The sequence below is a fragment of the Pseudomonas monsensis genome, from assembly GCF_014268495.2.
GTDB lineage: Bacteria > Pseudomonadota > Gammaproteobacteria > Pseudomonadales > Pseudomonadaceae > Aquipseudomonas > Aquipseudomonas monsensis.
The window spans coordinates 3,985,107-4,097,170 of sequence record NZ_CP077087.1 but is presented as its reverse complement, the minus strand read 5'-3'; the positions used below and the strand labels follow the sequence as shown (position 1 = coordinate 4,097,170).

The window sequence follows — 112,064 nt, the reverse complement described above, 5'->3', positions numbered from 1 at the left end:
GGAGGAGATGATCGGCCCGCCAATCGGCAGGATCGGCAGGTTGACGCTGGTCGAACCGGTGGCGAGTACCAGGTGTTCGCACTGGATTCGGGTGTCGCCGACTTCGACCGTTTTGCCGTCAATGACCTTGGCCCAGCCGTTGATGACCTGAACCTTGTGCTTTTTCAGCAGTGCGGCGACGCCGGTGGTCAGGCGATCGACGATACCGTCCTTCCACTCAACGCTTTTAGTGATATCGAGGGTCGGCGCCGAAACGCTGATGCCCAGCGCCGAATGCTGGCTGTGATGCTGCGTCTGGTGAAACTGCTCGGCCACATGAATCAGCGCTTTTGACGGGATGCAGCCGATGTTCAGGCACGTGCCGCCCAGCGATTGGCCTTCGACCAGAATCGTCGCAATCCCTAGTTGCCCGGCGCGAATCGCCGTGACGTAACCGCCAGGACCGCCGCCAATAATCAGCAGCGTGGTGTTCAGAGTTTGCATGCCTTACTCCACAAACAAAGTGGCGGGTTGTTCGAGCAAGCCACGGATGGCCTGGATGAAGAGCGCCGCGTCCATGCCGTCGACCACGCGGTGATCGAAGGAACTGGAGAGGTTCATCATCTTGCGGATCACCACCTGGCCTTTGACGACCATTGGCCGTTCGACAATTTTGTTCACGCCGACGATTGCCACTTCCGGCAGGTTCAGCACCGGGGTGCTGACGATGCCGCCCAGCGCACCGAGGCTGGTCAGGGTGATGGTCGAGCCGGACAGTTCGTCGCGGCTGGCCTTGCCATTGCGGGCAGCATTCGCCAGGCGCGAGATTTCCGCAGCGCTGTCCCACAGGCTGCGGGCTTCGGCGTGACGCACCACCGGCACCATCAGGCCAACGTCACTTTGCGTGGCGACGCCGACGTGTACCGCGCCGAGGCGAGTGATGACCTGGGCTTCGTCGTCGTACCGGGCGTTCATCTGCGGGAAGTCGCGCAAGGCAACGACCAGCGCACGCACGAGGAACGGCAGCAAGGTCAACTTGCCACGGCTGGCACCGTGTTTTTCATTCAGATGCGCGCGCAGCTCTTCAATCGCGGTGACGTCGATTTCCTCGACGTAACTGAAGTGCGCGGCGCGCTGGGTGGCGTCCTGCATGCGTTGGGCGATCTTGCGACGCATGCCGATCACTGGAATCTGTTCTTCATCGTGACGCTGGGCGTAAGCGGCGGCTGCCGGCGCCGAAGCGTTCGACTGACCTTGCGCCAGATAGGCCTCGAGGTCCTCGTGCAGCACGCGACCAGCCGGGCCGGTGCCGCGTACCAGGCGCAATTGAATGCCCAGATCCAGCGCATGTTTGCGCACGGCCGGGGAGGCCAGTGGACGTTCATCGGCTTCACGGGCAACCATCGGGCCCTGGCAAACGGCAGCCGGACGCGGTGCAGCAGCGGCGACCGGTTTGCTTTCGACCGTCGCTTCAGCTTTCAGCGCAATCGGCGCCTCTTTGACAGGCGCGGGTGCGGCGGACTCCTTCAAGTTGCCGGCACCTTCCACCTCGATGCTGATCAGCACACTGCCGACCGCCATCACTTCACCCGGCTGACCGCCGAGAGCAATCACCTTGCCGTGCACCGGCGATGGAATATCGACCATGGCCTTGTCGGTCATCACGTCCGCCAGCACCTGGTCTTCAACCACCAGATCGCCAACCTTGACGTGCCACTGCGACAGTTCGACTTCTGCGATGCCTTCGCCGATGTCCGGCATCTTGATAACGTGCGTGCCCATTCAGACCTCCATGACCCGTTTCAGAGCTGCGCCCACACGGGACGGCCCAGGGAAATACGCCCACTCTTGCGCGTGCGGGTAGGGGGTGTCCCAACCGGTGACGCGTTCGATCGGCGCTTCCAGGTGATGGAAGCAATGCTCTTGCACCAGCGCGACCAGTTCGGCGCCGAACCCGCAAGTGCGGGTGGCTTCGTGCACCACTACGCAACGGCCGGTTTTCTTCACCGACTTGACGATGGTTTCCTGGTCCAGCGGCCACAGGCTGCGCAGGTCGATGACTTCGGCATCAACGCCGGATTCTTCGGCCGCGACTTGCGAGACGTAGACGGTGGTGCCGTAGGTCAACACGGTCACGTCCTTGCCCGGACGGGTGATCGCGGCGACGTCCAGCGGCACGGTGTAGTAACCGTCCGGCACCTGGGCTTGCGGGTGTTTCGACCATGGGGTTACCGGGCGGTCGTGGTGGCCATCGAACGGGCCGTTGTACAGGCGTTTTGGCTCAAGAAAGATCACCGGGTCATCGTTTTCGATGGAGGCGATCAGCAGACCCTTGGCGTCGTACGGGTTGGACGGCATCACGGTGCGCAGACCACAGACCTGAGTGAACATCGCCTCGATGCTCTGGCTGTGGGTCTGGCCGCCGTAGATGCCGCCGCCGCATGGCATGCGCAGGGTCATTGGTGCGGTGAACTCACCGGCCGAGCGATAACGCAGGCGCGCCGCTTCGGAAATGATCTGGTCGGAGGCCGGGTAAACGTAGTCGGCGAACTGAATCTCGGCGACCGGACGCAGACCGTAAGCGCCCATGCCCACGGCAACGCCGACGATGCCGCTCTCTGAGATTGGTGCGTCGAACACCCTCGAGGTGCCGTACTTGGTCTGCAGGCCTTCGGTGCAACGGAACACGCCGCCGAAATAGCCGACGTCCTGACCGAACACCACCACGTTGTCGTCACGCTCAAGCATCACATCCATGGCCGAGCGCAGGGCCTGGATCATGGTCATGGTGGTCGTGGTCATGGCGGTTTCCAGCTGAATATTGTTGTTGTGATCGTTCATGTCAGATCCCCAACTGCTGACGCTGGCGCTTCAAGTGCTCCGGCATCTCTTTGTAGACGTCTTCGAACATGGTCGCGGCGCTTGGAATCTGGCCGCCGGCGAGGGTGCCGTACTGCTCGGCCTGTTTCTGCGCGGCAATCACTTCGGCTTCGAGCTCGGCACTGACGGCGGCGTGTTCTTCTTCCGACCAGTGGCCGACCTTGATCAGGTGCTGCTTCAGGCGGGCAATCGGGTCGCCCAGCGGGAAGTGGCTCCAGTCGTCGGCAGGACGGTATTTGGAAGGATCGTCGGAGGTCGAGTGCGGGCCGGCACGGTAGGTGACCCATTCGATCATGGTCGGCCCGAGGTTGCGCCGGGCGCGTTCAGCGGCCCAGGCAGATGCTGCATACACGGCGTAGAAGTCGTTGCCATCCACGCGCAGCGAAGCGATGCCGCAACCGACGCCGCGTCCGGCGAAGGTAGTGGCTTCACCACCGGCGATGGCCTGGAAGGTCGAGATCGCCCATTGATTGTTGACCACGTTGAGGATCACTGGCGCACGGTAAACGTGGGCGAAGGTGAGGGCGGTGTGGAAGTCCGATTCGGCGGTGGCGCCGTCACCGATCCACGCCGAGGCGATTTTCGTGTCGCCCTTGATCGCCGAGGCCATGCCCCAGCCGACAGCCTGAATGAACTGGGTGGCGAGGTTGCCGGAAATGGTGAAGAAACCGGCGTCCTTGACCGAGTACATGATCGGCAACTGGCGACCCTTGAGCGGATCGCGCTCGTTGGACAGCAGTTGGCAGATCAGGTCGACCAACGGCACTTCGCGGGCCATCAGGATGCTTTGCTGGCGGTAGGTCGGGAAGCACATGTCGTCGATGTTCAAGGCCAGGGCCTGAGCGCTGCCAATGGCTTCTTCGCCAAGGCTCTGCATGTAGAACGACATTTTTTTTTGGCGCTGGGCAACCACCATGCGGTTGTCGTAGATCCGCGTCTTGAGCATGGCGCGCATGCCCTTGCGCAGGATCTCGACCGGCACGTTTTCAGCCCAGGGGCCGAGGGCGTTGCCCTGGTCGTCGAGCACGCGGATCAGGCCACGCGCCAGGTCGGCGGTGTCGGCGGGTTCGACGTCGATGGATGGTTTGCGCACCGTACCGGCATCGGTCAGATGCAGGTAGGAAAAGTCGGTTTTGCAGCCTGGGCGGCCCGAAGGTTCAGGGACGTGCAGACGCAGCGGTTCATACGCTTGGGTCATGGCTTCTACGCTCGATCTTGTGAATTTCTTGTAGTGAGCTGGCAATCATTCTTGGGTGAAAGAAATCTTGTCCTACAACAATCATAGGCCCGGGCCAGAAGAATATTTCTCTCTGTTTCGTTGCGCTGGAGACGATTTGCAGATAGAAATTCTGCATAAACATAAAAAACAGGTGGTTTTGTCTCATGCGCAAACTGGACCGTACCGACATCGGCATTCTCAACAGCCTTCAAGAGAACGCGCGCATCACCAACGCCGACCTCGCACGCTCGGTGAATCTGTCGCCGACACCGTGCTTTAACCGGGTCAAGGCGATGGAAGAATTAGGGCTGATTCGCGAGCAGGTGACGCTGCTGGACGCCGACCTGCTGGGACTGCATGTCAACGTGTTCATCCACGTCAGCCTCGAGAAGCAGGTGGAGGAGGCGTTGCAGCATTTTGAAGAAGCGATTTCCGATCGCCCGGAGGTGATGGAGTGCTATTTGATGGCGGGTGACCCGGATTATCTGATCCGCGTGCTGGTGCCGACCATTCAGTCGCTGGAGCGTTTCATGATGGACTTTCTGACCAAGGTGCCGGGGGTGGCGAATATTCGCTCGAGTTTTGCGCTCAAGCAGGTGCGCTACAAGACTGCATTGCCCTTGCCGGCAAACGGCCTGACGCTAGGTAACTGAAAGTCAGATGTAGTCATACCGGTAATCGAGCTCTGCGGTATAGAGGGTTTGTCGGACGGTAAAGGTTTGCGCCCAGGGCGCCCGTTCATTGGCAGGATGAAAGATCAGGACGGTTTCGTTCGTGTCTGCCGAGCCAGCTCTATTGGTAAAGCCTGGAGTTCCAGCATGCTGATGTTTCCAGCGTTCCCACAGCAAGTCGAGGTAGCAGTGGTGCAGGAAGAATATCGGATCGTTGGGTGAGGAGGCTTGTGCCATGCTGCCGCCAATCCAGGCATGTACCGGATTGTGCAAAAGGCTTTCCGAGACGTTTTCCCAGCCGCTTTCATCCATCCAGTAAGGCGTTCTGTTCAGGGTCGAAATAACATCCAGCGGGGTGGGCAGTGCGCCGCTTGCCCCCAGATTTCGACGAATGCCGGTGTTGCCAGTGCCCTCGTCCCAGACCCTGACATCGAATTGTGAGTGCTCCCTGGAAAACGGACCGCTGGTGACACGCTGATCTTGCAGGTTGTCACCGTTTGAGCCCATGAAATCCGACGTGAAGGGGTTGTCTGCTCCGGTCAGTTGCCAGTTCCAGTAGGGCAGGGTAATGGTCGGATCATTGGTGGCGGACTGCAGGGCCAGTTCGAACTGGCGAATCAGAATTCGATGCCACGGATAGAACAAAGGGCTGCGATGCGGATTGGGTATCAGCGGATTGGCGCCGCCCATCGAGTTTTTGTGGATCTGCACAAAGTCATCGTAGCGATTTTGCTGTCCGGGGCGCAGGACGCTGTCGACGTTGTTTTTCAGTACCAGGATCGCATCGACGAACGCAGCTTTCTGTTGCGGTGTCATGTCGCGGTGATTACGGCGAATATCCATATTGCGAAAACTCCATTGAATGTTTGCCCGATGGAGTCTGATCGCTGAGAGGATTTTCACCAGTTCATCACTATCGCCAGCGTTCGTAGGAAAAATAATCTGGTGATGGTTCGAGCGACTTTTTCCTATAGAGAGTTGAGCGGAATCTTCAGGTACACCACGCCGTTTTCCTCTGCCGGTGGCAGATTCCCCGCCCGCACATTGACCTGAATCGCCGGCAGCAGCAGCGTCGGCATGCCCAGTCCGGCATCGCGTTTGGTGCGCATCTCGACGAACGCCGCCTCGTCGATTCCGTCATGCACATGAATATTGCTTTTGCGCTGCTCGCCGACAGTGGTCTGGCACTGCGCGGCGCGGCCTTCGGGTGGGTAGTCGTGGCAGACGTAGAGTTTGACGCTGGCGGGGAAGGCCAGCAGCTTGTGGATCGAGTTGTACAGTTGATGCGCGTTGCCGCCGGGGAAGTCGCAGCGGGCGGTGCCGACGTCGGGCATGAACAGCGTGTCGCCGACCAGAATCTGTTCGCCGTCGATCAGGTAAGCCATGTCCGCCGGGGTGTGGCCGGGGACGTGCAGGGCGGTGGCCTTGAGGTTGCCAATGCGGAATGACTCGTTCGGCGCAAACAGGTGATCGAACTGCGAGCCATCGACGCAGAACTCCGGCTCCAGGTTGAACAGCGCCTTGAACACGTTCTGCACTTTGCTGATTGATTCGCCAATGGCGATTTTTCCGCCCAGTTCCCGGCGCAGGTAAGGCGCTGCGGACAGGTGATCGGCGTGGGCATGGGTTTCCAGCAGCCACTGCACCTGCAGGCTGTGCGCGTGAACGAAGGCGATGATTTTGTCGGCCTGGGCGGTGCAGGTACGGCCGGCGGCGCCGTCATAATCAAGCACCGGGTCGACGATTGCGCACTGTCCGCCATCGGCTTCGTAGACCACGTAGCTGTAGGTCGAAGAGGCGGGGTCGAGGAAAGCTTCAATCTGCGCGGGCATGGACACCAACCTGAACAAGGAAAATGGGTTGCAACACTTTATCTAAAAACATAATGTTCACAGCTTAAGTGACGTTGAAGGCATCGTGCAAATGCAATCCAGTCTGACCGAATGTGAAGTCGCCCAATTGCGCGCCTCGGCCTCCAAGGCCTGCGCGCTGCTCAAGGCCCTGGCCAATGAGGATCGCTTGTTGATCCTGTGCCAATTGACCCAGGGCGAACGCAATGTCGGCGAACTGGAAAAAATGACCGGCGTGCGCCAACCGACGCTGTCCCAGCAACTGGGCATCCTGCGTGATGAAGGGCTGGTGGCGACTCGCCGTGAAGGCAAATACATTTTTTATGGCCTGGCCAGTCCTGAAGTGATTCAGGTGATGAAGACCCTGTCCGGGTTGTATTGCGGCGCGGTGCTGAAAAGCCTCGGTCACCCATAAATGCTTGCCAGCACACTACCCCTGCAAGAGTGAGCCTGCTCGCGAAAGCGGTGGGGCAGCCAGCATCTTCTGTGACTGTCACGCCGTTATCGCGAGCAGGCTCACTCCTGCAATGGATTTGTGGGATGGCCGGAAAAAACCTTGCGTGCAGCAATAAGGAACAAGCAATGAACGATCAACACTGGGGCCCATCCATCAGTGCAGACATCGTGGTGATCGGCGGCGGTACGGCGGGCATCGGCTTCGTCGCCAGCCTGCTCAAGCGCGATCCACATTTGAACGTCACGGTGATCGAGCCGAGTGCCCAGCACTACTATCAACCGGCGTGGACGCTGGTTGGCGGTGGCGCCTACGACGTCAAAGACACCGCCAGGCCGATGAGCAAGGTGATGCCCCGTCAGGCCACCTGGATTCAAGCAGCGGTGACCGCTGTCGATCCTGACAAGCGCCAGCTGACCCTCAACGATCAACGCACCGTCAGCTATCAGAACCTGATTGTCTGCCCCGGCCTGCGCCTGGCCTGGGACAAGATCGAAGGCTTGCAGGAAAGCCTCGGCCAGCACGGCGTCACGTCCAACTACAGCTATCAGCATGCGCAATACACCTGGGATCAGGTGCAGAAACTGCGCGACGGTAAAGCGCTGTTCACGCAACCGGCAATGCCGATCAAATGCGCCGGTGCACCGCAGAAAGCGCTATACCTGTCCTGTGATCACTGGCTCAAAAGCGGATTGCTGAACAACATCAAGGTCGAGTTCAACCTGGCTGGCGCCGCGCTGTTTGGCGTGGCGACATTCGTGCCGCCACTGATGAAGTACATCGAAAAATACAACGCGCAACTGGCGTTCAACTCGAACCTGGTCAAGGTCGACGGCCCGGCGAAAACCGCGTGGTTCGAGACCAAGGACGCCGACGGTAACGTCACCCGTGAGGCGAAGACCTTCGACCTGCTGCACGTCGTTCCACCACAGGTGTCGCCGGATTTCATCGCGCAAAGTCCATTGGCCGATGCCGCTGGCTGGTGCGAGGTCAATCCGCACAGCCTGCAACATCCGCGTTATCCGCACGTGTTCGCGCTGGGTGATATCTGCGGCACCAGCAATGCGAAAACCGCGGCGGCGGTGCGCAAGCAAATCGTGGTGGTGGCGCAGAACCTGCTGGCCTTGCGCAAGGGCCAACCGCTGCCGCTGAAATACGACGGCTACGGTTCCTGCCCGCTGACGGTGGAGAAGGGCAAGGTGATCCTCGCCGAGTTTGGCTACGGCGGAAAACTGCTGCCGACCTTTCCCCTCGATGCGACCGTACCGCGCCGTTCGGCCTGGTGGCTCAAGGCGACGCTGCTGCCGTGGTTCTACTGGAACGGCATGCTCAAGGGCCGTGAATGGCTGACCGCCGTGTCCAACGTCGACTGAGAGGCCTCTATGTTGCTGGCTAGTCTGTTTGGCGTGGTGATGGGGTTGGTGCTCGGGCTGACCGGCGCGGGCGGCGGGATTCTCGCGGTGCCGGCGCTGGTGCTCGGGCTCGGCTGGACGATGACTCAGGCTGCGCCTGTGGCCTTGTTTGCGGTGGGCAGTGCCGCGGCGGTCGGTGCCGTCGACGGTTTGCGCCATGGTCTGGTGCGTTATCGTGCGGCGTTGCTGATTGCGGCGCTGGGCGCGGTATTTTCGCCGCTGGGCATCTACTTCGCGCATCAGTTGCCGGAGCAGATCCTGATGATGCTGTTCAGTCTGCTGATGGTCATGGTGGCCTGGCGTATGTTGCGCCGCGAGCGCGCGCAAGCAGGCCCAAGTGACCACGGTCACGCCAGTTGGGGCCAGAAGAACTGCATGCTCAACGAGCAGACCGGGCGCTTCGACTGGACCGCCAAATGCACCGCGACGTTGGCGGCGTTGGGCGCGATTACCGGCGTGGTGTCCGGGTTGCTCGGCGTTGGCGGCGGTTTCCTGATCGTGCCGGCGTTCAAGCAACTGACCGATGTGCAGATGCGCGGCATCGTCGCCACGTCGTTGATGGTGATCAGCCTAATCTCGGCGATTGGCGTGATCGGGGCGTTTCACGCCGGTGTGCGGATAGATGCTCAGGGTGCGGCGTTCATCGTCGCCAGCATCGTCGGCATGATCATCGGTCGCAAGCTCTGCGCACGGGTGCCGGCGCGAGCGTTGCAGGTGGGGTTTGCCAGTGTGTGTCTGGTGGTGGCGGCCTACATGGTATGGCGGGCCTGAAGCAACACCTGTGGCGAGGGAGCGGGCTCCCTCGTCGCAGCGTCGGGGTTACAACACCAGATGCGGTAACCACAGCGAAATCGCCGGAATGTAGGTCACCAGCATCAATACCAGAAACAGCACGGCGTAGAACGGCAGCAGCGCCTTCACGGTGCTTTCGATACTGACCTTGCCCACCGCCGAGCCGACAAACAGCACCGCGCCCACCGGTGGCGTGATCAGCCCGATCCCCAGGTTGACCAACATGATCATGCCGAACTGCACCGGATCGACACCGATGCCGAGAATCACCGGCATCAGAATCGGCGTGAGGATCAGGATCAGCGGCGCCATGTCCATCACCGTGCCGAGCAACAGCAGCATGACGTTGATGCACATCAGAATCACGTAGCGGTTGTCCGACAGGGTCAGGAACAGCGTGGTGATCTTCGCCGGGATCTGCATCAGGGTCATGATGTAGCCGAAGCTCGCCGCGAAGCCGATCAGGATCATCACGATCGAAATCGTGCGCACCGTGCGGTGCATCAGTTTCGGCAGTTCGCTCCATTTATAGTCGCGATAGATGAACATGGTCACGAAGAACGCCCAGAGCACGGCGATGGCCGCCGACTCGGTGGCGGTGAAGATCCCGGACAGAATGCCGCCCAGAATGATCACCATCGCCATCATGCCCCATAGCGCTTCGCCGCAGATCTTCAAGGCCTCGCGCAGCGGGATGACGTCGCCCTTCGGGTAGTCGCGTTTTTTCGCGAAGATCAGGCACAGCACCATCAGGCATGCGCTCATCAACAGGCCCGGGACCACGCCGGCCATGAACAGCGAGGCGATGGACACGGTGCCACCGGCCGCCAGCGAATAAAGCACCGAGTTATGGCTTGGTGGCGTCAACAGCGCCTGCACCGACCCGCTGACCGTCACCGCCGTGGAGAACTCGCGCGGATAACCCTTGCGCTCCATTTCTGGAATCAGCACCGAGCCCACCGATGCCGTGTCGGCCACCGACGATCCCGAGATCGCACCGAAGAAGGTCGAGGCCATGATGTTGACCAGCGACAGACCACCACGCACGAACCCCACCAACACCCCGGCAAACGCCACCAGCCGCCGCGACATGCCGCCCTCGGCCATGATCGCCCCGGCCAGCACGAAGAACGGAATCGCCAGCAAGGAAAATTTATTGACCCCGCCGGCCACCTGAATCATCAAGGCCTGGAACGGGATGTCGATCCACCACGCGCCGATCAGCGCCGACAACCCGAGGGCGTAGGCGACCGGCATGCCGATCAGGATCAACACGATAAAACTGCCTAACAGAATCAATGCGTCCATCAGGCAGCCCCTTCGTTTTCTTCAACCAGGTCGAACCGCACCACGCGGCGATTGCTTTGGTCATCGAACAGCAGTTTTTCCACGACAAAGATCAGCGTCAGCGCGCCGCCGATCGGGATCGGCATGTAGGTGATGCCCACGCGCAAGGTTGGCAGGGCGCTCATGAACTGGTTCCAGGTCGAGGCGCACAGCTTGGCGCCCCAGATGGTCATGAACAGGCAGATGGTGCCCATCAATAACTGCGAGATGACGCTCATCGTTCTGCGCAGGTTGGGTGGTAAACGGTCGGTGACCATGGCGACGGCCATGTGCGCACCGGCGCGATAACTGGCAGCGGCGCCGATGAAGGTGAAAACCATCATCAGCAGGATCGCGGTGGGTTCCGGCCAGCTCGAACCGGTGCCGAGGGCGTAACGGGCGAATACGCCCCAGGGAATGATCAGGGCGATGGCCAGGACCGACAGGCCCGCGACCCAGATGCAGGTCATGTACAGCTTATCGTTGAGGCGCAGCAGCGAATTCTTCATCGGGATCCACCGTAACCGGGCAGCCGCGAGCGTCAGTGGACGCCAGCGCTGCCGGGCCTTTCATTGAGGGCTGGGAGGGTTACTGCACCGCTTCGATACGCTTGATCAGGTCGGCGTAAGGCGCGCCGTATTTCTCGCGAACCGGGGCAGTGGCCTCGTAGAAGGGTTTCTTGTCGACGGTGATGAACTCGACGCCGGCGGCCTTGAGTTTTTCTTCGCTGCTGGCGGACTTCGCGTCCCACAGTGCGCGCTCTTCAAGCTGGGCCGCCTTGGCGGCTTTCTTCACCAGTGTTTGCTGTTCAGGGGTGAGTTTGTCCCAAGTGATTTTCGACATCACGATCGGCTCCGGCAGGATCAGGTGGCCGGTGAGGCTGTAGAACTTGGCGTTCTGGAAGTGATTGTGCTCGAGCAGGGTTGGCGGGTTGTTTTCCGCGCCGTCGATCACGCCGGTCTGCAGGGCGCTGAAGATTTCCCCGGTGTCCATCGCAATGCCGTTGCCGCCCATGGCATTGATGGTTTCGATGAACATCGGGTTGCCTTGCACGCGGATCTTCATGCCCTTGAGGTCTTCGAGTTTGCGCACCGGTTTCTTGGTGTAGAGGTTGCGCGTGCCGCCGTCCATCCAGGCCAGCGCGACCAGACCGAATTCCGATTGGGTGATCTTGTCGAGGATCGCATCGCCGACGTCGCCGTCGATCACCGCACGCATGTGCGCCTGGTCGCGGAAGATGAACGGCATGTTGAACACGTTCACATCCGGCACCACCGGGCCGACGATGCCGAGGCTGACGCGGGTCATCTGGATTGCGCCGACCTGGGCCTGTTCGATGACTTCCTTTTCCGAACCGAGCACGCCGCCCGGGAAATACTTGAAGGTGAGGTCGCCGTTGGTTTCCTTGGTCAGGGTTTTGCCCATGCTTTCTTCCGCGACCACGGTCGGGTAACCGGCGGGGTGAATGTCGGCGAATTTGATTTCCAGCGCCTGCGCGGCGCTGGCGAGAGTAAAGGCAAACGGTAAAGCGACGGCGAGCAAGGTGCGTTTGAAGTACATGGGGGTGAGTCTCCAGTCTTGTTATTGTTGTGTTCAAGGCGCAGCGGTGCAGCAGAGGCGGGTGTTACAGCACATCGTCGAATATCGGCTCCGGCAGGCCCTTGACGTTGGGGTTAAGGGCGAACACGCCGCCGGCCAGGGATTGCGGATCGTGGTCATCGCCGGGACGAATCGAGGTCACGAACAAGGTGTCCATACGGCTGCCGCCGAAGGCGCACATGGTCGGTTTTTTCACCGGTACGGCCAGCGAGAAATCGAGTCGACCGTCCGGCGCGAAGCGGTGAATGAGGCCGGCGTCGTTGGCACAGATCCAGTAGAAACCCTCGGCATCCACAGCAGCCCCGTCGGGGCGTCCGGGGAAATGATTCATGTCGATGAATACACGGCGATTCGACGGCGTGCCGCTGTCGGTGTCGTAATCGAAGGCCCAGATCAATTGCACGGCGGGGTGCGAATCAGACACATACATCGTCTTGCCGTCGGGGCTGAAACCGAGGCCGTTGGGCACGATAAAACCGTCCAGCTGCGCCTCGATCACGCCCGACTGCCCGGTGCCGTAGCGGTACAACCGGCCTTCGGGCAAGTTCAGACCCATGTCCAGCACCATACTGCCGGCCCAGAAGCGGCCCTGACGATCGCAGCGGCCGTCGTTGAGGCGCATGTCATTGCGGCTGTGTGCAACGCTGGCGAGCCGTTCGCTGTCGAGACTGCCGTCGCTGTGCGGGTGCAGATGAAAGAAACCGCTCTCCATGCCAGCGACCCAGCCACCCCGGCGGTGGCGAGCGATGCAGGCGAGCATTTCCGGGGTTTTCCACGCATGGACGTGGCCGGTGTCGGCGCTCCAGCGTTGCAGCCCGCCGTTGGGGATGTCCACCCAGTACAGGGCGTTGTCCTGCGGCACCCAGACCGGGCTTTCACCCACGGCATTGCGGGCATCGACGATCAATTCGACTTGCATATTCATTCCCTTGTGTCGTGGTCAGCGTGATCAGTCACCGAACGGACCCGCCGCGACAAACGCGCCGCCCTGATAGATGCGTGCCGGGTCATCGGCCGCTGGCATCGGTTGTGCCTCGACCTGTTCGCGGAACACTTCAGAGGTGTCTTTCGGCGTGAACCCGAGGTGGCTGGCCAGGCGGTTGTCCCACCACAGGTCCTTGTTGTCGGACATGCCGTAAACCACGGTGTGGCCGACGTTCGCCGTGTACAACGAGTGTTCGAGCAGTTGCGTGAGGTCGTCGAAGCTCAGCCAGGTGTGCATCATCCGGCGGTTTTGCGGCTCGGGAAACGAGGAGCCGATGCGGATGCTGACGGTCTCGATGCCGTAGCGATCGAAGTAGAAACTGGCCATGTCTTCGCCGTAGGACTTGGACAAACCGTAGTAACCATCGGGACGGCGCGCTGAGCTGGCGTCGAGTTTTTCGTCCTGCTTGTAGAAACCGATGACGTGGTTGGAGCTGGCGAAGATCACGCGCTTCACGCCGTGCCGGCGCGCCGCTTCGTAGATATGGAAGACGCCGCAGATGTTGGCCCCGAGGATTTCTTCGAACGGCCGCTCCACCGAGACGCCGCCGAAGTGCAGGATCGCATCCACGCCTTCGACCAGTTGGTGCACGGCGTTTTTGTCGGCGAGGTCGCAGAGCACGATTTCTTCGCGATCATCGGTGGCCGGGGCGAGGGCGGCGATGTCGGACAGGCGCAACACCTTGGCATAGGGGCGCAGGCGTTCACGCAGGACCTTGCCGAGGCCACCGGCAGCGCCGGTCAGCAGCAGGCGATTGAAAGGGGCGCGGGGTGCAGAAGTAGACGTCATGGCAATCCCTTACATGTTTTGTTTTTAAGTTTGTTGTAGGTTGTCGTATGACTGCGCTGAAGTATCGGTAGGGTTTCCGGAACTTGTCAACGCGACTTTTGGTGTAAATGACGGAAGGCCCAAAACACTTTTCGATCACCACAATGCCCACTTGGCAACGCAATCCCTTGCAGGAGCGAGCCTGCTCGCGAAAGCGGTGTGTCAATCAACATCCATGGTGAATCTGCCGCCGCTATCGCTGGCAAGCCAGCGCCCACAGGATTTTGTGGTGAATGCGCTAATTGAAAACAACGCTGATACCTGTGGGAGCTGGCTTGCCAGCGATGAGGCCGGTCCAGGCACTCTTGCTTCGACTGACAAGGCGCCTTTGCGAGCAGGTTCGCTCCCGCAGGGTAAAAAGAGATCTGCTTACAACAACGAAATCGGATAGCTGATAAAGACCCGGTTCTCGTCGAACTCGTTGGTGCTGAAGTCCCGGCGGATCGTCGCGTTGCGCCATTTCACGTTGAGGTTTTTCAACGGGCCGCTTTGCACCGTGTAGGCCAGCTCCGACTCGCGGCCCCATTCCTTGCCGTCGGTCACGGTGCCGGTGTGCACGTTGTCGCCGCTGATGTAGCGGTTCATCAGGGTCAGGCCCGGGATGCCGAGGGCGACGAAGTTGTAGTCGTGGCGCAGTTGCCAGGAGCGTTCCCTGGCGTTGTCATAACTGGCGTTGTAACTGTCGTTGGCCAGGGTGCCGCCGCTGGTGCCGTTGACCCGCATCCAGGCATCGTCACCTGAGAGTTTCTGCAGACCGACATAGAAGGTGTTGCCGCCGTATTTGGCTGAGAGCAGGGCGAAGGCGGTCTTGTTGTCGAGGTCGCCGGCGCGGGCACTGCCGTCTTCCTTGCCAGTGAAAAAGCCGAGGTTGGCACCCAGTGTCCAGTCGCCCAGCGGCTGGCTGTGGCTGACGTTGAAGTACTGCTGCTGGTAGATGTCGCTGAGTTCGGCGTACCACACGCCGACCAGGGTGCGTTTGTCGTTGAAGGTGTATTCGCCGCCGCCAAAGTTGAAGCGATCGGAAGTGAACGCGCCGCGGCCGTTCATTGACATGTCTTCCATGCTTGCGTCATTGCGTGGGCTGTTGCCGCGAAACTGACCGCCGTAGACGGACAGGCCGTTGATCTCGGTGGAGGTGATCTGGCCGCCGCGAAAGGTCTGCGGCAGTGAGCGTCCGTCGTCCGAACGCAGGATCGGCAACACCGGCATCCATTCGCCGACCTTCAGCTCGGTCTTCGACACCTTGGCCTTCAGCGCCACACCGAGCCGGCCGAAATTGTCGGCCGGGCGCCCGTCATCGTGGATCGGCAGCAGTTGCGTACCGCCGGTGCCTTTACCGCCGTCGAGCTTCTGTGAATACAGCCCCAGCACGTCGAGACCGAAACCGACAGTGCCTTGGGTGAAGCCGGATCTGGCGTCGAGGATGAAGTTCTGCGTCCACTCTTCAGCTTTGCCCTGCGGGTAGGCCGGGTTGACGAAGTTGCGATTGAAGTAGGCGTTGCGCAGGTTCAGCGTGGCCTTGCTGTCGTCGATAAAGCCTTCGGCACCGGCGCTCATCGGCAGGGCGAAAGCGAGGCTGCTGCAGCCGATCAGGCTCAAGGTCGTGCGTGGGCGAGGGGCGGAAAAGCGCGAAGGGCGGACGGAATTGCAGACGAGTGTGCTCACTGTGACGCTCCCTGTTTCGGTTGTTGTTTTTATTATTTGTTATACGTCGTCGTACAACATGGTTGCAGATATTTCCTACGTTTTCGGGGAATGTCAACAGCAAGTTATACGATGACTTGCTGGCGCCTGAATGTTCAATTCGCCCCCCAACCCTGTGGGAGCTGGCTTGCCAGCGATTGCGCAGTGTCATTCAACAAGGATGCTGGATATGCCGGCCTCATCGGTGGCAAGCCAGCTCCCACAGGGTTTGGTGGATGACAGGGGATGAGTGTGTTGCCGGTCAATTTGCGGCAAACTTCACCCACGTTTCGCACAAGGCCTTTCCATGGATCAATACGCCCCGCGCAACTGGCAGCCCCACGAAAAGCCCAGCCTGCCCGGTTCTCCTTCGACGCCGTTGCACTCCAATCCCAAGCGCCTGGCGTATGCGCTGGTCGGTGTGCTGGTGGCGGTGACCGGTGGTTTGGGCAACTCGCTGGTGGTCGCCAACCTGCCTTACCTGCAAGGTGCGCTCGGGGCGACCACGGCGGAGATGGCCTGGTTGCCGGCGGCGTTCGTGATGACCAATGTGTCGATGAACCTGCTGCTGGTGAAGTTTCGCCAGCAGTTCGGTTTGCGCGCGTTCACCGAAGTGTTTCTGGTGCTGTATGCACTGGTGACCTTCGGCCATTTGTTCGTCAACGACCTGAACTCGGCGGTGGCGGTGCGGGCGGCCCACGGCATGGTCGGTGCGGCACTCAGTTCGCTGGGCCTGTATTACATGGTCCAGGCGTTTCCGGCGAAGTGGCGGATGAAGGCACTGGTGCTCGGCCTGGGCACTTCACAACTGGCGCTGCCGCTGGCGCGATTATTCTCTGAAGATTTACTGCAGATCGCCGAATGGCGTGGCCTGTACCTGTTCGAATTGGGCATGGCGCTGCTCTCGCTGGGCTGCGTATTGATGCTCAAGTTGCCGCCGGGCGACCGTTTCAAAACCTTCGAAAAACTCGACTTCCTCACCTTCGCCATTCTCGCCACGGGCGTGGCGTTGTTGTGCGCGGTGTTGTCGTTGGGGCGTATCGACTGGTGGCTGGAGGCCAACTGGATCGGCTATGCGCTGGCCGCCTCGATTGCCTTGATCCTCGCCGGTCTGGCCATCGAACATAACCGCAGCAACCCGCTGCTGATGACCCGCTGGCTCGGCAGCGGGACGATGATCCGCCTGGCGCTGGCGGTGACCCTGATTCGCATGGTGACTTCGGAACAGTCCACCGGTGCGGTCGGTTTCATGCAGAACTTGAACATGGGCTATGAGCAGTTGCACAGCCTCTACGTGGTGATGCTGATCGGCAGTGTCGCGGGGCTGTTGACCAGTGCGCTGACCATCGACCCCAAACACCTGCTGATGCCGCTGATCATCTCGCTGGCGCTGATGGCCACCGGGTCGATGATGGACAGCTTTTCCAACAACCTGACCCGCCCGGAAAACCTCTACTTCAGTCAGTTCCTGCTGGCCTTCGGCAGCACGTTTTTCCTCGGCCCGACCATGGTCTTCGGTACTCGCAATGTGCTGACCAATCCACGCAACCTGGTGAGCTTTTCCGTGCTGTTCGGGATCTGCAACAACCTCGGCGGCCTGCTGGGCGCGGCACTTCTGGGCACCTTCCAGATCGCTCGGGAAAAATTTCATTCCAGTCACATCGTTGAGCACCTGACGCTGTCTGACCCGTTGGTGGCCGCGCGCGTGCAGAGCGGCGGTTCGGCGTACGGCTCGTTGCTGGCCGACCCGAGCCTGCGCAACTTGGCGGGTATTCGCAGCTTGTCCAACGCCGCGACTCGCGAGGCCAACGTGCTGGCCTACAACGATGTGTTCATGCTGATCGCCGTGATTGCGGTGCTGACCATGATCTGGCTGTCCATTCGTGCACTGTGGCTGATGAGCACCACCAAAGCCGTCGCCTCTGCGCCTTCCGTACCACCTAGCGGTGCTTCTACTTCATGACCGAACCGACCACCACAACCACCAATGCCATCGCTGCCACGCCTGAAGGTGCGGCGCCGCCGTCCTCGCCCAACACCGAACCGCGCTCGCTGCGGGTGCGGATCATATCGTCGCTGGGCTTTGCCGCGATCGCCATCGTCGGCGTGTTGATCGTGTTGTATGCCTGGCAATTGCCGCCGTTCAGCAGCGCGGTGGAGACCACCGAAAACGCTCTGATACGCGGGCAGGTGACGATCATCGGGCCGCAGCTCAGCGGCTACGTGTTCGAGGTGCCGGTGCAGGATTTTCAGTACGTGAAGGCTGGTGATTTGCTGGTGCGTCTGGACGACCGGATTTATCAGCAACGCCTCGATCAGGCGCTGGCGCAACTGGCGGTGCAGAAAGCCGCGCTGGCTAACGTGGTGCAGCAGCGCAACAGTGCCGAAGCGACCATCAAGTTGCGTCAGGCGGTGCAGGCCGACAGTGAAGCGCAGTTGCGCAAAAGCGAGGCCGATCTGCGGCGCAACAAGGAGCTGGTGAGTGACGGCTCGGTGTCCAAGCGTGAAATGGACGTGGCGTTGGCGGCCAATGCGCAAAGTGTCGCGGCGGTGGCGCAAGCCAAGGCCAATCTGGAAATCGCCCGGCAGGACCTGCAAACGGTGATCGTCAATCGCGGTTCGCTGGAGGCGGCGGTGGCCAGCGCGGAAGCGGCGGTGCAACTGGCGCGGATTGACCTGTCGAACACCCGCATCGTCGCCCCGCGTGACGGCCAGCTCGGGCAGATTGGCGTGCGCCTCGGCGCCTACGTCAACTCCGGGGCGCAGTTGATGGCGCTGGTGCCGAACCAGAAATGGGTGATCGCCAACATGAAGGAAACCCAGATGGACAGCGTGCGCGTCGGGCAACCGGTGCGTTTCACCGTCGATGCGTTGAACCACCGCAGATTCACCGGTCACGTGCAGCATATTTCGCCGGGCACCGGTTCGGAATTCGCGCTGTTGCAAGCCGATAACGCCACCGGCAACTTCGTGAAAATCGCCCAGCGGGTGCCGGTACGGATCACCATTGATGAGGGGCAGCAGGAAGAGGAGCGGTTGCGTCCGGGGATGTCGGTGGTGGTCAGCATTGACACCGCGGCGGGCGACACACAACCTCATTGACCCAATGCATAACCCTGTGGGAGCGAGCTTGCTCGCGAAAGCGGTGTATCAGTGACATTTCTTTATCTGACACACCGCCTTCGTGAGCAAGCTCGCTCCCACAGTTGAACGGCGTTTATCCTGTGATCATCGGGGGCAGGGTGCCGAGTAGCGAAACCGCCGCCACCGCCCCCATCCCCAACAGCCATTCCAGCACCACACTGCGCTTGAGCGCGCCCATCCGTTGTTCGCAATCATCAATCCGCAAGCGGTTGAACAGCGCCAGCGCCAGCATGCCCACCACCAGCGCCGCCTTGATCAGCAGAATCAGGGCAAAACCGCTGAACAACGGCGTCGGCCACCACTGGTCGGTCAGCACGCGCACGTTGATCAATCCGGTGATCAGCAGCCCGGCCACCAGCCAGTAACCGACACCGCTGAAGCGTCGCAACACCTCACGCGGCTGACTCGGCTGACGCAGAATCATCACCAGCAGCAACAGTCCGCCGAGCCACGCGGCGACGCAGGTGAGGTGGATGACCTGGTTGAGAATCAGCAGTTGCCCGCTCAAGCCATCGAGCATCGCACCATGACCGACCGGCGCCAGCGTGGCCAGCAGCGCGCCGCTCAAGCCCAGCCGTAACGCCAGGTTTGAACGCCACGGAGTGAACAGCAATGTCAGTAGCAGCGCATTGATCAGCAGGTGCCAGCGCCACACCTGGCCAAAAAACGTATTGCCCAGCACCAAGGCAACCGTGTCCACGTCAAACGCTGCCGCCGCCGAACCGGCCATGCTCGCCGTGATCAGCAGCGCCCAGGCAATGCCGCTGGCCAGTGCAATGGCCGTCAGCCAACGCGTCAGGCGCGTCAACTGCCGATCCAGCGCCAGCGCTTCACCGTTGAGCAGCAACGGCCGGAACAGCCAGGCGCCGAACAGCATCAACACCACGGTGAAATGCAGGAAGCGGCACAGCACCAGCGCTTCATTCATCAATCACTGGCCAACCTTGAACTGATAGGCGCCTTCGCTTTTGTGCGTATCGACGGACACGGCGTGCCACTCGACTTTGTATTCACCCGCCGTCAGTGGTGCGGCGGGGGTGACGATCAGGGTTTTCTTGTCACCTTGGGTGGTCAGCGGCTTGAGCGCGATCGGTGCGCCATCCCTGGTCAAGGTGACTTTGGTGAAGCTGGCTTCGACGCCTTCGGAGAAGGTCAGGCGCAGGTCGGCCGGTGCAGTGACGGTGCTGTCGGCAGCCGGGGTCTGGCTTTTCAGGTGGGCGTGAGCCAACACGGAGGTGGCGGCGAACAGCGAAGCGAGCAGGGCAGTGGTGGTCAGGACATTCTTGAACAGCATCGCGGATACCTCGTTGGCAGAATAAAAAGCGTCAGTTTAGCTACCCGCTGTCCTTCGTACGAAGTTTTGTTTGTCGCGGTCGCCCGCGCACCAGAGCGGATGCTAGTCTTGGGCAACGCTGTTGCCAGGGAGCCCACATGGGCAATCACAAGATCGAGATTCGTCGCAGTAACGTCGAGAAAATCCTGCTGGCGGCGGAAAAAGTCTTCGCCGAAAAAGGCTTCGGCGGCACCGCCATGGCTGACATCGCCGCCGAAGTGCAACTGCCGCGCTCCAACCTGCATTACTACTTTTCCACCAAGAGTGAGCTGTACAGCGCGGTGTTGTTCGACTTGCTGGAAGTGTGGAAGCAGGATGCGCTGTGTTTCGAAATGTTCGACGATCCACGGGTGGTGCTCAGCAGCTACATCCGCGCCAAGATGAATCATTCGCGCAGCCGGCCATACGGTTCGAAAGTCTGGGCTAACGAAATCATCCACGGCGCGCCGACCTTGGGCGAGGCGCTGGATGTGAGCCTGTACGACTGGGCGAAAATGAAGGAAGCGAAGATCCGCCAATGGGTGGAAGACCAGCGGATTCTGCCGGTGGAGCCGTCGAGCCTGCTGTACATGATCTGGGCCTCGACCCAGCATTACGCCGACTTCGATCATCAAGTGAATATTCTCAACGAACACCAGCCGCTGTCGGACATGCAGTTCGAGCGGGCGGTGCAGACGGTGACCAGTGTGATCTTGCGCGGGATCGGGCTGGAGCCCTGAAAGTAAAAGCCGACCCTCACCCCAGCCCTCTCCCGGAGGGAGAGGGAGCTGACCGAGGTGTGTTGAGAGGTACATCTACCTGTAAGACCGGGTCGATTATGGATTCAAGGCGGTTCGTATCTGTCGATCCCAGTCGATTTTGGATTCAAAGCGGTTCTTATCTGCGGATCCCAGTCGATTATGGATTCAAAGCATCTCTCGTCTGTGAACCCCAGTCGATTGTGGATTCACAACAGTACTTTCAGGTCGGCGGAGTTTGGCAGCATCCCCCAATCGGTCCCCTCTCCCTTTGGGAGAGGGTTAGGGTGAGGGGGCGTTTGGATCAGCCGCCGGTCTAGACCGCAACGTGGTACGGATTCCTCGGATCATGGTTCCAGTCGAGAAACGGCTTGCCCGTCTCCATCGGCACCATTTCGATGCAGTCCTGCACCGGGCAGGTGATCTGACACAGATTGCAGCCCACGCACTCGTCATCAATCACTTCATATTTATGCGTGCCGTCGGCCTGCTTCAGGCTGCTGATCGCCTGGTGTGAGGTGTCTTCGCAGGCAATGTGGCAACGCCCGCAACCGATGCACGCGTCCTGGTCGATCTTCGCAATCACCTGATAGTTGATGTCGAGGTACTTCCAGTCCGTGGTATTGCCCACCGCACGCCCGGAAAACTCGGCGATGTTGGCGTAGCCCTGACTGTCCATCCACCGCGACAAGCCGTCCTTCATCTCTTCGACAATGCGGAAGCCATGCAACATCGCCGCTGTGCACACCTGCACCGCGCCGCTGCCCAACGCCATGAATTCCGCCGCATCACGCCAACTGCCGATGCCGCCAATGCCACAAATCGGCAGGCCCTGGGTCTGCGGATCGCGGGCGATTTCGGCGACCATGTTCAGGGCAATCGGCTTGACCGCCGAGCCGCAGTAACCGCCATGGGTGCTTTTGCTGCCGACGGTGGGCAGGGCGACCATGTGTTCCAGATCGACGCTGGTGATCGAGTTGATCGTATTGATCAGCGACACCGCATCGGCGCCACCGCGATGCGCGGCGCGGGCGGCGACGCGGATGTCGGTGATGTTCGGCGTCAGTTTGACGATCACCGGCAGCGAGCAATAAGTCTTGCACCAGCGGGTGACCTGCTCGACATACTCCGGCACCTGACCCACCGCCGCGCCCATGCCACGCTCGGGCATACCGTGCGGGCAACCGAAATTCAGCTCGATACCGTCAGCGCCGGTGGCTTCGACCAGCGGCAGGATGTGTTTCCACGATTCCTCCACGCACGGCACCATCAGCGAGACGATCAGCGCGCGGTCCGGCCAGTCTTTCTTGACCTGGGTGATTTCGCGCAGGTTGATCTCCAGCGAGCGGTCGGTGATCAGTTCGATGTTGTTGATGCCCAGCACTTCGCGGTTATTGCCGTAGTGTGCCGAGTAGCGCGACGAGACGTTAACCGCCGCCGGGTCCTCGCCGAGGGTTTTCCAGACCACGCCGCCCCAACCGGCCTCGAAGGCACGGACTACGTTGTAAGCCTTGTCGGTCGGCGGCGCGGAGGCCAGCCAGAATGGATTGGGGGCTTTGATACCGGCGAAGACAATCGAGAGATCGGCCATTTACGCAGCCTCCACGTTAAGCATCAGTTGAGCATTGATCGCCTCGGCGGCGCGTTTGCCGTGCTGCACGGCTTGCACGGTGAGGTCCTGATCGAGGCTGGTGCAGTCGCCGCCGGCATACACCCCGGGGATGCTGGTGCGCAGGTTGTCATCGACCTGAATTCGCTCGCCCTGACGCTTGAGTTCGCGGGCCAGCGGGTCGGCGAGGGCGCTACTGTCGAAGGCCTGACCGATGGCTTTGAAGATCGCATCAGCCGCCAGTTCGAAGGTTTCGCCAGTGGTTTGCAGGCGCCCTTCGACCAGATGCGTGCGGGCGAAACGCATGCCGCGCACCTGGCCTTGCGCGTCGAGCAGCACTTCGTTCGGTTGCGCCCAGGTCAGCAGGCGCACCTGATTGGCTTTGGCGATGTCCTGTTCGTGGCCGGTGGCGCCCATGTCCGCCGCACCCCGGCGATACACCAGATTGACATCGCGGGCACCGAGGCGGGCCATTTGCACGGCCATGTCGATCGCGGTGTTGCCGGCGCCGAGGACGATGCAGCGCTCGGCCAGCGGCAGTTGCGAGAGGTCATCGGCCTGACGCAGTTCGCGGATGTAGTCGGTGGCGGCGAGCAGGCCGGGGGCGTCCTCGTGTTGCAGGCCGAGCTGTTTGCTGGCATTGAGGCCGAGGCCGAGGAACACCGCGTCGAATTGCTGATGCAATTCGCTGAGGGTCAGGTTGTCGCCCAGTTTCTGCCCGTGGCGAATCTCGATGCCGCCGATTTGCAGGAGGAAATCCAGTTCCTTTTGCGCGTAGTCGTCGACCAGTTTGTATTTGGCGATCCCGTATTCGTTGAGGCCGCCGGCTTTCTCCCGCGCTTCGAAAATCACCACGTCATGCCCGTGCATGGCGCTGCGATGAGCGCAGGACAATCCCGCGGGCCCGGCGCCAACCACGGCGATGCGTTTGCCGCTGCTGGCGGCGCGCTGGAACGGGTGCTCGGTGAAGTGCGCGTTGTCCACGGCGTAGCGTTGCAGCAGGCCGATCAGCACCGGCGCGCATTCCTGCGCGTTGTTGCGCACGCAGGCTTGCTGGCAGAGGATTTCGGTCGGACAGACTCGCGCACAACTGCCGCCGAGGATATTCGCCGAAAGGATTTTCTGCGCTGCACCGGGCACGTTGTCCTGATGGATGTTGCGGATGAACGACGGAATGTCGATCTCGCTCGGGCACGCATTGACGCACGGCGCGTCGTAGCAATACAGGCAGCGTGAGGCTTCCAGATGCGCCTGCCGGGCGTTGAGCGGCGGCGCCAGATCGGTGAAATGGCCGGCGAGGGCGGCGGCGCTTTCGTGTGGGTGCGGGAGATGGTTCAGGGTCTCGATCACGGTTTTTTGCCTCACGGTTATTTGAGGTTTCTGCCTCTGTCGGGCAGTGGTTTTTGTGGCGTTCGGGATGGCCTCTTCGCGAGCAAGCTCGCTCCCACATTTGGAATGCATTCCCCTGTGGGAGCGAGCTTGCTCGCGAAGGCCGAAGGCCTGGATTTCAGCGTTTCACAGCAGTCGGTTTATGCAACTCAGCGCGCTTGCTCAGCAAATCAAACACCGCCGGATACGCCGGCCGTTCGATGTAGCGCCCGGCCCCGCGCTCGGCGCGCAGGTCGCCGTCCGCCCAGACCACTTTGCCCTGGCTGACGGTATGGCTCGGCACGCCGCGCACGGTCTTGCCTTCGAAGATGTTGAAGTCCACCTGCTGATGGTGGGTCTTGGCGGAGATGGTGCGCGTACCTTGCGGGTCCCACAGCACCAGGTCGGCATCGGCACCCACACGAATCGCGCCTTTGCGCGGGTAGAGGTTGAAGATTTTTGCAGTGTTGGTGGAGGTGAGGGCGACGAAGTCCTGCATCGACAAACGCCCGCTGTTGACCCCTTCGTCCCACAACACTGCCATGCGGTCTTCGATGCCGGCGGTGCCGTTGGGGATCTTGCTGAAGTCGTCGCGCCCGGCGGCTTTTTGCTCGGCGCAGAAGCAGCAGTGATCGGTGGCGGTGGTGTGCAGGTTGCCACTTTGCAGGCCATGCCACAGCGCTTGCTGATGCCCGCGCGGACGGAACGGCGGGCTCATCACGTAACCGGCGGCGGTCTGCCAGTCCGGGTGCTGATAGACGCTGTCGTCGAGCAGCAGATGCCCGGCCAGCACTTCGCCGTAAACCGGTTGGCCCTTGCTGCGGGCATAGGTGATTTCGTCGAGGGCTTCCTTGGTGGAAACGTGCACCAGGTACAACGGCGTACCGATGGTTTCGGCAATGCGAATCGCCCGGCTCGCCGCTTCGCCTTCCACCTGCGACGGCCGCGACAGCGGATGCGCTTCCGGCCCGGTGATGCCCTGGGCCATCAACTTGCGTTGCAAGTGATAGACCAGCTCGCCGTTTTCCGCGTGCACGGTCGGCACCGCGCCGAGTTCCAGGCAGCGCTCGAAACTCGCCACCAGCGTGTCGTCGGCGGCCATGATCGCGTTCTTGTAGGCCATGAAATGCTTGAAGCTGTTGATCCCGTGATGGCTGACCAGCTCGGCCATCTCCTCACGCACCTGCTCGCTCCACCAGGTGATCGCGACGTGGAAGCCATAGTCGGACGCGGACTTCTCGGCCCAGCCGCGCCACTGACGAAAGGCTTCCATCAGTGACTGCTGCGGATTGGGAATCACGAAGTCGATGATCGAGGTGGTGCCACCCGCCAGTCCGGCCGCCGTGCCACTGAAGAAGTCTTCACTGGCCACGGTGCCCATGAAGGGCAGTTGCATGTGGGTGTGTGGGTCGATGCCGCCGGGCATCAGGTATTGACCGCTGCCATCGAGCACTTCGGCGTCGGCGGGAATATCAAGGTGTTCACCAATGGCTTTGATCACGCCGTCGGCGCAATAGACGTCGGCGCGATAACTTTCATCATGGGTAACAACGGTGGCGCCACGGATCAACAGAGACATTCCGAGTTCCTCGCAGGCATGACCGACTGGTATCGGTTCTATATGTTTTATTGATGTACAGCGATGAACGGCGTATTCCTGTCATGGCTGTCAGGAATAGAAACTAGTCGCAGTTTTGAAATTGATCAAGATTATTTTTTATAAGCTTATGAATGTTTTAAGTGTATGAAAAATAAAGATAAAAAACATAAATCACCAAAATGGTGAGGCTGTTCACCATTTTGACGCACTTGACAGGATGGAAATATGAGCAAGATTTCCTATGTGAAATCAGCCGCTTGAAGTTGAGCTGCGGTTGATCGCCCAGAATGAAAAAAATTGCAGTGCACCAGATTGAGTCCTGACAGTTCGAACAACTTGGCAAACGTTTAGCCTGAGCGTGCAGACAGGTTTTCACGGACTCTCTCGATAAATAATTAAAACCGAGCAATATCAGAAAGTTGCAATGTGTTTGAACCACGGCCCGATGCGTAAGCGGGGCACCCGGCACGTTTATTGATGCCGCCGCTGACACCGTGGCCGGTACACGAAAGTTGTCAGTTCCTCCGGCCATCGTCCGGCTCGCACCCTGGTGTGCAGCCGCCTGATGAGCAAAAAAATAATCAGAAGAACAGTGGAGCGGCCATGCAACAGAACAGATCGCAAGTGACCGAGCGCGACGGCTTGTTCGAACTCGAAGCCGGCAGCGACGTCCTCGACAGTCCCCGTTACAACCACGACATGGCACCGACCAAGGTGCGCGAACGAACCTGGAACAAATGGCACATCACCGCGCTGTGGGTCGGCATGTCGGTGTGCGTGCCGACCTACACCCTCGGCGGCGTGCTCACCGCGTATTTCGGCCTGAGCGTGGGCGAAGCGCTGATGGCGATTCTGCTGGCCAACGTCATTGTGCTGATCCCGCTCACGCTCAACGCTTTCCCGGGCACCAAGTACGGGATTCCATTCCCGGTGCTGCTGCGTTCCTCGTTCGGCGTGCTCGGCTCCAACGTGCCGTGCCTGATTCGCGCGCTGGTGGCGTGTGGCTGGTTCGGCATTCAAACGATGTTTGGCGGCCTGGCGATTCACCTGTTTCTCGGTTCGGTGTTCGAGGGCTGGAAATCCCTGGGCGGCACCGGCGAGGTGATCGGCTTCATGATCTTCTGGTCGCTGAACCTGTGGGTGGTGATTCGTGGCGCCGAGTCGATCAAATGGCTGGAAACCCTGTCCGCACCGTTGCTGGTGGCGGTCGGCATTGGCTTGCTGATGTGGGCGATGCCCAATGTGTCGATGACCGAGCTGCTGGCGATTCCACCGAAACGCCCGGAAGGCGCCAGTGTGGTCAGTTACTTCGCCGCCGGGCTGACCGCGATGGTGGGCTTCTGGGCCACGTTGTCGCTGAACATTCCTGACTTCAGCCGTTATGCCAAGAGCCAGAAGGACCAGATCCTCGGGCAGATTTTCGGCTTGCCACTGACCATGTTCCTGTTCGCCTCGCTGGGTGTGGTGATGACCGCCGCCTCGGTGAAACTGGTGGGTGTCACGGTGTCCGATCCGGTCAGTCTGATCGGCCACATTCAAAGCCCGGTGTGGGTCGCGGTGGCCATGGCGCTGATCATCATCGCCACGCTGTCGACCAACACCGCGGCGAACATTGTTTCGCCGACCAACGACTTCCAGAACATTGCGCCCAAGGTCATCAACCGCACCAAAGCAGTGTTGCTCACCGGGTTGGTCGGGCTGGCCTTGATGGCCCACGAACTGCTGAAAAAGCTGGGGCTGATCGTTTCCGACGTCAGCCTGGAGACCGTGTATTCCAACTGGCTGCTGGGCTATTCGAGCCTGCTCGGGCCGATCGCCGGGATCATGGTTGTGGACTATTTCATGATCAAGAAACAGCAACTGGACCTGGCCGGGTTGTACCGCGACGACGTGTATCCGGCGTGGAACTGGGCCGGATTTACCGCGTTTGGCGTGCCGGTGCTGCTGACCCTGTTGTCGCTGGGCAGCGATGCGTTCAGTTGGTTCTACAGCTACGGCTGGTTCACCGGCTCGGCGCTGGGCGGGGTGATTTATTACGGGTTGTGCGTGATGCGGGCGCAGCCTTCGGTCATGAAAACAGCGGTGTAAGGGAAGGCCTCATCGCTGGCAAGCCAGCTCCCACAGGTTTTTGGGTGTGCCCACAATTTGTGTACGACTCGATCCCTGTGGGAGCTGGCTTGCCAGCGATGGCGGCCCAAAAAGCACCACAGAAATATCATAAGAAACTGCCTGAGGAGATCAACATGAACGCAGCCGTAGACGTTCTGCAATCCACCCATCAGCACATCAACCGCGACCGCCTCTGGGCCTCGCTCATGGAACTGGCCAAGCTCGGCGCCACGGTCAAGGGCGGGGTCTGTCGCCTGGCCCTGACCGACCTCGACCGCCAGGCCCGCGACCTCTTCGTGCAATGGTGCAAGGACGCCGGGTGCAGCGTCACGGTCGATCAGGTGGGCAACATCTTCGCCCGCCGTCCGGGGCGTAATCCCGATCTGCCGCCGGTGATGACCGGCAGCCACATCGACACTCAGCCCACCGGCGGCAAGTTCGACGGCTGCTTCGGCGTGCTCGCCGGCGTCGAAGTGTTGCGCACCCTCAATGACCTCGGCGTGGAAACCGAAGCGCCGCTGGAGGTGGTGGTCTGGACCAACGAAGAGGGCTCTCGTTTCGCCCCATGCATGATGGGCTCCGGAGTGTTTGCCGAAAAATTCACCCTCGAAGAAACCCTGGCCAAGGTCGATGCCGAGGGCGTCACCGTCGGCGAAGCGCTCAACGCCATCGGCTATGCCGGGCCGCGCAAAGTCAGCGGGCACAAGGTCGGCGCGTATTTCGAGGCGCACATCGAGCAAGGCCCGATCCTTGAAGACCAACAGAAAACCATCGGCGTGGTGCTCGGCGCGCTCGGGCAGAAGTGGTTCGACCTCAAGCTGCGCGGCGTTGAAGCCCATGCCGGGCCGACGCCGATGCACCTGCGCAAGGACGCCCTGGTCGGTGCCTCGGTGATCGTCGGTGCGGTCAACCGCGCCGCCCTCGGCCATCAACCCCACGCCTGTGGCACCGTCGGTTGCCTGCAGGCCTATCCCGGCTCGCGCAACGTCATCCCCGGCGAAGTGCGCATGACCCTCGATTTTCGTCATCTGGAGCCGGCACGCCTGGATTCGATGATCGCCGAGGTGAAACACGTCATCGACGCCACCTGCGAAGAGCACGGGCTGACCTATGAACTGACCCCGACCGCCGACTTCCCGCCGCTGTACTTCGAGAAGGGCTGTGTGGCGGCGGTGCGCGGCGCGGCGAAAGGGCTGGGTCTGTCGCACATGGACATCGTCAGTGGCGCCGGGCATGACGCGATTTTCCTCGCCGAACTCGGCCCGGCCGGGATGATTTTTGTGCCGTGCGAAGGCGGCATCAGCCACAACGAAATCGAAAACGCCGCGCCGGATGATCTGGCGGCGGGGTGTGCGGTATTGCTGCGAGCGATGCTGGCGGCTTCGGCGATGGTGGCGAGCGGTCAACGCGCAGCGTGAGCACGCATTAAAAACGGGATAACCACTCAATAGCGGTTATCCCGTTGTCATTGTTCAGACGTCGAAATCTCTTCGTCTTGTCATGTTTTCGTCATCAGAGTGTGCAATTTTGCCCCTGCCTGAAACATGGGGTAACGGGTTCGGAGTGGGGGTAACAGGAAAAACCACCTGTCCAATACCGTTACGCAATTGGGCTACCCGGCGGATTTCCATCGCAGAAGAGGTGGAAGTCATCCACCATCATCCCGGTTACGAGCAGTACTGAGCGCAGAGACTCGGCTCTGCCGCCGATATCCAGCCGATCGGTGCTGCCGTCACACAGGTCTTTCAGCGTTGGGACAAGGCGGAGTTGTTGCTGAAGTTCAGTCAGCAAAGCGCTGCGCTCCTGGCTACGTCGATACTCGACAACACCCTGAATTTCACCGGGAAAATGACCACGGCGCAGTATGTGCAGGCGTATGCGGTGCTCGCGCGGCTGGTGAATTCTTCCATGCTACGCAAGGAATTACTGAAACTGGGACTGTGCGCTGGCCATCAAGGCGCGCCAAACACCATCGTCCAGTAAACCCCTTCATCACTGCGCGCCTCACTGGCGAAGCCGGCGCCGACCTGGGTGAACATCGGGTTCATCAGGTTGGCGCAATGCCCGGGGCTGGCCAGCCATCCGGCCATCGCCTTGCCCGGTGAGCTCTGCCCGGCGGCAATATTTTCGCCGATTTGCCGGCCACGGTAGCCCGCTGCCCGGGCGCGGTCGGCGGGCAGGTCACCGTCCGGATCGCGGTGAGCGAAATAGTTGCCGTAGGCCATCGCTTTGCTGTGGCCCTGCGCGGCGGCACCGAGCGCGGCATTCCAGCTTAAGGGGCGGGCGGCGGCGAACCGCTGACGGCCACACATTCTTGGGCGCGCCCGGGCGGCGTTGACCTCGGCGAGCAACGCCTTGCCGACGCTGCGGTTATCGCCAACACGACTGTCGAGCACCGGCTGTGCCAGCACCACTTGCCATTCATTGCGCGAACGACTGACGCCGATGTCGGCGTAGCTCGCATCCAGCAACGCGGCGCAGTGGTCGTTCTGCAGCAGGTCGAAGGCTGCTTCGGCGTCCTCGGCACCGACCACGCGAATACTGCGCACCGCCACGGCGGAATACCCGGACGACTTCAATGCTTCACGCATGCCACCGGCGTAGCGATAACCGATCGGCAAGGCCAGGTTCGACTTCAATGCCAAGGGCGCCAGGCGTTGTGCGGGGCGGCGATCGCAGCGTTGCGGATGGGCACGGTAGTCATTGATGGCCGCCACCAGTTGCCGTTCCGCACCCGCATGGGCGGTTTCAGCGAACAGCGGCGAAAGGATCAGCAGGCACAGCGAAACGAAGCGAGACGAACGGACGGCGTGGCGCATGGGACAGACAGCTCTGAAAAAGGGGAACAGCGCTTGAGTGGGGTTCACCGCAGAACACGGCGCGCGTAGGACTGGGCTTTTCGGACTTGGTTCAAGGGGCGGCAAAGGCTTTTTTTTTCGAGGCGACGAAGCGTGGGTCAAGCAGATATTCAAGTGGCCTTGGATGGCCCTGTCGCGAGCAGGCTCACTCCTGCAGTTGAAATGCATTCCTCTGTAGCAGTGAGCCTGCTCGCGATGGAGCCATGAAAGCCACACGACCCTCAGCGATTCAACACATCCCCCATCCACTGCAGATATTCCCGCCGCTCGGAAATCGAGTTATGCCCCGAATCCGGCACCACCTTCAACACCGCCACACCCTTGGGAAAGCTGCTCAGCAAGCGCTCGGTACTGGCCCGTGCAATCACCTCGTCATCACTTGCCGCGAGCAGCAACGTCGGCACACGGATATGCGCGGCGTACTTGCCCGACTCGAAGCGATCCCTGAGCAACCATTTCACCGGTAGCCACGGATAATGCTGTTCGGCGATTTCTTCGAGACTGTTATACGGCGTCACCAGAATCAGTTGCTGCACCGGGCGCTGACTGGCCAGGCGTACGGCAACGCCGGAACCGAGGCTGCGTCCGACCACGGCTATCTGTGGATGACTGGCGTACACCTGATCGAACAGTGCCAGGGCGTCCTTGGCAATCGCCTCCTCAGACGGCGAGCCGCCGCTGCCGCCGAAGCCCCGATAGTGCAGGAAATACAGCGCGTCATCCGGAAAGGCTTCGGCGAACCCCGGTAGATTGCGCGACACGTCCTCGGCATTGCCGCCGAAATAGATCACTGCTCGCGGTCCGGCACGTGCTCGTGTAGTCACCCAAACGTCGGCATCCGGCATCGACAGTTTCAGGCGAGCGTCCGCTGCTTCGACCGCAGCGGGCCGCGGGAAGTAGATCAACGAGCGCTGAAACACGAACAGCGCGGCGCACAGCGCCAGGTACAGGGCAACGATCAAGGCGACGAGTGACATCAGGCGTCGGGACATTCGGCTACTTTTAACGGGTGTGAGGGTTCGCTGTCGCAGTGTAGTCCAGCATGGCGAGCGGACAGCCTGCGCACACAACGTGCAACAGATCCAGGCAGCAGGGGAACCAGCATGAGCCACACTGAGGGTTACTCCCGTCGCCGATTGCTCACACTGGCTGCCGGGGTTTCGGCGGTCTTCACCCTTGAGCGGGCGCTGGCCATTGCCACCACGCCCGCGATTTCCGGAGGCCAGACCATGCAGACCCGCGCCATCCCCTCAAGCTCCGAGTCGCTGCCCATGGTGGGCCTGGGCACTTATCGCGGTTTTGACGTTGCGCCGGGCGATCCGGTCTACCGGCAACTGCCGGCCGTGCTCGATGAGTTGTTCGGCAAGGGCGGCACTGTCATCGACAGCTCGCCGATGTATGGCCGTGCCGAACAGACCACCGGTGAACTGCTGTCGATCCACGAACCGCGCTCGCCAGCGTTTCTGGCCACCAAGGTGTGGACCCGCGGGCGCGCCGAGGGCATCGCGCAGATGGAGCAGTCGTTCAGCCTGCTGCGCACCGAACGCATCGACCTGATGCAGATCCACAACCTGCTCGACTGGCAAACCCACCTGCCGACCCTGCGGGAGTGGAAAGAGCAGGGGCGCATCCGCTACATCGGCATTACCCATTACACGCCTTCGGCTTATGACGAAGTCGAAGCGGTACTCAAGGCCGAGCCCGTCGACTTCCTGCAAATCAACTACGCCCTCGACGATCGTGGTGTGGAAAAGCGCCTCTTGCCGCTGTGCCGCGAGCGCGGCGTGGCCGTGATCTGCAACCGGCCGTTTGGCGGCGGTGGGGTGCTCGCCAGGCTCAAGGACAAGCCGCTGCCGGGCTGGGTCTCGGACGTGCAGGTCAATAGCTGGCCGCAACTGGCGCTGAAGTTTCTGCTGGCGCATCCAGCGGTGACCTGTGTGATTCCGGGCACCAGCAATCCGCGCTACATGGCCGATAACGCCCGGGCCGGGTTCGGGCCGATGTTGACGGATGCGCAGCGGCACCAGTTGATTGCGTTGCTTGGTTAGGGCCGCTCAACCGCGAAACCGCAACGCCTCCAATAACAAGGCAAACGCCGGCGCCGCCTGGCGTCGGCTCGGGTAGTACAGGTGATAGCCGGCGAACGTCGGGCACCAGTCCTCCAGAACTTGCTGCAGACGGCCCTCGGCCAGATACGGCGCGACGATGTTCTGCGGGATGTAACTCAGGCCAAAGCCATCCAGCGCCGCATTGAGCAGCGGGTAGACGCCGTTCAGGGTGATCTGCCCCGAGACACGCACTTTCAGGCGTTCGCCATCCTTCTCGAACTCCCAGGTATAGAGCCCGCCGTTGGTCGGCAGGCGCAGGTTGTTGCAGGCATGCCCGGTCAAATCCCGTGGGGTGTGCGGTGCCGGATGACGGGCGAAGTACTCCGGCGCACCGACCACCGCCATGCGCATGTCCGGGCCGATGCGGGTGGCGATCATGCCTTGGGCGACGTCCTCGCCCAGGCGCACGCCCGCATCGAAGCCTTGTCCCGCAATATCGACGAAGCCGTAATCGCAGCAGACCTCGACGGCGATGTCCGGATACTTGGGCAGAAAGGTCTGCAGCACCGGGCGCAGCAGCCAGTCCAGCGAATGGTCGGTGGCACTGATGCGGATTCTGCCGGCCGGGGTTTCACGCAGGTGACTCAGGGCGGCGAGTTCGCGCTCGATCTCTTCGAAACGCGGGCCGATGCTTTGCAGCAGGTGTTCGCCGGCCTCGGTGGGCGAAACGCTGCGGGTGGTGCGGGTCAGCAGGCGCAGGCCCAGACGGGTTTCGAGGGCGCGGATGGTGTGGCTGAGTGCCGATTGCGAAACGCCCAGTTTGGCGGCTGCCTTGGTGAAGCTGCGCGCGCGCGCGACGGCGAGGAAGGCGAGCAGGTCAGTGGCGTTTTCCCGAAGCATTGATGAGTGTCCTGCATAAGTTTTTTCGAATTCTAGTCGATTATCTGAAGAGTACGGCCCGCTAAAGTGACCTGCAGGCGCTGCCGAAGGCTGCACCTACCGATTTTTTTTGCATTCTGGAGGGCATGTCATGAACCCGATTACTGCTTCAGCGTTGACGTTGTCTCTGTTGGCTGCGGATGTGCAGGCCAATGAAAGTTCACGCGTGACGGTCACGCCCAATGGCTCACAACCTTCGGCCCGCGGCCCGGCGGATTGGTTCACCGGAATCGTGCGGGTCGATGCGCCGTTCAAGGGCTCGGATGCCGCGCGGGTCAGCGGCGCCACGGTGACGTTCGAGCCGGGAGCGCGGACGGCATGGCACACCCACCCGTTGGGGCAGACGTTGATCGTGACGGCCGGTGCCGGTTTCGTGCAGGAATGGGGCCAGCCAATACGCGAGATTCGCCCTGGCGACACGGTGTGGATTGCGCCAGATGTGAAGCATTGGCATGGCGCAGCACCGACGACGGCGATGACGCACATTGCGATTGCCGAGGTGCTGGACGGCGAGGTGGTGGAGTGGATGGAGCAAGTAGGGGAGGCGCAGTATCCGCGGAGTGAGTGACGCGCCAGTTCCCCATGCCCATGTGCTACAAGGCCCTCACCCAATCCTCTCCCTTTGGGAGAGGGCCAGGGTGAGGGGCTTTCAGATCATCTCGGGCAAGGACGAGAGAATTTTGTCCAGGGTGATCGGATAATCGCGCACCCGTGCTCCGGTGGCGTTGTAGATCGCATTGGCCACCGCCGCGCTCACCCCGCAAATCCCCAGCTCACCTACACCCTTGGCCTTCATCGGCGACGAAAGCGGATCGGTCTCGTCAAGGAAGATCACCTCCTGATGCGGAATGTCGGCGTGCACCGGCACTTCATATCCGGCCAGATCATGGTTGACGAAGAAACCGAGCTTCTTGTCCACCGCCAGCTCCTCCATCAACGCCGCACCGACGCCCATGGTCATCGCCCCGATCACCTGGCTGCGCGCTGCTTTCGGGTTGAGGATGCGCCCGGCGGCACACACCGCGAGCATGCGTCGCACACGCACTTCACCGGTGGCGGCATCCACCGCCACTTCGACGAAATGCGCACCGAAGGTCGACTGCTGATACTGCTTGTCCAGGTCGCCGAATTCGATACTGTCCTCAGCCACCACCACACCATCGCGCGCGGCATCGCGCAATGGCACGCGCTTGCTGCCGACGCTCACCTGGCCGTCGACGAACGCTGCCTGATCCGCTGCCATGCCCAACTTGCCAGCGACAGCTTCACGCAACTTCATGCACGCGGCATACACCCCGGCCGTCGAGCAGTTGCCGCCAAATTGTCCGCCGGAACCGGACGACACCGGAAAATCCGAATCGCCCAGACGCACCACGACATCTTCTAATGCCACCCCCATCATCTCGGCCGCCGTCTGCGCGATGATCGTATAGCTGCCAGTGCCGATGTCGGTCATGTCGGTTTCCACCGTGACCTTGCCATCACGTTCCAGACGCACCCGTGCGCCGGACTTGAGCAGCAGGTTGTTGCGGAACGCTGCGGCGACGCCCATGCCGATCAGCCAACGGCCTTCGCGGCGGCTGCCGGGGGTGGCAGCGCGTTGATTCCAGCCGAATGTTTCGGCGCCGGTCTGCAGGCATTCGATCAGGCGTCGCTGGGAGAACGGACGCTCGGTTTTCACCGGATCGACCTGGGTGTCGTTGAGGATGCGGAACTGAACCGGATCGAGCTTGAGCTGCTCGGCCATCTCGTCCATGGCGATCTCCAGAGCCATCAGGCCTGGGGCTTCACCCGGCGCACGCATGGAATTGCCCTCGGGCAGATCCAGCGGTGCCCGACGCATGGTCACCCGGCGGTTTTCGGCCGCATAGAGCAACTGACTCGGCTGCGCCGCGACTTCGACCTTGCCGTCCTTGAGGTTGCCCGACCAGCCTTCGTGGGCAATGGCGCTGAGCTTGCCGTCGGCCGTGGCACCCAGGCGAATGCGCTGGATGGTGGCCGGGCGGTGGGTGGTGTTGTTGGCCATTTGCGGGCGGGCGATGGCGACTTTCACCGGTCTGCCGGCCATGCGCGCGCCGAGGGCGGCGAGGATCGCGTCGGCGCGGATGAATAATTTGCCGCCGAAGCCGCCGCCAATGTAGGGCGAAATCAGGCGGACTTTCTCTTGGGACAAACCGAGGGTGGTGGCAACGTCGTCGACACTCCAGGCGATCATCTGGTTCGACGTCCACAGGGTCAGTTGATCGCCTTTCCACGCCGCGAGTGTGGCGTGCGGCTCCATCATCGCGTGGGATTGATCGGGGGTGGTGTAGGTCTGGTCGAACTGCACCGGGGCGGCGGCAAAGGCCGTGTCGAAGTCGCCATGGGTGACGTCGGGCAATTCGTCTTTGTCTTCGACACCCTGGTCGCGCACGTTGGCCAGATCGAACTGGCCTTTGTCCGCGACGTAATCGACCTTGACCCGTTGCGCGGCGGCGCGAGCCTGCTCGAAGGTTTCGGCGACCACCAGTGCCACAGCCTGGTGATAGTGCTGCACCTCGGGACCGGCGAGCAGCGGCGCCGCGTTGTATTTGCCTTTGCCGAGCTTGCCGGCGTTGGCGGCGGTGACAATGGCCAGCACGCCGGGCGCGGCTTTGGCGGCGTCCAGATCAATGTGGGTGATCCGACCCTTGGCAATCGCCGAACCGACCATGAAACCGTAAGCCTGATTGGCCACGGCCTCGTGTTGCTCGTAGGCATACGGCGCCTGGCCGCTGGTTTTCAGCGGGCCTTCGATGCGGTCGGTGGGTTTGCCGACGACCTTCAACTGGTCGATCGGGTTGGTGGTGGCGGGCGTGTCGAATTTCATGCGTCTTCCCTCGCTTGCGCCAACACCGAGCCGAGCGTGCGCTCGACCAGGGTCAGTTTGAATTGGTTGTCGCGGGTCGGCGTGGCGCCGTCGAGCAGGCGCTCACTGACCGCTTTTGCACCGTTGGGCAGCAGCGCTTCGGCCGCTTCGACCCGCCAAGGTTTCGGCGCGACACCGCCGACCGCGACACGACCGCTGCCATCCTTGTGCAGAATCAGCCCGACCGACACCAGGGCAAAGGCGTACGACGAGCGATCGCGCACCTTGTGATAAAGGTGCGTACCACCGACCGGGGCGGGCAGCGTCACCGAAGTGATGAACTCGCCGGGGCTGAGGCTGGTTTCGACGTTCGGTGTGTTACCCGGGAGCTGATGGAAATCGGCGATGGCGATGCTGCGGATGGTGCCGTCCGGCTTCACCGTTTCCACCTGCGCGTCGAGTGCGCGCATGGCAATCGCCATGTCGCTGGGGTGGGTGGCGATGCAGGCGTCGCTGACACCGATCAATCCCAGTTGCCGACTGACCCCGCCAATCGCCGCGCAACCGCTGCCGGGCTGACGCTTGTTGCAGGCCTGATTGACGTCATAGAAGTACGGGCAACGTGTGCGTTGCAGCAGGTTGCCGGCGGTGCTGGCCATGTTGCGCAATTGGCCGGAGGCACCGGCGAGCAAGGCGCGGGAGAGCAGGGCGTAGTCGTTACGCACGCGGTGGTCGGCGGCCAGGTCGGTGTTGCGCACCAGGGCACCGATGCGCAGTCCGCCGTCGGGCGTGGCTTCGATTTGATCCAGGCCCAAGTGGTTGACGTCGATCAGATGCAACGGGGTTTCGATGTCGAGTTTCATCAGGTCGAGCAGGTTGGTGCCGCCGGCGATGAACTTCGCGCCTTCGACCTGTGCCGCCAGCGCTGCGGCTGCGGCAGGGGAATCGGCGCGGCTGTAATTGAACGGTCTCATGCGGGCACCTGCGCGACTTCAGTGATGGCATCGATGATGTTGGAGTAGGCGCCGCAACGGCAGATATTGCCGCTCATGCGCTCCTGGAATTCACTGGCGATCAGATGCGGCGCTTCGGTCAGGCTGGGGCTGACGTGGCTGGGAATGCCCTCGCGAATCTCCTTGAGCACCGCCACCGCCGAGCAGATCTGCCCTGGCGTGCAGTAACCGCACTGGTAGCCGTCGTGCTTGATGAACGCGGCTTGCATCGGGTGCAGGCTGTCGGGCATGCCAAGGCCTTCGATGGTGGTGATCTCGCTGTTTTCGTGCATCACTGCCAGGGTCAGGCAGGCATTGATGCGGCGGCCATCGGCGATAACGGTACAGGCGCCGCACTGGCCGTGGTCGCAGCCTTTTTTGCTGCCGGTCAGGTGCAGGTGTTCGCGCAGCGCATCGAGCAGCGTGGTGCGGTTGTCGACCTCAAGGGCTTGAGGTTTACCGTTGACGTTGAGGGTTACTTTGGCCATGGCCGGTTGCTCCAGACTGGCCGCGTAGGCCTTGAGGCTAATGAAAGGCGGCATTGCAAACGCGGTGGCGGTCACCGCGCCGAGGATCAGGAATCTTCGTCGGGAAATCGTCATGCTTCGATTCCTCTCTGGCTTAATCAGGACGGCAGGGATTGAAGGCTCAATCGGGCGCGCCGGCATGCTTGCCGGTCTCGTTCTTGAAATGACCTGCACGGAGGGGAAAAGGTTTTTGCGGATTTTCGCTATAGAGTTATGCGCAGAGCTCATGAGTCTGCTGCGCGACTCAGCGCCCACAGGGGAGGGAGCTTGCTCTCGACAGTGTCGGATCAGTCAGCCTGTTGGCTGAATCACACAGCGCCTTCGCGAGCAGACTCTCACAAACGCCATCAACACCGGACTGATGCCGAGCTGTTCCGATGTGACCCGCTGCAGCCCGCCAAACAGCACGTTGGAGGCCGTGTCCGAACCGGTCAACGCCACCCCGAGCCAACCAAGCAAGGTGCCGGACATCGGATAGAAAATCCCCGTCGCCGCGAATGCCAGGCCCATGGTCGCGTCCATCGCTGGCCAGTGAATCATCGGCGTTTTACCCGGTCTTATCTGCGGCTGCGCGCACCGCGTCCTGAAGGCAAGGGCAGCGTTGGCCGATTCCGTCGTCAAGACCTTGGTTTTAGGGAAGTGTTGAATGAAGCGTGTGACAACGATGCTGCTGACTGTGACTGCCGCCGTTTTGCTGGGCGGGTGTGTGGCGGATTTTGATGAGGGTCACCGCCATGGCCGGCACTACGACCGCGATCATGAGCGTTATTACGATCATGACCGGCGCTGGGATGACCGGGATGACGACCGCCGTGATGGCCGTCGCTACTACCGCGATCGGGATGATGACTGACTGAATCCCGCGCTCCGCAAGAGGCTGGAATCGTGCGACGGGAAGGGCTGGACGCAATGATGGCAATTCAGTAGCATCGGCGTTTTTTTGCCCCTTCCCCTCAAGGATGATCATGTCTGTCGCTTGTTCGTTGCGTCGCTCACCCGTTGTTGTCGGTGCCGTTCTGTCGGCGCTTTTGCTGTCAGGCTGCACGCAGATGGGCACCTATCAGGATGCTGCCGATCCCGATGCCGCCAAGCTGCGCTTTGTTGCCAATACCGATAACGCGACGGTGGACTATTACGATGCCGAGCATTGCGACGGGCAGACCACCGGCATCATCAACAATCTGTTCATCGCCGACAGCCAGCGTCGGGTCGGCATGTCGGTGGCCCCGCCGGAAAAGGCCAGAGGCTATCTGGAAATCAAACTGCCGCCGGAAAAGGACATGTACCTGAAGGTCAACACTCAGGTCGGGTATGCGGTGTGCGGGTCCGGTTTCACCTTCAAGCCGCAGCGTGGCACGGAGTACGAACTGACCCTCGACCTCAAGGGGCGTCACTGCTCGACGCTGATGCAGCGTGTGCAGCGTATCGACGGCAAGGATGTACGCACACCGGTTGCGATCAAACGCGAAGGACTGGCGGCCTGCGCCGGGCGCAATGCGATCTTCCCGAAACCGCCGGCGTTGCTGCCGGACACCCCGGAACGCACGGCCATGATCGACCGCATCGTCAATGGCAGCCTCTTTGTGGTGATGAAGTCTGGCGCAACGAAGCCGACGACGTTTACCCCGGAAAAGCTCGATTCGCTGATCAGTGAGCGCAAGGCCAAAATGAACATTGCCCTGCCGGACGATTACTGGACGCTGTACCGCCAGAATCTGGTGCAGTTCGATACCGAGAACGCCAGTAATGCCGACGAGGCGATCAAGCGCGCCAGCGACGAGTATCGCCAGCGTTTGCGCAGTGTCGATGACAAGCGCCTGAAAGATTGGTCTAGGCTCAAAGGCTCGGACGGTAAACAAGTTAACGCCGCGCCGAACGAAATGGAGACCGACATGATCATGTACTACTTCCAGTCGTCAAAAGGCGTGGTGGTTGAAACCGTCGGACGCCATCTCGAGCGCATGGCCAAGATGGATGCCCAGTACAACGTCTGCTCACGTTACGCCGACTGCTGGAAGCGCTGATCTCCGTAAGGCCGATGTGAAAAAGCCCACTGCGCCGAAACGGCCAGTGGGCTTTTTTGTGCGTGCTGCGATTAAAAGTGAGCGCTCGCCTGGACGCGGGATCGCGCAGGCAGCGAGGCCTCGAGATCCAGCAAATGGGTGGCGAGAATGTCGCTCAGAAAACGGAACTGATCGTTGAAACCGACCACTTCATTGCTGAAATGATTGCTGGCAGCAGGCATCAGCAGGTCTTCGAAATCTTCGTTGAACACCAGCGCCCGGGCTTTGTGCGACACCGCGTGCTGAGCGTAATAGTTGCTGCCGAACACCGGGAAACTCACGGAGAGTGTGACGATGGTGTGAATCATGATGTGAACTCCTCGTTGTGTCTCGGATGGGTGGATCGTGCCTTTGAAGGGCGGCGGGGGGAAGGCAATCGTCGCAATGGTGAGTATTGATGGCGTTGATGGTTCGGGTTTCGGGCGGGCGATGAGGTCGGTGCATCCAGCATCAGGCCCGACTGACCCACCTATACTCAAATCTGCCTCCCACTCATCTCAAGGAAAACCCCACCGTGGACCTGCGCGCGCTGGTGGTTGCCGCACTGTTTCTGCTGGCTGGCTGTGCCACATCGGCGCGGGCCCCGGTGACAGCGCCACAGGCCATCGTGGTGTCGCCGGCCACCTGGCAGCAGATCGACCGTGAAATCGTCAGCGCCTCGCAGCAGTCCACCGAGCAAGTCAAGGTTTTCGCCCGTGGTTCGATGGAACATTGGCGTACTCGCGTCTATCAGCAAACTGAAGAAAATTTCATCCCGTGGTTCAGCAGCTATTGGACTCAGGAATGGCTGTCGATGAAGGTCAGCTGGTACACCCTCAGCGCCGGTGGCGAGCAGGACGCCTCGGCCAAGCGCCTGGCGGCGTATCTGCTTGAGCAATATCAGGAAAGAGTGCTGGCGCCGGTGGCGGTCGAGATTGATCCGGACGCGATCCTCGGCCAGGCCACGGCGTTCTATGCGCAACTGATGGCGCAGCAGATGCCGCTCATCGCCCGGCGTCATGGCGTGCCGGTTGCGCAGCTCAACGGGCGGTTGCAGAAGATCCCGGCGATTGCCCTCGGTCCGCCGCCGGCGCGGGATGCTTCGCTGTATCAGGTGGTCAGCACCGAACCGTTGAACACGCTACCGGCCTATGCGGCGCTGATCGACAAGATCCACACCGACGGCGGGTCCAAAGGGATTGCCTCGACCGACGCGGGCATGGCGCCCGTGGCCAAACGCGCCAGCCAGCGCATGGAAGCGGAAATGGCCCCGCGCGGCGCCGCGAGTGCGGTGGCGGCAGCGGCGGGGAAACTGGCGGGGGCCATGATCTCCGTCGGAGTGGCGGGCATTCGCGCCATCCTGCAGGCCAATGACCGTCCCGACAGCGAGGCGCTGATTCGCAGCAGTCTGGGCAATACCTTCGACAAGGCGTGGCTGAAACTGGTGCAGAACCCGACCACCGGCGTCATGGCCGGCACGCTGCACATGGCTGGGCAAGTCGAGCGCAATCTGGGCGGCACTGATGAGCCGTCGGTCGGGTTGGGGGGCAATCGTGTCGACTGGCAGCCGCCGCAATCGACCAATCAGCAGATCGAACCCAACGTGCAAGGAGAATGACCATGGCATACATCGACATCTTTGTGGCCCCCGTACCGACCGCCAATCGCGAGCAATACAAAAAACACTGCGTCATCGCCGCTAAATTGTTCAAGGAATACGGCGCCCTGAGTGTCGTCGAATGCTGGGGCGATGACGTGCCGGACGGCAAGGTCACGTCGTTCCCGATGGCGGTGAAACTCAAGGAGGATGAAACCGTGGTGTCCGGCTGGCTGATCTGGCCGGACAAAGCCACCCGCAACGCCGGCATGGCGAAAATGATGGAGGACCCACGCATGAAACCCGACGTGAACCCGATGCCGTTTGACGGGCAGCGCATGATCTATGGCGGCTTCATCGACCTCCTCGAATCCTGAGGCCTGCACCATTGCCATTGCGGCATGCGTTTCATCTCAAATACGCAATTGGACAGGTAGGAGCGGGCTTGCTCGCGAAAGTGCTGCGTCAGATAACAACGAGGTCGACTGACACGACGCCTTCGCGAACAAGCCCACTGCCACTGGTGTGCTGTTCACTCCGTGGCGGGGGTGATGCGGCAGCTTTTACGCTGACGAATTTCTTCGTCGGTCGGACGTTCGCGGACAAACTCGAAACGCGGTTCACCCTCGCTGTAATGCACCAGCCAACCCCATTCCAGCTCGGCTTCATCCTGCCCGGGATTCGGTGGGCGGGCCCACCACGGTTCTTTGCTGAGGACCTCGCGCATGGCGGCCTCCGGTTGATGGCAATCCTTGAACTATAGCCCGGTGTCGCGAGTCGGCTGCTCAGGCCGTGTAGAATCCTGGCCGATGACCACGAGCGAAGGGGCAGGACGATGACCGATGACACGCGCAGGGATGAACCGTTCAAGCGGCTGTTTTTTGCCCTGGACTGCCCGCCGGCGCAGCGCAAGGCTATCGCTCAGTGGCGCAGCGAGCTGGGCCTGCGAGCCGGCAAACCGGTACCGGCAGATAACTTTCACTTGACCCTGCTGTTTCTCGGTGCGGTGCCCTTGGCGCAAATCAACGAAGTCTGCGAAGCCGCCGGCAAGGTCAACACGCCGAAGGAAATCTTGAAGATTTCCCTGGATCGTCTGCAGGTCTGGCATCGCGCCGGGGTGTTGTCACTGGCGCCCGAACAGGCACCGCCGGCGTTGTTGCGCTTGGTTTATGCGCTGGAACAGGCGATGTTGCCATTCGGTTTTGAAGAGACGCCACGCGAATTTCGGCCGCATCTGACCCTGGCCCGAGACTACCGTGCACCAGAGCCGGAATCCGCCACGCCGCCGGCGTTTTTCCTGCGCGCCGAACGCTTCGCCTTGTTCGAGTCGCACAAGGGCCGCTACCGGATCCTGCAGGACTGGCCGCTGATCTGAACCACAAAAAAAGGCGCCCGTGGGCGCCTGAAATTCACCTGAACCGAGGAAGCCAGGTGAGGCCGTTCATTGCAGGGTGCAGCGGTGGTAAGGCGCTGCGTGAACGGGAAATCATTGAATTACTTAAGCTAAGAAAATCCTGGGCCTGGCACTGTCCGAATGTGATCTCAAAACCCTGTGGGAGCTGGCTTGCCAGCGATGGGGCCAGCACATCCTGCATCACCTTTGCCTGACCCACCGTCATCGCTGGCAAGCCAGCTCCCACCAATTCATCAGTGTTGTTGGAATCCCGACTCCGCAGGCTTACTTGCCGAGTTTCACCCGGGTCCAGCCACGGGTCATGATCCGTTGCGTGGCAATCGGTTGATCCGGTACCGCATACAGCGTCGCCATCACCGCTTGCGACGGGTACGAACCCGGATCGTTGCGGATCGCTTCGTCTACCAGTGGCGTCGCCGCCGAGTTGGCGTTGCTGTAGCCGTTGCTGTTGGTGATTTCGGCGATGATCTCCGGACGCATCAGGAAATCCATGAACAGGTAGGCGTTCTCGACGTTCGCCGCATCCCGCGGGATGGCGACCATGTCGTAGAAGCTGCCGGCGCCTTCCTTGGGAATGCTGTAGTCGATCACCACGTTGTTGCCCGATTCCACCGCACGGGCCTTGGCCTGCAGCACGTCACCGGAGTAACCGACCGCCACGCAGATGTTGCCGTTGGCCAGGTCCGAGATGTACTTGGAGGAATGGAAGTACGCCACAGACGGGCGGATCTTCATGAACAGCGCTTCGGCTTCGAGGATGTGCGCCTTGTCCTTGTCGTTCACCGGATAGCCCAGGTAGTGCAGGGCGGCCGGGAGCATTTCGGTCGGCGAGTCGAGGAAACTGATGCCGCAGGCCTTCAGCTTTTCAGCGTTTTCCGGCTTGAACAGCAAGTCCCAGGAGTTGGTCGGGGCATTGGCACCGAGCACTTCCTTGACCTTGGCCGGGTTGAAGCCGATGCCGATCGAGCCCCACATGTACGGGAACGCGTGGGCGTTGTCCGGATCACTGGCGGCGGCGTTTTTCAGCAGCACCGGGTTGAGATTCTTCCAGTTCGGCAGCTTCGATTTGTCCAGGGTCTGATAGACGCCGGCCTTGATCTGCTTGGCCAGAAAACTGTTGGACGGCACGACGATGTCGTAACCGGATTTGCCCGCCAGCAAACGCGCCTCAAGGGTTTCGTTGCTGTCGAAGACGTCATAGGTCACGCGGATGCCGGTCTCGTCTTCGAACTTCTTGACGGTGTCCGGCGCAATGTAATCGGACCAGTTGTAAACACGCAGCACCTTGTCGTTGGCCTGGGCGCCCATGACCATTGCGCCCATTAAGGACAGTGTCAGCAGAGTCCTGCCAAACATTTTCATCGGTGAAACTCCATTCTTTTTATTCAAAAACACAAACCGGGTGTACATAGAACTTTGGGAGAGAGCTTCTGTGGCGAGGGGATTTATCCCCGATCGGCTGCGAAGCAGTCGCAAAACCAGTGCATGCGGTGTTCCTGGTATACCGCAAGTGCCTGGCTTAGGGCTGCTTCGCAGCCCATCGGGGATAAATCCCCTCACCACAATGGATCTCCATCAAGCCGTCAGGCAGTTGTGGCGGCGCGCTGAGGTTGCCACGACTCATTCGCCGTCTGATCCATCGCTTCCTGAATCGCTTTCTTGCGATTGGCTTCTGCCTTGCGGCCGAAGTACCAGACGAGGAAGGTCACCAGCGACACCGCCAGCAGAATCAGACTGGCCACGGCGTTGATCTCAGGCTTCACGCCGAGACGCACCGCCGAGAACACTTCCATCGGCAGTGTCGTCGAGCCCGGGCCGGAGACGAAGCTCGCCAGCACCAGGTCATCCAGCGACAGGGCAAACGACATCATGCCGCCCGCCGCCAGCGACGGCGCAATCATCGGAATGGTGATCAGGAAAAACACCTTGAACGGCTTGGCGCCGAGATCCATCGCGGCTTCTTCGATCGACAGATCCAGTTCCCGCAGGCGGGCGGAGACTACCACTGCCACATAGGCTGCACAAAACGTGGTGTGGGCGATCCAGATGGTGACAATGCCACGCTCCTGCGGCCAGCCGATCAATTGCGCCATCGCCACGAACAGCAGCAACAGCGACAGACCGGTGATCACCTCAGGCATCACCAGCGGCGCGGTGACCAGGCCACCGAACAGGGTGCGGCCCTTGAAGCGCGTCACACGAGTCAGCACAAAAGCGGCGAGGGTGCCCAGTGCAACGGCGGCAATCGCGGTGTAGCAGGCGATTTCCAGCGAGCGCACCACCGAGCCCATCAGTTGCGTGTTGTCGAGCAGCCCGACGTACCACTTCACCGACCAGCCACCCCACACCGTCACCAGTTTCGAGGCGTTGAACGAGTAGATCACCAGGATCAGCATCGGCAGATAAATGAACATCAGGCCGAAGATCAACATGAACTTGGAAAAACCGAAGCGTTTCATCCCCGTGCCTCCATCTCTTTGGCCTGGCTGCGGTTGAACAGCAGAATCGGCACAATCAGGATCAACAGCATCACCACCGCCAGTGCAGACGCCACCGGCCAGTCGCGGTTATTGAAGAACTCTTGCCACAGCACGCGACCGATCATCAGCGTCTCCGGGCCACCCAGCAGTTCCGGAATCACGAACTCGCCGACCACCGGAATGAACACCAGCATGCAGCCGGCGATGATCCCGTTCTTGGCCAGCGGTACGGTGATTTTCCAGAAGTTGTTGAAGTTGCTCGAACCCAGGTCCGACGCTGCTTCCAGCAGGCTGCCGTCGTGCTTCACCAGGTTGGCGTACAGCGGCAACACCATGAACGGCAGGTAGGCGTAAACCACACCGATATACACCGCGGTGTTGGTGTTGAGGATCTCGATCGGGTGATCGGTCAGGCCAGTCCACATCAGGAAACTGTTGAGCAAACCGTTGTTGCTGAGGATGCCCATCCACGCATAAACGCGGATCAGGATCGCGGTCCAGGTCGGCATCATGATCAACAGCAGCAGGACGTTTTGCGCTTCCTTGCTCGCCTTGGTGATGGCGTAGGCCATCGGGAAACCGATCACCAGGCACATCAATGTGCTCAGCGCTGCGACCTTCAGCGAACCGAGGTAGGCCGACAGGTACAGCTCGTCTTCGCCGAGCATGGTGTAGTTGCCGATGTTGAGCATCAGCTGGAATTTCTGTTCGGCGTAGGTGTAGATCTCCGAGTACGGCGGGATCGACAGCGCGGCCTCCGAGAAGCTGATCTTCATCACCAGGAAGAACGGCAGCATGAAGAACAGGAACAGCCAGATGAACGGGATGCCGATGACGAACTTGCGCCCGCTGGGCACCAGGCGCAGGCATTGCTGATTGAAGGTTCTCATGAGCGCAGTACCACGCCGCTGTCGTCTTCCCACCAGACGTAGACCTTGTCGTCCCAGGTCGGGCGCGCGCCACGGCGTTCGGCGTTGGCCATGAACGACTGGACGATTTTGCCGCCGGGTAATTCGACGTAGAACACCGAGTGACCGCCGAGGTAGGCGATGTCATGCACCTTGCCTTCGGACCAGTTGTAGCGGAACTCCGGTTGGGTGGTGCTGACGAGCATTTTTTCCGGGCGAATCGCGTAGGTGATCGACTTGTCCTGCACCGAGGTGCTGACCCCGTGACCGACGTAGATCTTCTGCTGCAAGTCCGGGCTGTGAATGATCGCGTGACCTTCAAGGTCCTCTACCACGGTGCCGTCGAAGGCGTTCACGTTGCCGATGAACTCGCAGACCATGCGGCTGACCGGTGCTTCATAGATGTCGACCGGGCTGCCGATCTGGGCGATCCAGCCCAGGTGCATGATTGCGATGCGCTCGGCCATGGTCATGGCTTCTTCCTGGTCGTGGGTCACCATCACGCAGGTCACGCCGACGCGCTCGATGATCTCGACCAGTTCAAGCTGCATTTGCGAACGCAGCTTTTTATCCAGCGCGCCCATCGGTTCGTCGAGCAGCAACAGCTTCGGACGCTTGGCCAGCGAGCGGGCGAGGGCGACGCGCTGACGTTGGCCGCCGGATAACTGATGGGGTTTGCGTTTGGCGTATTGGGTCATGTGCACCAGGCGCAGCATCTCTTCGACGCGGGCGTCGATTTCGCTGGCGGGCAAACGGTCCTGCTTCAGGCCGAAGGCAATGTTCTGCGCCACGGTCATGTGCGGGAACAGCGCGTAGGACTGGAACATCATGTTGATCGGCCGCTCGTATGGCGGCATGTCGGTGATGTCCACACCGTCGAGCAGAATCCGCCCTTCAGTCGGGCGCTCGAAACCGGCGAGCATGCGCAGCAGGGTCGATTTGCCCGAACCGGAGCCGCCGAGCAGGGCAAAGATTTCGCCCTGATGGATCTCCAGGGACACATCGTCCACAGCGGTGGTTTCGTCGAACTTCTTGGTGACACGGTCGACTTTCACCAGAACCTTTTTCGGTTGCTGATGACCTTCAAGTGCCTTCCTGTAAGTGCTGGAGGCGTTTGCCATGTGAAACTCCCAACAGGTTTCGTTCGCTCGGCCAACGCGGCCGGGCTTAAGTGGATTGCAAGCCTGCAGGTGCATTCCCGGTCGGATCACATCCCCCTGTGGGAGCTGGCTTGCCAGCGATGGCGGTGGGTCAGTCACCATTAATGTTGAAGGTGACGGCCTCATCGCTGGCAAGCCAGCTCCCACAGGGTTTTGCATTGTTCTGACAGGTATTGCACTTACCGATCCGGCTTGTTCGGCGCCGCCGTCCTGGCTGCCTGGGTCGTACTTGTTGTTATTACGGATGTTGTTGTTCACGAATGACGGATGTGCGCAGGCACACCCGACTTCCGAGGGGGCAGTAAATCGTTACGTATTCTTGGGTTGAGTCAGCGCTGGTTGCGTCGCGCCGCCCGTTGCCGGCTAGCCTCACCGAACGCCTGGAAAATCTTCAGGTACGGCGGGTTGTCCAGCACTTGCCATTCCGGATGCCATTGCACGCCGAGGGCGAAAGTCGGGCTGTGCTCGACCGAGATCGCCTCGATCAGGCCATCCGGCGCCACGGCTTCGGCACGCAGGCCGGGGGCGAGGCGGTCGATGCCCTGGCTGTGAATCGAGTTGACCTGGAACTCGCCCGGCAATCCCAGCGCTTCGAACACACCACCGCCGAGTGCTGTCACGGCATGGGCCGGTGCGTATTGCACGGCGACATCCGGACTGTCGGCTTCGCGGTGATCGAGCATGCCCGGCAACTCGTGCACTTTCTGGTGCAGGCTGCCGCCGAACGCCACGTTCATTTCCTGGAAGCCGCGGCAAATGCCGAGCACCGGAACGCCCGCCGCGATGGCTGCACGCAATAAAGGAAGGGTGGTGGCGTCCCGCGCCGGATCGTGATCCGTGCCGGGGGCGCTGGCCGGGCCGTGATAGTGGAAGGGCTCCACATTCGAGGGCGAGCCGGTCAGCAGCAGACCGTCGAGTTGACCGAGCAGGTCTTCGATTTCAGTCAGGTTGCCAAGGGAGGGAATGACCACTGGAAGCCCCTGAGCGCCAACGCTGACAGCACGTACGTACTTGTCGCCGCTGATGTGATAGGGGTGCAGGCCAATCTGTTTGACGCACGCAGTAACGCCGATCAATGGCTTGAATGCCATTTTTATTCACCTCGAAGTTTGACACTTGAACGAGCTTTTCCGGAGCTTAGCCTCGTTGATTTTAATTAACAACTGCCATGTAAAAAATTCTAAACGCAGCTCATCAAATCTTCATGAATTCCGGCCTTGTGGCGCCTGCGTTGGGACGTGAGTGTTAAAAAAGGCCCGAAAAATAAACGCTGAACGGCCAGGTGTTCGCTATTGACTTCACTTTGCCTTTCGGATTGACTGGCTCGGCGAAACAGCAGTGAACATAATAATTAACAGCTAAATAGGTGCATCATGTCGGTCCCTCTGCGTACCGTTCAACTCAACGAAGCAAACGCATTCCTTAAGAAATATCCTGAGGTTTTGTACGTCGACCTTCTGATTGCGGATATGAACGGTGTGGTGCGCGGCAAGCGCATCGAACGCACCAGTCTTCACAAGGTTTACGAGAAAGGCATCAACCTGCCGGCCTCGCTCTTCGCTCTCGACATTAATGGCTCCACGGTGGAAAGCACCGGTCTGGGCCTGGACATCGGCGACGCTGACCGCATCTGCTACCCGATCCCGGGCACCCTGAGCATCGAGCCGTGGCAGAAGCGCCCGACCGCACAACTGTTGATGACCATGCACGAACTGGAAGGCGAGCCGTTCTTCGCCGATCCGCGAGAAGTGCTGGCCAACGTCGTGCGCAAGTTCGATGAGATGGGCCTGACCATCTGCGCCGCGTTCGAACTGGAGTTTTACCTGATCGACCAGGACAACGTGAACGGCCGTCCGCAGTCGCCACGTTCGCCGGTGTCCGGCAAGCGTCCGGTGTCGACTCAGGTGTACCTGATCGACGACCTCGACGAATACGTCGACTGCCTGCAAGACATCCTTGAAGGCGCGAAAGAGCAGGGCATCCCGGCTGACGCCATCGTCAAGGAAAGCGCCCCGGCGCAATTCGAAGTCAACCTGCATCATGTCTCCGACCCGATCAAGGCGTGCGATTACGCGGTCCTGCTCAAGCGTCTGGTGAAGAACATCGCCTACGACCACGAAATGGACACCACCTTCATGGCCAAGCCTTATCCGGGCCAGGCGGGTAACGGTCTGCATGTGCACATTTCGATTCTGGACAAAGAAGGCAACAACATCTTTGCCAGCGAGGATCCCGAGCAGAACGCCGCGCTGCGACACGCGATCGGCGGTGTGCTGGAGACCCTGCCTGCGCAAATGGCTTTCCTCTGCCCGAACGTCAATTCGTACCGTCGTTTCGGCGCGCAGTTCTACGTACCGAACTCGCCGAGCTGGGGCATCGACAACCGCACCGTGGCCGTGCGCGTGCCAACCGGTTCGCCGGACGCCGTGCGTATCGAGCATCGGGTCGCCGGTGCCGACGCCAACCCGTACCTGCTGATGGCGTCAGTGCTGGCCGGGATTCACCACGGCCTGACCAATGAAATCGAGCCGGGCTCGCCGGTCGAAGGCAACAGCTACGAGCAGAACGAACAGAGCCTGCCGAACAACCTGCGCGATGCACTGCGCGAACTGGACGACAGCGAAGTCATGGCCCGCTACATCGACCCGCTGTACATCGACGTGTTCGTCGCTTGTAAAGAAAGCGAGCTGGCCGAGTTCGAGAACTCGATCTCCGACCTTGAGTACAACTGGTATCTGCATACGGTGTGATGGGTTCGGGCCTTTAAAAGCCGAAGAGCCCCTCACCCTGACCCTCTCCCGGAGGGAGAGGGGACTGACCGGGTTGTATTGAGATAGTCAGCGACCTGAACGATCGAGTCGATTATGGATTCGGCAAAGATTTTTCAGGTCGGCGAAGATTCCAAGCAACCCCCAATCGGTCCCCTCTACCTCCGGGAGAGGGCTAGGGTGAGGGCAGCCATCTCAAGCCAGACACAACACCCCGACACCCCCAATCCCCCCCTTGTCGAGCCACAACAATGACCACAACCCGCAACGACTGGGAACAGCGCTTCCAGTCCCTGACCATCGAATCCCGCGCCTTCATCAACGGTGAATACCGCCCGGCAATCAGCGGCGCCACCTTCGAATGCCTGAGCCCCGTCGACGGCCGTTTCCTCGCCTCCGTGGCCAGCACCGACGAAGCCGACGCCAACCTCGCCGTCGAAGTCGCACGTCAATCGTTCAACTCCGGCGTGTGGGCCAACAAGGCTCCGGCCGAACGCAAGCGTATCCTGATTCGCTTCGCCGATCTGATCCTGCAACACCAGGAAGAACTGGCGCTGCTGGAAACCCTCGACATGGGCAAACCGATCAGCGACTCGATGAGCATCGACATCCCGGCGACCGCCAACGCGATCCGCTGGAGCGCCGAGGCCATCGACAAAATCTACGACGAAGTCGCTGCCACGCCGCACGACCAGCTCGGTCTGGTGACCCGCGAGCCGTCCGGCGTAGTCGCCGCGATCGTGCCGTGGAACTTCCCGCTGATCATGGCCAGCTGGAAATTCGCCCCGGCCCTGGCCGCCGGTAACTCGTTCATCCTCAAGCCTTCGGAAAAGTCGCCACTGACCGCGATCCGCATCGCGCAACTCGCGCTGGATGCCGGCATTCCGAAAGGCGTGTTCAACGTCCTGCCGGGCTTCGGCCACACCGTCGGCAAGGCGCTGGCGCTGCACATGGACGTCGATGTGCTGGCCTTCACCGGCTCCACGGCGATTGCCAAGCAACTGATGATTTATGCCGGGCAAAGCAACATGAAGCGCGTCTGGCTCGAAGCCGGTGGCAAGAGCCCGAACGTGGTGTTTGCCGACGCCCCGGACTTGCGCGCAGCAGCCCAGGCGGCGGCCGGCGCCATCGCGTTCAACCAGGGCGAAGTGTGCACCGCCGGTTCGCGTCTGCTGGTCGAGCGTTCGATTCGCGAGCAATTCATTCCGCTGCTGGTGGAAGCGCTGCAAGCATGGAAACCCGGTCACGCCCTCGACCCGGCAACCACCGTCGGCGCCGTGGTCGATCAGCGTCAACTGGACAACGTGCTGCGCTACATCAGCATCGGTCGCGAGCAGGGCGCCGAGCTGATTGCCGGCGGCCAGCGCACCCTCGAAGAAACCGGCGGCCTCTATGTGCAACCGGCGATCTTCGACGGCGTGACCAACGCGATGACCATCGCCCGCGAAGAAATCTTCGGCCCGGTGCTGTCGCTGATCACCTTCGACACCGTTGAAGAAGCGCTGCAGATCGCCAACGACAGCATCTTCGGCCTCGCCGCCGGCGTCTGGACCAGCAACCTGAGCAAGGCGCACACCTTCGCCCGTGGCCTGCGGGCCGGCAGCGTGTGGGTCAACCAGTACGACGGCGGCGACATGACTGCGCCGTTCGGTGGTTTCAAACAGTCGGGCAACGGTCGCGACAAATCGCTGCACGCGTTCGACAAGTACACCGAGCTGAAAGCGACCTGGATCAAGCTCTGATTTTCTACAGCGGTGGTCGCCTTCAATGGGCGACCCTCGGAGAACAATAAAATGAAGCAACAACACGTCAACAGCTACTACGCCGCCACCCGCAACGAAGTCATCGACTTCCCGACCCTTGAAGAATCGGTCGAGTGCGACGTCTGCATTATCGGCGCCGGCTACACCGGCCTGTCCTCGGCGCTGTTCCTGAGTGAAGCGGGCTATAAAGTGACCGTGCTCGAAGCGGCGAAAGTCGGCTATGGCGCCAGTGGCCGCAACGGCGGGCAACTGGTCAACTCCTACAGCCGCGACGTCGATGTGATCGAAGAGCGCTACGGCGAAAAGACCGCAGAAATTCTCGGCAGCATGATCTTCGAAGGCGCCGACATCATCCGTTCGCGGATCAAGGAATACGACATCAAATGCGACTACCGCCCGGGCGGCATTTTCGCAGCGATGAACAAGAAACAACTCAACGGTCTGGCCGAGCAGAAGCGCAATTGGGAACGCTACGGCAACCGCAATCTGAAGATGCTCGACGCCGCGGACATTCGTCGCGAAGTCGGCTCCGACGCCTACGTCGGTGGCCTGCTCGACATGCAGGGCGGTCACGTGCATCCGCTGAACCTGGCCCTCGGTGAAGCCGCAGCCATCGTGCGTCTGGGCGGCAAAATCTACGAGCAATCGGCTGCCGTCGAAATCAAATACGGCGAACCGAATGTCGTGCGTACCGCCAAAGGCCAGGTGCGCGCCAAGTACCTGCTGATCGCCGGCAACGCCTACCTGCCGCAAGGCCTCGACAACCGCGTGACCGCGAAAAGCATGCCATGCGGCTCGCAGATCGTCGTCACCGAGCCGTTGACCGAGAAACAGGCGCGCAGCCTGATCACCAACAACTACTGTGTCGAAGACTGCAATTACCTGCTGGATTACTACCGCCTGACGGCCGACAACCGTCTGCTGTACGGCGGCGGTGTGGTTTACGGCGCGCGTGAACCGGACGACATCGAAACCCTGATCCGGCCGAAGATCCTCAAAACCTTCCCGCAGCTCAAGGATGTGAAAATCGACTACCGCTGGACCGGCAACTTCCTGCTGACCATGTCGCGCATGCCGCAATTCGGCCGCATCGAGAAAAATGCCTACTACATGCAGGGCTACAGCGGTCACGGCGTCACCTGCTCGCACCTGGCCGGCAAACTGATCTCGGAAATGATCCGCGGCGACGCCGAACGCTTCGACGCCTTCGCATCGCTGCCGCACATGCCCATGCTCGGCGGCCGCACTTTCTCGGCACCACTGACCGCCCTCGGCGCCGTCTACTACTCGTTGCGCGACCGTTTCGGCATCTAAGTTACCTCCCCGGCGGCGGCCCCCAAGGCCCCGCCGGTTTTTGACCTGCCAGTGCAGCCACCCTCACTCCCGCTGACACACCACAAAACCTGTGGGAGCTGGCTTGCCAGCGATAGCGGTCTTTCAGCAAAAGGGATGTTGAATGTGCCACCAATCGCTGGCGAGCCAGCTCCCACAGGTTTTGCATTTACTTCGCAATTAGCACCAGCAGGCTCTTTTACCCCACCGTCCATCGAACCTGCTGAGCAACACCGACAAACGTGATTTAATAGCCGCCTTTCACGGTTCCGGGACACGGGAGCAACGTGATCCGCGCCCTCGGCGCGTCACCCGCCACCCACCCCCATCGCCCTTAAGTCGTTCTCACATAAGGCAGTCATGGATACGGGTTCTCGACTCAAACTAGTACGCGAAAGCTACAAACTCTCCCAGCGCGAGCTGGCCCGGCGTAGCGGCGTGACCAATGCCACCATCTCCCTGATCGAACAGAATCGCGTCAGTCCCTCAGTCAGTTCACTGAAAAAACTGCTCGAGGGCATCCCGATGTCCCTGGCCGACTTCTTCACCTTCGACCAACCGCCACGCGAACACCAATACGTGTTCCGCGCCAACGAACAGCCCGACCTCGGCCGCCACGGCCTGCGCCTGCTGCTGATCGGCGCCTCCGTCCCAAGCCGCCAGATGCGCCTGCTGCGCGAGCAATACGCACCGGGCGCGAGTTCCGGGGAAGAGCCGATTGTTCACTCGGAAGGTGAGGAGTGTGGGTTGGTGACGCGGGGAACTGTTGAGTTGACCGTGGATGGCTCGGTGAGTGTTTTGAATGCGGGGGATGGGTATTACTTTCCTACCACGCTGCCGCACAAGTTCCGCAATATCGGGGCGGATGAGGCTGAGATTATTAGTGCGAATACGCCGGCTAACTTCTGATTGATGCTCTAGGTAAAAACCATACGCTGTAAGAAAATCCGACGCCTTGTTGAAGGGCGTCGGATTTTTTTTGATTCGAGGAAAGGTTTGTAGGTTTGATGGTTTTCATTTGTAGGAAGGCTCTGAATGAGTGCGTGATGATGCAGGGTTAATGACGTTAGGGGATTTCTGGCATGTTTACATTGCTACGCGCGATTTTTTAGGGCGAAGGTGGTGGTGGAATTATGAGTATTCGGGAAAAATGTCTTGTTTCACTCTCAATGATAAAAGGATGTCATATAACGTTCTTGAGGCGTGTGAAGTCGTGACGTTAAGATTTATAACTCAAACAATATTTTTATTTTTATTGACTTTTGCTTTGAGTGGTATTGGCGCGTTAGTGCAAGTGAATTTTTTCAGTGGGATGTTTTTAGTGTTGAAGGATGTAAAAGAAATTGTAAGTGGTCTGATTTTCGTATTGCTTCTGTATGTTAATTTTCGCTACTGCTTTCCTGATCAGCTGGCTGAGTTGCGAGGGCGAAATGTCCGAAGTGATCGGTATCCTGTATGGGTGAGGCAGTATATTCTCTTTAATTGTGCCTTGTTTGTTGAGGAGGTTTTTTATTACACAATTAAGGATCTGGTGAGTCTGTCTGAAGTTGTTTTTAGGTTGTTAGGTTTTTTGATCTTTGCTTCTGTTTATGCTTACATGATGTCTAGTGAGGAGTTCAAGATAAAATGGTGATTTATTTGTTTTGTCGAAAGTCTATCTCTTCGCTTATGTTTTTGACTGTTATGCTGTCGATCAGTAGTTCAAATACCAAAGCCAGATTCCCCGTTTGGTTGTAAGCGCGCTCGTAATTAATTGGGTCATGATGGAATAGCTCTATTGAACCTGGTTTCCGCACGTGCTGCAGCATGCCAAACCCCGAAAGAATTAGATCTACGCTGTAGTAAGCAGTGTTTCCTATATGAGTATCGTTTGTCACTAATTGATAGAATTTACGAATCGGACCCACTGTGCTTTGAGCATCAGGGCCGTTGTAGATATTTACTACCCCTTCATGAATGTTGTTGATGCCGTGCGCCGAATAGAGTGCTCCTGCAAATATACCTTGTGGGCTTTTGCTGGAGAATTGTATGGCACCTATGTGCAATTGCATCATCCCCGCTGCAACACCTACACCGTTTTGAGCATAAAAAGATACTTTGTTCAATAACTCAGCGTGTTCCTCCCTAAGCTCTTGCAACCCCTGCTTGGCACTAATAACACCTTCATCTACCACCCGAATAATCTCGTTCGCATAAGACGAGACAATCTCGCCAAATTTGAGCTGGCTGAAGCTATCGTACAACTGAGTCGCGCCGATGTGGCACCCGAATGCGACCAGATCGGAAGCAGCTCGGGTAACGTCGTTGATGTCACACGAATCCTCATTCACCGTCATTTCCCCAAGTGCTGAAACCGCACGTGCCTGCCTGGATATGTGTCCAGCTGATTTCGCGATAAGTAAACGACACCAACTCTTGCGGCTGGGCGTCGTTCAGGTGAATGGCGTGGGGAACCTGAAGGTTGATGTGTGCGATTTTTGCGCCGGTTATGTGGATTTTGAAGTACTTGTCCTGTGTGCCAGCGGGGGAGGTTCGGTAGAAGAAGATTGTGCAGTCCAGCACTTCACGCTCATGAAGTGCGGCGGCCAGTAGTGGTGAGGATTTGTCGATGTTTTTGGTGATCATGATCGGCAGGTGTTTGCCACGGTCAGCGGTAACGCCGCCGTTATTGCCGGTGATCATGTTGTGCGAGTAGGCCAATACCATTATTTCGTCAAGGTGACCCACTTGGCACTTGTTGCCGATAGAATTAGTGTCGGAACAGCCGGCGGAGATCAGTCCTTGTAGGTTTCCGGTAATGCTCATGTAACTGTGGTTGGCCATGGATGCTCTGCTTTATTGAACGGAATACTCTTGTTTGAAGAGTAACCGTCAACTAAAGCCGGAACAGTGAGGCGTCGGTCCGCTGTTGATGATATTCAGACGCGTCTTACAAGGGGCGCGGAAGACAGGAGGTGATTATTCCGAAGTGCCAACGACGTTATCGCTGATTGGATGACCGGGCGTTTATGAAGTTGGCACTTTGGTAATGTGTTGGTTATCAGGCTGGCGCGTCGAAACCTCGCTGCTCGATTACCCGAAACACATCACTCACATCCTGCACCATGATTCTGGCAATGTTGGTGATGGTGTTGATGTCGTGTTCGGCGTAGTCGGGGAGGCTGGTGCAGGCGATGAGGTCGAGGTATTTGAGGACGGCGTTTAGGCGTTCGGCGAGGCAGGCGTGGAGGTCGCGTAGTGGGGCGTCGGCGTTGATCAGGAGGACAGGGTGGTCGGTGGCGGGGTGTGACATGTGGGCGTAGTGGTGGAGCGGTTTTTTGATCGTCATAAGATTGCTCTTCAAATAATTAAGAAGTGCCACCTTTCTGCTGCGAAACAAAGGGGTGGCAGCTGTATGCGGGTTCGCAGACCGGAGAAGAGTCAAACCGGCAGACCCGAAGGTCTCCCACACACAGCCGCCATATAACGAAACGGCGGCGAATTTTGCCACAGTTGTCATCTAGCGGTGTGTGCCACTTCTGAGGGCTGCGAAACCCATCGCCAACTGCGGTCAGCGACAGCCCCACTCTAGGCAGCAATTCCCGCACCCACAACCGAACTGTAGGACGCAAACCCGGCCTTGTGGCGAGGGGATTTATCCCCGATCGGCGACGCAGTCGTCGTAATCCGGCGCCCACGTTGTGTCAGGAGAATTCAGCTCGCCGGTTTGGGGCTGCTTCGCAGCCCATCGGGGATGAATCCCCTCGCCACAAGGTGTGTTTTCCTACGTGTTTTTCAGACTTCAAATTCGGTCGAATCTCAAATCATGGCTTTGCATGTTGGTACAGGGGCTGCTTCGCAGCCCAGCGGGAGCAAGCTCCCTCGCCACAATGGATGTGTTGATGCACGAAAAAGGGACACCCAGCGGTGTCCCTTTTTATGTGTCCTAAACAACCGTCACTTCGCCTTCCAATGCCCACCGCCACTTTCACAATCAATCTTCGCCTGCCCCAGATTCTCCGCGCCGTAGTAATACGTGGTCACCTGCGCGCCCTCCGGAATGTTCAACGCTTTGGCGTTTTTGTCCTTGCTGGTGGAGTGCGGGTTGGCCAGGGATTCCTGGGTGAGGGTGGCGATGCAGGTGGCTTGATAGTGGTCATCGCACTGCGGGACCTTTTTCTTGACGGCGTTGATCATGTCCTTGCTTTCGTTGCTGCATGACCAGTCGATGGAATTGACCGGCATGCCCTCGTATTCGTAGCAGCTGTGGCCGGAAGCGGTAGGCACGGAGGTGCTGGAGGAGCGGGTTTCGACGTCGCAGCCTTCGGCCATGACGCAGGTGGGGATGACGCAAAAGGTGGCGAGCAGAAGCAGGAATCGAATGTTCATCGGGGTTTCCTCTTCAATGGCGCCGGTTTTGATCAATGAATTGGCGCTTATGGTTTCGAGATAGCGCAGGGGAAGGAGGTTCCATCAGGTTTTTGATTTGCGCTGTTCGCGTAGACTGCGAAACAATCGGACACATCTAGCGCCCAAGGATTGGAATATTGCCCATGATTGAAATCGGCAGCCGCAACAACGCCCCCACGTCGCAGCACCCAACCCACGACGTCTACATTTTCAACATCGACCTGTCCCGAGCGGCCACGCCTTTCTGTTTCGAACAATCGACGGCCGGGGGGCATGGTGGGCAGGGCGGTGCGCGCTGGTTGGCGCTGGATGAGCTGGAAGCCTGGCCCGGTGAGTGGCGTGAGCACTTGAAGAAGTCTGATTGTGCCTGGGTCGCTGAGTTGATCGACGCGCATCCTGGTGCGGATCAAGTGACATTGGTGTCGATGATTCTCAAGCGTCACGCCGAGCCAGCGAAGCCAGTCGGTCGCTTGAAGGCCATTGGTGCCTGGCTCAAACGCAATATCCACGTTGGCGGCCGGTATGGCGTTTAACCCGAGGAAACCCCTATGACTCAAACACTCGAGCGCGCCATTGCCATCGCTGCCACCGCACACGCGGGGCAGGTGGACAAGGGCGGGGCGCCGTACATTCTGCATCCGCTGAAGGTGATGCTGCGCATGACCTCGCTGGAGGAACGCATCGTCGCGGTGCTGCACGATGTGGTCGAGGATTGCGAAATCAGTCTTGATGACTTGCGCAAGGAAGGCTTCAGCGAAGAGGTGCTGACGGCGATTGCATCGGTGACCAAAGTGCCAGGCGAGTCCTACGAGGATTTCGTCGAGCGCGCGGCGCAGAACCCGATCGGCCGGGTGGTGAAACTGGCGGACCTGGAAGAGAACAGCGACCTGTCACGGATCGCCTCGCCAAGCTGGGAGGATCTGGAGCGGATCGAAAAATACCGGCGGGCGATTGGACGGTTGCGCGCTTAAGCCATTTGAATAGCCAGGAAGGCGACCATGAAAACGATTCTGTGTCTGTTGATCGCCGCCGGTTTTGGCGCGGTGCTGCAATCCCTCGGTGTGCCGCATGGCTTGCTATTGGGTTCGATCCTCGTCACGGCACTGCTCGTGACAAAATCGGGTTTCGCACCCGCGACGCCTTATGGGCTGGGTTATATCCAGGTCACCCTGGGCATCGCCACCGGGCTGATGTTCGAGGCGTGGGACAGTGCGACGGCGTCGACCATGTTGCCGAGCCTTGGTGTGTTGCTGCTGTGCTTGACGGTGCAGATTGCGCTGGCCGGTTGGTGGCTGACGCGCGGCGCAGGGTGGAATCGCACGGATGCGCTGCTCGCAGTGTATCCGGGGGCACTGGCGGCGGTGTTCGATTTGCTGGAGTCGGAGAAGGCGTCGAGCAAAGTCATCATCGTGCACCTGATGCGGTTACTGCTGATCACGGTGCTGGTGAGTTTTTTGATTCCGGGGCCGGTGTCGATTGCTGCTGTTGAAAGCGCTCCGTTGACCACCGGCATGGCGTTGACGGTTGTCTCGGTCATCGGCTTGAGCGTCGTGCTCGGTCGCTTGCTGCTGGTGATCGGCGTGCCGGCGCCCTTCATGCTCACGGCGATCATCATCACCGCCGTCTTTGTAAAAGCAGGGTGGTTGCACGGTTTTCACATGCCCGACTGGAGCTTGAATCTGGCCGCGCTGATTCTCGGCGTGCGCATCGGCTCACGGTTTCAAGGCTTGGGCATCAGGGAATTGGGGCTGCATGGTCGCACGGCGCTGGTTTCGGTCGGGCTGATGATCGTCGTCGCGGCGGCATTTGCTGAAGTGGCGGCGCGATGGTTGGGCAGCGATCCATTGTCGCTCTGGCTGGCGTACATGCCGGGGGCGATCGAGACGATTGCGATTGTCGCGTTTGCGGGTGGTTTGAATGTGGTGTTTATCCTCACTCACCACTTGGCGCGGATGGTGCTGCTGCATTTTGCGCCGGCGTTGTTGGTGCAGGTGCGGCGGGTGCGGGAAGGGGCTTGAGCGAATCAATCGTCGCCGTACATCAAGTCCAGTTGTTCTATCCACGCGGCGCAGGCATTGAATCTGGCGTAATAGCGCTGTTTTTCAGCGTCACTCAAAGAAGTAAAAAACGGCAGGAAATAACGCTCGTTGTAGAAACCTTGGGCTCCTTGCATATTGCCGCCCCACCACGAGTGGGTGTAATCCTCGAAGGCAACCCACGGTGGGGGGACAGCGAGTTTTTCGTGGTTCAGCCAGTCGAGGAACTTCGCGCTGTTAGTCACTAAATGAATCGTGACCGCGTTGAACGCTTGGTTGGCGGTGAAGAATATCAAGCGCTCTTTGCTCAAGGCGTCCTCATATTCAAAGATGCGCAGGCCGTTGAACGTGCTTTCCCTGACCTTTTGGAAGGACGAGTCGACCCACTGCCGGAAACGGTTGACGTCGTTTTGCTCAGTCAGAAGTGAGAGGTAACAGGCCAATACTCCGGATTGCTCAAGCGATGTCATCATCGGCAGGTTTGGCAGTCTGGCGACCGACAAAGGCATCACAAAGTACGACTGCAGGACTTTCAGGCTGTATCCGGCAAAAAGTGGCTTCGCCTCAGGCTTGATCAGCGCGGCGAGTCGGCTCAGTAAACGACGCATCGGAATCCGTGATCAGCGAAATTGAGGGTGTCGGGATGGTATCCATAACGGCGAGTGCGAACCACTGCTTCCACAACGTTGAGTGCCGTGTTCAAGAGTTCCTTGCCGAACACTTTGAACTAGACTCTCTGATTACCCCGCATCACAGCCAACCCCAGGCCCCGCCGGAGGTAATCATGAATCGCCTGACGCCCATCCCGCTATTGATCGCTGTCGCCCTGTGCGCCACTCAAGCCAGCGCCGAATCCGTCGTCCCACTCAAAGGCCAGACCTCGCAACAAACCCAGATCGACATCAACGACTGCCACTCCATCGCTTCAACCTCCACCACTTCCACACCGCAAGCCGGCGGCCGTCTCAAGGGCGCCGCTGTCGGTGCGGCGGCGGGCGCGGCAGGTGCGCAAGTGCGCGGCCGTCAACACGACGAGCTCTACGAACGCGTCGACGATGACCGCAAGCAGGATTACCGACAAAACCGCGCCAAAGAGACTGCAGCCGCCGGTGCGGTCATCGGAGGCTCGCGGCAGCGCCAGGAGCGACGGGCACAGGGCAAGACCGAGGCGGCAGCAAGTTCCAGCGCTTACGCCGGATGCCTGCAAGGGCGCGGCTATCAGATCACACCTTGACGGCTCGGCTTGTGCGCTTCGAGCAGGTGCATCATCAACGCACTATAGAGCGTCACCAGAATGAACAGGCCCATGCGCACCGCAAACGCGGTGTACACGTCCTTGCCCGCCGCACTGTCCTGCACCGATTGCCCGAGCAGGATGATCATGGTGATGAATGTGTTGATCCAGAATCCGGGGCTGAATTGCGTCGGGCTCAGGCGATAGAGTTTGCGCGCCAGCCACAGGCCGAACAGCAGCGTCCACAGAAAGAACATCCACAGGTGCACGAACAGACTCAGGCCGCACCACAGCAGTACCGCCAGTACGCCGGCGAGTAGCGTCGAACCCAGCAGTTCGCGGCCGGCGTGGTGAGTCCGGGTGGTGGAGGTTTGCTGGCCGAGGCTGACGGCTTTGAGGATGATCGGCAGGTAGCTCGCCGGATCGCTCAGGGCCAACAGAAAGGTCGGCAGCACGATCAGTGTGGCGCGCAGGGCCACGCGGGGGACGTCATCGGCAGGCATGGCGGGTGGTTTCGGCGCCGTGGGGCTGTCGGGGCGTTCCGGGAATAGAGTGTGACTGAGGCCGACCACTGCAACCGCCAGCAACAGGCCTTTGACCAGCGCGCCAATCACCGCCATCGCCAGGTCGAACTCGGCGAAGCCGGCGGCGGAGATCATGGTCATGCCGATCACCAGAAACATCATGATCAATGGATTGCCACCACGCAGGCCGAAGCGGAACACCAGGAACAGACCGAGGCCGATCAGTAGCACACCGCTCACCGGGTAGTAACGCAGCAACGGTACCAGCAGCAGGCCGATGTTGGTGGTGAACGCCGCCACCAGCGCCAGTGCCAACGCACCTTTCAGTGGCAGCGGGCGGGGCAGACTGGCGAGCAGCAACACCGCCAGCACTGGCGAGATAAAGGGCAGCGGCAAGGCAAAAGCATAACTGGCGGCGGTGCACAGCGCCGTGCCGAACGCCAGGCGCAACGCCCGTTGCGCCGGCACGCTGCGTTCAATAGGCATACGACAGCCAGCTCATCAAGCCGACAAACAGCCGCCCCAGCGGATTGAGCAGATTGCCTTCGCTTGGAAATGCCATGACCTCCGCCTGGCCGCCGGCGCGGATGGCACGGCTGTCGAACAGACGTTTTTTCGCCTCGTCACTGAACTCGATGATCACCGGGAAACGTTGCGCCGGACGCAGCCAGTCGCGGCTGTTCTGGATGCTCGGCAAGGTGCCGGGCGCCGGCGTCTGGCCGACGCTGACGCCATAACCGACGCTACGCACGCGACCGTCAAGCACTTCGCCGGGCAGCGCGTCGAGGACGATCGCCACCGGGGTGCCGGGTTGCACGCGGCCGAGGTTGTTTTCGGTGAGGTCGGCGCTGATCCACACGTCGTGAATGGCGATCAGGGTCATCAGCGGGCTACCGACCGCAGTGAACTGGCCGACGTCGGTGCGCAGGTCGGTGATCAGTCCCGCCGAACGCGCGCCGATGCGGGTGTTGGCCAGATCCAGTTCCGCCTTGGCCAGTGTGGCGGCAGCGCTGAGCAGTTTGGCGTTGGTGTCGGTGTTGCCGCCTTCCTGCTCCTGCGCACGCAGCACTTCGGCCCGGGCGGCGGCGACTTTGCTGACCGCCGCTTCGTGGTTGGCCCGGGACACTTCCAGAAGCCTTACGGACACCGTGCCCGGATCTTCTTTGTACAAACCTTCAAGCCGTCGATTGTCCTGCCGCGCCTTGAGTTCATCGGCCTGGGCTGCACGCAGCGATGCCTGGGCCGAAGCGATACCGGCGGTGCTGGCGCCAACTGTGCGACGGGTGTTTTCCAGATCGGCACGGGCGCGGTCGACGGCAATTTGCAGCGGCTGCGGATCGAGTTCGAAGAGGATGTCGCCGGCTTGCACGTCCTGATTGTTGCGCACGTTGACCTTGATCACCCGGCCCGCGACTTCCGCCGCCACCGGGATCACGAACGCGCCGACCCGCGCCTGCTGGGTATAGGGCGTGTAGCGGTCGGCCAACAAGTACCAGGTCAGGCTCAGCACAATCACCAGCAGCACCCAGCGGATGCCTTTTTTCGCCGGATCCGGCGGCGCTTCATCACTCATGGCGGTCTACCTGCGAGGGAATCGGATAGGTCGGTTGCGGCGGCGGGGCGCTCAGCAGTTCGCCCCAATCGGTGCGTTGCCGCATCTGCTGCCGGGTCGCTGGATCGATCTGCGGCCCGGCGCTTTGCCAGCCGCCGCCGACGGCGCGGTACAGGGCGATCAGGTTACTCACGGCGTTGCTGCGGCTGACCAGGTAGTTGTCCTGTAACTCCAGCAACGCACGCTGGGCGTCGAGCACCCGCTGAAAGTCTGAATAGCCTTCTCGATATTGGGTGTTGGCCAGCACCAGAGAACGCCGCGCCGCGCCTTCGGCCTCGCCGAGAATGCGTTCGCGTTCCAGTGCTTTGGTCAGGCCGCTGGCGGCGTCGTCGGCTTCGCGGGCGGCCTGGCGGACTTTGTCGCGATAGGCTTCGATCAGTTGCTGCAGGCGCGCGTCCTGCACGCGGATGTTGTTGCGGATCCGCCCGTAATCAAAGATGTTCCAGCGCAGGCTCGGGCCGCCGATCAGGTCGAGGCTGCGCGGGGTGGCGCCGAGGGTGTCGCTGGACCAGACGATGCTGCCGAGCAGGGTCAACGAGGGATAAAGGTCGGTTTCAGCCACGCCGACCAGCGCCGATTGCGCGGCAACGTTCAGCTCCGCTGCGCGCACATCGGGGCGGCGCAACAGCAGGTTGGCCGGGACATCTTGCAACACGGCGCGATCCACCAGCGGAATCAGCCCCGCTTGCTCCGCCAGGAACGCCGCGCCACCGGGTGGCTGGCCGACCAGCACCGCCAACGCATTGCGGGTGCGCAGCAACTGGTCTTCGAACGCCGGAATGCTGCTCAACGTGCCGAGGTATTGGGTTCTGGCCTGTTGCAAATCGAGTTCGGCGGTCTGGCCGCTCCGAAAGAGTTTTTCGGTGATCTCGAAATTGCGTTTTTGCTGGGCGGCGTTCTCCCGGGCGACTCGCAGCCGGGCTTCGGTGGTGCGCAGGGCAAAGTAGGTGTCGGCCACTTGCGCGCGAAGCAGCACGAGGGCGTCTTCGTAATTGGCCTGGGCGGCGAAGTAGCTGGCGTCGGCGGATTCGATGGCGCGACTGAAACGACCCCAGAAATCCAGTTCCCAGCCGACATCGAACGCGGCGCTGTGCTGCCAGAAGTGCACGTCTTGCGGGTTGTTGCCGCCGGACTGGTGGCGGTCGATGTACAGGCTGTCGGCGCTGGCCTGTTGCAGTTGCGGGTAGCGACCGCTGTCGGCGATGCCCAGTTGCGCCCGGGCTTCGAGGACCCGCAGGCCGGCGATCTTCAGGCTGCTGTTGCGGGCTTCGGCGTCGCTGATCAATCGGTCGAGCACCGGATCGGCAAACACCTGCCACCACTGGCGCAGATCCGGCAGCGTGCCGCGTTCGCTGGCCTGCTCCAGTGCCGGACTTTGCCACTGCTTGCTCCAGGCCTCGGCCGGCGGCTGGAAATCCGGGCCCAGCCGCAGGCAGCCGCCAAGGCTCAGCGCACCGAGCAGCAGCAGGTGGCCGGGATGGATCAGCAGGGCTGGCGTTGCAGGCATACCGGGAGGCCCCAGTGGGAAATGTCACTGGAGCATAGACCGCAGATTGCGGGTTGATCGAAGCAATCAGCTGCTACGCTTTTTCAGGCGAACTCCCCTGAACCGCCCCCGACGAAAAGGTAGGAAACCATGGACACTGCTCAAGATCCGCTTGCCCCCACCAGCGCCACCTGGCGTTTCAAGGTCGGCGTGGCAATCATCTGCCTGATGCTCGGTTCGTGGCTGATGGTGCCGATTGCCGCCGCCCTCGATGTGCCGGGCTCGAAAGTTGCGGCGCTGACCGGGGTGTTGTTCATCAGTAACAAGGTGCTGTTGCTGCTGGTGATCGCGGTGATGGGCAAGGCCGGGTTCGCCGAACTCAAGCGCACGATCGGCCACTATATTTCCGGCGTGATTCCGACCCCTGTGGCCGAAGTCAGCCCGATGCGCCACAAGATCGGCGTGGTGATGTTCTGCCTGCCGCTGCTGTCGTCCTTCCTGGAACCGTATTTCGACAACTTCTTCCCGGGCGTACGGCCCAACCTCTGGCAGATGCAGGCGCTGGGCGACTTGATGTTCGTCGGCAGCTTTTTCGTGCTGGGCGGCAATTTCTGGGAAAAGGTCCATGCGCTGTTCGTGCGCAAGGCGCGGGTGGTGGCGGAGTGAAAGCAGGTAGAGGACTGATTTGAAGGGTGGTGAATGTCTGGATACGGCGCCGTATCCAGACATTCACCCGCCTCGAACAGTGACACGTCTGGGTATGGCCCGTGGCCCAAGCGATCGCGCTTCAGCGCAAGCATCAAGGATATGCCGGTCTTCCCCGCAATCGATTCGCCGATAACGGCAAGGTCGTGATGAAACGCCTCGGTTATCGAGTCGATATTGTCTATCGTCAGCTTCCGAACGGGTTGGCGCATGTTGATCTCTGCAAAGCATCTGGAGCCGACAACGCTAGATTTTTGCTTTGCGGGTGTCTAGAGAAATCATCGATGGCAAAAGTCTGAGCCCGGCGCAGGATTAGTCCTTGATCAGGCGTGCCCGAGCGCGATGGCAAACGACACGACGACCATGCAGGCAAAAGCGAAATTGAGGTTCATGGGGTGTTCATCCTGGTCCTTTTGAAAGTGGGGCCATTCTGCCGGGGTCGGGTCAAAAGAAAAAATTCTGCTTCGTGATTCCAATGATCGAAGCCATTGATACCGGCGTTGTGTTTGCAAGTTTGCTTGGCTAAGCTCGCACAAACCTGCAATGACCAGCACAAACAGGCAAAACCATGCACGATCATTCCGCTTCAGAGCTTCCCTCCCTGCGCCGGCAGAAAATACTTTTGATCCTCGAACGTGACGGCAAGGTCATGGCGTCCGAGTTGAGCCAGCACTTTGCAGTGTCCGAAGACACCATCCGCCGCGATCTCGCCGAACTCGACAGCGCCGGGCTGGTGCAGCGGGTGCATGGCGGGGCATTGCCGCGGCCGAAAGACACCGGCAAGGATTATTTCACCCGGCTGGAGGAATCCGATGAGGTCAAGGTGCGTCTGGCACAGTTGGCGGCGCAGAAGGTCGAGGACGGGCAGATTGTGCTGTTCGACTCCGGCTCCACCACGTTGCAGGTGGCGCGCTCGTTGCGTGCGGATATCCGCATCACGGCGGTGACGGCGGCGCCGATGACGGCGATTGCCTTGTCCGAATACAAGGACGTCAAAGTGATCCTCGCCGGTGGGCAGTTGAACCCGCGCACGATGTCGGCCGGCGGCCTTGAAGCGGTGCGGCTGCTGGCCGGGATCAAGGCGGATCTGGCCTTCACCGGGGTGTGTGCGATTCACCCGGAAGTGGGGATTACCTCGCTGCATTTCGATGAAGTGCCGGTGAAGCAGGCATTGCTGGACAGTGCGGCGCGGGTGATTGCGGTGACCACGGCGGACAAGCTCGGCGCGGTGGAGCCGTTTGTGGTGGCGTCGTGCACGCGCCTGCATACGCTGATTACCGAGCGGCATGTGGCGTCGGGGAGTGTCGAGGATTATCGGCGGCTGGGGATTGCGGTGGAGCAGTTGCCGGACTGAGGTTTGTGCTGGAACTGCTGGCCTCATCGCTGGCAAGCCAGCTCCCACAGGTTTTGCGGTGTACATGAAATTTGGGTACGCCACGGACACTGTGGGAGCTGGCTTGCCAGCGATGGGGCCAGTCCCGTCAACGCAACTTTTCAAGCATCTGGTAGTACCACATCCCCGCCGCCAACAACGGATTGCCCAGCAAATCCCCCATGGGCACGCGAATGTGCTGGCACTGGGCAAAAGTGTCGAACTGCTCCAACTGCCCGGTGATCGCCCGGCTCATGATTTCACCCATGATGTGGGTGGTGGCGATGCCGTGCCCCGAGTAGCCCTGGCAATACCAGACGTTGTCCGACAGCTTGCCCAGTTGCGGGATGCGGTTGATCACGATGCCCATCGCGCAGCTCCACTGGTAGTCGATCTTCACGCCTTTGAGCGCCGGGAAGGTGTGTTCGATGCACGGGCGCAACTCGGCGGCGATGTCTCGCGAGTCCTTGCCGCTGTAGTTGGCGCCGCCGCCGAACAGCAGGCGCCCGTCGGCGGTGAGGCGGTAGTAGTCGAGGACGAAACGGCAGTCGTACACCGCGAGGTCTTCGGGGTTGATCTGCCGCGCCAGATCGCCCAGCGGCGCGGTGGTGACGATGCCGCCCATGGCCGGGAAGATCTTGCCCTTGAGCTGACCCGGTTCGAGCTTGTGATAGACGTCGCCGGCGAGCATCACTTGATTGGCGTCGATCTGGCCGTGAGCCGTCCTGACCCCAGGCGTCGCGCCGTGGATGATTTCCAGCACTTCACTGTTTTCGAAGATCAGCGTACCGAGACTCTCCGCCGCCCGTGCTTCGCCGATGCACAGATTGAGCGGGTGCAGGTGCATGTTGCGGGTGTTCTTGATCGCGCCGTGGTAGAGGTCGCTTTGCAGCAGGTCACGCACTTGGCTTCGGTCGAGCAGACTGACTTCATCGCCCAGGCCGCGGCGCACGGCTTCCTCGTAATCGTTGCGCAAATCCGTCATGTGACTGGGCTTGTAGGCAGCGTGTAAATGGCCGTGTTTGAGGTCGCACTGAATGCCATATTTCGCCACGCGCTGCTGGATGATTTGATGCCCGCGCCAGCGCAGGTGCCAGATGAAATCGTCAACCGCATCACCGAGTTTCGGGCGCATCTGTTTACGCATCGCGCCGTCGCCGGAGAGGCTGCCGGTAACCTGGCCGCCATTGCGCCCGGTGGCGCCCCAGCCGATCTTGTTGCTCTCGACGATGGCAACCTTCAAACCTTTTTCGGCAAGTTCGACGGCGGTGGCAACGCCGGTGAAACCGCCGCCGATGATCACCACGTCGACTCGGTGTCGGCCGCGCAGGGTCGGGTAGTCGGTGTCCTGATTGAGGGTGGCGGTGTAGTAGGAATTGCAGCGTTGGCTCATGTCAGTGTCCACACAAAATTCAAATCGGTACGCGATCCCCTGTAGGCGCGAGCAGGCTCACTCCTACAGGGGGATCAGTGGTGAGTCTTCAGGCTTCGGTCAAATACCAGCGCCAATCCTGTTCACCCACCTCGGCCATGAAATGTCGGTACTCGGCGCGTTTCACCGCCAGGTACACGCCGAGAAATTCCTGGCCCAGGGCATCCCGCGCCCACGCAGAATTCTCCAGCGCTTGCAGTGACGTCAGCCAATCGGTCGGCAGCAATTCCTTCGCCTGCGCATAGCCGTTGCCCTCGACCGGTGCGCCCGGATCGAGATTTTCACGAATGCCGCGATGGATGCCGGCCAGGATCGCCGCTGCGGCCAGGTACGGGTTGGCGTCGGCGCCGCAGATGCGGTGTTCGATGTGTCGGGTATGGGCCGGGCCACCGGGTACGCGCAGGCTGACGGTGCGGTTGTCGACGCCCCAGGTCGGCGCCAGTGGCGCGTAGCTGTTGGCCTGAAAGCGCCGGTAGGAGTTGGCGTTGGGGCAGAACAGCAGCAGCGAATCGAGCAGCGAGGCGAGCATGCCGCCAATTGCCGTGCGCAGCAGTGGGGTGCCGGCCGGATCCTCGGAGGCGAACAGGTTGCGCCCCTCGCCATCGGCCAGGCTGACGTGCATGTGCATGCCGGTGCCGGCCAGATCATCGAACGGCTTGGCCATGAACGTCGCCTGCATGCCGTGCTTGTGCGCCACGGCTTTGACCAGGCGCTTGTAGCGCACTGCCTGATCCATCGCCTGCAGTGCATCGCCGTGTTCGAGGGTGATTTCCACCTGGCCCGGTGCGTATTCGGAGATCGCCGTGCGCGCCGGAATGCCGTGCAGTTTGCAGGCGCTGTAGAGGTCGGCGAGGAACGGTTCGATCTGCTCCAGTTCGCGCAAACCGTAGACCTGCGTGTGTCGCGGTCGGCCACCGTCGGCATCCAGCGCCGGTTGTGGGCGACCGTTGTGATCGCGTTTGGCGTCGAGCAGATAGAACTCCAGTTCGCAGGCCATCACCGGGTGATAACCCTCGGCCTTGAGACCGTCGATGATCCTGATCAGCAAATGGCGCGGGTCGGCGATGCTGGCGGGCATGCCCTCGGTCGGGTGCATGCTGACTTGCACCGCAGCGGTGGGAATCTGCCGCCACGGCAGGCGCACCAGACTGCCTTCGAGCGGGTAGGCGCGGCAGTCGATGTCGCCAACGTCCCAGACCAGACCGGAGTTTTCCACGTCCTCGCCCTGTACGGTCAGGCCGAGAATGGTGCTTGGCAGCGGGCGGCCGCTTTCATAGACGGCGAGCAATTCCTCGCGGTGCAACAGCTTGCCTCGTGGCACGCCGTTGGCGTCGAGGATAAACAGCTCGATCATGTCGATATCAGGGTTTTGGTCGAGAAACAGGCGTGCGTCTTCAATGGCTGCGAATTTCATGGTCAATCACTCACGAGGGCGCCGCACAGGCGCGCAGATTCGGGCCGGACGCAGGGAGGGCGTCCTGGCAGGGATTTCAAATGCAGATCAGTCAGAGGTGACACAGAACCTGTGGCGAGGGCGCTTGCTCGCGCTGAGGCGCAAAGCGGCTCTCGCTTTTCGATTCAAAGGCAGGGGACTGCTAAGCAGTCCAGCGGGAGCAGGCTCCCTCGCCACAATGCGGATCTTGACTGACTGGCGGAATCAGCAGGCGATATCCGGCGGGCGTGCGGAGTGACGCAGCTTGGAACGGCGCAGGGCCATGGGCAGATTGACGATGCGATTCATGCGCGGCCCCTTTGACAGAGGGCGCACACCGCGGAGACGTTCAACGATTTTAGTTGTTGTGGTGACGTACTCATAACGCGTGTTTCCGTTGGCGGAAAGCGTCGGTGGCGGGGCAATCCCGTCGACCGGTGTGCCCGGATAGTAAGGGGGAACCTCGGGAGCTGTAAACGATGAATGTGAAATATCTTGAACGCCCCGATCATCCGGCATCACCGTCTGGATCGGTCACTCAAACAACCGGAGCTTCAATCCCGAACATCTTGCGCGCCTCGGCAAAACACTTCTCGGCAATCGCCGAACGTGGTTCGGTCTTGCGCATCACCAGCCCCAGCGGGGCCAGCACACTGGCATCCGGCAGGGTCATGAATGACAGGTGTTCGATCGGTGCTTCGAGGCCACTGTCCAGCGGCATGATCGAGCAGCAGAAACCCTGGTGAATCGCCTGCAATAGCTGATACGTCGAATCGCTTTCCAGGATCGGCTGCGGATTGAGGCCACGGCTACGGAAGCTCAGGTCAATGGATTTGCGGTAATGCATGCCGGTGGTGATCATCCCCAGTGGCAGTTCCGCTGCATCCTCCCAGCTCATTTCATTGCCTTCGAACTGGAAGTGACGGTTGTCGTACAGCAGGCCGACGCGGGTTTCGCCGATCTCGAAAAACTCGAAATAGCTCGGGTTGACGTGGTCGAGATAACACACGCCGAGGTCGAGTTGATTGTTGCCAAGACCGGCGATGATCTCGTCGGAACTCAGCGAGGACAGGCTGAATTTCAGTTCCGGATACGTACCGGACAACGCCTGAATGTAATTGACCGGATTGAAGTTGCTCAGTGGCACCAGGCCCAGGCGCAAGCTACCGACCAGTTGCCCGCGACACGCCGCCGCTTCGGCGAACAGCCCATCATGTGCCGCCAGCAGCGTGCGCGCCCAGGCCAGCACACGTTCGCCGGCCTGAGTGAAACCTTCGAAGCGCTGGCCCCGATTGACCAACACCAGATCCAGCTCGTCTTCCAGGTTGCGCAGGCGCATCGACAGGGTCGGCTGGGTGATATGGCAGCGGGCGGCGGCCTGGCCGAAGTGACGGGTTTCGTCCAGTGCGATCAGGAACTTGAGTTGTTTGATGTCCACGATGGCACCTGCTCGACGGGAATTTGGATTGAGTATTGACGCAGAGGCGCAAGGCGCGTGAAACGCGCAGGGTGCGACGATCTCATCTGATGGCGCATTCGTCCAATCGCAAGCGTTCAAAGGGCGATGGATCGGCTTTGTCACTCACGGTTCAAGGGGCTCTCAGCGCGGTGAGGTTCCGCGATAGAGCCGCTCGAAAATATGGTTGGCGAGAGTGAAGCGGCAGGTAACCTGTGGCAGCTGGCAAGCCAGTTCCCACTGGTTCTTGGGTGTCATGGGCGGGGGATTCAGCTCAGTACATAGTCCACTGGCAGCAGCATCGGTGGCAGGTCGGTCACGCCCAGTTCGCTGAGGATGTCGCGCTCGATGGTGCGCACCAGCGAGTCGGTCGCGAGGTCGTTTTCGTCGCGGCCGAACGGGTCTTCCAGTTCATCGGCAATCGCGTCGAGGCCAAAGAATGTGTAGCTGACAATCGCCGTGAACAGCGGCGTCAGCCAGCCCAGCGGCTCGGCCATGGCGAACGGCAGCAGGATGCAGAACAGGTAGATCGTGCGGTGCAGCAGCAGGGTGTAGGGGAAGGGCAACGGGGTGTTCTTGATCCGTTCGCAGACCGCTTGCGCCTGGGTCAGGCTGGTCAGGTGGTTGGCCAGCAGCATGTAGCGCCACTCGCTCAGTTCGCCGTTCTGATGCAGGTCGGAGCATTGCTGGCCGACCTGCTGCAGTATCCGCCCGCTGTAATCCGGCACCTGCGCATCGTGTTTCGGTGTGATCCAGGCACTGCTGGCCGCGGCCTCGCTTTCCCGGCGCAACCGCGCATTCAGCGCGTGGGCAAACCCGCAGAGGTTGAGCAGTAACGGCTTGCGCTCGGCGGACTCGCGGATGACATGGGTTTCGCGAATCACCGAGCGAATGTGCACCAGCACATCGCCCCAGGCCTTGCGCGCCTCATACCAGCGGTCGTAGCAGGCGTTGTTGCGAAAACTCATGAAGATCGACAGCGACAGCCCGAGCAAGGTGAACGGCGTGGCGTTGACCTTGGTGAAGTTGCTTGGGTGAAGTATTTCAATCAGGACGATGGCCGACGCCAGCAGGGTGACCATCAGCGTGCGCAGGGCGATGCGTTTGGCAATCGACCCCTTGAGGGTGAAGAGAATGGCGAACTGGTTGACCTTGGGTCGGATGATCATGCTGGACGGTCCCGGTGACGCAGGGTGAGGGCGGCTTCAACCGCCGGTCATGTTCATGAAGCGCACGACCTGGACGTCGTCGTTCACTTCGAAGTTATGCCGGTATGGCTTGAGCTTCATCGCCTCGATGATGGCGTTCTCCAGCCGTTGCGGTTGCCCCGGATGGGCGCGCAGCACCGCTTTCAAGTCCACTGAATGCTCGTTACCCAGACACAGTAGCAGGCGCCCCTCAACGGTCAGTCGCACGCGGTTGCAGGTGCCGCAGAAATTGTGGCTGTGTGGCGAGATAAAACCCAGGCGTATCTCTGGCGCCTCGGCCAGTCGCCAGTAGCGCGACGGGCCCTGGGTCGATTCGGCCGAGTCGATCAGGGTGTAGCGCTCGGCAATCTTCTGGCGTACCTGCGCACTGGAAAAAAACGACTCGGCGCGGCTGTGTTCGCTGATGATCCCCAGCGGCATTTCCTCGATGAAGGCGATGTCGAGCTGGTGGTCGATGGCGAAGCTCACCAGGTCGTTGACCTCTTGATCGTTGCGCCCCTGCATTACCACGACGTTGAGTTTAGTGCGGGTGAAACCGGCCTTGCGTGCGGCATTGATGCCATTGATCACCTGCGCCAGATCGCCGGTGCGGGTCATTTGTCTGAAGCGCTCGGGGTCGAGGCTGTCGAGGCTGATATTCAAGCGCTTGACTCCGGCGTCGAACAGCGGCGCGGCGAGTTTGCCCAGCTGCGAGCCGTTGGTGGTCATGCACAGTTCGCGCAGGCCGGGCAGGGCGGCGATCTGCTCGCACAGTTTGACCACGCCCGGACGGATCAGCGGCTCGCCGCCAGTCAGGCGAATCTTGCGCGTGCCCAGTGCGACGAAGCTTTGCGCCAGTTGATAGATTTCCTCCAGGGTCAGCACTTGCTGACGTGGCAGAAACTGCATGTCCTCGGCCATGCAATACACGCAGCGGAAATCGCAGCGGTCGGTGACTGACATGCGCAGATAGTCGACGCGGCGGTTGTAACCATCGATCAAGACGCGTTCTGACATGACAGCCTCGCAAGAGTGGAAACCCCTGTCGAAGGGGATTGGCCCGCGCAGGTTAGGGGCTGCGTTGAGTACCGTCCAATCACTGTTTCTGAACGGCTGATTGATCCCGTCGATGATGAAATGTTTTTCGCCAAATTGGCGTCGTCAGGTTTACAAGGATTGGTAATGAAGGTTTTTTGCGCTTGGGATACCGGGCTGCATCTTGAGGTGAAGCCCTCCGATGCGAGCCTGCTCAGGTGCTGTGAAAACCCCCTGAGCAGACTCGCTCCTGCAGCAATGACGGTGCGCCAAAGAGTTACTGCGCGCCAAACATCGCGGTCCAGTAAATCCCCGCACTGCTCTTCGGATCGGTCGCATAGGCCGCGCCGAGTTCCTTGTATTGCGGGTTCATCAGGTTGGCGCAATGGCCAGGGCTGGCCAGCCAGCCCTCGACGACTTTGCCCACGGTGTCCTGGCCGGCGGCGATGTTTTCGCCGACCAGTTGGCCGCTGTACCCGGCGAGTTCCGCGCGATCGCCGGGGGTGCGGCCGTCGCGGTCCTTGTGGTCGAAGTAATTGTTGTTGGCCATGTCACGGCTGTGATCCTGGGAAATCGTGCCCAACGTCGCGTTCCACGCCAGCGGTGCGGCAGCGCTGAAGGACTGACCGCCACACTGACGAGCCTTGCTGCGGGCGGCGTTGAGTTCGCTCAGCAATTTCTGCCCCTCACTCTGCGCATCCCCCAGCCTGGCCGACAGCAACGGCCGCGCCAGCACAATGCGCCAGTCGCGGTCGGCACGGCTGACGCCGACATCGACGAACTGCGGATCGAGCACCACCTGACAGAAACTCTCTTGAATCGCCTTCATCGCCGACGCCGCATCGCGCGGGCCGTTGAGCGTGATCGCCTGGACATTGACCATCGGGTAACTGGCGCTGGCCATGGCCTGTTGCAGATCAACCATGCCGGTGGCCGGCAAGCGCAGCCGCGGATCGGCCGACAGCGGCGGCAGTTCAGTGGACGCCTGGCTGCCGCAGCGCTGCGGTTGGCTGCGGTAGCTGTTGATCGACTCGATCAATTGCGACTCATCGGCGGCCATGGCCGGAATGGCCAGCACCAGGCCGACGGACAACGCGGCGAAACGCAAAACGGATGGCATGAAGCGCATGGAAATCTCCCTTGAGCTGAGTGCGCCCATGATGCGCGAAAGGCCCCCGGTGGACGCAATGTCTTTTTCTTCATCCGGCGCTTTTTTCTGCGCAACTTTGTCGAAGTATTTGCCGTCTACACTCTCCGAAGACCCCGGAATCCGGGTGTCTCCCCGACGTAACACCTTGCCCGGACCGGGCGCTGCCGGAAGAACTGACATGGGATTGAAAGCGTTGGCTGGCTGTTTCGCGTTAATGCTGTTGACTGGCTTGGCGGGGGCCACCGATCAGGCCCCGATCAAGGCGAAGGCTGAAGAAAAAGCCCAGGTGCTCGAAGAGAAAGCCGCCGACCAGGTCAGTGCGGCCCCGGCGCCCAGATCCGAGGCCATCACCCCGACCGAAGCCCAAGCGGTTGACCCGGCCGGCGCGGCGCCGCTGGACGATCCACTCACCTGCCTGGCGCGCAGTATCTATTGGGAAGCCAAGGGCAAGGACACCCCGGAAATGGAAGCGGTGGCGAGTGTGGTGATGAACCGCCTCGGCCACGAAGGGTTCCCTGACACGGTGTGTGCCGTGGTCAAACAAGGCTCGGAAACCAAGAGCTGCCAGTTTTCCTGGTGGTGCGATGGCAAGCCGGATCAAGTCAAGGAAGATAGCGAATACGCCTTGGCCAAGGAAATCGCCGGCAAGGCCCTGAATCGTCAGCTCAAGGATCGCACCCACGGCGCGTTGTATTTCCATGATCGCAACGTCCATCCGAGTTGGGCCAAGGAATACCGCAAGACGGCCGAGACCGGCAAATTCCTGTTCTATAAACCCGCCGGCGGTGATGCGCGTTAGGCACAGACTTCGCGCACGCAATGGCGCAGCCAGCGGTGCGCCGGGTCTGCGTCCATGCGCGGGTGCCAGAGCATGGACACGCTGATCGGCGGCATCTCGAAGGGCAGGGCGAAACTGTGCAGGCCGCTGCGCAGCTTGCTCGTGTGACGTTCCGGCACCGTGGCGATCAGGTCTGATTCACGCACCAGCGTCAGCGCTGCGGAGAATCCACCGAACGAGGTGACGATGTCCCGCGTCAGGCCAAAGGCGAGTAATGCTTCGTCCACCGGGCCGCTGCTGCGCCCGCGTCGCGAGATCAGAATGTGTTCGCCACCGGCAAAGCGTTTGCTGCTGATCTTGCCCGCGCTCAACGGATGCCCCTCACGCACCACCCCGATCCAGTGATCCTGAAACAGGATGCGGCTGTGCAACGTCGGATCCGTGGTGTCGTCGACCACACCCGTCTCCAGGTCCACCCGGCCTTCGCGCAGCGGCGTGCTGTCCTTGTCGGCTTTTTGCACAAAACGCAGGCGTACCCCGGGCGCCTCTTCGCCAATGCGGGCGAGCAGGGCAGCGGCAAAGGTTTCCACAAAACCGTCGGTGTTACGCAAGGTGAACGTGCGTTGCAACCGGCCAGGGTCGAGTGTCTCGGCGGGGCGCAAAACCGCCTCGGCGGCCTGCACCAGATGACCGACCCGCTCGCGCAATTCGAGCGCCCGCGGCGTCGGCACCAGGCCACGACCGGCGCGCACCAGCAACGGGTCCCCGGTGGTTTCGCGCAGACGGGCGAGGGCGCGGCTCATGGCTGACGGGCTCAACCGCAGGCATCTCGCGGCGCGGGCGACGCTGCCTTCGCGCAGCAAGACGTCGAGGGTGATCAACAGGTTCAGATCCGGAGCGGTCATGACATGGCGTTCCATGCAGGTATTGAGTGCAAAGCATGCGTCTTGCGCCGTGTATTGTCGAGGCTCAGGCTACGGCGTATCACCCTTGCGCTGCGAGCACCTCATGCCCCGAGAACCCCTGAACTCCACAGCCCGCTGGGCGCTGACCAGCCTGGCACTGTCGATGTTGATGCCGTCTCTGGACACCAGCATTGCCAATGCCGGATTGCCGACATTGGCGGCGGCGTTCGATGCGACGTTTCAACAGGTGCAATGGATCGTGCTGGCCTACCTGCTGGCGGTGACCACCTTGATTGTCAGCGTCGGGCGTCTGGGCGATGGCGTTGGGCGCCGGCGCTTGCTGTTGGTCGGGATCGGCCTGTTCACCGTCGCGTCGTTGGCCTGCGCACTCGCACCTGGATGGATCTGGTTGATCGGCGCACGAGCAGTGCAAGGCGTCGGCGCGGCAATCATGTTCGCGTTGACGGTTGCACTGGTCGCCGATGCGGTGCCCAAGGCGCGGGCGGGCAGTGCAATGGGCTTGCTGGCGACGATGTCCGCCACCGGCACCAGCCTCGGGCCGTCGCTGGGTGGGCTGTTGATGGAGCATGTCGGCTGGCCGTCGATCTTTCTGCTCAACGTGCCGTTGGGGTTGCTCAATGCGTGGCTGGTGTATCGCTATTTGCCGGCCGATCGCACCGCCCGCACGCCCGTGACGTTTGATTACGTCGGCTCGGGAGTACTGGTGTTGACGCTGGCGGCCTATGCGCTGGCGATGACGCTCGAAGGTTTCACCCTCGGATTGCTAGTGGTCAGCCTGTGCGGCGCGGGGTTGTTCATCGTGGTCGAGAAGCAAGCCAGGGCGCCGCTGATACGCCTGTCTCTGTTCGCCGACCCGCGACTGAGCAGCAGCCTGGCGCTGACTTTGCTGGTGACGACAGTGATGATGACCACACTGGTGGTCGGGCCGTTTTACCTGAGTCTCGGGTTGGGCCTGAGCAGTGCCATGGTCGGATTGGCGTTGTCGGTCGGGCCGTTGCTGGCGGCGTTTGGTGGCGTGGCGGCCGGGCGGCTGGTGGATCGCTTCGGCGCGCGGCGCATGGTGCCGGGCGCGTTGCTGGGGCTGGCCGGCGGTTGCGCACTGCTGGCGCTGTTGCCGACGCATCTGGGGCTGCCGGGGTATTTGCTGCCGATGACGCTGGTCGCCGGGAGCTATGCGCTGTTCCAGGCGGCCAACAATACCGGATTGATGGCGGGTGTCAGTCAGGATCAGCGCGGTGTGGTGTCGGCCCTGCTCGGGCTGGCGCGCAATCTCGGATTGATCACCGGGGCGGCGGTGATGGGGGCGGTGTTTGCCCTGGCCACGGGTGGCCCGACCCAGGCACCTGCCGAGGTCATCGGCCGCGGCTTGCACATCACTTTCGCCGTCGCTACAGCGCTGATGCTCATGGCCCTGATCCTCAGTCGCGCCAAGATCAAATGTGGCAGCGGGCTTGCTCGCGAAGAGGCCGGTACAGCCGACATCTCCAGCGACTGAGCCACTGCTTTCGCGAGCAAACCCGTTCCCACAGAAGCACCGCGTGGCGGCAAAAACTGCAACCGCTGTGGTGCTTTGTCAGCTGGCGTGGGTACTGAGAATGCTCGCCACCTGCTGCGGCTGACAATTGAGGTACGGCGACGAGCGCAGCCAGCGCTGGTCGGGGTACCACGAGAATATGAACTGACCGTTCTTGAGTTTATCGATCACTTGTCGGGCGATCTGCGGCCGTACCGCCGGGCAGCCCTGGCTGCGGCCGATGCGCCCCTGGCGCTTGCTCCACAACGGATTCACGTAACTGGCGGCGTGGATCACGATGGCACGATCGCGGGCCAGGTCGTTGAAGCCCGGTTCGAGGCCGTCCATGCGCAGCGAGTAACCGTGGGTGCCTTCGTAGCTTTCCTGGGTGCGGAACAGGCCGAGGCTGGATTGATAACTGCCTTCACGGTTGGAAAACTGCGTGGCGAAGTTTTCCCCGGAGTTGGAGCCGTGGGCGACCAGATCGCGCAGTACCAGTTTTTTCCGGTTCAGGTCGAAAATCCACAAGCGGCGCTCGGTGGACGGTTGCGAATAGTCGATGATGGCCAGATGGCGGGACGGTTTCGCACCGTTGTTGACCGCGCATTGCATGGCGTTCAAGGCACCTTTCAGCGCTTGGGGATTGAGTTCTGGCGCGGCGTGCGCGAGGCTGGTAAAGAGCACCGGCGATGGTTTGCCGGCGGCAAAAACTGGACTGGTCACGGCGACAAGGGTCGCGGTGGTCAACAGAAGTCGGCGCAAAAACGTCAACATTTATAAAGTGTCCTCACTGTCTACATATTTGGCACTTTGGCTCCTGACTCCCAGTCATACCCGACAGACCCCGGATTCGGGCCTGACTGTTCAGCGCACCTGATGTAAGGTTGACCGTCATTGAGACGGCTACGGATTGGAGTAAAGCAGTTGTTCAAAAAGTACGCATGCTACTTGAGCATTTGTTTGCTCGCAGCGCCGTTTGTCGCTTGTGCCGATGAGCCGTTGCCGCCGCTGGAGACATTGCCGACGCCGCCTGCTGAAAGGCCGGTCGAGCCGCAAAGTCCGCTGCAGGCGGTGCTGATCAGTTTGCCGCAGTCGTGCGCGGCGATTGCCGCGCAGCTCAATGGCCCGGCGCTCACGCAATTGCAGGCCTTCTACGAACAGCAGGACTGGATGCCGGTGTGGGCCAGTGACTCCGCACGATTGCCGGCCTTGCACGCGCAATTGCAACTGTTGGCCGACGATGGGCTGAATCCCAAGCGCTACCCGCTTCCGAGCGCAGCGCCGCAGGATGGCGAGTTGTGCGCCGACATCGACATCAGCCGCAACTACCTCCAGGCCCTGCAGGATTTGCATTACGGTCGCCTGCTGCAATCGCATTTCGAACCGCTGTGGCATGCCGACGACACCCCGCGCGACCGTCAGGCGGAATTGCTGGCCATCGCCGTACCCGGCATGCACGACATCGCCGGCGCGTTCGATCTGGCCCGTCCGCGTCTGGCGCAGTATCAAAGCCTGCGCCAGCTCTACGCCGTGCAACGGCTCAAAGCGTTGCCGCAATGGCAGTCCGTGGGCAACGGGCCGCTGCTGCGCCCGTCGATGGAAGATAAACGCGTCCCGGAACTGGCGCAGCGGCTGTTCAGCGAAGGCTATCTGACCCACGCCTTAGGCGCGCCGGGCAATGCCTATGACGGCGTGCTGGTCGATGCCGTGAAAAGTTTTCAGGCCAGCCATTCCTTGCAGGCCGACGGGGTGGTCGGGCCGGGGACGATTGCCGAGCTCAACATCAGTCCGCTGAACCGCCGTGAACAGTTGCGGGTCAACCTCGAACGCTTCCGCTGGCTGGCCCAGGACATGGAACCCAATGGCCTGCTGGTCAACGTTGCCGCCGCCGAACTGACTCTGTATCAGGGCGGTCAAGCCGTGTGGCAGACCCGCACTCAGGTTGGCCGCGCCGAGCGCCAGACACCGTTGTTGAAGTCTCGCGTCACGCGTCTGACCCTCAACCCGACCTGGACCGTGCCGCCGACTATCTGGAAAGAAGACAAGCTGCCGGAAATCCGCAAGGACCAGACCTTCCTCAGCCGGCAGAACCTGCAAGTGCTCGATGCCAATGGGCAACCGCTGGCAGCGGCGGACATCGACTGGGACAACCCCGGCAACATCCTCCTGCGTCAGGATGCCGGGCCGCGTAATCCGTTGGGGCAGATGGTCATCCGCTTCCCCAACCCGTTCTCCGTGTACCTGCACGACACGCCGAGCAAGGCGCTGTTCGAGAAAGGGCCGCGTGCCTTCAGCTCCGGCTGCGTGCGGGTCGAGCACCCGATGCAGCTGCGCGACCTGCTCCTGACCCCGGCGGAAAAGGCCCGCACCGACACCTTGCTCGCCACCGGCACCACTCACGAATTTCGCTTGTCGGCGCCAGTGCCGATCCTGATGACCTACTGGACCGCGCAGGTCGATAATGCCGGTCGGGTGCGCTACGCGCCGGACATCTACAGCCGTGACAGCGCGTTGCTGGCGGGGCTGGACCGGGCGCATTGAGCCTCAGCGGGTGTGGCGTTGCCAGAACACCCGCGCCAGCCACGCATCGACGCTCAGCTTGCCGGCACCGGCGAACAGCAGTGGCAGCAGTGCAGCCAGGTAAATCGCCGGCAGCTTGAAGTTGCCGAAGCCCTTGTTGGTGATCGCGTAACCCTGCGCCAGTTCGCTCAGCGTCGACCAGTCGGCGGGCCAGTGCACGGCGGCGGTGGCGACCATGGTCACCACGATCAACGCAAAGGCCGAAATCCGTGTGCCGAAACCGCACAGAATCGCCAGCGCGCCGATCAGCTCGGCCCACATCGACAGCTCCCAGTTCAGCGACGCCGGCAGGTGATCGAAGGGAAACGGGAAGCGCGCCTGGATGTCTTCGAACCAGTTCTGCCCGTTGAATTTCTCCAGCCCCGACTCGAAAAACTCCCAGGCGATAAACAGCCGCAGCGTCAGGGGGGCGAGCCAGGTGCCGGCGCGGTCGAGGTTCAGGTGCAGCCCTTTGATGGCGGTTGAAAGGGTTGTGGTCATGATGCATCTCCGGTGAGTCGGGCCAGTTGAATCGACCGGGGTATTTCAGCCTTGAGGTGTATCGGGGATGTGTCGGCGGGGCGGGGGATTGTGCGTTGGGTGTGTCTGCGGCTTCGGGGTATACAGTGCGATACAGTCAAAAGCCCCTCACCCCAGCCCTCTCCCGGAGGGAGAGGGAGCTGACCGGGTTGTCTTGCGTTCTCCACCGACCTGAAAAATCCCGTCGATGATGGATTCGCCGAAGCAGATTCAGGTCGGTATGCATCCTCAATATCTCCCGTGTATGTAGCGGAGGGAGAGGGCGCTGACCGGGTTGTCTTGCGTTCTCCATCGACCTGAAAAAACCAGTCGATCATGGATTCACCCACGCACATTCAGGTCGGCGTACATCCTCAATATCTCGCGATCGGCTCCCTCTCCCTCTGGGAGAGGGCTGGGGTGAGGGAACGAGGGCTGGACGCGCACCTCCGGCCCCGTCAGCATAATCTACAAAAAACGGACCAGCCCCATGCGAAGACTTCCCTCACTGGCCGCCCTGCGCACTTTCGAATGCGCCGCCCGTCACGCGCATTTCGGCCGGGCGGCGGCGGAATTGTGTGTCACCGACAGCGCCGTCAGCCATCAAATCCGCCAGCTCGAAGAGCAACTCGGCGTCGCGCTGTTCATCCGCGAAGGCCGGCAGATTCGCCCGACCATCGCTGCCGGACGCCTGATGCAGAGCCTGCAGCAGGCCTTCGAACTGATCGGCGACGCTTGTGATGAATTGCGCGACCCATCCTCGCTCGCGGTGTTGCGTCTGGCTGTCACCGCGGAGCTCGCGCAGAAATGGTTGATGAGCCGCCTCACCGATTTCTATGCGCGTTACCCGCACATCACCTTGCACCTCTATGAACAACCGATCGACGCTGCGGCGCCCGGGGAAGACATTGATCTGGCGATCACCTACGGCACCGGCCCGGTGGACAGCAGTGCGTATTTCGTCCGGCCGCTGCCCGACCTGCAATTTTTCCCGGTGTGCAGCCCCGGACTGTTCAACCAGGGCAGCCTGAAAACGCCAAGGGATCTGGCCCGTCACTGCCTGCTGCACGATGATCAGGACGGCAAGACCTGGACCGCCTGGCTGACTAGCCACGCCGGCGATCAGCGGCCGCAACGCCAGTTGTATTTCGCCCATGCCGGGCTGGCCCTGGAAGCGGCGGCGCAAGGGCAGGGCGTGGCGATGGGCGACAACCTCACCGCCCAGGAGGATTTGCAGAGCGGGCGACTGGTGCGACCCTTCGCGTCGAGCATGACCGCCCTCGGTCAATACGCGCTGGTCTGCGAACGGGTGCGTCTGGAGCGTCCGGCGGTGGCGCAGATGCTCGAATGGTTCAACGATCAACTGGTCGATTGATGAGTTGAATTCAACTGTTCCGTAATAATCATCGTTGGCGAGCGCAGCGCCTGCGCCCTTAGCCTGTGGTCATTCCCAACCCGAAGACGAGGTTTGACCATGGCACGTTTGCTCGACTCCACCCCCAAACAGGACGGCTTCCGTCTGCCCGGCGAATTCGAAGCGAAGTCCGGCTGCTGGCTCGGCTGGCCGGAGCGCACCGACGTCTGGCGCAACGGCGCCAAGCCGGCGCAGAAAGTCTGGGTGCAGATCGTCAGCGCCATCTCGCAGAGTGAGCCAGTCACCGTGTGCGCCTCTGCCGCGCAATTCGCCACCGCCCGCCGGCAGTTGCCGCCGCAGGTACGCGTGGTCGAGATGACCTGCAATGACACCTGGTTCCGCGACAGCGGTCCGTGCTTTGTCGTCAACGATCAGAGCGGCGAAGTGCGCGGCGTCGACTTCGAGTTCAACGCCTACGGCGGCCTCGACGGTGGCTTGTATTACCCCTGGGACAAGGACGACCAGATCGCCAGCAAGATCCTCGAAATCGAGCGCTTCGACCGCTACCGCGCGCCGTTGATTGCCGAACTGGGCGGTATCCAGAGCGACGGCCAGGGCAGCATCCTCACCACCGAGCAATGCCTGCTCAACCGCAATCGCAACCACCACCTGGGCAAGGACGAAGTCACCCGACGCCTCACCGATTACCTCGGTGCCGAACAGGTGATCTGGCTGCCACGGGGCTGCAAGTTCGACGAAACCGACGGCCATGTCGACGACCTCGCCTGCTTCGTGCGTCCCGGCGAAGTGGTGTTGCAATGGACCGACAACCGCGATGACCCGCAGTGGGAAATCTATCAGGAGGCCTACGACATCCTGCGCAGCACCCGTGACAGCCGGGGCCGCGAGCTGATCGTGCACAAACTGCCGCAACCGGACGCACTGGAGTGGACCGCCGAAGAAGCCGAAGGCCTCGATCAGCAGGACAGTACCCACACCCGACAGGCCGGCACCCAAATCTGTGCGTCATACATCAACTACTACGCTGGCAACCGCTCGATCGTAGTGCCGCTGTTCGGTGACCGCAACGATCAGGTGGCACTGGCGACACTCGCCGAACTGTTCCCGCAGCACAAGATCGTCGGCATCGAAAATTCCCGGGAAATCCTGCTCGGTGGTGGCAACGTCGCCTGCATCACCATGCCGCAGTACGCCGGCAAGGGGGTGTGATGATGGGCCTGCACAAACTGACTCAAGCGTTAATGCTGGTGCTTGCACCCCTGTGTGTGCAGGCCGCCGATTCCGCCAAACCGGTGGTTAACCTGTACATCTGGGGCGAGTACCTGGCACCGGACACACTGAAGAATTTTGAAGCGAAAACCGGCATTCATGTGGTCGCCGATCACTTTGATTCGCTGGAAACCGTCGAGACCAAACTGCTCACCGGGCGCAGTGGTTACGACCTGGTGCTGACTGCCGGCCAGCACTTGTCGCGGGCCATCGAGAGCGGCGCAATCCAGCCGTTGGACAAGGCGCGGGTGCCGCACTTTGCCGGGGTCGGTGATGAGTTTCGCCAGCACATGGCGGTGTTCGATCCGGGCAATCGCTATGCGGGGATCTACGCCTGGGGCACCACCGGCGTCGGTTACCAGGACGAGGCGATCAAGCAGCGCCTGCCGAATGCGCCGACCGACAGTTGGGCGATGCTGTTCGATCCGGCCGTGGTGGCAAAATTTGCCGATTGCGGAGTCAGTCTGCTCAATGATCCTAACGAAGTGTTCGCCGCCGTGATGAAGTACATGGGCCTGGACATCAACCGGCAGAACCTCGACGACTTGAAACTCGCCGAGCAGCAACTGGCGAAGATCCGTCCGTACATCCGCTACTTCGACAACGACCTGAACATCAGCGACCTGGCCAATGGCAACACCTGCGTGGCGATGTCGTGGAACGGCAACGTGGCGATTGCGGCAGGGCAGGCGGAGGCGGCGAACAAACCGTTCAAACTGAGTTACCACATCCCGAAAGAAGGCACGTTGATCTGGTTTGACGCGATGGTCATTCCCAAGGACGCGCCGCACCCGCAGGCCGGGCTCGCGTTGATGGATTATCTGATGACGCCGGAGGTGATCGCGCCGATTACCGACACCATTCATTACGCCAATGCGATCACGGCGGCGGACGGCCTGGTCAATGCGTCGATTCGCAATGATCCGGGGACGTATCCCCCGGCCGACGTCAGGGCCACGCTGTACAGCAAAAACGACAACGGCAAAGCCTTCAATCGGGCGTTGATCCGGGCGTTCAGTCGGTTGAAGTCCGGGCTGTGAACAGATGACCCTCAACCCAGCCCTCTCCCGGGAGGAGAGGGGGCCGACCGAGATGTCTTGCGTTATCCATCGACCTGAAAAACCGGGTCGATTATGGATTGCCCCATCAAGTCCTGGCGATCATGTATTCAGAGGCGCTATTTCAGGTCGGCGTAAATCTCCAATATCCCCCAATCAGTTCCCTCTCCCTCAGGGTGAGGGCAGCGGTTTCGGCACCCGCCACAAATACCACGCCGCCACCGTCCGATAGGGGCTCCACGCCAGGCCGGTCTCGATCATCTGCCTGCGCGTCGGCTGCACTTCCAGTCCCTTCAGTCGCCGATAACCCTCGCGCACACCAAAGTCATCTGCCGGCAGCACGTCCATGCGCCCCAGGCCGTAGATCAACAACATCTCCACGGTCCAGCGGCCGACGCCGCGCAAACTGACCAGGCGCTCGATCAGCGCTTCGTCCTCCATCACCAGCGCCGTGCTGTAATCCGGTACCACGCCGTCCAGTGTTGCCTGGGCGATCCCTTGAATCGTCGCGATCTTGCCGGCGGAAAACCCGCAACTGCGCAGGCGTTCGAAATCGGTCGCCAGGATCTGTTCAGGTCGCGCAAACGTCTGCCCGGGAAACAGCCCCACCAGCCGCCCGACAATCGCGTCCCCTGCCTTGGCATGCAGTTGCTGATAGGCAATCGCCCGCACCAGCGATTCATAGGGATCGCGTGTCGGGTGCGGTTGGTGCAGGCACGGGCCGATGGCCGCGATATGTCGGTGCCAGTCCGGGTCGAGCGCGGCCAGCAACGCGCTGGCCGCCTGGTAGGTGTCGGGCATGCTATTTCAGCAGGCCGTTGACTTCGCCATAGCTCAACGCCTTGAGACCGTGGGTGTCGAGCTGGCCTGTGGCGAGGAAGCTTTTCACCAGCCCGCCCATTGCGCCGTAGAGGAACTCGGCGATGCCGGAACCGGCGCTCAAGCGGCGCACGCCGAGCGCCTGCAACTCCGAGGGCGACGGCAGGCCAGCGAAGCCGAGCACGTTGACCGGCAATGGCGTGCCCTTGCAGATCGCCTCGATTTCATAAGCTGCCGTCACCCCCGCGGCAAACAAGCCATCGGCGCCCGCCGCTTGATACATTGCGGCGCGCCGCAGGGTTTCGGCAACGCGGTCTTCGGCCGGTACAAGGTTTTTCAGATAAACATCGGTGCGGGCATTGATGAACAGCTGCACATTGCGTTTGTCGGCAACCTGGCGCGCCCGTTCGATCTTGCGTGCCAGCAGCTCGGGCGCTGCCGAACCGTCTTCGATATTGATGCCCACGGCACCCGCCGCGATCACCGCATCGAGCACTTCGGCGACACGGCCGAGGTCATCGGAATAACCGGCTTCGACATCGACGGTCAACGGCACGCTGATTACCCGGACGATGGATTCCACGGTCGACACCAGGCGGTCGAGGGGCAGGGTGTTGCCGTCCGGGTAACCGTGGGCCCAGGCCACCGCCGCACTGCTGGTGGCGATGGCTTTGCCGCCGAGGTGTTCGACCAGTCGTGCGCCGGTGGCGTCAGCGACGTTGGTCAATATCAGCAGCCCTTGCTGGTGCAACTGGTGAAACGGCGTCGCGAGCGCGTTCATCAAAAATCCTTCTTGTCAGTTGATTCGGTTCGTCACAGTGCCAGTTGTTGCGTGAGCTGTACGGCAGCGTTTTCCAGCCTGAGCAGGAACGCCTTGCGCGGCTGCCCTCCACCATAGCCGGTCAGCGAGCCGTCCGCGCCGATCACCCGATGACACGGCACGACAATCGACAGCCGATTGTGCCCGTTGGCCAGACCGACTGCCCGGCTGGCACCGGGTTTGCCCAACCCTGCGGCGATGGCGCCGTAAGTGCTGGTCTGGCCGTAGGGGATTTGTTGCAGTGCCGCCCACACTTGCCGGGCAAAGTCGCTGCCGGGCGCGTGCAGTGGCACGCTGAAGGCGCTCAGCTTGCCGGCGAAATATGCCGCCAGTTGCTCTTCGATCTGCTGCAAATGCGCATTGTGCCCCGGTGCAACCGCGTAGCCATAACGGTGCTGCAGGTCTTCCACTTCGCGGGTCAGCGCCGGGCGGTCGAGAAACTCCAGCAACACCAGCCCACGGCGCTCGGCCATGGCAATCATTGGCCCCAGCGGCGTGGTCAGCCGGGTGAACAGCAGCGGTTCACTCTGGGCGGCGCGGCCGGGGGTGATGTGGAATGACTTCTGGAAGGCATCGCGAAAACCACTGAGTGATTCATAACCGGAATCGAACGCCGCGTGATCAATCGACGTGCCCTGACGGATTCCGCCCAGTGCCACGCCCAGCCGGCGTGTGCGCAACCAGGCGTGGAAGGTCATGCCGAAATGCTGTTTGAACCAGCGCCGCAGTTTCAGCGGCTCGATGCTGTGCGCGAGCAGTTGCGCATCGCTCCAGCGCCGCTCCGGATCGGCGTCCACTGCCTTGAGCAAGCGCTGCACCCAGTCCGGCGCGATGGCTGCTGCGTCCAGCGGTTTGCAGCGCAGGCAGGCGCGGTAGCCGGCCGACAGGCACTCATCGGCATGAGCGAAGAATTCGACATTCTCCGGTTTCGGCTTGCGCGCAGTGCAACTGGGGCGGCAGAAGATCCCGGTGGTTTTCACGGCCGTGAAGAATACGCCTTCGTAGGCGGTATCGCGTTCGAGCATGGCGCGAACCATCTCGGCGTGGGGGGGCAGGACAACGGTCGGTATGTTCATGGCTCGAGAGTAAAACCAGTTTGTCGATGGCTCCACCGAAAAATCGACAGTGAATTTTTTCGATTCTGCACCACAATGACCGGGTCGCTGAATGTGAGGAGCCCAACCCATGCAGCCGTTTTCGATTCAACATATTGATCACATCGTCCTGCGCGTTGCGGATCTGCCGCGCAGCATCGCGTTTTATGGCCAGGTCTTTGGCGCCGACGTGGTCAAGCGCAACGAGCCGCTGGGCCTGGTGCACCTGCGCGCCGGCACCTCGATGATCGACCTCGTCGACCTGGCCGGCGAGATTGGCCGCAAGGGCGGCGGGGCGGCCGGTGCCGAGCGGCGCAACGTTGACCATTTCTGCCTGCGCATCGAGCCGTTCGATGAAGCGGTGCTGATCGCGCACTTGCAATCCTTCGGCCTGACCGTGGCGAAAGCCGAATCACGCTTTGGTGCCGAAGGCAAAGGCCTGTCGCTGTACTGCTTCGACCCGGATGGCAATCAGGTCGAACTCAAAGGCCCGTCCGTGGCTTAAGCCCGTTTCGCCATCAACAGCGCCGAGGCCGCAGCCGACAACAACCCCGCGCAGCAACGATTGAAGATACGTTTGCCGCGCGGCTCGGCGAACCAGCGGCGCATGTGCAGGCCCATGTACGCGTAGGCGCTGATGGCAATCCATTCCAGTAACAGAAACAGCACGCCGAGCACAGCAAATTGCGTCGGCACCGGGCGGGTCGGGTCGACGAACTGCGGCAGAAAGGCCGTGAACAGCAGAATGGCCTTGGGATTGCCCGCTGCCACCAGAAACTCCTGCCGCGCCAACGCGAAGAAGCCCGCTGCTGCACCGGTCACCTGTTGCCCGGCGTCGGGGTTGGCCCGCCACAATTGCCAGGCCAGGTACAGCAGATACGCCGCGCCAATGATCTTGATCGCCTGGAACAGCCATTGCGACGTCTGCAACACCACCGACAACCCGGCGCCGGCCAGCGCAATCATGCCGGCGAACGCCAGAATCCGCCCGATCCCGGCCGTGCAGGCACGGCGAAAGCCGTAATGGGTGGCATTGCTGACCGACAGCAGATTGTTCGGGCCGGGTGCCATGTTCAGGGCGAAACAGGCGGGCAGAAACAGTGACAGCGTGGCGAGGTCCATGGGCGCGGGCTCCAGAAGCGATTGCGGTTTTTTATCACAGGCTGCAAGCGCGCTACCCCATACAGTCAGGCGCCAGAGTCACGGTACAGCGCCCGACGCTCAGTGAATCTTGTCGAACTTTTGTGAATCGTCTGAACTCTGAAAGGTCGGAAGGTGATGGTTTTCGCAGAAAAATCTGCCTGTCCGGTCAGAAAAGGCGATTGCCGTGTAAGCTTTCGTCCCCAGCAGCACACACCCCGCACGGCCCCAGGTGGCCCCACCAAGAGCGATTTACATGCAAGCAAAGGCCCGTGAAGTTTATGTGCCACCGGTGCTGCAAGATCTGCGTGCCGGCACTGCCGAGCTGCACATCGCACTGGAAAAGCGTCTGCCGTTTTTTTCCGATAGCCTCGATATACCTGCGTTCAAGCGCCTGATGTCGGCGTATTACGGCTTTTATGAGCCACTGGAAAGCCTGTTGCAGATCAACGGTTGCGTCCCCGCCGATTTCGATCTCGGCCCACGGCGCAAGACCCCGACGCTGCGCACCGATCTGCAAGCGCTGGGGTGCACTGCCGAAGCGCTCGAACAATTGCCGATGTGCGCTCAATTGCCGGTGATCGACTCCAGCGCCGCCGGCCTCGGTGTGCTCTATGTGCTCGAAGGTGCGACGCTCGGCGGGCAGATCCTGCGCCGGGAAATCGCTACGCGACTTGGCCTGGATGCCTCCAACGGTGCGGCCTTTCTCGATATCTACGGCGCCGCCACCGGTCGCCGCTGGCGGGAGTTCATCGAATACCTGGGCAATCGCCCGATGTGCGCCGAGGAGCGCGCAGCTGTCGTCACGGCGGCACAAACCACATTCAGCTGTTTCGAGCGCTGGCTCGAGCGCCGGGAGGTACTGGCATGACCCCGCAAGACAAAGAAACGTTTGAAGAATTGCTGGCCAACTGCGCCGACGAGCCGATTCGATTCCCCGGCGCGATCCAGCCCCACGGCGTGCTGCTGACCCTCAGCGAGCCGGCGCTGGAGATCATTCAGGTCAGCGCCAACGTTGAATCCATGCTGGCCCGTGCGCCGCAGAGCCTGATCGGCCAGCCACTCGAAAGCCTGATCGGCGCCGCCGAAGCGACGCAAGTGCGCGAGGCCCTGCTGCACCCGGCACTGTCCGACGGACCGCCGCTGCGCTTCCGCGTCAATGGCACCGCGTTCGAAGGTTTGCTGCACCGTCACCAAGGGGTGCTGATTCTGGAACTGGAAATCCACGTCGAAAACTTTCAGCCCCGTAACGTCGCCGGCAAACAGACCCATCTGGGGCGCATGCTTCAGCGCCTGCAAGCGGCCACCACGTTGCAGGCGCTGTATGACATCAGCGTCACGGAAATCCAGGCCATGACCGGTTACGACCGGGTGCTGATCTACCGTTTCGAAGAGGAAGGGCACGGCCAGGTCATCGCCGAAGCCTCCGATCCGTCGATGGAGGTGTTCAACGGCCTGTTCTTCCCGGCTTCGGACATTCCCGAGCAGGCGCGTGAGTTGTACCGCACCAACTGGCTGCGGATCATCCCCAACGCCGATTACCAACCGGTGCCGCTGGTGCCGAAGCTGCGTCCGGACACCGGCACGCCGCTGGACCTGAGTTTCGCCACCCTGCGCAGCGTGTCGCCGATTCACTGCCAGTACATGAAGAACATGGGCGTGCTGTCGTCGATGAGCATTTCCCTGCTCAAGGGCGACCGGCTCTGGGGCCTGATCAGTTGCGGCAATCGCGAGCCGCTGCACGTGCCTCACGAGTTGCGTGCGGCGTGCCAGACCATTGGCCAGGTGCTGTCGCTGCAGATCAGCGCCATGGAAGCGCTGGAGATCAGCCGCCAGCGTGACGAAAAACTCGAGGCGTTGGCGCTGCTCAATCAGGCGATGATCGATTCGCCGCAGAACGTCTTCGACGGTCTGGCCAATCAGCCGCAGGCATTGATGGCGCTGACCAACGCCGGCGGTATTGCGATCATCGAAGACAAACAGTTGCACCGCTACGGCAATTGCCCGGAACCGGACGACATCCGCGCCTTGCACAAATGGTTGCAGGCGTCCGGTGAGCCAGTGTTTGCCAGTCATCACCTGGCCAGCGTTTATCCGCCGGCGGCGCAGTATCAGCAGGTGGCCAGTGGCGTGCTCGCCATGAGCCTGCCGAAACCGGTGGACAACGGCGTGCTGTGGTTCCGCCCCGAGGTCAAGGAAAACATCAACTGGAGCGGAGACCCGCGCAAGCCGCTGGATCTGGAAAACTCCGACGCCGGGTTGCGTCTGCGCCCGCGCACTTCGTTCGAAATCTGGAAAGTCGAGATGGCCGGGATCTCCACCAAGTGGAGCCACGGCGATGTGTTCGCCGCCAACGATCTGCGCCGCTCGGCGCTGGAGAACGATCTGGCCCGGCAAGTGCGCCGAGAGCAGGAAGCGGTGCGCGCTCGCGACGACCTGGTTGCGGTGGTGTCCCACGACCTGCGCAATCCGATGACCGTGATCTCGATGCTCTGCGGCATGATGCAGAAGGCGTTCAGCTCGGATGGTCCGCATACTTCACGGCGGATCTCCACGGCCATCGACACCATGCAGCAGGCTGCCGGACGCATGAACACGTTGCTGGAAGACTTGCTCGATACCTCAAAAATCGACGCCGGGCGCTACTCCATCACCCCGCAGAAACTCGACGTTGGGCAGATGTTCGAAGAGGCGCAGGCGCTGCTTGCACCGTTGGCGCTGGACAAGGACATCAGCATTTCCTTTGCGGCGGACCCGGACCTGCGCATTCATGCCGACCCCGAGCGGCTGTTTCAGGTGCTGTCCAATCTGGTGGGCAACGCGATCAAGTTCACCCCGCGCCTGGGCACGGTGGGCGTACACGCCACCTCCGTTGGCAATCAGATCGTCTTTACCGTGCGTGACAGCGGCGAGGGCATTCCCAAGGAACATCTGCCGCACGTGTTCGACCGCTACTGGACGATGAAGGAAGGCAACCCGACCGGTACCGGCCTGGGCTTGTACATCACCCAGGGCATCGTCGAAGCCCACGGCGGACAAATCGTCGCCGAAAGCGAACCGGGGCAGGGCAGCGAGTTCCGCTTTACCGTGCCGCGCCTGGACTGAACACAGCTTTTATGTGGGAGCGAGCTTGCTCGCGAATGGGGTCGTCCTGGCAATGCAGTGTTGAATGACCCTCCGCTTTCGCGAGCAAGCTCGCTCCCACAAGGGATATGTGTGGCCAGGGGCATTTTCTTCAATACCGGGGGCCGGGCGCTCGATACCGTGTGCACCTTGTTCCTCGATTTGAAGCAGGTGTGCGATGAGTCTGATTGTTTCGATGGCGGCGTTTGCGCTGGCGGCGTCCATCACGCCGGGGCCGGTGAATATTGTGGCGTTGAGTTCCGGGGCGCAGTTCGGTTTTCGTGCCAGTCAGCGGCATGTTGCCGGAGCGACGCTGGGGTTTGTGCTGTTGCTGGTATTGATGGGCCTGGGTTTGCACGAGGTGCTGAAACTCTGGCCATTCCTGACCCGCGTGGTGCAACTGGCCGGCGTGGCGTTTTTGCTGTTCATGGCGTGGAAACTGGCCGTGGATGATGGACAGTTGAACGCCAAGGATTCCGGGCGAGCGCCATCGCTGCTCTATGGCGCGGTGATGCAATGGCTCAACCCGAAAGCCTGGCTGGCGTGTGTCGCGGGCATGGGCGCGTTTGTCGCCGATGGCGAGGCGCGGCTGGTGTGGCAGTTTGCGGCGGTGTATCTGGTGATCTGTTATCTATCGGTGGGCTGCTGGGCGTATGCCGGGACGTTTTTGCGTGGGTATCTGAGCAATGCGACGGGGATGCGCGGGTTCAATCGGGTGATGGCGGGGCTGTTGGCACTGAGCGCAATCTACCTATTGCTACCGTAGACCTTGTAGGCGCGAGCAGGCTCGCTCTCTCAGGAGAAGTGTTGAGTTTCAGAGGCAGCGTCAGCCGCGATATTGGCCGGGCGTCGCCGCCAGATGCTGCTTGAACGCGCGCTGAAAATGCGCCTGATCGGCAAACCCCGCTTCCAGCGCCACATCGGCAATCAACTGCCCGCTGCGCAGGCGCTCGCGGGCGAACTGGATGCGCTGGTTGACCACAAAGGCGTGGGGCGTCATGCCGTAATGCTGTTTAAAGGCGCGGATCAGGTATGACGGGGACAGTTGTGCTGCCGCACAGATGTCGTCGAGGTTGAGCACCTCGGTGCAATGTTCGCGGATGAAATCCGCAGCACGTTCCAGTTTGAAATTTGGCTCGCGCAGAGAGGGGCCGGCGGGGTTCAAACGTAGTTGCAGATCACTGAAAAACTCTACGGCTGCGCTCTGTTTGCGCAGCACATCCTGGTGCGGGTCGATCAACGTTTCATAAAGTCCATTCAGCTCATTGAACAGTGCAGCATCGTCGAGGTGAGTGGTGGAAAAACGCCGAAACTCAAGATCACTGGCAAACCCCAACTGATGCTGCAAATCCGTCAGCCACGGCGTTTCGACGTACAGCATCACGTACGACCACGGCTGATCTTCGATCGGATTGCACGCATGCACATCGCCCGGATTCATCAACACCACCGTGCCCGCCGCCACGTCGAACTGCGCCTGCTCGTGCACATACGTGCTGCGCCCGGCGGTGATCGCGCCGATGGAAAAGTGCGCGTGAGAATGCCGCGCATAACAGACCTCGCGGCCATCGGCGATGGCCCGCGCTTCAATGAAGGGCAGGGCCGCGTCGCGCCAGAAACGCGGGGCTTTTTCAGGGTGTTTGGCGGCAGTGTGTTTCATCGTGGTGTTCCCGGCAGGCCAGCCCCCGAGTGTATTAGCTCTGGCCGGCAAAGGCCCGTTCCAGTTCGGCAATGTCGAGTTTTTTCATCTGGAACATGGCCTGCATCGCGCGCTGCGATTTGGCGGTGTCCGGGTCCAGCATCATGTGCATAAAGGCCACCGGCACGATCTGCCACGACACGCCGAACTTGTCCTTGAGCCAGCCGCATTGCTGGGCTTCGACGGGGCCACCTTCGGACAGGTTGCCCCAGAAATGGTCGACTTCTTCCTGATTCTGGCAGTTGACCTGAAACGAAATCGCCTCGCTGAATTTGAACATCGGCCCACCGTTGAGCCCGGTGAAGGTCTGGCCATCGAGCTCGAAACTGACGGTCATCACCGCACCTTCCGGCTTGCCGTGAAATTCCTGGCCGACCTTGCTGTAGTGGGTCAGACCGGTGATTTTCGAATGATCGAAGATCGAGCAGTAAAACTTCGCGGCGGCTTCGGCCTGATCGTCGAACCACAGGCAGGGCGTGAGTTTTTGAAAGCGTTGCATGGCAGTCATCCTCGGCAGGTTAGACACGCAGGATTTACAGCGTAGTCAGTCCTTGGTCGATTGGCGGTGCCGTAGATCGACAATTGCCGAGCATTGGAAATCCCGACGACGGAGACATCGAGCTGCAGACCGGACTTTCTTATCGTGTCTTTCTGTAGTCGTAATGACAAGGTTTCGGGTCGAATTGACTATGTCCGGCTTGTGTCAAATTGACTCGTTATCGTGCAACTAACTGATTATCTTGAATTAAAAATCTGGCACGAGACTTGAGGTACTCAACTTACCTAAACGAACCGCTCAGGAGTACGCCACCATGCTCACGTTCTTCGAAAGCCCGCTGAACGTTCTGCACCTGTCGAGCAAAATCCTCGTCGCTGGTCTGCTCATGCTGCTGGCCGGCATATATGGCGCGTATCTCTACAAAGGCCACATGCCGATTGCACTGCTGGTGGCGATGCACGCTCTGACCATCCTCGGCCCGACCCTGATCAAGATCGGCTACGTCATGCGCCTGCTGGCGCAGTACCGCGTCCGTGGTCCGCAGATGATCCGGCAAACTGCATAGATCCCACAGGTTTCTGTGGTGCCCACGAATTCCGGGAACAACTGAAATCACTGTGGGAGCTGGCTTGCCAGCGATGGCGGTGGGTCTGGCAGCATTGATGTTGAAAGTTACGGCCTCATCGCTGGCAAGCCAGCTCCCACAATGATGGGTGGTGTTTCTGAAATTTCAGCGGCGCTCGGCAACCATCAGCAACGACTGCGGCAGCTGACTTTGCGGGTGTTGTGGCTCTTGCAGGCTGACGAGTTGGAATCCGGCCATATCAAGTGCATTCAACCAGCTCGACAACGTGCGGAAATACCACGGCATCGGCTGCCACTGGCCCTTGAACCCGGCGAAGGATTCTTCGCGCCAGCCATCCTGATAATCCCCAGCCGCCACAGCCCACGGATGCAGTGTCTGAATGACCAAAACCCCGCCGGGAACAAGCAGCGTATTCATCGCCGCAAGCAGCGGAATAATGTCCTGATGCAGCAATGAAAAATTCGCGCAGATCAGCTCATAGTCACGGCCCACGTCGACCTTCGCCTCGACCAACGCGTCATAACTGGCGACATGCACCCGCGCCGCCCCCGCCAAACGCGCCGCTTCAATAAGCTGCGCATCGCCATCCACACCCACCGTATCAATCCCGCGATCCGCCAGCGCCCGCAACAGCCAGCCTTCACCACAGCCGAGGTCGAGCACACGCTGCGGCTGACGGCCCATGATCGCCAGCAGAATCGCTTGATCGGTAACCTGCTGGCGGCTTTCGATGGCGCCGCTGCGGATCACTTCGATCCAGGCGTCAGCGTTGTCGTGCCAGCTTTGCAAAAGGGTGATTTCGGGGGAGGGCATGTCGGTGTCCCAACTGGGAAAAAAATCAGTATGGACGCTGTAGTGTGCGCTTGTGCATTTTGATCTCCCGTCAGGTGGGAGAACAGCAAGAGAGCTGACTAGTGGGGGCTAGACGGGTAAATCGGGATGGCTTGATGAGTTCTGCTCATCAAACGACCGAGGGGCAGAGTGAAAGTGAGGGGGAGAGGACCCCTCACTCATTCCGTGTGTTGACTACTGCGGGATGCGCAGCTTGTCCAGCAGTCGGTTGACCAACAGCTCGTTCAGCATGATCACCTGTTGCAGCGCCAGCAGTGGTTTGCGCTCCGGGCCGCCTATCGAGTTGGCGAGGTTACCGGCCATGGAGTGGGCGTATGAAAGCGACTCACAGGCTTCGACCAGCAGGGTTTCTTCATCTAGCGTGGGGTCGACCAAATAGACCGGGCGAAACTTGGGTGAGCTTGGTGGGGCCCCCAGTGCTTCAGGTCGCAGGTAGTAGTCGAGGGCGCGGTCGGTGGCTTCTTTGACCTTTTGCGGGTCAAGCGCGGGGTCGTGAGGGATTGGATCGGTGTCTGGAGGATTGGGTGTGATTTTGAACATGGATGAAACTCCCACTTAGCAATTTAAGGAGCCATCGCGCTCGCTACCAAACGAGGGTTGATCTGGTCAAACGATCCTGGACACAGTTATAGGGTTTTATCCCTTTTCATGCCGCCAGGGCTTCCATGTCTACCGGAGTTCGGTAGCCGTTGTGACTGTGTAGCCTGATCCGATTGTAATAGTGGGTCAGGTAGCGCAGCACATCGCTACTGGCTTCATCTTCGTTTCGATAACCGACCTTGGGTATCCATTCAGATTTCAAACTGCCAAAGAAACGTTCCATCGGAGCGTTATCCCAGCAGTTTCCTCGTCGACTCATGCTTTGTTTTATTCGCATCTCCGACAGCGTTTCTCGGAACATTTTGCTGCTGTAATGACAACCCTGATCCGAATGGAACATCAAGTTTTCAGGGCGTCCTCGCGACTCGAAAGCCATCCTCAACGCTTTACAGGTCAGAGCCGAATCGGGACTTCTGGATATCGCCCAACCGACGACGCGTCGGGCATGCAGGTCTAGTACCGCAGCCAGATAAACCCAGTAAGTACCGGCCCAAATGTAAGTCACATCGCCACACCACACTTGATTGGGCGCCTCAACGTTGAATTTACGCTCCAAATGATTGGGGGCGTATTGAGCCTCTGCGCCGCTAGGTTTGTAACGATGTCTGCGTCGTTGCTGGCTCTTCAATCCGATCTCGAGCATCAGGCTACGAGCCATGTAACGACCTACCGACTCCTTTTCGTTACACAACGCCTTTGACAGGCTGCGCGCGCCCATTGAACCGCGACTTTGCTTATGTAATTCAGCAGCCTTGATCTTGAGGCGCTCGCGCTCGGCATCCACTTTTGTCCGCTGTTTCAGACGCTCGTAATAACTGCTGCGGTTGATACCAAACACGCCACACAACTCGGATCTTGGATATTGCTCGCTTAATTCCTCGACCAGCCTTACTGATCGAGGGAATCCGACATCAAGAGAGCCGTAGCCTTTTTTAAGATTTCCTTCTCTCGCTCAATCCGTCGGATTTTTGCTTCCAGTTCTTGGATGCGTTGTTGGTCAGGAGTCATGGCCTTGGACTTCTCAGGCGTCTTACCGTTGCGCTCAGCTCGCAACTGCTCAACCCAGCGACGCAGTGCTGTAGGTCCGACGCCCATTGCTTCGCAGGCTTCACTCACCGAATAGTCTTTATCCAAAACCAGGCAAGCCGCATCCCGTTTGAAATCTGTCGAAAAATATCGTCTAGTCAAATGCCACCTCTTCGCTGGGCGTAGATTACCGCCCTTTAAGGGTGTCCAGAATCATTAAGCCAGATCAGGTGGTGGCCATGCGCAGGTTGGTAGACCGGTCTAAGCGGGAAAACCCGGCGCTCCCGAAGGAGCCCCACGCATGGCCACCATATAATTCGAGTTCCCAAAAGGGACCGAACAAGGTGTAGCCATGACGCTTAGAGACGGGCTACCAAACCCGATCACTGTTTTGCAGTGACAGGCAAACGATATAGCCCGGCCCATAGCCGTGTAAGCCGGCGGATTCTGGCGTACGCGTAGGTAACGGCGCAAGGTGTTGTAGGGAGGATGGCGTAACGGTTTGTGTGCTTTAAACGCGATAACCGGATGACGTTTGCACATGAGCAATGTCGGTTGGTGGCGGCTTTCGGTTTTGCGTGAGTCTGTGAGATTTTTCCCCCTCACCCCAGCCCTCTCCCCCAAGGGGGCGAGGGGGAAAGGGAGCCGATCTTTGTGCTCTTCAAACCTGAGTTCGACGCGGTATTTCAAGTCGGTGCAACTTGCACATTCAGCGCGGTCAGTTCCCTCTCCGCCAAAGGGGCCGAGGGGGAAGGGAGCGGATCTCCATGTAATCCAGAGCCCGAGTTCAACTCGATATTTCAGGTCGGCGTATTCCGAGCAAACAACTCGGTCAGTTCCCTCTCCCTCCGGGAGAGGGTTAGGGTGAGGGCTGTCGGTAATTTCAAATTCTGAAGAGGAGGTGTGACATGAATCGATTGACTGGCGGTTGCCTATGCGGTGATGTCCGTTTCGAAGTGACAGGTCAGCCCTACCGCGTCGGCATCTGCCACTGCCTCGACTGCCGCAAGCGCCACGGCGCACTATTCGGCACCTCGGCCATATTCCCCGAGGATGCGTTGACCGTCACCGGCGAAACCCACGACTACAACGGGCGCTTTTTCTGCCCGCGCTGCGGTTCTCCGGTGTTCACGCGTTCCGAAGATGAAGTAGAGGTCAACGTCGGATCGCTCGATGAGCCTAATCAGTTCAAACCTACCTACGAACTCTGGACCATCCGCCGCGAGTCGTGGCTACCGGCGCTGCCACTGGCTCACCACTACGAGCGTGATCGCGAGAGCACGGAGCGTACAGAGGAGTAGAGGGGGCAGAAAACTTGTGGGACTTGGAATGGAGTGAGGATTTTTGGCATGTCACATAGTCCCTGTGGGAGCGAGCTTGCTCGCGAAGGCGTCGTGTCAGTCGACATCAATATTGAAAGTAATGACGCTTTCGCGAGCAAGCTCGCTCCCACAGGGTGCAGTACATAAACTTACAGATCTTCACCGCGAATAAACGCCAGCAGATCCGCGTTAATCGTCTCGGCCTCGGTCGTCGGCATCCCGTGCGGAAACCCCGGATACGATTTCAGCGTGCCATTGGGCAGCAACTTCGCCGACAACGGCCCCGAGTCCGCATACGGCACAATCTGATCATCCTCGCCATGCATCACCAGCACCGGCACCGTGACCTTCTTCAAGTCCTCGGTGAAATCGGTCTGCGAAAACGCCACGATCCCGTCGTAATGCGCCTTGGCGCCGCCGATCATGCCCTGACGCCACCAGTTGGCAATAATCCCCTCCGAAGGCGTGGCGCCCGGCCGGTTGTAGCCATAGAACGGCCCGGTCGGAATGTCCCGATAGAACTGCGCCCGGTTCGCCGCCAGTTGTGCCTGGAAATCATCGAACACCGATTTCGGCAAACCACCCGGATTGCTCTCGGTTTGCACCATCAGCGGCGGCACCGCACTGATCAGCACACCTTTGGCGACGTTGGCCTGGCCATGCCGGGCAATGTAATGAATCACCTCACCACCACCGGTCGAGTGACCGACATGCACGACGTTCTTCAGGCCCAGATGATTAACCACAGCCAGCGTATCGTCGGCGTAATGATCCATGTCGTGCCCGTCCCAGACCTGACTCGAACGCCCGTGCCCTCGGCGATCATGGGCAACCACCCGGAAGCCTTTGCCCAGGAAGAACAGCATCTGCGCATCCCAGTCATCGGAACTGAGCGGCCAGCCGTGATGGAAGTGGATCACCGGCGCGTCTTTCGGGCCCCAGTCCTTGTAGAAGATTTCGACGCCGTCTTTGCTGGTGACAAATCCCATGTTCGCTACTCCAGACCAATGTGATGGATAACCCGCGCGGCAAGCGCGGACCGGTTTTGCTCATGATGGATTTCTGCTGCGCAGGCTCAGTGCGAGCCGTTATCAACTGTAGGATCAAAGTCGACCGTTGCATGACCGGTGGTCGCAACATCTGGCTTGAAGCGCAATTTAGGCTTTGCTGAAAGGGAAAAGCCGAGGCGTGCGTAGGCATCTGCTGCCACAGCGACGCCCCTTCAGAACACCGTGAGTCTGAGGAAATCCCCCGATGCTGACCCTGAATATCAATGGCAAGGATCAGGAGCTCGATGTCCCGGCGGACATGCCGTTGCTCTGGGTCCTGCGCGATGTCGCGCACCTGACCGGTACCAAATTCGGCTGTGGCATGGCCCAGTGCGGCGCGTGCACCGTGCACGTCGATGGGGCGCCGTTGCGCGCCTGCATCACGCCCGCCACCGCCGTGGCCCACGGCCAGAAAATCCTCACCATCGAAGGGCTGTCCACCGACGGTTCGCACCCGGTGCAACAAGCCTGGGCCGAACTCGACGTGGTGCAGTGCGGTTACTGCCAGTCGGGGCAGATCATGTCTGCCGCAGCCTTATTGGCAAAAATCCCCAAACCCACCGACAGCGATATCGATCAGGCGCTCTCCGGCAATATCTGCCGCTGCGGCACCTATCCGCGAATCCGAGCGGCCGTGAAACGTGCGTCCGAGATTGGCTGATTGGGAGATAGACGATGAACAGTCCTGTATCGCGTCGGGGTTTTCTCAAGGGCAGCGCCATGTTGGGCGGTGGCCTGGTGGTAGCGTTTGTCGTGCCCGGCGCCCATAAGTTTGCCTTCGCGGCAGAGAATGAAGGCAAGGTCTTCGCGCCAAATGCGTTCTTGCGCATTGCCGCAGACAACAGCGTCACCGTGTTGCTCGGCCATTCGGAAATGGGCCAGGGCATCTGGACCGGCCTGACCATGTTGATTGCCGAAGAGCTGGACGCCGACTGGTCGACAATCCGCGTCGAACATTCACCGGCCTCGGCGGCGGATTACGGCATGCCGGCGTTTGGCGGCATGCAGATTACCGGTGGCTCGACATCGACGTGGATGGAGTTCGACCGCTATCGTCTGGCTGGCGCCACGGCGCGGCAGATGTTGGTCGAGGCGGCGGCCAAGCGTTTCGACGTCGCGCCTTCAGCGATTCGCACCGAATCGGGTGTGGTCATCGCTGGCGATAAACGCGCGACGTACGGCGAACTGGCTGACGCGGCCGGGCAACTGCCGGTGCCGGACCCGAAGTCGATCACCTTCAAGGACGCCAAGGACTGGAAGGTCATCGGCAAACCGACCAAACGCCTCGACACCCCGGAGAAAATCACCGGCCGCGCCAAATTCGGCATGGACGTGCAGTTCGAAGGCTTGATGACGGCGATGGTTGCCCGTGCGCCAGTATTCGGCGCGACGGTCAAATCCTTCGAAGGCGCTGAAGCGCTGGCCGTGCCGGGCGTGCACAAAGTGGTGCAGGTGCCCACCGGCGTGGCAGTGATTGCCGAGCATTACTGGGCGGCGAAACTCGGGCGGGACGCGTTGAAGGTCGACTGGAACCTGGGGCCGCACACCGATCTGAGCAGCGCAACCCTGCTGGAGAGTTTCCGCAAACTGGCCGCCACGCCGGGGACTTCGGCGACTCAGGCCGGAGACGCCAAGGGCCGTTTCGGCAAGGCGGTGAAGAAGATCGACGTTGAGTACAGCGTGCCGTATCTGGCTCACGCGCCGATGGAACCGTTGAACTGTACGGTGAAGATCAGCGCCGAGAAGTGCGAGATCTGGACTGGAACGCAGTTTCAGACGCTCGATCAAATGGTCGCCGGCAAGATCACCGGGCTGAAACCGGAGCAGGTCGAGATTCACACCGAATTCCTGGGCGGTGGTTTCGGGCGCCGGGCCAACCCAACGTCTGACTTCGTCGCCGAAGCGGTGCAAGTGGCGAAAGCCGCCGCCATGCCGGTGAAAACCGTGTGGTCGCGGGAGGATGATATTCGCGGTGGTTACTACCGTTCGATGTTTCTGCATCAGGCACGGATCGGCCTCGGCGCCGATGGCCTGCCGTCGAGCTGGCAGCATGTGCTGGTCGGGCAGTCGATTATGGCCGGCACCCTGCTGGAAGCGACGATGGTCAAGAATGGCATCGACGCGACCTCGGTCGAAGGCGTGGCCGACAGTCCCTATATCAAGGGGCTGGCCGATCATCAGGTCGATCTGCATTCGCCGCAGACTTGCATCAACGTGCTCTGGCTACGATCGGTGGGGCATAGCCATACCGCGTTTGTCATGGAATCGCTGATTGATGAAATGGCCACAGCGGCCGGCAAGGATCCGGTCGAGTACCGGCGCACATTGCTCAAGGAACACCCTCGGCATCTTGGCGTGTTGAACCTGGCGGTGGAGAAGGCCAACTGGAAAGCGCCGTTGCCGGACGGTCACGCGTTGGGCGTCGCGGTACATGAGTCATTCGGCAGTTACGTGGCGCAGGTCGCGGAGGTGTCTCAGGACAATCTGGCGATTCGCGTGCATCGCGTGGTCTGCGCCGTGGACTGCGGAATTGCGGTGAATCCACAGAGCATCGCCGCGCAGATGGAGTCGTGCATCACCTTCGGCCTGGGCATGGCGCTGCACAGCAAACTGACGCTCAAGGACGGCGCGGTCGTGCAATCCAACTATCACGATTATCAGGTGCTGCGGCTCAACGAGATGCCGGTGGTGGAAGTGCACATCGTGCCCAGCAGCGACAAACCCGGCGGCATCGGCGAGGCCGGTGTGCCGCCGACCGCGCCAGCCGTGGCCAATGCGGTGTTCGCCCTGACCGGGCAACGCCTGCGCGAGTTGCCGCTGCAACTGTCGGGGGTGTGAGATGAAACGACATCTGTTGTTGGGCTCGGTGATCCTGTTGGGGCTGGGTGGTTATGCCTCTGAGCTGTTCGCCGACGATCAGGAAGCACTGAAGGCGTTCGGCACCGTGCAGAAAGTCTTTCAGAGCCCGCGTTGCCAGAACTGCCACATCCCCGGTGATTCGCCATTGCAGTTCGACGCCGGCATTCCCCATGCGATGAACGTGGTGCGCGGCATGGACGGCAAGGGTGCGGCTGGTTTGCCCTGTGCAACCTGTCACGCGGAAAACAATCCGCCGGCCAGTTACGGCCCGCATGCGCCACCGGGGGCACCGCACTGGAGCCTGCCGCCGGCGGCGCACAAAATGGCCTGGATCGGCCTGCCGCCGGACAAGCTCTGCGCGATGATCAAGGATCGCTCGAGCAATGGCGATCGCGACTTTGCTGCGCTGATCAAGCATGTCAGCGAAGACAAACTGGTGCTGTGGGGCTGGAATCCCGGAGCAGGGCGCGCGCCGGTGCCAGTGCCGCACGATATTTTCGTGACGCAATTCAAGCTCTGGGCCGATGCGGGCGGGCCTTGTCCGGTGGCGGGGATCTGATGAAGTGAACCTCTCGGTGAATTAGCGCTACGCTTAAAAGCATTGTTGCCAATGGAGTGTGCTGATGCTGGTTCCAGGAAAACCTGCGAATGAAACGGCGCGAGTTCAGGCGCTGCACGGTCTTGAACTGCTCGATTCCGCCCCTGAAGAGCGTTTCGATCGACTGACACGGTTGGCGAGACGCCTGTTCAATGTGCCGATTGCACTGGTGACGCTGGTCGACACCAATCGGCAGTGGTTCAAATCGTGTGTGGGGCTGGATGTCAGAGAGACGCCGAGGGATGTTTCATTCTGCGGCCATGCGATTCTTAACGACGGCCTGTTGTTGGTGCCGGACGCCCGCGAAGATGTGCGCTTCCATGACAACCCGCTGGTGACGGGCGCGCCGCACATTCGCTTCTACGCCGGTTACCCTTTGACCGTGCCCAACGGCAATAAAATGGGCACGCTGTGCCTGATCGACACCAAGCCCCGCGACCTCGACGCGGAAGAGCGCGCGTTGTTGCGGGATCTGGCGGAAATGGCCGAGCAAGAGCTGGCCGCTGTGCAGGTCGCGAGCATGGATGAATTGACGTTGCTGTCCAATCGCCGTGGTTTCAAGCAACTGGCGCAGCACGCGCTGGACGCCTGCGCGCGGATAAAGCGCCCGGCGACCTTGCTGTTTTTCGACCTTAATGACTTCAAACAGATCAACGATCTGTATGGGCATGCCGAGGGTGACAGTGCGCTGAAGACCTTTGCCGACGTGCTGCGCATCGCCTTTCGCGAGAGTGATGTGGTCGGGCGTTTGGGCGGGGATGAGTTTGTCGCGCTGCTGACCGGCTCCAGCCATATCGAAACCACAGCGATCATGGCGCGGCTCAAGGATATTCTCGAAGAGCGTAATGCCACGTTGCACCGGGGCTATGCGATTCGCTTCAGTGTCGGGCAGATCGAATACGACGCTGAGCGCCATGAGACCGTGGATCGGCTGCTGGCGGATGCTGATAGTGCGATGTATGTGCACAAGCAGGCCTTGAAGCGTTGTTGATTCGGGCCTCATCGCTGGCAAGCCAGCTCCCACAGGGATCTGCAGTGAACCGGGATTTTGTGAGCACCCGAGAAAGCTGTGGGAGATGGCTTGCCAGCGAAGGCGTCCGGTCAGGCACATCTCTGTTGAATGTGCTGGCCTCTTCGTGAGCAAGCTCACTCCCACAGGTACCCTCGGTGTTCAGAAAATCCCGGTTCACCGCAGATCCATGTGGGAGCGAGCTTGCTCGCGAAGGCGTCCGGTCAGGCACATCTCTGTTGAATGTGCTGGCCTCTTCGTGAGCAAGCTCACTCCCACAGGTACCTTCGGTGTTCAGAAAATCCCGGTGCACCACAAATCCATGTGGGAGCGAGCTTGCTCGCGAAGGCGTCCGGTCAGGCACATCTCTGTTGAATGTGCTGGCCTCTTCGTGAGCAAGCTCACTCCCACAGGTACCCTCGGTGTTCAGAAAATCCCGGTGCACCGCAGATCCATGTGGGAGCGAGCTTGCTCGCGAAGGCGTCCGGTCAGGCACATCTCTGTTGAATGTGCTGGCCTCTTCGTGAGCAAGCTCACTCCCACAGGTACCCTCGGTGTTCAGAAAATCCCGGTTCACCGCAGATCCCGGTGGGCGCTAGTCTGCTAGCGAATGCGTCAGCCCGAACAATACAAATCTATTTGGCAAACAACTGCCCAATATCCTTGAACGCCTTGAACTCCAGCGCATTGCCGCACGGGTCAAACAAAAACATCGTCGCCTGTTCCCCCACCAAACCCTGAAAGCGAATCCCCGGCTCAATCACAAATTTCGTTTCCAGCGACTGCAAGCGCTCGGCCAGCGCCTCCCATTCCTGCATCCCCAACACCACGCCAAAATGCGGCACCGGCACGTCATGCCCGTCGACGGCGTTGGTGTGCGCGGCTTCCTGCGAGGCGTTTTTCGGCGCCAGGTGAATCACCAGTTGATGACCAAAGAAGTTGAAATCGACCCAGTGCTCACTGGAGCGACCTTCTTCCAGACCAAACACCTCGCGGTAAAAGTGCCGTGCGGCGTCAAGGTCATACACCGGAATGGCCAGATGAAAAGGGCTGAGCTGCATAGTGGGATTCTCGATCAGGTTCGGTTGACTGAGTTTAGTGCTGTGAAATGTGATTGAAAGACGATAGTTTTTGTAGCGAGCTCAAATTATTTCGATCAATCGAGGTGTGCATGCTGCGCGAACTCAAAACCTTTCTCGCGGTGGCACGCCACGGCACGTTTGCGGCCGCGGGTTTGCATATTGGCCTGACGCAGTCGGCGGTCAGTGCGCAGATCCGCAACCTCGAAAACGCCTTGGGCATTCGCCTGTTCGATCGCACCGGTCGGCAGGCGACGCTCAATGCGGCGGGGCAGCGGGCGTTGCCGATGGCGCAGGAAATGCTCGCGATCTTCAGCCGCATGGCGGTGGACGACGCGGTCAGCGAGTTTCGCGGCGAGCTGAAAATCGGTGCAGTGGCCACTGCGCAAACCGGCCTGTTGCCGCAAGCCTTGTTGCGTTTGCGCCAGCAGGCACCGGGGCTGGAGCCAAAACTGGTGCCGGGCGTGTCGTTGAATCTGTTGAGTCAGGTCGATGCCGGCGAAGTTGATTTGGCGATCATGATCAAGCCACCGTTCGAGTTGCCCAAGGAGTTGTCGGCGCAGGTGATCCGGCGTGAGCCGTTTGTGTTGATCGTGCCGCCGCAGGTCGATGGCGACGATCCGCTGCGGTTGCTCGCCGAACGGCCGCATGTGCGCTACGACCGCAATTCTTTCGGAGGGCGATTGGTGACGCGGTTTCTGCGGGAGCAGCGCATAGAGGTCAACGTAGCGCTGGAGCTGGATGAGCTGGAGGCGATCGTGAAAATGGTCGAGTCGGGGCTGGGCGTTTCGTTGTTGCCCAGGGCCGGACTGTGGCTGGAGCATCCGCTCAAGGTCAGGGTAATCGAGTTGGGTGAGCTGACGTTCTACCGCGAGATGGTCCTGCTGCAGCGCTATAGCCAGCGCAATCAACCGATTCAAAAGCTGTTCGCCCAGTGCCTGGAATAACCCCCCCAATCCTCCCTGTGGGAGCGGGAGCGCACAAAAAAGCCAGGGCTGCCGAGACACTGATTTGGCTCGTAAAGACTATGGCACTGTCATTTCTGACAGGTGTTTCGCGGTAGGGCGGCGTGTGACAGTAGCTCGCGCGTTTCGAACTGCTGCCTCAAGACTTTCAGATACGCCATTCGCGCAAAGCATTACAGGCAGCGTCTTTCTCAAAGGATGAACCACATGAACAGTCAAGATGGCGCTTCTTCTGTCAACAATGCCGGCGATCTCGATCCAACATTCGGCGTGGACGGTGTTGTAAACGTTCCCATTGCTTCAGGCACCCTCCGGTGCATGGTGGAGGATAACCAGGGCTCTATTGTCCATGGTCTGTGGGTCGGTAACGAAATGTGGTTTTACCGGATTTTCGCCAACGGCAGCCAGGATCTGCAGTTTGGCAGCGACGGGGTCACCCGGTGGGAGTTTGCGCCCGGCAAGCTATCGGTCCCCGTTCAGTTACTCCAACAGGCGGATGGAAAATATGTGGTGATCGGAGCGCTTCGCGACGATCGCTCTGATCAACGACCCAAAGTTGCCATTACCCGATTCAACAGCAATGGAACCCCGGATCTGGTCTTCGGTAACAAGATTCTGCCGTTGCCGGCACAAAACAATCTGTTCACCGAGTTCCCTTCGTACGGATGTTTACAGGCCGACGGGAAAATCCTGGTTGCGGCGTCGTATACCTTGGTCGATGGACAAGACCAATTGGTGCTCAGGGGCAGCCGACTTTATCGACTTCAGGCCAATGGCGAGGCCGATCTGGAATTTGGCGGTGGGCGCGGCTTTGTCGAGGTGCTCATGAACGGGCAGAACACTGAAGTTAAAAGCGTGGTCGTGACCCGCGACGGGAAGATTGTTGTGGGCGGAACCACCGAGCGGGTGCGGGTGGGTTCATATGATCGAAAGCAATCAGTCGCCCGGTTTTTGTCAAATGGTGCACTCGACGATACCTTTGGCAGGAACGGCTACTGGGAAGCCGATGGCAACAACGTGATGGGGCGTGTCATTTTTCTTGAAGACAAGCTCATTGTGGTGGGACATGAAGTTGTCAAGCCCAGCGGGTATCGGGTATGTGTCTCCAGGCTGACAGCCGATGGTGAATTTGATCCGACGTTCAATAACGGGATCAGACTGTTGACTGATGTGCCCATGGATGTTCCGGGCTATGTCCTCATATGCAATGCAGTTGCCTTGCAGGCGGATGGAAAAATCATTGCTGCCGGTTACGCCGGGTTCGCCGCACGTGCCTACTGGTTACGGGTCCAGACCAATGGCCAGCTTGATCCGGACTTCGGAGATCAAGGCTTGCATGTGCATGAGCCTTCTAACCTGATGGGTGGGGTGCTGGTTCAAACCACTACGGGAAGAGTCCTCGCCGCCATCGACTCAGCTGTTGCTCCCGCTCCGAGAATCCTCGGCATTCTTGCTTGAAGTTCTTTTGCTTCAACCCATAAAAAACCCGCCAGCAAATGGCGGGTTTTTATGGGACAGGCGAAGATTACTCTTCGATGTTGCCCATGGCGGTGGTGTTGAAGCCGCCGTCGACGTACATGATTTCACCGCTGATGCCCGACGCCAGGTCGGAGCACAGGAAGGCGCCGGCGTTGCCGACTTCTTCGATGGTGACGTTACGGCGCAGCGGGGTTTGCGCTTCGTTGGCGGCCAGCATCTTGCGGAAGTTCTTGATGCCCGAGGCTGCCAGAGTACGGATCGGGCCAGCCGATACGCAGTTGACGCGGGTGCCGTCCGGGCCCAGGGAGCCGGCCAGGTAACGTACGCCAGCTTCCAGCGAAGCCTTGGCCATGCCCATTACGTTGTAGTTCGGCATGGTGCGCTCGGCGCCCAGGTACGACAGGGTCAGCAGGCTGCCGTTGCGGCCTTTCATCATTTCGCGGCCAGCTTTGGCCAGGGCCACGAAGCTGTAGGCGCTGATGTCGTGAGCGATACGGAAACCTTCACGGGTGGTGGCTTCGGTGAAGTCGCCGTCCAGTTGGTCGCCCGGGGCGAAGCCGACGGAATGCACGATGCAGTCCAGGCCGTCCCACTTCTTGCTCAGCTCTTCGAAGACCTTGGCGATTTCTTCATCGCTGGCCACGTCGCACGGGAAGCACAGCTCAGGGCTCGAACCCCAGCCCTGTGCGAATTCTTCAACACGACCTTTCAGTTTGTCGTTCTGATAAGTGAAGGCAAGCTCAGCGCCCTCGCGATGCATGGCGGCAGCGATGCCGGATGCGATGGACAGCTTGCTGGCGACACCGACGATCAGTACGCGCTTACCGGCGAGAAAACCCATGTGTTGCTCCTCTTTCAGGTTATTGCGCAGTGGCTGGTGCCAGAAAAGCGGCTTCCAGCAACTGCTGTGTATACGGATGTTGGGGGGCGGCAAAGATACTTTGCGCGTCTCCCTGTTCGACCACTTGGCCATGCTTGACCACCATCAACTGGTGGCTCAGCGCTTTGACGACAGCCAAATCATGGCTGATAAACAAATACGTCAGGTTGTACTTGGCTTGCAGTGAACGCAACAGCTCCACCACTTGCCGCTGCACCGTCCGGTCGAGCGCCGACGTCGGCTCGTCCAGCAGGATCAGCGCCGGTTTCAGCACCAAAGCCCGGGCAATGGCGATTCGCTGCCGTTGCCCACCGGAAAATTCGTGGGGGTAGCGGTGCCGGGTTTCCGGATCCAGACCTACCTCCTTCAATGCCGCAATAATCGCCGCCTCTTGCTCCTCGGCGGTGCCCATCTTGTGAATCCGCAAGCCTTCGCCAACGATGTCGCTGACGCACATGCGCGGGCTCAGGCTGCCGAACGGGTCCTGAAACACCACCTGCATCTCCCGACGCAACGGGCGAACCTCGTTCTGCGTCAGGCAGTCTAGCTGCTTGCCTTCAAAGCGAATGGCGCCTTTGCTGCCGATCAGCCGCAAAATCGCCAGACCCAGGGTGGATTTGCCGGAACCGCTTTCCCCCACGATCCCCAGGGTCTGACCCTGAGGCAGGCTGAAATTGATGCCGTCCACTGCCTTGACGTAATCCACCGTGCGCTTGAGCAGGCCTTTCTTGATCGGAAACCAGACTTTCAGGTCCTCGACTTCAAGCAGCGGCGCGCCGATTTTATTGCTCGCCGGGCCTCCGCTGGGCTCCGCGCCGAGCAATTCCCGAGTGTACGGATGCTGCGGCGAACGGAACAGCTCTTCGCACGATGCCTGTTCGACGATGCAACCGCGCTGCATGACACATACGCGATGCGCAATTCTTCGCACCAGGTTCAAATCGTGACTGATCAGTAACAGCGACATGCCCAATCGGGCCTGTAATTCCTTGAGCAAATCGAGGATTTTCAGCTGAACGGTCACATCCAGGGCGGTGGTCGGCTCGTCGGCAATCAGCAGTTCCGGCTCGTTGGCCAGGGCCATGGCGATCATCACCCGCTGGCGCTGGCCGCCGGACAATTCGTGGGGCAGGGCCTTGAGGCGCTTGTGCGGCTCGGGGATGCCGACCATCTCCAGCAGCTCCAGGGTGCGCTGGGTCGCGACTTTGCCGGTCAGGCCCTTGTGGATGCCCAGCACCTCGTTGATCTGCTTCTCGATCGAGTGCAGCGGGTTCAGCGAGGTCATCGGCTCCTGAAAGATCATTGCGATGCGGTTGCCGCGAATGTGGCGAATGGTCTTTTCTTTCAGTGCCAGCAGATTCTGTCCGGCGTAATTGATGCTGCCGGCCGGGTGACGGGCGATCGGGTAGGGCAGCAGGCGCAGGATCGAGTGCGCCGTCACCGATTTGCCCGAGCCGGATTCACCGACCAGCGCCAGGGTTTCGCCGCGCTTGATGTCGAAGCTCACACCTTCGACCACGCGGTGGACGCGCTCGCCAAGGCCAAATTCGACGGCGAGGTCGCGCACTTCGATCAGATTGTCCTGATTCATTTCACTTCCTCGGGTCGAAGGCATCGCGAGCGGACTCGCCGATAAACACCAGCAAACTCAACATCAACGCCAGCACGGCAAATGCGCTCATGCCGAGCCACGGCGCTTGCAGGTTGGATTTACCCTGGGCCACCAGCTCACCCAGCGACGGACTGCCGGCCGGCAAGCCGAAACCGAGGAAGTCCAACGCGGTGAGGGTGCCAATGGCGCCGGTGAGGATGAACGGCATGAAGGTCATGGTCGAGACCATCGCGTTGGGCAGGATGTGGCGGAACATGATCGCGCCGTTCTGCATGCCCAGCGCCCGCGCGGCGCGCACGTATTCAAGGTTGCGGCCACGGAGGAACTCGGCGCGCACCACGTCGACCAGGCTCATCCACGAGAACAGCAGCATGATCCCCAGCAGCCACCAGAAATTCGGCTGGACGAAACTGGCGAGAATGATCAGCAGGTACAGCACCGGCAACCCCGACCAGATCTCCAGAAAACGCTGCCCGGCCAGATCGACCCAGCCGCCATAGAAGCCCTGCAGCGCGCCGGCAATCACGCCAATGATCGAACTCAACACGGTCAACGTCAGCGCGAACAGCACCGAGATGCGGAAGCCGTAGATCACCCGCGCCAGCACATCGCGGCCCTGGTCGTCGGTGCCCAGCAGGTTGTCCGCCGAGGGCGGGGCCGGGGCCGGGACTTTCAGGTCGTAATTGATGCTCTGGTAGCTGTAGGGGATCGGCGCCCACAACACCCACGCGTCCTTGGCCTTGAGCAGTTCGCGGATGTACGGGCTCTTGTAGTTGGCCTCCAGCGGGAATTCGCCGCCGAAGGTGGTTTCCGGGTAGCGTTTGATCGCCGGGAAGTACCAGTTGTTGTCGTAATGCACCACCAGCGGCTTGTCGTTGGCGATCAGCTCGGCGCCGAGGCTCAGGCCGAACAGGATCAGGAACAGCCACAGCGACCACCAGCCACGCTTGTTGGCCTTGAACAGTTCGAACCGGCGGCGGTTGAGAGGGGACAGGTTCATCTCAATGCTCCCGGCTTTCGAAGTCGATGCGCGGATCGACCAGGGTGTAGGTGAGGTCGCCGATCAGTTTCACCACCAACCCCAGCAGGGTGAAGATGAACAGGGTGCCGAACACCACCGGGTAATCGCGGTTGATCGCCGCTTCAAAGCTCATCAGCCCCAGACCGTCGAGGGAGAAGATCACTTCCACCAGCAAGGATCCTGTGAAGAAGATGCCGATGAACGCCGACGGGAACCCGGCGATCACCAGCAGCATGGCGTTGCGGAACACGTGGCCGTAGAGCACGCGATTACGCGTCAGGCCCTTGGCCTTGGCGGTGACCACGTATTGTTTGTTGATTTCGTCGAGAAAGCTGTTTTTCGTTAGCAGGGTCATGGTTGCGAAGTTACCGATCACCAGCGCCGTCACCGGCAGCGCCAGGTGCCAGAAGTAATCGAGGATCTTGCCGCCGAAGCTCAGCTCATCGAAGTTGTTCGACGTCAGTCCGCGTAACGGGAACCAGTCGAGATAGCTGCCGCCGGCAAACACCACGATCAGCAGGATCGCAAAGAGAAACGCCGGGATCGCATAGCCGACGATGATTGCCGAACTGGTCCAGACATCGAAATGGCTGCCGTGCCGCGTGGCCTTGGCGATCCCCAGCGGAATCGACACCAGGTACATGATCAGCGTGCTCCACAGCCCCAGCGAGATCGACACCGGCAGCTTTTCCTTGATCAGGTCGATGACCTTGGCGTCGCGGAAGAAACTGTCGCCGAAATCTAGCTTCGCGTAGTTCTTGACCATGATCCACAGGCGTTCCGGGGCCGATTTGTCGAACCCGTACATGTGCTCGATTTCCTTGATCAGCGCCGGGTCCAGGCCTTGTGCGCCACGATAGGACGAGCCAGCCACCGACACCTCGGCACCGCCGCCGGCAATGCGGCTGGTGGCGCCTTCGAAGCCTTCGAGCTTGGCGATCATCTGTTCCACCGGGCCACCGGGCGCGGCCTGGATGATCACGAAGTTGATCAGCAGGATGCCGAACAGGGTCGGGATGATCAGCAGCAGTCGCCGAAAAATATACGCCAGCATCTGATTACTCCGTGCCCACAGGGTCGGCTTGCAGTTTGGTTTCGACTTCTATGGCGGGTTTCGCGTCAGGCTTGACCCACCAGGTGTTAATCCCGATGTCGTACTTGGGCGAGACTTTCGGGTGGCCGATGTGGTTCCAGTAGGCCACGCGCCAGGTCTTGATGTGCCAGTTGGGGACCACGTAGTAACCCCATTGCAATACCCGGTCCAGTGCACGGGCATGAGCCACCAGGCTGCTGCGTGAATCGGCGTTGATCAGGGTCTCCACCAATTGATCGACGATCGGGTCTTTCAGGCCCATGGTGTTGCGGCTGCTCGGTTTGTCGGCGGCGGCGCTCATCCAGAATTCGCGCTGCTCGTTACCCGGCGAGTTGGACTGTGGAAAACTGCCAACCACCATGTCGAAGTCCCGCGAACGCACGCGGTTGATGTACTGCGAGACGTCCACGCGACGGATCACCAGGTCGATGCCGAGGTCAGCGAGGTTGCGCTTGAACGGCAGCAGCACCCGTTCGAATTCGGTCTGCGCGAGGAGGAACTCGATGACCACGGGTTTGCCGTTGGCGTCGACCATTTTGTCATCGACGATCTTCCAGCCA

Annotated in this window: 109 protein-coding genes and 2 pseudogenes (2 of these 111 cut by a window edge); 47 read left to right on the top strand and 64 right to left on the bottom strand. The window is 60.7% G+C overall.

Annotated elements, in window-relative coordinates:
* The 4 genes in view from lpdA to HV782_RS17945 are tightly spaced (at most 3 nt apart) and all read right to left on the bottom strand, a layout consistent with a single transcriptional unit that may run on beyond the window.
* A protein-coding gene (lpdA, locus tag HV782_RS17960) for a dihydrolipoyl dehydrogenase (protein WP_186744275.1) crosses the window boundary here: on the bottom strand, window positions 1–483 show its 5' portion. Its footprint begins 891 nt before the window's first position; the window shows 483 of its 1,374 coding nt (coding positions 1–483); its start codon is at window positions 481–483; its stop codon lies off the left edge, out of view.
* Between the two features lie 3 nt (window positions 484–486).
* Complete coding sequence (locus HV782_RS17955) at window positions 487–1,761, bottom strand: dihydrolipoamide acetyltransferase family protein (RefSeq protein WP_186744273.1); 1,275 nt, start codon at window positions 1,759–1,761, stop codon at window positions 487–489.
* A complete protein-coding gene (locus HV782_RS17950; protein ID WP_186744271.1) occupies window positions 1,762–2,820 on the bottom strand; it encodes an alpha-ketoacid dehydrogenase subunit beta in 1,059 nt (352 codons plus the stop codon).
* Between the two features lies 1 nt (window position 2,821).
* Window positions 2,822–4,057, bottom strand: a complete 1,236-nt coding sequence (locus tag HV782_RS17945) for a 3-methyl-2-oxobutanoate dehydrogenase (2-methylpropanoyl-transferring) subunit alpha (protein WP_003224001.1) — start codon at window positions 4,055–4,057, stop codon at window positions 2,822–2,824.
* Between the two features lie 185 nt (window positions 4,058–4,242).
* Here HV782_RS17945 and bkdR point away from each other — a divergent pair, with 185 nt between their 5' ends.
* Window positions 4,243–4,731 (top strand): Bkd operon transcriptional regulator BkdR, encoded by a 489-nt coding sequence (gene bkdR, locus HV782_RS17940; RefSeq protein WP_007915088.1) that lies wholly within the window; start codon window positions 4,243–4,245, stop codon window positions 4,729–4,731.
* 3 nt (window positions 4,732–4,734) lie between these two features.
* Here bkdR and HV782_RS17935 read toward each other — a convergent pair whose 3' ends face one another.
* Window positions 4,735–5,592, bottom strand: a complete 858-nt coding sequence (locus tag HV782_RS17935; RefSeq protein WP_186744269.1) for a tyrosinase family protein — start codon at window positions 5,590–5,592, stop codon at window positions 4,735–4,737.
* Between the two features lie 125 nt (window positions 5,593–5,717).
* The gene (locus HV782_RS17930; RefSeq protein ID WP_128616401.1) at window positions 5,718–6,581 is read right to left on the bottom strand and encodes an MBL fold metallo-hydrolase; all 864 of its coding nucleotides are present in this window, start codon (window positions 6,579–6,581) and stop codon (window positions 5,718–5,720) included.
* Between the two features lie 91 nt (window positions 6,582–6,672).
* Between HV782_RS17930 and HV782_RS17925 the strand changes: the two genes are divergently transcribed.
* From HV782_RS17925 to HV782_RS17915, 3 genes are all read left to right on the top strand, one after another.
* Window positions 6,673–7,014, top strand: coding sequence for an ArsR/SmtB family transcription factor (locus HV782_RS17925; protein WP_123462618.1), 342 nt, complete (start codon window positions 6,673–6,675; stop codon window positions 7,012–7,014).
* Between the two features lie 167 nt (window positions 7,015–7,181).
* Window positions 7,182–8,426, top strand: coding sequence for an NAD(P)/FAD-dependent oxidoreductase (locus tag HV782_RS17920; RefSeq protein WP_186744267.1), 1,245 nt, complete (start codon window positions 7,182–7,184; stop codon window positions 8,424–8,426).
* 9 nt (window positions 8,427–8,435) lie between these two features.
* Window positions 8,436–9,236: a sulfite exporter TauE/SafE family protein gene (locus HV782_RS17915; RefSeq protein ID WP_128616403.1), complete on the top strand. Its 801-nt coding sequence runs from the start codon at window positions 8,436–8,438 to the stop codon at window positions 9,234–9,236.
* Window positions 9,237–9,284: 48 nt separating this feature from the next.
* On the opposite strand, the gene HV782_RS17910 is transcribed toward HV782_RS17915, so the two are convergent.
* The 6 genes from HV782_RS17910 to HV782_RS17885 form a co-directional block, all read right to left on the bottom strand.
* Window positions 9,285–10,565: a TRAP transporter large permease gene (locus tag HV782_RS17910; RefSeq protein WP_123462624.1), complete on the bottom strand. Its 1,281-nt coding sequence runs from the start codon at window positions 10,563–10,565 to the stop codon at window positions 9,285–9,287.
* On the bottom strand, window positions 10,565–11,092 hold the full coding sequence (locus HV782_RS17905; RefSeq protein ID WP_186744265.1) for a TRAP transporter small permease: 528 nt from the start codon (window positions 11,090–11,092) through the stop codon (window positions 10,565–10,567). Before HV782_RS17905 ends, HV782_RS17910 begins: the two co-directional genes overlap by 1 nt.
* 79 nt (window positions 11,093–11,171) lie before the next feature.
* The gene (locus HV782_RS17900) at window positions 11,172–12,143 is read right to left on the bottom strand and encodes a TRAP transporter substrate-binding protein (RefSeq protein WP_186744263.1); all 972 of its coding nucleotides are present in this window, start codon (window positions 12,141–12,143) and stop codon (window positions 11,172–11,174) included.
* A gap of 64 nt (window positions 12,144–12,207) precedes the next feature.
* A complete protein-coding gene (locus HV782_RS17895; RefSeq protein WP_186744450.1) occupies window positions 12,208–13,101 on the bottom strand; it encodes an SMP-30/gluconolactonase/LRE family protein in 894 nt (297 codons plus the stop codon).
* A gap of 30 nt (window positions 13,102–13,131) precedes the next feature.
* Entirely contained in the window at window positions 13,132–13,956 is an 825-nt protein-coding gene (locus tag HV782_RS17890) for an NAD-dependent epimerase/dehydratase family protein (protein ID WP_186744261.1), read from the bottom strand.
* A 408-nt stretch (window positions 13,957–14,364) separates the two neighbouring features.
* Window positions 14,365–15,660 carry an OprD family porin gene (locus tag HV782_RS17885; RefSeq protein WP_186744259.1) on the bottom strand — a complete coding sequence of 432 codons (1,296 nt, stop codon included), beginning with the start codon at window positions 15,658–15,660 and terminating at the stop codon, window positions 14,365–14,367.
* A gap of 325 nt (window positions 15,661–15,985) precedes the next feature.
* Between HV782_RS17885 and HV782_RS17880 the strand changes: the two genes are divergently transcribed.
* Both HV782_RS17880 and HV782_RS17875 read left to right on the top strand, forming a co-directional pair.
* Complete coding sequence (locus tag HV782_RS17880; protein WP_186744257.1) at window positions 15,986–17,641, top strand: MFS transporter; 1,656 nt, start codon at window positions 15,986–15,988, stop codon at window positions 17,639–17,641.
* On the top strand, window positions 17,638–18,780 hold the full coding sequence (locus HV782_RS17875; RefSeq protein WP_128615090.1) for an HlyD family secretion protein: 1,143 nt from the start codon (window positions 17,638–17,640) through the stop codon (window positions 18,778–18,780). The genes HV782_RS17880 and HV782_RS17875 overlap by 4 nt, the downstream gene beginning before the upstream one ends.
* Before the next feature lie 115 nt (window positions 18,781–18,895).
* Here HV782_RS17875 and copD read toward each other — a convergent pair whose 3' ends face one another.
* The gene (gene copD, locus HV782_RS17870; protein ID WP_186744255.1) at window positions 18,896–19,750 is read right to left on the bottom strand and encodes a copper homeostasis membrane protein CopD; all 855 of its coding nucleotides are present in this window, start codon (window positions 19,748–19,750) and stop codon (window positions 18,896–18,898) included.
* A gap of 3 nt (window positions 19,751–19,753) precedes the next feature.
* Window positions 19,754–20,116 (bottom strand): copper homeostasis periplasmic binding protein CopC, encoded by a 363-nt coding sequence (copC, locus tag HV782_RS17865; protein ID WP_186744253.1) that lies wholly within the window; start codon window positions 20,114–20,116, stop codon window positions 19,754–19,756.
* Window positions 20,117–20,253: 137 nt separating this feature from the next.
* On the opposite strand from copC, the gene HV782_RS17860 reads away from it, so the two are divergent.
* Window positions 20,254–20,874: a TetR/AcrR family transcriptional regulator gene (locus tag HV782_RS17860; RefSeq protein ID WP_064587091.1), complete on the top strand. Its 621-nt coding sequence runs from the start codon at window positions 20,254–20,256 to the stop codon at window positions 20,872–20,874.
* 334 nt (window positions 20,875–21,208) lie between these two features.
* Here the strand turns inward: HV782_RS17860 and preA are convergent, their stop codons facing one another.
* The 3 genes from preA to hydA form a co-directional block, all read right to left on the bottom strand.
* Window positions 21,209–22,483, bottom strand: a complete 1,275-nt coding sequence (gene preA / locus HV782_RS17855) for an NAD-dependent dihydropyrimidine dehydrogenase subunit PreA (protein WP_123462644.1) — start codon at window positions 22,481–22,483, stop codon at window positions 21,209–21,211.
* Window positions 22,484–23,851 (bottom strand): NAD(P)-dependent oxidoreductase, encoded by a 1,368-nt coding sequence (locus HV782_RS17850; protein ID WP_186744251.1) that lies wholly within the window; start codon window positions 23,849–23,851, stop codon window positions 22,484–22,486. It abuts the gene before it with no gap.
* A gap of 157 nt (window positions 23,852–24,008) precedes the next feature.
* Window positions 24,009–25,448 (bottom strand): dihydropyrimidinase, encoded by a 1,440-nt coding sequence (gene hydA / locus HV782_RS17845; protein ID WP_186744249.1) that lies wholly within the window; start codon window positions 25,446–25,448, stop codon window positions 24,009–24,011.
* Window positions 25,449–26,072: 624 nt separating this feature from the next.
* Between hydA and HV782_RS17840 the strand changes: the two genes are divergently transcribed.
* The 3 genes and pseudogenes from HV782_RS17840 to HV782_RS28625 form a co-directional block, all read left to right on the top strand.
* On the top strand, window positions 26,073–27,557 hold the full coding sequence (locus HV782_RS17840) for an NCS1 family nucleobase:cation symporter-1 (RefSeq protein ID WP_186744247.1): 1,485 nt from the start codon (window positions 26,073–26,075) through the stop codon (window positions 27,555–27,557).
* Between the two features lie 155 nt (window positions 27,558–27,712).
* Window positions 27,713–28,996, top strand: coding sequence for a Zn-dependent hydrolase (locus HV782_RS17835; RefSeq protein WP_186744245.1), 1,284 nt, complete (start codon window positions 27,713–27,715; stop codon window positions 28,994–28,996).
* Window positions 28,997–29,216: 220 nt separating this feature from the next.
* A pseudogene (locus HV782_RS28625) lies at window positions 29,217–29,468 on the top strand (DHH family phosphoesterase); the annotation flags it as partial.
* 62 nt (window positions 29,469–29,530) lie between these two features.
* Here the strand turns inward: HV782_RS28625 and HV782_RS17825 are convergent.
* Window positions 29,531–30,397, bottom strand: coding sequence for a CAP domain-containing protein (locus tag HV782_RS17825; RefSeq protein ID WP_186744241.1), 867 nt, complete (start codon window positions 30,395–30,397; stop codon window positions 29,531–29,533).
* Between the two features lie 260 nt (window positions 30,398–30,657).
* Window positions 30,658–31,428 (bottom strand): alpha/beta hydrolase, encoded by a 771-nt coding sequence (locus HV782_RS17820; protein WP_186744239.1) that lies wholly within the window; start codon window positions 31,426–31,428, stop codon window positions 30,658–30,660.
* A 111-nt stretch (window positions 31,429–31,539) separates the two neighbouring features.
* Between HV782_RS17820 and HV782_RS17815 the strand changes: the two genes are divergently transcribed.
* Complete coding sequence (locus tag HV782_RS17815) at window positions 31,540–32,484, top strand: aldo/keto reductase (RefSeq protein ID WP_186744236.1); 945 nt, start codon at window positions 31,540–31,542, stop codon at window positions 32,482–32,484.
* Window positions 32,485–32,490: 6 nt separating this feature from the next.
* Here the strand turns inward: HV782_RS17815 and HV782_RS17810 are convergent, their stop codons facing one another.
* Window positions 32,491–33,384, bottom strand: coding sequence for a LysR family transcriptional regulator (locus tag HV782_RS17810; RefSeq protein ID WP_123462655.1), 894 nt, complete (start codon window positions 33,382–33,384; stop codon window positions 32,491–32,493).
* 130 nt (window positions 33,385–33,514) lie between these two features.
* Here HV782_RS17810 and HV782_RS17805 point away from each other — a divergent pair, with 130 nt between their 5' ends.
* On the top strand, window positions 33,515–33,991 hold the full coding sequence (locus tag HV782_RS17805) for a (R)-mandelonitrile lyase (protein ID WP_186744234.1): 477 nt from the start codon (window positions 33,515–33,517) through the stop codon (window positions 33,989–33,991).
* Between the two features lie 81 nt (window positions 33,992–34,072).
* Here HV782_RS17805 and paoC read toward each other — a convergent pair whose 3' ends face one another.
* From paoC to HV782_RS17785, 4 genes and pseudogenes are all read right to left on the bottom strand, one after another.
* Complete coding sequence (gene paoC / locus HV782_RS17800) at window positions 34,073–36,271, bottom strand: aldehyde oxidoreductase molybdenum-binding subunit PaoC (RefSeq protein WP_186744232.1); 2,199 nt, start codon at window positions 36,269–36,271, stop codon at window positions 34,073–34,075.
* On the bottom strand, window positions 36,268–37,224 hold the full coding sequence (locus tag HV782_RS17795; RefSeq protein WP_186744230.1) for an FAD binding domain-containing protein: 957 nt from the start codon (window positions 37,222–37,224) through the stop codon (window positions 36,268–36,270). The genes paoC and HV782_RS17795 overlap by 4 nt, the downstream gene beginning before the upstream one ends.
* Window positions 37,221–37,910, bottom strand: a complete 690-nt coding sequence (paoA, locus tag HV782_RS17790) for an aldehyde dehydrogenase iron-sulfur subunit PaoA (protein WP_264082471.1) — start codon at window positions 37,908–37,910, stop codon at window positions 37,221–37,223. The genes HV782_RS17795 and paoA overlap by 4 nt, the downstream gene beginning before the upstream one ends.
* A gap of 201 nt (window positions 37,911–38,111) precedes the next feature.
* Window positions 38,112–38,390 (bottom strand): annotated as a pseudogene (locus HV782_RS17785) (L-lactate permease); the annotation flags it as partial.
* 25 nt (window positions 38,391–38,415) lie between these two features.
* Between HV782_RS17785 and HV782_RS17780 the strand changes: the two are divergent.
* Window positions 38,416–38,622, top strand: coding sequence for a hypothetical protein (locus HV782_RS17780; protein WP_123462665.1), 207 nt, complete (start codon window positions 38,416–38,418; stop codon window positions 38,620–38,622).
* A gap of 112 nt (window positions 38,623–38,734) precedes the next feature.
* Window positions 38,735–39,793, top strand: coding sequence for a hypothetical protein (locus HV782_RS17775; protein WP_225931026.1), 1,059 nt, complete (start codon window positions 38,735–38,737; stop codon window positions 39,791–39,793).
* A gap of 71 nt (window positions 39,794–39,864) precedes the next feature.
* Here the strand turns inward: HV782_RS17775 and HV782_RS17770 are convergent, their stop codons facing one another.
* A complete protein-coding gene (locus tag HV782_RS17770; RefSeq protein ID WP_123462668.1) occupies window positions 39,865–40,140 on the bottom strand; it encodes a hypothetical protein in 276 nt (91 codons plus the stop codon).
* Between the two features lie 206 nt (window positions 40,141–40,346).
* Between HV782_RS17770 and HV782_RS17765 the strand changes: the two genes are divergently transcribed.
* Together HV782_RS17765 and HV782_RS17760 are read left to right on the top strand one after the other, a co-directional pair.
* Window positions 40,347–41,429 (top strand): hypothetical protein, encoded by a 1,083-nt coding sequence (locus tag HV782_RS17765; RefSeq protein WP_186744226.1) that lies wholly within the window; start codon window positions 40,347–40,349, stop codon window positions 41,427–41,429.
* Between the two features lie 2 nt (window positions 41,430–41,431).
* On the top strand, window positions 41,432–41,785 hold the full coding sequence (locus HV782_RS17760; RefSeq protein ID WP_123462673.1) for a DUF1428 domain-containing protein: 354 nt from the start codon (window positions 41,432–41,434) through the stop codon (window positions 41,783–41,785).
* Window positions 41,786–41,940: 155 nt separating this feature from the next.
* On the opposite strand, the gene HV782_RS17755 is transcribed toward HV782_RS17760, so the two are convergent.
* Window positions 41,941–42,135 carry a hypothetical protein gene (locus HV782_RS17755; protein ID WP_186744224.1) on the bottom strand — a complete coding sequence of 65 codons (195 nt, stop codon included), beginning with the start codon at window positions 42,133–42,135 and terminating at the stop codon, window positions 41,941–41,943.
* Between the two features lie 108 nt (window positions 42,136–42,243).
* On the opposite strand from HV782_RS17755, the gene thpR reads away from it, so the two are divergent.
* Window positions 42,244–42,783, top strand: coding sequence for an RNA 2',3'-cyclic phosphodiesterase (gene thpR, locus HV782_RS17750; RefSeq protein ID WP_186744222.1), 540 nt, complete (start codon window positions 42,244–42,246; stop codon window positions 42,781–42,783).
* A gap of 303 nt (window positions 42,784–43,086) precedes the next feature.
* Here thpR and HV782_RS17745 read toward each other — a convergent pair whose 3' ends face one another.
* The 5 genes from HV782_RS17745 to HV782_RS17725 all read right to left on the bottom strand — a co-directional run bounded on the left by HV782_RS17745 (window position 43,087) and on the right by HV782_RS17725 (window position 48,461).
* Window positions 43,087–44,184 carry a polyamine ABC transporter substrate-binding protein gene (locus HV782_RS17745; protein ID WP_123462679.1) on the bottom strand — a complete coding sequence of 366 codons (1,098 nt, stop codon included), beginning with the start codon at window positions 44,182–44,184 and terminating at the stop codon, window positions 43,087–43,089.
* 221 nt (window positions 44,185–44,405) lie between these two features.
* A complete protein-coding gene (locus HV782_RS17740; protein ID WP_186744220.1) occupies window positions 44,406–45,281 on the bottom strand; it encodes an ABC transporter permease subunit in 876 nt (291 codons plus the stop codon).
* The gene (locus HV782_RS17735; RefSeq protein WP_185015766.1) at window positions 45,278–46,159 is read right to left on the bottom strand and encodes an ABC transporter permease subunit; all 882 of its coding nucleotides are present in this window, start codon (window positions 46,157–46,159) and stop codon (window positions 45,278–45,280) included. Before HV782_RS17735 ends, HV782_RS17740 begins: the two co-directional genes overlap by 4 nt.
* Before the next feature lie 29 nt (window positions 46,160–46,188).
* Window positions 46,189–47,331: a polyamine ABC transporter ATP-binding protein gene (gene potA / locus HV782_RS17730; RefSeq protein WP_095136575.1), complete on the bottom strand. Its 1,143-nt coding sequence runs from the start codon at window positions 47,329–47,331 to the stop codon at window positions 46,189–46,191.
* Window positions 47,332–47,699: 368 nt separating this feature from the next.
* A complete protein-coding gene (locus HV782_RS17725) occupies window positions 47,700–48,461 on the bottom strand; it encodes a gamma-glutamyl-gamma-aminobutyrate hydrolase family protein (RefSeq protein ID WP_186744218.1) in 762 nt (253 codons plus the stop codon).
* Window positions 48,462–48,743: 282 nt separating this feature from the next.
* Between HV782_RS17725 and HV782_RS17720 the strand changes: the two genes are divergently transcribed.
* From HV782_RS17720 to HV782_RS17700, 5 genes are all read left to right on the top strand, one after another.
* A complete protein-coding gene (locus HV782_RS17720) occupies window positions 48,744–50,120 on the top strand; it encodes a glutamine synthetase family protein (protein WP_128614797.1) in 1,377 nt (458 codons plus the stop codon).
* A 269-nt stretch (window positions 50,121–50,389) separates the two neighbouring features.
* Window positions 50,390–51,880, top strand: coding sequence for an aldehyde dehydrogenase (locus tag HV782_RS17715; RefSeq protein WP_103370534.1), 1,491 nt, complete (start codon window positions 50,390–50,392; stop codon window positions 51,878–51,880).
* 51 nt (window positions 51,881–51,931) lie between these two features.
* Window positions 51,932–53,215: an NAD(P)/FAD-dependent oxidoreductase gene (locus HV782_RS17710; protein WP_186744216.1), complete on the top strand. Its 1,284-nt coding sequence runs from the start codon at window positions 51,932–51,934 to the stop codon at window positions 53,213–53,215.
* A 378-nt stretch (window positions 53,216–53,593) separates the two neighbouring features.
* Entirely contained in the window at window positions 53,594–54,142 is a 549-nt protein-coding gene (locus tag HV782_RS17705; RefSeq protein WP_042558757.1) for a cupin domain-containing protein, read from the top strand.
* A 130-nt stretch (window positions 54,143–54,272) separates the two neighbouring features.
* On the top strand, window positions 54,273–54,866 hold the full coding sequence (locus HV782_RS17700; RefSeq protein ID WP_186744214.1) for a hypothetical protein: 594 nt from the start codon (window positions 54,273–54,275) through the stop codon (window positions 54,864–54,866).
* Window position 54,867: 1 nt separating this feature from the next.
* On the opposite strand, the gene HV782_RS17695 is transcribed toward HV782_RS17700, so the two are convergent.
* From HV782_RS17695 to HV782_RS17680, 4 genes are all read right to left on the bottom strand, one after another.
* Window positions 54,868–55,569: a DUF4225 domain-containing protein gene (locus HV782_RS17695; protein ID WP_186744212.1), complete on the bottom strand. Its 702-nt coding sequence runs from the start codon at window positions 55,567–55,569 to the stop codon at window positions 54,868–54,870.
* Window positions 55,556–56,056, bottom strand: a complete 501-nt coding sequence (locus HV782_RS17690) for an Hcp family type VI secretion system effector (RefSeq protein WP_128614145.1) — start codon at window positions 56,054–56,056, stop codon at window positions 55,556–55,558. The genes HV782_RS17695 and HV782_RS17690 overlap by 14 nt, the downstream gene beginning before the upstream one ends.
* A gap of 217 nt (window positions 56,057–56,273) precedes the next feature.
* On the bottom strand, window positions 56,274–56,561 hold the full coding sequence (locus HV782_RS17685; RefSeq protein ID WP_186744210.1) for a fructose-bisphosphate aldolase: 288 nt from the start codon (window positions 56,559–56,561) through the stop codon (window positions 56,274–56,276).
* A gap of 608 nt (window positions 56,562–57,169) precedes the next feature.
* The gene (locus tag HV782_RS17680; protein ID WP_186744208.1) at window positions 57,170–57,601 is read right to left on the bottom strand and encodes a hypothetical protein; all 432 of its coding nucleotides are present in this window, start codon (window positions 57,599–57,601) and stop codon (window positions 57,170–57,172) included.
* A 164-nt stretch (window positions 57,602–57,765) separates the two neighbouring features.
* Between HV782_RS17680 and HV782_RS17675 the strand changes: the two genes are divergently transcribed.
* From HV782_RS17675 to HV782_RS17665, 3 genes are read left to right on the top strand one after another with little or no spacing between them, the layout of a single operon-like run.
* A complete protein-coding gene (locus HV782_RS17675) occupies window positions 57,766–58,155 on the top strand; it encodes a hypothetical protein (protein ID WP_123450523.1) in 390 nt (129 codons plus the stop codon).
* A gap of 15 nt (window positions 58,156–58,170) precedes the next feature.
* Window positions 58,171–58,593 (top strand): HD domain-containing protein, encoded by a 423-nt coding sequence (locus HV782_RS17670; RefSeq protein WP_186744206.1) that lies wholly within the window; start codon window positions 58,171–58,173, stop codon window positions 58,591–58,593.
* 27 nt (window positions 58,594–58,620) lie between these two features.
* A complete protein-coding gene (locus HV782_RS17665; protein WP_186744204.1) occupies window positions 58,621–59,640 on the top strand; it encodes an AbrB family transcriptional regulator in 1,020 nt (339 codons plus the stop codon).
* Window positions 59,641–59,645: 5 nt separating this feature from the next.
* Here HV782_RS17665 and HV782_RS17660 read toward each other — a convergent pair whose 3' ends face one another.
* On the bottom strand, window positions 59,646–60,266 hold the full coding sequence (locus HV782_RS17660) for a hypothetical protein (protein WP_186744188.1): 621 nt from the start codon (window positions 60,264–60,266) through the stop codon (window positions 59,646–59,648).
* A gap of 176 nt (window positions 60,267–60,442) precedes the next feature.
* Here HV782_RS17660 and HV782_RS17655 point away from each other — a divergent pair, with 176 nt between their 5' ends.
* Complete coding sequence (locus HV782_RS17655; protein ID WP_128614152.1) at window positions 60,443–60,892, top strand: YMGG-like glycine zipper-containing protein; 450 nt, start codon at window positions 60,443–60,445, stop codon at window positions 60,890–60,892.
* Here HV782_RS17655 and HV782_RS17650 read toward each other — a convergent pair.
* Genes HV782_RS17650 through HV782_RS17640 form a run of 3 tightly spaced genes read right to left on the bottom strand, consistent with a single transcriptional unit; the run spans window position 60,877 to window position 64,535 of the window.
* On the bottom strand, window positions 60,877–61,902 hold the full coding sequence (locus HV782_RS17650) for a DUF2955 domain-containing protein (protein WP_186744186.1): 1,026 nt from the start codon (window positions 61,900–61,902) through the stop codon (window positions 60,877–60,879). The two genes, HV782_RS17655 and HV782_RS17650, sit on opposite strands and share 16 nt — an antisense overlap.
* On the bottom strand, window positions 61,892–62,989 hold the full coding sequence (locus HV782_RS17645; protein WP_186744184.1) for an HlyD family secretion protein: 1,098 nt from the start codon (window positions 62,987–62,989) through the stop codon (window positions 61,892–61,894). Before HV782_RS17645 ends, HV782_RS17650 begins: the two co-directional genes overlap by 11 nt.
* A complete protein-coding gene (locus HV782_RS17640) occupies window positions 62,982–64,535 on the bottom strand; it encodes an efflux transporter outer membrane subunit (RefSeq protein ID WP_186744182.1) in 1,554 nt (517 codons plus the stop codon). The genes HV782_RS17645 and HV782_RS17640 overlap by 8 nt, the downstream gene beginning before the upstream one ends.
* 129 nt (window positions 64,536–64,664) lie before the next feature.
* On the opposite strand from HV782_RS17640, the gene HV782_RS17635 reads away from it, so the two are divergent.
* The 3 genes from HV782_RS17635 to HV782_RS17625 all read left to right on the top strand — a co-directional run bounded on the left by HV782_RS17635 (window position 64,665) and on the right by HV782_RS17625 (window position 66,573).
* Entirely contained in the window at window positions 64,665–65,180 is a 516-nt protein-coding gene (locus HV782_RS17635; RefSeq protein ID WP_186744180.1) for a transporter suffix domain-containing protein, read from the top strand.
* A gap of 101 nt (window positions 65,181–65,281) precedes the next feature.
* Complete coding sequence (locus tag HV782_RS17630) at window positions 65,282–65,518, top strand: hypothetical protein (RefSeq protein WP_186744178.1); 237 nt, start codon at window positions 65,282–65,284, stop codon at window positions 65,516–65,518.
* A 269-nt stretch (window positions 65,519–65,787) separates the two neighbouring features.
* On the top strand, window positions 65,788–66,573 hold the full coding sequence (locus tag HV782_RS17625; RefSeq protein ID WP_186744176.1) for a DeoR/GlpR family DNA-binding transcription regulator: 786 nt from the start codon (window positions 65,788–65,790) through the stop codon (window positions 66,571–66,573).
* Window positions 66,574–66,700: 127 nt separating this feature from the next.
* On the opposite strand, the gene HV782_RS17620 is transcribed toward HV782_RS17625, so the two are convergent.
* The 6 genes from HV782_RS17620 to HV782_RS17595 form a co-directional block, all read right to left on the bottom strand.
* Entirely contained in the window at window positions 66,701–67,984 is a 1,284-nt protein-coding gene (locus HV782_RS17620) for an NAD(P)/FAD-dependent oxidoreductase (protein ID WP_186744174.1), read from the bottom strand.
* A gap of 88 nt (window positions 67,985–68,072) precedes the next feature.
* Window positions 68,073–69,437: a glutamine synthetase family protein gene (locus HV782_RS17615; RefSeq protein WP_186744172.1), complete on the bottom strand. Its 1,365-nt coding sequence runs from the start codon at window positions 69,435–69,437 to the stop codon at window positions 68,073–68,075.
* Window positions 69,438–69,993: 556 nt separating this feature from the next.
* The gene (locus tag HV782_RS17610) at window positions 69,994–70,893 is read right to left on the bottom strand and encodes a LysR family transcriptional regulator (protein ID WP_186744170.1); all 900 of its coding nucleotides are present in this window, start codon (window positions 70,891–70,893) and stop codon (window positions 69,994–69,996) included.
* A 287-nt stretch (window positions 70,894–71,180) separates the two neighbouring features.
* Entirely contained in the window at window positions 71,181–72,080 is a 900-nt protein-coding gene (locus HV782_RS17605) for a bestrophin family protein (protein ID WP_128614378.1), read from the bottom strand.
* A 36-nt stretch (window positions 72,081–72,116) separates the two neighbouring features.
* Window positions 72,117–73,115 (bottom strand): GTP 3',8-cyclase MoaA, encoded by a 999-nt coding sequence (gene moaA, locus HV782_RS17600; RefSeq protein WP_123462724.1) that lies wholly within the window; start codon window positions 73,113–73,115, stop codon window positions 72,117–72,119.
* A gap of 295 nt (window positions 73,116–73,410) precedes the next feature.
* Window positions 73,411–74,262, bottom strand: coding sequence for a CAP domain-containing protein (locus HV782_RS17595; protein ID WP_186744168.1), 852 nt, complete (start codon window positions 74,260–74,262; stop codon window positions 73,411–73,413).
* 199 nt (window positions 74,263–74,461) lie between these two features.
* Here HV782_RS17595 and HV782_RS17590 point away from each other — a divergent pair, with 199 nt between their 5' ends.
* Entirely contained in the window at window positions 74,462–75,082 is a 621-nt protein-coding gene (locus tag HV782_RS17590) for a cell wall hydrolase (RefSeq protein ID WP_123462727.1), read from the top strand.
* Here HV782_RS17590 and HV782_RS17585 read toward each other — a convergent pair.
* On the bottom strand, window positions 75,079–75,966 hold the full coding sequence (locus HV782_RS17585; RefSeq protein WP_123462729.1) for a LysR family transcriptional regulator: 888 nt from the start codon (window positions 75,964–75,966) through the stop codon (window positions 75,079–75,081). The two genes, HV782_RS17590 and HV782_RS17585, sit on opposite strands and share 4 nt — an antisense overlap.
* Before the next feature lie 103 nt (window positions 75,967–76,069).
* On the opposite strand from HV782_RS17585, the gene HV782_RS17580 reads away from it, so the two are divergent.
* Window positions 76,070–77,482 (top strand): MFS transporter, encoded by a 1,413-nt coding sequence (locus HV782_RS17580; RefSeq protein ID WP_186744166.1) that lies wholly within the window; start codon window positions 76,070–76,072, stop codon window positions 77,480–77,482.
* 78 nt (window positions 77,483–77,560) lie between these two features.
* Here the strand turns inward: HV782_RS17580 and HV782_RS17575 are convergent, their stop codons facing one another.
* Window positions 77,561–78,274, bottom strand: a complete 714-nt coding sequence (locus HV782_RS17575; protein ID WP_186744164.1) for a murein L,D-transpeptidase catalytic domain family protein — start codon at window positions 78,272–78,274, stop codon at window positions 77,561–77,563.
* Window positions 78,275–78,424: 150 nt separating this feature from the next.
* Between HV782_RS17575 and HV782_RS17570 the strand changes: the two genes are divergently transcribed.
* Entirely contained in the window at window positions 78,425–80,041 is a 1,617-nt protein-coding gene (locus tag HV782_RS17570) for a L,D-transpeptidase family protein (RefSeq protein ID WP_186744162.1), read from the top strand.
* Between the two features lie 3 nt (window positions 80,042–80,044).
* On the opposite strand, the gene HV782_RS17565 is transcribed toward HV782_RS17570, so the two are convergent.
* Window positions 80,045–80,560 carry an HvfX family Cu-binding RiPP maturation protein gene (locus tag HV782_RS17565; protein ID WP_186744160.1) on the bottom strand — a complete coding sequence of 172 codons (516 nt, stop codon included), beginning with the start codon at window positions 80,558–80,560 and terminating at the stop codon, window positions 80,045–80,047.
* 508 nt (window positions 80,561–81,068) lie between these two features.
* On the opposite strand from HV782_RS17565, the gene HV782_RS17560 reads away from it, so the two are divergent.
* The 3 genes from HV782_RS17560 to HV782_RS17550 all read left to right on the top strand — a co-directional run bounded on the left by HV782_RS17560 (window position 81,069) and on the right by HV782_RS17550 (window position 84,262).
* Window positions 81,069–81,953, top strand: a complete 885-nt coding sequence (locus HV782_RS17560; protein WP_186744158.1) for a LysR substrate-binding domain-containing protein — start codon at window positions 81,069–81,071, stop codon at window positions 81,951–81,953.
* A 99-nt stretch (window positions 81,954–82,052) separates the two neighbouring features.
* Window positions 82,053–83,162 (top strand): agmatine deiminase, encoded by a 1,110-nt coding sequence (aguA, locus tag HV782_RS17555; RefSeq protein ID WP_186744155.1) that lies wholly within the window; start codon window positions 82,053–82,055, stop codon window positions 83,160–83,162.
* Between the two features lie 2 nt (window positions 83,163–83,164).
* A complete protein-coding gene (locus HV782_RS17550; protein ID WP_123462743.1) occupies window positions 83,165–84,262 on the top strand; it encodes an extracellular solute-binding protein in 1,098 nt (365 codons plus the stop codon).
* A 189-nt stretch (window positions 84,263–84,451) separates the two neighbouring features.
* Here HV782_RS17550 and HV782_RS17545 read toward each other — a convergent pair whose 3' ends face one another.
* From HV782_RS17545 to HV782_RS17535, 3 genes are read right to left on the bottom strand one after another with little or no spacing between them, the layout of a single operon-like run.
* Window positions 84,452–85,081 carry a DNA-3-methyladenine glycosylase family protein gene (locus HV782_RS17545; RefSeq protein WP_128615577.1) on the bottom strand — a complete coding sequence of 210 codons (630 nt, stop codon included), beginning with the start codon at window positions 85,079–85,081 and terminating at the stop codon, window positions 84,452–84,454.
* A 1-nt stretch (window position 85,082) separates the two neighbouring features.
* Window positions 85,083–85,880, bottom strand: coding sequence for an isocitrate lyase/PEP mutase family protein (locus HV782_RS17540; protein ID WP_123462747.1), 798 nt, complete (start codon window positions 85,878–85,880; stop codon window positions 85,083–85,085).
* A 32-nt stretch (window positions 85,881–85,912) separates the two neighbouring features.
* Window positions 85,913–86,995, bottom strand: coding sequence for a bifunctional transcriptional activator/DNA repair enzyme AdaA (locus HV782_RS17535; protein WP_186744153.1), 1,083 nt, complete (start codon window positions 86,993–86,995; stop codon window positions 85,913–85,915).
* 109 nt (window positions 86,996–87,104) lie between these two features.
* Here HV782_RS17535 and HV782_RS17530 point away from each other — a divergent pair, with 109 nt between their 5' ends.
* On the top strand, window positions 87,105–87,518 hold the full coding sequence (locus HV782_RS17530; RefSeq protein WP_123462751.1) for a VOC family protein: 414 nt from the start codon (window positions 87,105–87,107) through the stop codon (window positions 87,516–87,518).
* Here the strand turns inward: HV782_RS17530 and HV782_RS17525 are convergent.
* Window positions 87,515–88,135 carry a LysE family translocator gene (locus tag HV782_RS17525; RefSeq protein WP_186744150.1) on the bottom strand — a complete coding sequence of 207 codons (621 nt, stop codon included), beginning with the start codon at window positions 88,133–88,135 and terminating at the stop codon, window positions 87,515–87,517. The two genes, HV782_RS17530 and HV782_RS17525, sit on opposite strands and share 4 nt — an antisense overlap.
* A gap of 274 nt (window positions 88,136–88,409) precedes the next feature.
* Between HV782_RS17525 and HV782_RS17520 the strand changes: the two genes are divergently transcribed.
* The 3 genes from HV782_RS17520 to HV782_RS17510 all read left to right on the top strand — a co-directional run bounded on the left by HV782_RS17520 (window position 88,410) and on the right by HV782_RS17510 (window position 92,042).
* Complete coding sequence (locus HV782_RS17520) at window positions 88,410–89,024, top strand: biliverdin-producing heme oxygenase (protein ID WP_186744148.1); 615 nt, start codon at window positions 88,410–88,412, stop codon at window positions 89,022–89,024.
* Entirely contained in the window at window positions 89,021–91,258 is a 2,238-nt protein-coding gene (locus HV782_RS17515; RefSeq protein ID WP_186744146.1) for an ATP-binding protein, read from the top strand. Before HV782_RS17520 ends, HV782_RS17515 begins: the two co-directional genes overlap by 4 nt.
* A gap of 196 nt (window positions 91,259–91,454) precedes the next feature.
* Window positions 91,455–92,042: a LysE family translocator gene (locus HV782_RS17510; protein ID WP_186744136.1), complete on the top strand. Its 588-nt coding sequence runs from the start codon at window positions 91,455–91,457 to the stop codon at window positions 92,040–92,042.
* Between the two features lie 60 nt (window positions 92,043–92,102).
* On the opposite strand, the gene HV782_RS17505 is transcribed toward HV782_RS17510, so the two are convergent.
* Window positions 92,103–92,936 carry an AraC family transcriptional regulator gene (locus HV782_RS17505; RefSeq protein ID WP_186744134.1) on the bottom strand — a complete coding sequence of 278 codons (834 nt, stop codon included), beginning with the start codon at window positions 92,934–92,936 and terminating at the stop codon, window positions 92,103–92,105.
* A gap of 34 nt (window positions 92,937–92,970) precedes the next feature.
* Window positions 92,971–93,474, bottom strand: coding sequence for a VOC family protein (locus HV782_RS17500; protein ID WP_122844415.1), 504 nt, complete (start codon window positions 93,472–93,474; stop codon window positions 92,971–92,973).
* Between the two features lie 313 nt (window positions 93,475–93,787).
* Here HV782_RS17500 and HV782_RS17495 point away from each other — a divergent pair, with 313 nt between their 5' ends.
* Window positions 93,788–94,039 carry a transmembrane sensor/regulator PpyR gene (locus HV782_RS17495; protein ID WP_186744132.1) on the top strand — a complete coding sequence of 84 codons (252 nt, stop codon included), beginning with the start codon at window positions 93,788–93,790 and terminating at the stop codon, window positions 94,037–94,039.
* A 165-nt stretch (window positions 94,040–94,204) separates the two neighbouring features.
* Here HV782_RS17495 and HV782_RS17490 read toward each other — a convergent pair whose 3' ends face one another.
* From HV782_RS17490 to HV782_RS17480, 3 genes are all read right to left on the bottom strand, one after another.
* Entirely contained in the window at window positions 94,205–94,873 is a 669-nt protein-coding gene (locus HV782_RS17490) for a class I SAM-dependent methyltransferase (RefSeq protein ID WP_186744130.1), read from the bottom strand.
* Window positions 94,874–95,086: 213 nt separating this feature from the next.
* Window positions 95,087–95,452, bottom strand: coding sequence for a DUF6124 family protein (locus HV782_RS17485; RefSeq protein WP_128613803.1), 366 nt, complete (start codon window positions 95,450–95,452; stop codon window positions 95,087–95,089).
* A gap of 106 nt (window positions 95,453–95,558) precedes the next feature.
* A protein-coding gene (locus HV782_RS17480; protein WP_225931025.1) for an IS3 family transposase occupies window positions 95,559–96,700 on the bottom strand; the annotation gives its coding sequence in 2 pieces (ribosomal slippage) (window positions 95,559–96,439 and window positions 96,439–96,700; 1,143 coding nt in all).
* Between the two features lie 746 nt (window positions 96,701–97,446).
* Between HV782_RS17480 and HV782_RS17475 the strand changes: the two genes are divergently transcribed.
* Window positions 97,447–97,839 carry a GFA family protein gene (locus HV782_RS17475; protein WP_186748756.1) on the top strand — a complete coding sequence of 131 codons (393 nt, stop codon included), beginning with the start codon at window positions 97,447–97,449 and terminating at the stop codon, window positions 97,837–97,839.
* A 170-nt stretch (window positions 97,840–98,009) separates the two neighbouring features.
* On the opposite strand, the gene HV782_RS17470 is transcribed toward HV782_RS17475, so the two are convergent.
* Complete coding sequence (locus HV782_RS17470) at window positions 98,010–98,849, bottom strand: alpha/beta fold hydrolase (RefSeq protein WP_180699112.1); 840 nt, start codon at window positions 98,847–98,849, stop codon at window positions 98,010–98,012.
* 265 nt (window positions 98,850–99,114) lie between these two features.
* On the opposite strand from HV782_RS17470, the gene HV782_RS17465 reads away from it, so the two are divergent.
* From HV782_RS17465 to HV782_RS17450, 4 genes are all read left to right on the top strand, one after another.
* Complete coding sequence (locus HV782_RS17465) at window positions 99,115–99,570, top strand: (2Fe-2S)-binding protein (protein ID WP_003224136.1); 456 nt, start codon at window positions 99,115–99,117, stop codon at window positions 99,568–99,570.
* Window positions 99,571–99,584: 14 nt separating this feature from the next.
* Window positions 99,585–101,747, top strand: coding sequence for a xanthine dehydrogenase family protein molybdopterin-binding subunit (locus HV782_RS17460; protein WP_186748757.1), 2,163 nt, complete (start codon window positions 99,585–99,587; stop codon window positions 101,745–101,747).
* Window position 101,748: 1 nt separating this feature from the next.
* Window positions 101,749–102,327 carry a hypothetical protein gene (locus tag HV782_RS17455; RefSeq protein WP_186748758.1) on the top strand — a complete coding sequence of 193 codons (579 nt, stop codon included), beginning with the start codon at window positions 101,749–101,751 and terminating at the stop codon, window positions 102,325–102,327.
* A gap of 64 nt (window positions 102,328–102,391) precedes the next feature.
* Window positions 102,392–103,357 carry a GGDEF domain-containing protein gene (locus HV782_RS17450; protein WP_186748759.1) on the top strand — a complete coding sequence of 322 codons (966 nt, stop codon included), beginning with the start codon at window positions 102,392–102,394 and terminating at the stop codon, window positions 103,355–103,357.
* A 653-nt stretch (window positions 103,358–104,010) separates the two neighbouring features.
* Here the strand turns inward: HV782_RS17450 and HV782_RS17445 are convergent.
* Window positions 104,011–104,436 (bottom strand): VOC family protein, encoded by a 426-nt coding sequence (locus tag HV782_RS17445; RefSeq protein WP_186748532.1) that lies wholly within the window; start codon window positions 104,434–104,436, stop codon window positions 104,011–104,013.
* 110 nt (window positions 104,437–104,546) lie between these two features.
* Here HV782_RS17445 and HV782_RS17440 point away from each other — a divergent pair, with 110 nt between their 5' ends.
* Together HV782_RS17440 and HV782_RS17435 are read left to right on the top strand one after the other, a co-directional pair.
* Window positions 104,547–105,401, top strand: coding sequence for a LysR family transcriptional regulator (locus HV782_RS17440; RefSeq protein ID WP_186748533.1), 855 nt, complete (start codon window positions 104,547–104,549; stop codon window positions 105,399–105,401).
* A 225-nt stretch (window positions 105,402–105,626) separates the two neighbouring features.
* Complete coding sequence (locus HV782_RS17435; protein WP_186748534.1) at window positions 105,627–106,877, top strand: hypothetical protein; 1,251 nt, start codon at window positions 105,627–105,629, stop codon at window positions 106,875–106,877.
* 67 nt (window positions 106,878–106,944) lie between these two features.
* Here the strand turns inward: HV782_RS17435 and fabI are convergent, their stop codons facing one another.
* The 5 genes in view from fabI to HV782_RS17410 are tightly spaced (at most 19 nt apart) and all read right to left on the bottom strand, a layout consistent with a single transcriptional unit that may run on beyond the window.
* Window positions 106,945–107,739, bottom strand: coding sequence for an enoyl-ACP reductase FabI (fabI, locus tag HV782_RS17430; RefSeq protein WP_003202751.1), 795 nt, complete (start codon window positions 107,737–107,739; stop codon window positions 106,945–106,947).
* Between the two features lie 19 nt (window positions 107,740–107,758).
* The gene (locus tag HV782_RS17425; protein ID WP_123462784.1) at window positions 107,759–109,369 is read right to left on the bottom strand and encodes an ABC transporter ATP-binding protein; all 1,611 of its coding nucleotides are present in this window, start codon (window positions 109,367–109,369) and stop codon (window positions 107,759–107,761) included.
* A gap of 1 nt (window position 109,370) precedes the next feature.
* Window positions 109,371–110,390: an ABC transporter permease gene (locus HV782_RS17420; RefSeq protein ID WP_064587187.1), complete on the bottom strand. Its 1,020-nt coding sequence runs from the start codon at window positions 110,388–110,390 to the stop codon at window positions 109,371–109,373.
* 1 nt (window position 110,391) lies between these two features.
* A complete protein-coding gene (locus HV782_RS17415; protein WP_186748535.1) occupies window positions 110,392–111,465 on the bottom strand; it encodes a microcin C ABC transporter permease YejB in 1,074 nt (357 codons plus the stop codon).
* Between the two features lie 4 nt (window positions 111,466–111,469).
* Window positions 111,470–112,064 carry the end of an extracellular solute-binding protein gene (locus HV782_RS17410; RefSeq protein ID WP_186748536.1) on the bottom strand. The gene runs 1,247 nt beyond the window's last position, so the window shows 595 of its 1,842 coding nt (coding positions 1,248–1,842); its start codon lies off the right edge, out of view — the gene reads right to left on this strand; the stop codon is at window positions 111,470–111,472.

Excerpts from the sequence above, each read along its gene's own strand:
- HV782_RS17955 (WP_186744273.1), bottom strand. The coding sequence starts at position 1,761 with ATGGGCACGCACGTTATCAAGATGCCGGACATCGGCGAAGGCATCGCA.
- HV782_RS17950 (WP_186744271.1), bottom strand. The coding sequence starts at position 2,820 with ATGAACGATCACAACAACAATATTCAGCTGGAAACCGCCATGACCACG.
- HV782_RS17945 (WP_003224001.1), bottom strand. The coding sequence starts at position 4,057 with ATGACCCAAGCGTATGAACCGCTGCGTCTGCACGTCCCTGAACCTTCG.
- bkdR (WP_007915088.1), top strand. The coding sequence starts at position 4,243 with ATGCGCAAACTGGACCGTACCGACATCGGCATTCTCAACAGCCTTCAA.
- HV782_RS17935 (WP_186744269.1), bottom strand. The coding sequence starts at position 5,592 with ATGGATATTCGCCGTAATCACCGCGACATGACACCGCAACAGAAAGCT.
- HV782_RS17930 (WP_128616401.1), bottom strand. The coding sequence starts at position 6,581 with ATGCCCGCGCAGATTGAAGCTTTCCTCGACCCCGCCTCTTCGACCTAC.
- HV782_RS17925 (WP_123462618.1), top strand. The coding sequence starts at position 6,673 with ATGCAATCCAGTCTGACCGAATGTGAAGTCGCCCAATTGCGCGCCTCG.
- HV782_RS17920 (WP_186744267.1), top strand. The coding sequence starts at position 7,182 with ATGAACGATCAACACTGGGGCCCATCCATCAGTGCAGACATCGTGGTG.
- HV782_RS17915 (WP_128616403.1), top strand. The coding sequence starts at position 8,436 with ATGTTGCTGGCTAGTCTGTTTGGCGTGGTGATGGGGTTGGTGCTCGGG.
- HV782_RS17910 (WP_123462624.1), bottom strand. The coding sequence starts at position 10,565 with ATGGACGCATTGATTCTGTTAGGCAGTTTTATCGTGTTGATCCTGATC.
- HV782_RS17905 (WP_186744265.1), bottom strand. The coding sequence starts at position 11,092 with ATGAAGAATTCGCTGCTGCGCCTCAACGATAAGCTGTACATGACCTGC.
- HV782_RS17900 (WP_186744263.1), bottom strand. The coding sequence starts at position 12,143 with ATGTACTTCAAACGCACCTTGCTCGCCGTCGCTTTACCGTTTGCCTTT.
- HV782_RS17895 (WP_186744450.1), bottom strand. The coding sequence starts at position 13,101 with ATGCAAGTCGAATTGATCGTCGATGCCCGCAATGCCGTGGGTGAAAGC.
- HV782_RS17890 (WP_186744261.1), bottom strand. The coding sequence starts at position 13,956 with ATGACGTCTACTTCTGCACCCCGCGCCCCTTTCAATCGCCTGCTGCTG.
- HV782_RS17880 (WP_186744257.1), top strand. The coding sequence starts at position 15,986 with ATGGATCAATACGCCCCGCGCAACTGGCAGCCCCACGAAAAGCCCAGC.
- HV782_RS17875 (WP_128615090.1), top strand. The coding sequence starts at position 17,638 with ATGACCGAACCGACCACCACAACCACCAATGCCATCGCTGCCACGCCT.
- copD (WP_186744255.1), bottom strand. The coding sequence starts at position 19,750 with ATGAATGAAGCGCTGGTGCTGTGCCGCTTCCTGCATTTCACCGTGGTG.
- copC (WP_186744253.1), bottom strand. The coding sequence starts at position 20,116 with ATGCTGTTCAAGAATGTCCTGACCACCACTGCCCTGCTCGCTTCGCTG.
- HV782_RS17860 (WP_064587091.1), top strand. The coding sequence starts at position 20,254 with ATGGGCAATCACAAGATCGAGATTCGTCGCAGTAACGTCGAGAAAATC.
- preA (WP_123462644.1), bottom strand. The coding sequence starts at position 22,483 with ATGGCCGATCTCTCGATTGTCTTCGCCGGTATCAAAGCCCCCAATCCA.
- hydA (WP_186744249.1), bottom strand. The coding sequence starts at position 25,448 with ATGTCTCTGTTGATCCGTGGCGCCACCGTTGTTACCCATGATGAAAGT.
- HV782_RS17840 (WP_186744247.1), top strand. The coding sequence starts at position 26,073 with ATGCAACAGAACAGATCGCAAGTGACCGAGCGCGACGGCTTGTTCGAA.
- HV782_RS17835 (WP_186744245.1), top strand. The coding sequence starts at position 27,713 with ATGAACGCAGCCGTAGACGTTCTGCAATCCACCCATCAGCACATCAAC.
- HV782_RS17825 (WP_186744241.1), bottom strand. The coding sequence starts at position 30,397 with ATGCGCCACGCCGTCCGTTCGTCTCGCTTCGTTTCGCTGTGCCTGCTG.
- HV782_RS17820 (WP_186744239.1), bottom strand. The coding sequence starts at position 31,428 with ATGTCCCGACGCCTGATGTCACTCGTCGCCTTGATCGTTGCCCTGTAC.
- HV782_RS17815 (WP_186744236.1), top strand. The coding sequence starts at position 31,540 with ATGAGCCACACTGAGGGTTACTCCCGTCGCCGATTGCTCACACTGGCT.
- HV782_RS17810 (WP_123462655.1), bottom strand. The coding sequence starts at position 33,384 with ATGCTTCGGGAAAACGCCACTGACCTGCTCGCCTTCCTCGCCGTCGCG.
- HV782_RS17805 (WP_186744234.1), top strand. The coding sequence starts at position 33,515 with ATGAACCCGATTACTGCTTCAGCGTTGACGTTGTCTCTGTTGGCTGCG.
- paoC (WP_186744232.1), bottom strand. The coding sequence starts at position 36,271 with ATGAAATTCGACACGCCCGCCACCACCAACCCGATCGACCAGTTGAAG.
- HV782_RS17795 (WP_186744230.1), bottom strand. The coding sequence starts at position 37,224 with ATGAGACCGTTCAATTACAGCCGCGCCGATTCCCCTGCCGCAGCCGCA.
- paoA (WP_264082471.1), bottom strand. The coding sequence starts at position 37,910 with ATGCCGGCGCGCCCGATTGAGCCTTCAATCCCTGCCGTCCTGATTAAG.
- HV782_RS17780 (WP_123462665.1), top strand. The coding sequence starts at position 38,416 with ATGAAGCGTGTGACAACGATGCTGCTGACTGTGACTGCCGCCGTTTTG.
- HV782_RS17775 (WP_225931026.1), top strand. The coding sequence starts at position 38,735 with ATGTCTGTCGCTTGTTCGTTGCGTCGCTCACCCGTTGTTGTCGGTGCC.
- HV782_RS17770 (WP_123462668.1), bottom strand. The coding sequence starts at position 40,140 with ATGATTCACACCATCGTCACACTCTCCGTGAGTTTCCCGGTGTTCGGC.
- HV782_RS17760 (WP_123462673.1), top strand. The coding sequence starts at position 41,432 with ATGGCATACATCGACATCTTTGTGGCCCCCGTACCGACCGCCAATCGC.
- HV782_RS17755 (WP_186744224.1), bottom strand. The coding sequence starts at position 42,135 with ATGCGCGAGGTCCTCAGCAAAGAACCGTGGTGGGCCCGCCCACCGAAT.
- thpR (WP_186744222.1), top strand. The coding sequence starts at position 42,244 with ATGACCGATGACACGCGCAGGGATGAACCGTTCAAGCGGCTGTTTTTT.
- HV782_RS17745 (WP_123462679.1), bottom strand. The coding sequence starts at position 44,184 with ATGAAAATGTTTGGCAGGACTCTGCTGACACTGTCCTTAATGGGCGCA.
- HV782_RS17740 (WP_186744220.1), bottom strand. The coding sequence starts at position 45,281 with ATGAAACGCTTCGGTTTTTCCAAGTTCATGTTGATCTTCGGCCTGATG.
- potA (WP_095136575.1), bottom strand. The coding sequence starts at position 47,331 with ATGGCAAACGCCTCCAGCACTTACAGGAAGGCACTTGAAGGTCATCAG.
- HV782_RS17725 (WP_186744218.1), bottom strand. The coding sequence starts at position 48,461 with ATGGCATTCAAGCCATTGATCGGCGTTACTGCGTGCGTCAAACAGATT.
- HV782_RS17720 (WP_128614797.1), top strand. The coding sequence starts at position 48,744 with ATGTCGGTCCCTCTGCGTACCGTTCAACTCAACGAAGCAAACGCATTC.
- HV782_RS17715 (WP_103370534.1), top strand. The coding sequence starts at position 50,390 with ATGACCACAACCCGCAACGACTGGGAACAGCGCTTCCAGTCCCTGACC.
- HV782_RS17710 (WP_186744216.1), top strand. The coding sequence starts at position 51,932 with ATGAAGCAACAACACGTCAACAGCTACTACGCCGCCACCCGCAACGAA.
- HV782_RS17705 (WP_042558757.1), top strand. The coding sequence starts at position 53,594 with ATGGATACGGGTTCTCGACTCAAACTAGTACGCGAAAGCTACAAACTC.
- HV782_RS17695 (WP_186744212.1), bottom strand. The coding sequence starts at position 55,569 with ATGACGGTGAATGAGGATTCGTGTGACATCAACGACGTTACCCGAGCT.
- HV782_RS17690 (WP_128614145.1), bottom strand. The coding sequence starts at position 56,056 with ATGGCCAACCACAGTTACATGAGCATTACCGGAAACCTACAAGGACTG.
- HV782_RS17685 (WP_186744210.1), bottom strand. The coding sequence starts at position 56,561 with ATGACGATCAAAAAACCGCTCCACCACTACGCCCACATGTCACACCCC.
- HV782_RS17680 (WP_186744208.1), bottom strand. The coding sequence starts at position 57,601 with ATGAACATTCGATTCCTGCTTCTGCTCGCCACCTTTTGCGTCATCCCC.
- HV782_RS17675 (WP_123450523.1), top strand. The coding sequence starts at position 57,766 with ATGATTGAAATCGGCAGCCGCAACAACGCCCCCACGTCGCAGCACCCA.
- HV782_RS17670 (WP_186744206.1), top strand. The coding sequence starts at position 58,171 with ATGACTCAAACACTCGAGCGCGCCATTGCCATCGCTGCCACCGCACAC.
- HV782_RS17665 (WP_186744204.1), top strand. The coding sequence starts at position 58,621 with ATGAAAACGATTCTGTGTCTGTTGATCGCCGCCGGTTTTGGCGCGGTG.
- HV782_RS17660 (WP_186744188.1), bottom strand. The coding sequence starts at position 60,266 with ATGCGTCGTTTACTGAGCCGACTCGCCGCGCTGATCAAGCCTGAGGCG.
- HV782_RS17655 (WP_128614152.1), top strand. The coding sequence starts at position 60,443 with ATGAATCGCCTGACGCCCATCCCGCTATTGATCGCTGTCGCCCTGTGC.
- HV782_RS17650 (WP_186744186.1), bottom strand. The coding sequence starts at position 61,902 with ATGCCTATTGAACGCAGCGTGCCGGCGCAACGGGCGTTGCGCCTGGCG.
- HV782_RS17645 (WP_186744184.1), bottom strand. The coding sequence starts at position 62,989 with ATGAGTGATGAAGCGCCGCCGGATCCGGCGAAAAAAGGCATCCGCTGG.
- HV782_RS17640 (WP_186744182.1), bottom strand. The coding sequence starts at position 64,535 with ATGCCTGCAACGCCAGCCCTGCTGATCCATCCCGGCCACCTGCTGCTG.
- HV782_RS17635 (WP_186744180.1), top strand. The coding sequence starts at position 64,665 with ATGGACACTGCTCAAGATCCGCTTGCCCCCACCAGCGCCACCTGGCGT.
- HV782_RS17625 (WP_186744176.1), top strand. The coding sequence starts at position 65,788 with ATGCACGATCATTCCGCTTCAGAGCTTCCCTCCCTGCGCCGGCAGAAA.
- HV782_RS17620 (WP_186744174.1), bottom strand. The coding sequence starts at position 67,984 with ATGAGCCAACGCTGCAATTCCTACTACACCGCCACCCTCAATCAGGAC.
- HV782_RS17615 (WP_186744172.1), bottom strand. The coding sequence starts at position 69,437 with ATGAAATTCGCAGCCATTGAAGACGCACGCCTGTTTCTCGACCAAAAC.
- HV782_RS17605 (WP_128614378.1), bottom strand. The coding sequence starts at position 72,080 with ATGATCATCCGACCCAAGGTCAACCAGTTCGCCATTCTCTTCACCCTC.
- moaA (WP_123462724.1), bottom strand. The coding sequence starts at position 73,115 with ATGTCAGAACGCGTCTTGATCGATGGTTACAACCGCCGCGTCGACTAT.
- HV782_RS17595 (WP_186744168.1), bottom strand. The coding sequence starts at position 74,262 with ATGCGCTTCATGCCATCCGTTTTGCGTTTCGCCGCGTTGTCCGTCGGC.
- HV782_RS17590 (WP_123462727.1), top strand. The coding sequence starts at position 74,462 with ATGGGATTGAAAGCGTTGGCTGGCTGTTTCGCGTTAATGCTGTTGACT.
- HV782_RS17585 (WP_123462729.1), bottom strand. The coding sequence starts at position 75,966 with ATGACCGCTCCGGATCTGAACCTGTTGATCACCCTCGACGTCTTGCTG.
- HV782_RS17580 (WP_186744166.1), top strand. The coding sequence starts at position 76,070 with ATGCCCCGAGAACCCCTGAACTCCACAGCCCGCTGGGCGCTGACCAGC.
- HV782_RS17575 (WP_186744164.1), bottom strand. The coding sequence starts at position 78,274 with ATGTTGACGTTTTTGCGCCGACTTCTGTTGACCACCGCGACCCTTGTC.
- HV782_RS17565 (WP_186744160.1), bottom strand. The coding sequence starts at position 80,560 with ATGACCACAACCCTTTCAACCGCCATCAAAGGGCTGCACCTGAACCTC.
- HV782_RS17560 (WP_186744158.1), top strand. The coding sequence starts at position 81,069 with ATGCGAAGACTTCCCTCACTGGCCGCCCTGCGCACTTTCGAATGCGCC.
- aguA (WP_186744155.1), top strand. The coding sequence starts at position 82,053 with ATGGCACGTTTGCTCGACTCCACCCCCAAACAGGACGGCTTCCGTCTG.
- HV782_RS17550 (WP_123462743.1), top strand. The coding sequence starts at position 83,165 with ATGGGCCTGCACAAACTGACTCAAGCGTTAATGCTGGTGCTTGCACCC.
- HV782_RS17545 (WP_128615577.1), bottom strand. The coding sequence starts at position 85,081 with ATGCCCGACACCTACCAGGCGGCCAGCGCGTTGCTGGCCGCGCTCGAC.
- HV782_RS17540 (WP_123462747.1), bottom strand. The coding sequence starts at position 85,880 with ATGAACGCGCTCGCGACGCCGTTTCACCAGTTGCACCAGCAAGGGCTG.
- HV782_RS17535 (WP_186744153.1), bottom strand. The coding sequence starts at position 86,995 with ATGAACATACCGACCGTTGTCCTGCCCCCCCACGCCGAGATGGTTCGC.
- HV782_RS17530 (WP_123462751.1), top strand. The coding sequence starts at position 87,105 with ATGCAGCCGTTTTCGATTCAACATATTGATCACATCGTCCTGCGCGTT.
- HV782_RS17525 (WP_186744150.1), bottom strand. The coding sequence starts at position 88,135 with ATGGACCTCGCCACGCTGTCACTGTTTCTGCCCGCCTGTTTCGCCCTG.
- HV782_RS17520 (WP_186744148.1), top strand. The coding sequence starts at position 88,410 with ATGCAAGCAAAGGCCCGTGAAGTTTATGTGCCACCGGTGCTGCAAGAT.
- HV782_RS17515 (WP_186744146.1), top strand. The coding sequence starts at position 89,021 with ATGACCCCGCAAGACAAAGAAACGTTTGAAGAATTGCTGGCCAACTGC.
- HV782_RS17510 (WP_186744136.1), top strand. The coding sequence starts at position 91,455 with ATGAGTCTGATTGTTTCGATGGCGGCGTTTGCGCTGGCGGCGTCCATC.
- HV782_RS17505 (WP_186744134.1), bottom strand. The coding sequence starts at position 92,936 with ATGAAACACACTGCCGCCAAACACCCTGAAAAAGCCCCGCGTTTCTGG.
- HV782_RS17500 (WP_122844415.1), bottom strand. The coding sequence starts at position 93,474 with ATGCAACGCTTTCAAAAACTCACGCCCTGCCTGTGGTTCGACGATCAG.
- HV782_RS17495 (WP_186744132.1), top strand. The coding sequence starts at position 93,788 with ATGCTCACGTTCTTCGAAAGCCCGCTGAACGTTCTGCACCTGTCGAGC.
- HV782_RS17490 (WP_186744130.1), bottom strand. The coding sequence starts at position 94,873 with ATGCCCTCCCCCGAAATCACCCTTTTGCAAAGCTGGCACGACAACGCT.
- HV782_RS17485 (WP_128613803.1), bottom strand. The coding sequence starts at position 95,452 with ATGTTCAAAATCACACCCAATCCTCCAGACACCGATCCAATCCCTCAC.
- HV782_RS17475 (WP_186748756.1), top strand. The coding sequence starts at position 97,447 with ATGAATCGATTGACTGGCGGTTGCCTATGCGGTGATGTCCGTTTCGAA.
- HV782_RS17470 (WP_180699112.1), bottom strand. The coding sequence starts at position 98,849 with ATGGGATTTGTCACCAGCAAAGACGGCGTCGAAATCTTCTACAAGGAC.
- HV782_RS17465 (WP_003224136.1), top strand. The coding sequence starts at position 99,115 with ATGCTGACCCTGAATATCAATGGCAAGGATCAGGAGCTCGATGTCCCG.
- HV782_RS17460 (WP_186748757.1), top strand. The coding sequence starts at position 99,585 with ATGAACAGTCCTGTATCGCGTCGGGGTTTTCTCAAGGGCAGCGCCATG.
- HV782_RS17455 (WP_186748758.1), top strand. The coding sequence starts at position 101,749 with ATGAAACGACATCTGTTGTTGGGCTCGGTGATCCTGTTGGGGCTGGGT.
- HV782_RS17450 (WP_186748759.1), top strand. The coding sequence starts at position 102,392 with ATGCTGGTTCCAGGAAAACCTGCGAATGAAACGGCGCGAGTTCAGGCG.
- HV782_RS17445 (WP_186748532.1), bottom strand. The coding sequence starts at position 104,436 with ATGCAGCTCAGCCCTTTTCATCTGGCCATTCCGGTGTATGACCTTGAC.
- HV782_RS17440 (WP_186748533.1), top strand. The coding sequence starts at position 104,547 with ATGCTGCGCGAACTCAAAACCTTTCTCGCGGTGGCACGCCACGGCACG.
- HV782_RS17435 (WP_186748534.1), top strand. The coding sequence starts at position 105,627 with ATGAACAGTCAAGATGGCGCTTCTTCTGTCAACAATGCCGGCGATCTC.
- fabI (WP_003202751.1), bottom strand. The coding sequence starts at position 107,739 with ATGGGTTTTCTCGCCGGTAAGCGCGTACTGATCGTCGGTGTCGCCAGC.
- HV782_RS17425 (WP_123462784.1), bottom strand. The coding sequence starts at position 109,369 with ATGAATCAGGACAATCTGATCGAAGTGCGCGACCTCGCCGTCGAATTT.
- HV782_RS17420 (WP_064587187.1), bottom strand. The coding sequence starts at position 110,390 with ATGAACCTGTCCCCTCTCAACCGCCGCCGGTTCGAACTGTTCAAGGCC.
- HV782_RS17415 (WP_186748535.1), bottom strand. The coding sequence starts at position 111,465 with ATGCTGGCGTATATTTTTCGGCGACTGCTGCTGATCATCCCGACCCTG.